Consider the following 115343-nt stretch of genomic DNA (forward strand, 5'->3'; position numbering starts at 1 on the left):
CGACGGCGACGCGTACAAGGTGGTCAGCTTCAGTGTCTACGGTGCGATGCTGTTCGTGCTGTATGCTATCTCGACGCTTTACCACAGCGTGCGCAACCCGCGCGTGAAAGCTGTTCTGCAGAAATGCGATCATTCGGCAATCTACCTGCTGATTGCCGGCAGTTACACCCCGTTCACACTTGTTACGTTGCGCGGACCGTGGGGCTGGTCGCTATTCGGCGTAAGCTGGGGGCTTGCCGCTCTCGGCATCGTGCAGGAATTGACGCTCGGGCGACGCACCCGCAGCGTTTCGATGGTGCTGTATGTATTGATGGGATGGCTCGCGCTCGTTGCCGTCCGCCCGCTGGTTCAAGCTTTACCAGCAGCGGGTACCGCCTGGCTCGTGGCCGGCGGGATCATCTACAGCGCCGGTATCTACTTCTTCATCAACGACGAGCGCATCCGGCACGGACATGGTATCTGGCACCTGTTCGTACTGGCGGGCAGTCTGTGTCAATTCGTCAGTGTTGCGCGCTACGTCGCGTGACATCCCACGGCGGCGAAATGCAACTTAAGGCCAGTCAACGTGTCTGCATAGCGCGTTGAAGCATTCGGCATGCGTGTCCCGCGTGCCGCCGATTTCTCTGCGACCGGAACTGGGCTTTGGCCTCGAACGCGCCATGCGGGCGTGTTCATGCCGTGCTTGTACCAGCTTGGGCCCATTTGGTGCCGTCTGGTGCCGTTCGCGAAACTGCATTGCAAAGAGCATTTATGTCTTTTGATTCCCTCGGCTTGTCCGAACCGCTGGTTCGCGCTGTACACGAACTCGGCTACACCACCCCGACTCCGATCCAGACGCAAGCGATCCCCGCCGTGCTCAACGGCGGCGACCTGCTGGCTGGCGCGCAGACTGGCACCGGCAAGACCGCCGGCTTCACGCTGCCGATCCTGCAGCGTCTGAACACCATGCCCGCCGTCACCACGGCGTCGGGCAAGCGCGCCGTGCGCGCGCTGATCCTCACGCCGACGCGTGAGCTCGCCGCACAGGTCGAAGAAAGCGTGCGCGCCTACGGCAAGTACCTGAAGCTGAAATCGACCGTGATGTTCGGCGGCGTCGGCATCAATCCGCAAATCGGCGCGCTGCGCAGCGGCGTGGACATCGTCGTCGCGACGCCGGGCCGTTTGCTCGACCACATGCAGCAGAAGACCATCGACCTGTCGCATCTCGAGATTCTCGTGCTCGACGAGGCCGACCGTATGCTGGACATGGGCTTCATCCACGACATCAAGCGCGTGCTCGCGAAGTTGCCGCCGAAGCGTCAGAACCTGCTGTTCTCGGCCACCTTCTCCGACGAGATCAAGACGCTCGCCGACAATCTGCTCGACTCGCCGGCGCTGATCGAAGTCGCCCGCCGCAACACGACGGCTGAGACGGTCGCGCAGAAGATTCACCCGGTCGACCGCGACAAGAAGCGCGAGCTGCTTACGCACCTCATCAAGCAACACAACTGGTTCCAGGTGCTGGTGTTCACGCGCACCAAGCACGGCGCGAACCGCCTCGCGGAACAGCTGACCAAAGACAGCATCAGCGCGCTGGCGATTCACGGCAACAAGAGCCAGTCGGCCCGTACCCGTGCGCTCGCCGAGTTCAAGGACGGCACGCTGCAAGTGTTGGTCGCAACCGACATCGCGGCACGCGGCATCGATATCGATCAGTTGCCGCACGTGGTCAACTACGATCTGCCGAATGTGCCGGAAGATTACGTGCACCGCATTGGCCGCACGGGCCGTGCAGGCGCGACGGGCGAAGCGATCTCGCTGGTGTGCGTCGACGAACTGCAACTGCTGAAGGATATCGAGAAGCTGATCAAGCGTGCGGTGCCGCAGGAAGTGATCGCCGGTTTCGAACCCGATCCGACTGCCAAGCCGGAGCCGATTCTGCGCCGTGGTCAGGGTGGCGGCGGTGGCGGTGGCCGTTCGCCGCGTCAGGGCCAAGGTGCACCGAAACGTGATGGCGCTCAGCGCGATGGCGGCCGCCGCGATGGCGCACCGTCGTCCGCAAAGCCCGCGCAACGTTCGGGTCAGCGTCCGGCGAATGGCCAGCAGCAGCCGCAAGGTGCGAAGCCGGCCGGCAACGGCGGTCAGCCGCGCCGCGACGGCCAGCGTCATGACGGCCAGCCGCGTGCAGCGGCGCACGAAGGCAGCGCCGCGCAACATGCGCCGCGCAAGCCGCAGGGCGCAAAGCCGCAAGGTGGCAATCCGGGTGCTTTGCTGGGTGGCGCCAAGCCACGCAATGACGCACCGCGTGGCGGCCAGCCGACGCGTAGCGGTCAGCGCGGCCGTTAAGTTTCCAGCACTGCCTGCTCGCTAGCTGTGGTCCCAGACTACCGGCTAGCCGCAGCGGCAGCCTGCTTCAGGTGCTCGATCTGCCGTTCCCATCGATCGAGCACCGCCTTCCCGTCCCCTTCCAAATCAAACGTAATGCCGCTTGTCAGGCGCGCATAACGCACGTTCTGCGCCTCCCCTGTGTCGATCGAGCCTATCAGGTACACGAGGCCGCTATCATCCCCTGTCACGCCCGCTAGCGGCGTCAGACGCAACTGCACCTGAAAGAACGCCTCGTCGCAAACGAACGTCAGCGCGGCCAGGCCGCTTTGCGCGATCACTCGCGCCGCCCGGGCCTGCGGCCACAATGCGATGCACAGCGAGCGCGAATCAGGCGCGTACAACTCGCCCACGCCTAGCAGCGACGTGCGCACGTGGCCATTCGCATCGACGGTGAGCAGCGACGCGGTGAACCCCGTCTTGCTCGCCAGCGACGAACCGTCGAACAGCGTTCGGACGGCATCTGGCCACTCGTCGAACACGTCCTGTTCGAGTGGACGTTCGGGTGCTGGGGAGTCGCTCATCGTATCGATCCAGTCGGAAACAGGTTGTCAGCGAGGTGGGCAAGCTTGCGAGAATCAATCATGCCTCGAAAAACAAATGGCCCGCACGAGCGGGCCATTTATCTTCATCGTCATGCGCCGCGGACTCCGCAGAAGAACATTAGCGGAAGAACACGTGCTGCGTGATCTTGGCGAGCGGGTAATGCACGCCAGGCTGAATTTTGGCCGGCAGATCGAGTGGCTTGAGCAGCATCTTCACGCACATGTCCGCCGACAGATTGCGCCGCACCAGCGCATTGATGCGGGCCGCGCGTTCGCGGTTATAGGCCGAATCGTGCACGCGCTCCGGATAACGAATCGCGAAGACATGTCGCAACGCGATCTCCGAGTCTTCGTTCTTGATCTCCATCACGCGGCGCATCAATGCGCCGAGAACCGCAAGACGGCCATTGCCTTCGATCTTGTTGTACTTCTTAAAAAACTTGAAAAAATGCTTGTAGTGACGGACTTCGTCAGTGCGGATGTTGTCGGTGATCTGTTTGAGGACCGGCTCGTCCGAACATTCGCCGATCGCGCGATACAACGTTGCCGTGCCCGTTTCCACCACGCAGCGGGCGACCATCTCGAGCGCGCGGGTCTTTTCGAAGTCTTCAAACGAACAGGTCAGCGAATACTCTTCCATGAAATTGCGGAATGCAGTATCCCAATCGAACTCAGGCCACACGTAGGCCACATACGTCTTGAGCGCGCGGCCGTGCTGCATTTCTTCCGGCTCCCATTCCTGGTTGAGCCAGGCCGAGACTTCCGGGTCGCCGTGGAAAAAAGTGCTCAGATTGCTGGTGTAAAGATCGGTGCCGCTTTCGATAAACGAAGCGGCGCACAACAGAAGCAGCAGGTCCTCGTTAGCGACGGCCTTCTGCCGATCTATGCGGGTGAGGTCGATATCCTCGATCCGCCAGGGCATCACATGGTTCAGCTCAGTGTGCATTGTGTCCTTGCTCCGAAAGCTGTATCGACTCGTGGAGCGCGCTCGGAACCGCCCACTATCGCAAGGGCGGTCCGCCGTGTCAGATACAGCGCCTTGAATTAGAGTTAACCCCTTGTATCTTGCATCTTAGCCGGTGTTTAGCAACTCTGCAGATAACCCAGCACAGACCATGCCGGACCGTCGCAGTTCCAATTTCAAGGTAGTCGAATCCTTCGGTCCGTTACAAGCGGCGCACGCAAGGCGCAAAAAAAGCCAGCTCGAAGACCTGGCTTTGGCTTGAACAGCGTGCGCACGTCAAGCGCGGCAAGGCTCGTTGTGAAGCACAACGGCAGCCGGCAACAGCCTCATGCGGGCTGCACGCTTTCGTGATGCCGGACGCGCCGCATACGCCACGCAACCACGACGAGCGACAACCCCGAGAGCACTGCGGCAATCAGGACATAGTAACTTGGCGCGAGCTTGTCGCCGGTCAAATGAATAAAGGTCTCCACAATCGTCGGCGCAAAGCCACCGAAAATCGTTACGCCGATGCTGTAACCGATTGAAAGACCCGTCGAGCGCACTTGCGTCGGGAAGATCTCGGACATCAGCGCGGGCATCGGCCCGGAGTAAGCTGCCTTGAAAATTCCGGCGGTACCTTGCAGCACCAGAAGCCAGCCGATTGTCGGATGCGACTGCAGCAAAGCGAACATCGGGTAAATCAGCGTGCCCATCAAAATCGACGTGGTCAGCATGATGCGAATCCGGCCGATGCGATCGGACAATGCGCCCATCACCGGCGACAGCAGGAACTGCAAGCCGCCGTTGAGCACCACCACGCCGAACGACGCAGCAGCCGGCATGTGCAACTGCTTGACCGCGTACATCGGCATGTAGAGTTGCAACACGTACACGCCAACCGTGGATTGCGCGACGATGCCCACGGCCAACAGCAGATTCACCCATTGGTTGCTGAACGACGCGCCCTTCTCCTCAAACGTATCCGGACGCTTACCCGCAGACTCACGCGCTTCACGCAACGCGAGGAACTCCGGCGTCTCGTCGAGATGCGAACGGATGTAATAGCCCACCGGCCCGACCAGCAGACCGAAGATGAACGGCAGGCGCCACCCCCAGCTATTGAGTTGCTCGGGCGGCATCCACGCGGTCAGGAGCGAACCAAAGGCCGCCGCGGTGATCGCGGCCAGGCCCTGGCTCGCGAACTGCCAACTCGCGTAGTAGCCCCGACGCGACGCGCTGTGCTCAACCATGAAGGCCGTCGCGCTGCCGAACTCGCCGCCCACCGCGAAACCTTGCACGAGCCGCGCAAGCAGGATCAACACGGGCGCAGCGATACCGATCGACGCGTAGGGCGGCATCACCGCCATCGTGACGGTACCGACCATCATCAGCGCGATGGCAAGCGTGAGTGCCGCCTTACGGCCCTTGCGGTCGCCGTAGACACCCAGTACGACGGCGCCCAACGGCCGCATCAGGAACGAGATGCCGAAGGTGGCGATGGCGAGCAGCGTCGAGAGCCACTCGTCCTGCATCGGGAAGAACTGTTTCGCGATGATGGTCGCGAAGTACCCGTAGACCAGAAAGTCGAACCATTCGAGCGCATTGCCGACCGACGACGAAAACACGATACGCCGCACCATCGCTTTGGACAGCGGTGCGGACGTGGAATGGAGGGAAGCTGTCGCGGAATGCGACGCGGTGGTGTTCATGGTGTCTCCTGCCCTGCCTGAAGCCAGTTGCGCTGAACGCGCATGAGGCGCGCTATGCCGGGCTGCCGCGCGCAGTCCGTTCGGGTTGCGCGCGATGCCTTGCTTTAATTGCGATTGCTTGGTGCTGAGCCAATACGCGACGCGTTATGCGTCGCCACCGGATGCAGCCAGTCGACACGCGGCGGCCGCGTGAACGGCGCCGTGCTTCGACCAAGTCTTTCAGAACCCGGCTGCCAGCCCGTCGCGACGGCTGTCGCTCGCCGCCACATAGCCACGGTCCGGATCGTCACGATCGAGTTTCCAGATGTACTGGCCGGAGCCGAAGTCCATGTACGGATCGTCGACCGATTTGATCGTGTGGCCCAGCTTCTGCAGTGCTGCGGCGGTCTTTGGATCGAGCGTCGATTCGATGTCGATCGTGAAGTCGCGGTTGACCTTCCAGCGCGGCGCATCGCAGGCGGCCTGCGGTTGCTGACCGTAGTCGAGCATCCGCACGATCGATTGCAGGTGGCCTTGCGGCTGCATATCGCCGCCCATCACGCCGAAGCTCATCACCGCTTCCTGTTTGCCGTCCACCTGCTGCGTCAGGAACGACGGGATGATGGTATGGAACGGCCGCTTGCCGCCTTCCACCACGTTCGGCGACTTCGGGTCCATCGAGAATCCGCAGCCGCGGTTCTGCATCGCGATGCCGCTATCGGGCACCACGATGCCCGAGCCGAAGCCCATGTAGTTTGACTGGATGAAGCTGACCATCATGCCGCGCTCGTCCGCGACCGACATGTAGATCGTGCCGCCGGCCTTCGGCATGCCAAAGTCGAATTGCGTGGCGCGCTTATGGTCGATCAGTTTGGCGCGCGACGTGAGGTACGCGTCGTCGAGCATCTGCTCAGGTGTGACGTCCATCGAACGCGGATCGGCGACATAGCGGTAGACGTCGGCGAACGCCAGCTTCATCGCTTCAATCTGCAAATGCTGCGACTCGACGTTGTCGACGGCCAGCTCTTTCACGTCGAACTTTTCGAGGATGCCTAGCGCGATCAGCGCCGCGATACCCTGGCCGTTCGGCGGAATTTCATGCACGGTGTAGCCGCGATAATCCTTGCCGATCGGTTCGACCCAATCCGCGCGGTAGTTGCGCAAGTCGTCGAGCGTTAATGCGCCGCCGCCTTCACGCGCAAACGCGGCAATCTGTTCGGCGATCTCGCCTTCGTAATACGCACGCGGGCCCTGCTCGGCAAGCTTGCGCAGCGTCTTCGCGTGACCCGGAAAGCGCACCAATTCGCTGACTTCCGGCGCGCGGCCGCGCGGCATGAAAGTTTGCGCGAAGCCCGGCAGGTCCTTCAGTTCCGGCACGGCGGCCGCCCATTTGTAAGCAACGATGCTCGCCACCGCATGGCCACGCTCGGCGATTTCGATCGCCGGCTCCATCAGATCGGCGAACGGCAGCGAGCCGAATTTCTGATGCAGCGCTTCCCAGCCGGCGATCACGCCAGGCACGGTCACGGCGTCCCAACCGCGTTTGGGCTGCTTCGCAAGACCGTTTTCCTCACCGTACTTGCGCTTGAAGTAATCGACGTTCCAGGCCGCCGGCGAGACGCCCGACGCGTTCAGGCCATGCAGCTTCGTGCCGTCCCACACCAACGCGAAGGCGTCACCGCCGAGGCCGCACGACACCGGCTCGACCACCGTAATGGCGGCAGCCGCCGCAATCGCCGCGTCGACGGCATTGCCGCCTTTCCACAGCATGCGCAGGCCGGCTTGCGCGGCGAGCGGATGCGAAGTCGAAACGATGTTGCGCGCGAATACGGGCAGACGCGGCGTCGGGTAGGGGTTTTGCCAGTTGAAGCCAGTCATGTCGAACACTCTCGGAAGCGTGGTCCGGCGCGTTCTCGAACGCCGGAAACCATGGAAAACGGATAAAACGTGGAACCATGGATTGCAGCGCGATCTGGCACAAAAAACAAATTCATTTATCAAATGAATAAATGCACAAATGACCTGAATGGGTCGCCGCACGGTCGTCCTGGATCGGAACCGTGACGCACGAGTTGGCAGACAAGACGTGCGATGGTCTTACAATACGCTCACCCTCGTTCACGCATCACCCGCTTCCGGCACAGCGTATCGCGCCGGTGACGGGCAGCGCCGATAAAAATCCACGACCCGAGACACATGACCCGAGACCCCCGCCTGACTCTCAATGCCCGGCAACAGGAACTGCTGGAGTGGGTGCAACGCGACGGCTTCGTGACCGTGGACGACCTCGCGGCCCACTTCGACGTGACGCCGCAGACGATCCGCCGCGACGTCAACTGGCTCGCCGACATGAACCTGCTGCGCCGCTATCACGGCGGCGCCAGTCTGCCGACCAGCTCCGAGAACGTCTCATACACGGCACGTCAGCGGATGTTCCACGAAGAAAAGCGGCGCATTGCGGCGCTAGTGGCCACTCACATTCCCGACCAGGCGTCCCTCTTCATCAATCTCGGCACGACCACCGAAGAAGTCGCACGCGCGCTCAACCGGCATCGCGGCCTGCGGGTGATCACCAACAACCTGAACGTCGCCAGCATGATGAGCGGCTATCAGGAATGCGAAGTGCTGGTGACGGGCGGCATCGTTCGGCCGTGGGACAAGGGCATCGTCGGCGAACTCGCGATCGATTTCATCCGCCAGTTCAAGGTGGACTTCGCGATCATCGGTACGTCGAGCATTGAAACGGATGGCACGCTGCGCGATTTCGATACCCGCGAAGTACGTGTGGCCGAGGCGATCATTCAGCATGCGCGCACGGTATTTCTCGCGGCCGACAACTCCAAATTCGGCCGACCGGCGCTCGTCCGCCAGGGTCACCTGGATCAGATCGACGCGCTTTTCACCGACGCCGCACCGCCCGCCGAGATGAACGAAACGCTCGCTGCCGCCAATTGCCAGGTGTATGTCGCCGAGTGATCCAGGCGTCTTCAGCCATGTTGCAGTGCACGCGAAACTTCGCGTGAAATCAAGGATCTGGCCGCTGATCCAAACCGCCTCTGCGGACCCCAATTGTCAAAGGGAAAATTTACTGGGGCCCCATTGGTGTTTATCCGGCGGTTGACTACACTCCAGTTCCCCGGCGTCCGTTCCGCGTTACGCGGAGTGCCGGTAGCGTGAACCTGTCGTGATAGCCGTACCTCCCGCCTGATCCTCTAGCGGACTTCACTGGCATGAGCCAGTCGCCGAAAAGGCCGTCCGCGTAAGCTTGACATGGAGAGAACGATGCTGAGTCCGCATGAATTCGCCACGTTGTTGCTCGTCAAGGACGCCCCCAATCAAGTCGATATGGAGCGAGAAGAACTCGACGCCCTGCTGGAACGCCAGCTTGTGCAACTCGAACGGCTCGCGTCGGGCAACGAACAATGGCGCGTGACCGAAACCGGCGACAGCGCACTCCGGGCCATCAAGCGTTTCTCATAGCACGTTGAGTTTCAAAGCCGACGACCGGCAGCATAGCGGCGGGTTGCGCTGCGGTGACTTCGCGCGCGCACTCGTCTTTTTAAAGCTGCCGCGTATTCTTTTGCCTCAAGCCATGCTGCCGCTCAAACGGCCGCTTTGTTGTGTCCAATTCATTTACACAGTAAATTGACGCGACGGACTTTCTACCTTCGCGCATGCCAAAAACGCTCTCCTCCGACGACATCCAGCAATTCCGCGAAACCATGCGGCGTGTGGCCGAGAATGCGTTCGCCACGCGCGGCGCGCAAGGCGTGACGATGCGCGAACTGGCGAAGGAACTGGGTTGCAGTGCGATGACGCCCTATCGCTACTTCCGCGACAAGGACGAGATTCTTGCGATGGTCCGCGCCGCGGCGTTCAACCGCTTTGCGGCACGGCTCGAAGCGGCGGCGAACCAAGCTCCCGAGACCGACCGCTCTGCCGTCAGCGACGCCTACGTAGCGTTCGCGCTGGACGAGCCGCATGCCTACCGCCTGATGTTCGATCTGACGCAGCAGGACGGTGCTTACCCTGAACTCAGCGCCGCATCGCACCGCGCCTGGCGCATGCTCGGGGCGCACTTCGCGAAGCTCGTTGCCGCGGGCATTCTGGAAGGCGATCCGCAATTGATCGGCTACGCCTACTGGGCCAGCCTGCACGGCTTCACCATGCTGGCACTCGCCAATCAGTTGCCTTTGCCCCAGGCGCAACAAGCCGCCGGGAGCAACGCACCGACGCGCGAGGCCGTGTTCGCGCAGATTCGCCGGATGTTGTGGCGCGGGGCCCAGCCGCAGCGCGGCTAGGCCGGGTTAGCCCGGGTTTAGCCAGTCAACTCACCACACGCGAATGCCCTGGCGGGAAGCCCCGCGCGAAAGGAGCACAGCGCGACGCTCAGCCCGCGCGCAAGGTCGGATCGGCCGCCGCGCGCCAGCTCAATGCTTTGGCTCGCTGATCGGTGAAGAACGTCACCCACTGATTACGCACTTGCGGGTCGGCACTCGTCCCCAGGCTCGTGTAATGCTGCGCAAGCGACGCCTGGAACGCGCAGAAATCGTCCTTCGACAACTTCCCACGCCGATTCGCCACGTACGCGTCGAACAGCGTTGCGTAGACGCCTTGCGCGTCGTTGCCGTAATCGACCGTCTGGGCACTGCACATCTGCTGCAACGATGCGAACGAGGGCGCTCCCATCGTTCCGTTCAAGCTCGGCGAGCTGACGCATCCCGTCAGGAGCGCAGCGGCGCCGATCATCCAAAGTCCACGCATGAATTCACCTCGAAATGGCTGCTGCCGAGAGTATCGTCCGTGGCCGCGCGTTACGCCACCACCTTAGCCAAGCGCTAGAGGGGTGTCTAAGAAAACCGAACTTTACTTTTTCGAATATGTTCATTAAAGTTCGCAAACGAACACTATCGGTTCGATAGATTTTCCAAACCGTTTTCCAGATACGACGCAGGGGACACAGCAGGTGACGCAAGGCTCGAGATACGATTTGCTCGTCGTGGGCGGCGGGATCAACGGCGCAGGCATCGCACGCGATGCGGCGGGCCGCGGCCTGTCGGTGCTGCTCTGCGAACAGGACGATCTGGCGGCACATACGTCGTCGGCCAGTACCAAGCTGATTCACGGCGGCCTGCGGTACCTCGAGTACCGCGAATTCGGGCTGGTGCGCAAAGCCCTGCAGGAGCGCGAAACGCTGTTGCGCGCGGCGCCGCACATCATGTGGCCGCTGCGTTTCGTGATGCCGCACATGCCGGATCTGCGCCCGGCCTGGCTGATCCGCGCAGGGCTGTTCCTTTACGATCACCTCGCCAAACGCGAACTGCTGCCTGGCTCGCGCGGCATCGTGATGCGCAATCATCCTGCTGGCGCGCCGCTGGTCGACTCGATCAAGCGCGGTTTCGTGTATTCGGACGGTTGGGTCAATGACGCGCGTCTGGTCGTGCTGAACGCTCTGGATGCTGAGGAACACGGCGCAAAGATTCTCACGCGCACCAAGTTGCTCAGCGCGGTGCGCGCCGGCGGCGAATGGCGCGCGCAACTCAAGCGCGCGGACGGCACGATCCTCGACGTACGCGCTGCCTCGATTGCGAATGCGGCCGGCCCGTGGGTCGGCGAATTGCTGCATGGCGCGCTCGGCCGGGAAGCGACGCACAGCGTGCGCCTCGTGAAAGGCAGCCATATCGTCACGCGCCGTATGTTCGAACACGATCACGCGTACATCTTCCAGAATCCGGACAAGCGGATCATCTTCGCGATTCCGTACGAACACGATTACACGTTGATCGGCACGACGGACCTCGAATATCACGGCGATCCGTCGCAAGTGGCGATCAACGCCGACGAAACACAGTACCTGTGCGACTCGATCAATCGCTATTTCAAGCAGAAGATCTCGCCGCAAGACGTGCGCTGGACCTACTCGGGCGTGCGTCCGCTGCTCGAGGAAGAAGGCGCGGACAACCCCTCGGCCGTCACGCGCGATTACTCGCTCGAACTCGACGCGCCTGCCGGCGAAGCACCGCTTCTGTCCGTGTTCGGCGGCAAGATCACAACGTTCCGCAAGCTGGCGGAAGAAGCCGTCGACAAACTCGCGCACGCGTTGCATAAAGGCACGCCTTCGTGGACGGCCGGTGCGCCGTTGCCCGGTGGCGATATTCCGCAAGCCAACTTCGAGCGCTTCCTCGTCGGCTTCAAGCAACAGAATGCCTGGCTGCCCGCCGATCTGGCTCACCGCCTCGCTCGTGCGTACGGCACACGAGTGAAGCATGTGATCGGCAACGCGCGCTCGGTGGCCGACCTCGGCCGCGCTTTCGCGCCGGGTCTCTACGAGGCCGAACTCACTTACCTGCGCGACACCGAATGGGCGCGCAGCGCGCAGGACGTGCTGTGGCGCCGCTCGAAACTCGGCCTGCACGTCGAACCGGGCACGCTCGATTCGATCACACACGATATCGACGCGTGGTTCGCCCGCGAGCCGTTCCGACAGAGCGCGTAGTTAAGCCGCTCAGTTAAGCCTTCTATTTAAGCCACTTAGCCGGACCGCATAGCCAACCTATTCCAACGCGGCCCGTCTACGTGGATGAACACGCATGAACCGAATCGATTTTCACCCCTCGGCTACTGACAAAGCCGGGACGCACAACCCCAAGCTGTTGCAGCCCGCTTAAAACAACAAGCCGTTCCCGTCGCCGGCCAGCAGTCCAGCGATTCATAAAACACATGGAGAAGAGACAATGCAGGATCAGTACATCCTCGCGCTTGACCAAGGCACCACCAGCTCCCGCGCGATGCTGTTCGACCGGCTCGGCAACGTCGTGTCGACCGCTCAAAAAGAATTCCAGCAGATCTATCCGCGTCCGGGTTGGGTCGAACACGACCCGCAGGAAATCTGGTCGACGCAGGCCGGTGTAGCAGCCGAAGCCGTCACGCGCGCCGGTATGAACGGCACCTCGATCGCCGCGATCGGCATTACCAATCAGCGTGAGACCACCATCGTGTGGGACCGCGAAACCGGCCACCCCATTTATAACGCGATCGTCTGGCAAGACCGCCGCACCGCCGACTTCTGCGACCAGCTCAAAGAGCAAGGTCTCGAAGAAAAAGTCCGCGCGAAAACCGGTCTGCCGATCGACTCGTACTTCTCGGCGACCAAGATCCGCTGGATTCTCGACAACGTCGAAGGCGCACGCGAAAAGGCGAAGCAAGGCCGCCTCGCTTTCGGCACGGTGGATAGCTGGCTGGTGTGGAATTTCACCAAGGGCGGTCTGCACGTCACCGACGTGACCAACGCGTCGCGCACGATGCTGTTCAACATCCACACGCTGAAGTGGGACGACGAACTGCTCGAAGCGATGGATATTCCGCGCAACATGCTGCCGGAAGTGCGTGCGTCGTCGGAAGTGTACGGGCCGACCAAGACCACCGTGTTCGCCTCCAAGATTCCGCTCGCCGGCATTGCAGGCGATCAGCATGCGGCCCTGTTCGGTCAGATGTGTACGCAGTCGGGCATGGTGAAGAACACCTACGGCACAGGCTGCTTCCTCGTGATGAACACCGGCGACAAGCCGATCGAATCGAAGAACAATCTCGTCACCACGATCGCCTGGCAGATCGGCGACCAGATCAACTACGCACTCGAAGGCAGCATCTTCATTGGCGGCGCCGTGGTGCAATGGCTGCGCGACGGCCTCGGCATCATCAAGAACGCCGCTGAAATCGAAACGCTGGCGGGCAGCGTGCCGCATACCGACGGCGTGTATCTGGTGCCCGCGTTTGCCGGCCTCGGCGCGCCGCACTGGAACGCCCGTGCTCGCGGCACGATGTTTGGTGTAACGCGTGGCACGACTTCGGCGCACATCGCCCGCGCCGCACTCGACTCGATCGCCTATCAATCGCTCGACGTGCTGAAAGCGATGGAGGCCGACTCCGGCATTCGCATTGGCGAATTGCGCGTGGACGGCGGTGCTTGCGCGAACAATCTGCTGATGCAATTCCAGGCGGATATTCTCGGCGTCGACGCAGTGCGTCCGAAAGTATCGGAGACGACCGCATTGGGCGCAGCGTATCTGGCCGGTCTCGCGGTCGGCTACTGGAAAGACGTCAACGAGTTGCAAAGCCAGTGGGCGCTCGACCGCCGTTTCACGCCTGCTCTGCCGCACGCCGATGTCAAGGAATGCCTCGACGGCTGGAAGCGCGCGATCCGCGCCGCGAAGGCCTGGGCCGACACGCCCTGATTGCTGTCCATCGGTTCCATAAGACACCTTTCGACATAACGAAGCCGCTTATCCCGCGGCTTCCCTAACAACTATATTTCGGATAACCAACCATGTCTCCTTACATTGCGGAATTCATCGGCACCGCGCTGCTGGTGCTGCTCGGCAACGGCGCGGTCGCCAACGTGCTGCTCGCGCGCACCAAAGGCAAAGGCGCGGACCTGATCGTAATCGTGATGGGCTGGGCGATGGCCGTGTTCATCGCCGTGTACGTCACGGCGTCGTACAGCGGCGCGCACCTGAATCCGGTGGTGACGATCAGCCTCGCGCTGGCAGGCAAATTCGCGTGGGCGAAAGTCCCGGGCTACATCGCGGCGCAGATGCTCGGCGGGATGGCAGGCGCCCTGCTCGTGTGGCTCGCGTATCGTCAGCACTTCAACAAAGAGGGCGATGCCGACGTGAAGCTCGGCGTGTTCTGCACGTCGCCAGCCATTCGCAGCGTGCCGCATAACCTGCTCACCGAAATGATCGCGACTTTCGTGCTGATTCTCGGCGTGCTGTATCTGGCTTCGCCGCAGGTCGGCCTGGGCGCGCTCGACGCACTGCCGGTCGGCTTGCTGGTGCTCGGCATCGGCATTTCGCTCGGCGGCCCGACCGGTTACGCGATGAGCCCCGCGCGCGACCTGTCACCGCGTCTGATGCACGCGCTGCTGCCGATTCCGGGCAAGCGCGACAGCGACTGGCGTTATTCGTGGATTCCGGTATGCGGTCCGTTGCTGGGCGGCGCGGCGGCAACGGGCTTGTATCTGTACCTGCACGCGCACTGATCCTGCCGCGCGCATAGGACGCACATTGGGCGCACCAAAGGCACACTAAGGGCGCAAATAAGCGTCGACGGAAAGCGATGGCGCCGCGCACGCGGCGCCAAAGCACGTATCATGATGCTTTCAATCTCAGCGCATGAGCTTGCAGTTGCCTTGCCCGCGCGCCTCTCGCTTTCCGTTTTAAAGCATGATCGACCACCTCATCTGTGACTGCGACGGCGTGCTCGTCGACAGCGAAATCATCGCTGACCGCGTGATGCTCGAAACGCTGTCCGCCACCTTCCCCGGCCTCGACTTCGAACCCGTCGTCAAAACGGCGTTCGGCCAGCAGACCTCGCGCTTCCTTGAAGGTATCGAGAAGTCGTTCGATATCACGCTGCCCGCCGATTTCTTCAATACGATCGAACACAATGTCGAGCTCGCGCTCACAGCGTCGCTCAGCCCGATCAACGGTGTGCGCGACGCATTGCAGCGCGTGACGCTGCCGGCCGCAGTCGTGTCGAACAGCCGGATGGCGCGCGTGAATGCGTCGGTGCGGCGCGCGGGCTTGCAGCAGATTTTTGGCGAACGGATTTTCAGCGCCGAACAGGTGGCGCGGCCAAAGCCTTTTCCAGACGTGTATCTGTTCGCTGCGAAGACGCTGGGTGTGGAGCCTTCGCGATGCATCGTCGTGGAAGATAGCGTGGCCGGTTTGAATGCGGCGCGTGCGGCGGGCATGAAGACGATTGCCTTCGTGGGTGCGAGCCATATCCCCGACGGTTATGCGGATGCGCTGCGCAAGATGGGGATGACGCGCATCATGAAGCATATGGATGAACTGCCGGCGCTGGTCGAAGCTGGCGTGCGCGGTGAGTTTGGCGACGTGCAGTCTTAACGGGCGCAACAATAAAAAAACCGGCTGCGATAGCCGGCTTCAGACTGGTGACTAACCGCACACCACTAAGGCATTAAACCTCGTCGGCCACGCATTCGCGTGCCGTCGCCAGCGCCTGGCGAAATTCCACCAGCTCGGCGATCGTCAGCATCGGCAGATTGTGTTGCGCAGCGAAACGCTCCACATGCGCGCCGCGCGTCATCGTGCCGTCCGCGTTCATCAACTCGCACAGCACGCCGGCCGGCTTCAGACCCGCGAGAATCGCCAGATCCACCGTGCCTTCGGTGTGGCCACGGCGCGCGAGCACACCGCCCGGCTGCGCGCGCAGCGGAAACACGTGACCAGGGCGCACGATATCGGCAGGCTTCGCCTTATCGTTGATCGCAGCACGAATCGTCGTCACGCGATCGAGTGCGGACACGCCGGTGGTCACACCGTCGCGGGCTTCGATCGAGACCGTGAACGCGGTGCCATGACGGCTTTCGTTGTTGACGGCCATCGGCGGCAATTCGAGTGCGCGAATCTTGTCGTCAGGCAGGCACAGGCAGACGATGCCGCTGCACTCGCGGATCAGCAAGGCCATGGTTTCGACGGAAAGACGCTCAGCGGAGACGATCAGATCGGCTTCATTCTCGCGGTCGTGATCGTCTTGCAGGACGACAGCACGGCCATCACGCATGGCTTGCAAAGCGGCAGCGATACGCGGCGGAACTGGCTCGGTGGCGAGCAGGGGGAGGTCAAGTGATGCGCTATCCGCAATCACCGACGGAGCAGGAAAAGTAGCAAAGGACATAGTTGAAACGCTCATCGCAAAAGTTGGGCGAGAAACGTTTCAGGGCATTGCAAACAGACAAAGACGCGCCGTTGAACGCCGCGCAAAGCGACGCTCGCGCACCGCTCCAACCGCTAGCGGCGCCACGGAAACGAACATGACTATCTGCACATCTTCTTCCATCCGGACTCTAACCGTCGGCTCTGGCTTCTCACCAGATCTGCTGACCCCACTGTGCTTTCGATACGCTGAAAGCTGAACGAAGCGGGCGCTCGCGGGCTCACCGGCTCACGCTTTCGCGCTGCCGGCATACCGCCGGTGGGGAATTTCGCCCCGCCCTGAAGACGCACTGATTGCCGGATTGACCGGCTGCCAAAGAATACAACAGTCGCGCGGAACCTGCAGCGCAACCCCTACTGACTAGACGGACATCTCGGCTTTGCAGCCTAACTTCACAGCCCATCCGCCTGAAAAAACCTCATCCGTCAAACCGGCGCGGCCTGGCGTGCCAAATCGTGCGGCGCCGGCACGTCCCAGCGCGGCGGCGTTTCCGCCTTCAGCGTCACGCGAAACGCGCGCGCTTCGGTATCACCGGGATTGCGCAAGCTGTGCGGCTGGTCGGCGTCGAACACGATCGCGTCGCCCGTTGCCAGCAACTGACGCTGGTCGTGCACGCTGACTTCCAGCGTGCCTTCGCTCACCACCAGGTTCACCGTGGTGCCCGGCGCGCGGCGTGTGCCGGCCTCGGTATGTAAGGGCGCGATACGCAGCTCGTGAAACTCGGCGGCGGTCGGCTCGGCGTCGGGATAAAGCGGCCGGGCCGAGTAGCGCCCATTCGAACTGACGACACGCGACGAACGTTCCGCCGGCAAATGCTCAAAGCCGTTGGTCGCATGACGCCGCAAAAACGCCGCCACCGATACCTTCAACGCCGATGCAACCTTGCACAGCACCTTGATCGACGGCACGCTGCGCGCCGACTCGATCTGCGCGAGCATGGCTCGCGAGACACCCGAGGCACGGGCCAAGGCATCGAGCGAAAGTTGGCGCTCGGCGCGCAAACGGGCGAGATTCACGCCGACCAGATGTTCGAGCGCATCGAAGGGTTCAGCGGCACGCGACGACGCAACGGTGTCAGCCGTGGGATCGCGAACCAGCGCAAGCGGGGAATGCATGATTGCCTCCAGGAGCGCCGCCGGACGGCGGGCAAGCGGTTAGTGGAAGCAAGATAGCATCGCGGCTTGCCGCGCCCAACGAAGTTATCTTCACACTGTTATCAGCATTGCGGAGGACGATTCTCGCAAAGCTTGTGCGAATTTTTCATATCGGCGTGTTCGGGCTCAGATGCGCTCGAACATCGAACACGCCCACGCACTCATGCCCATCCGGGAATATCTGCCGCGCCCGGGCATACTCAGGCCCGCTGCGCGACGGCCGACACCGGCGCATCCCTACGCGCCGCGAACCACGTCAGCAGCAACGCCGCCACGCTGACCGCCGCCGCAACCCACGGCAGCGTATCGAGCGAATGACCGTGATTGATCACCAGACCGCCGAGCCACGCGCCGCCCGCATTGCCCAAGTTGAACGCACCGATGTTCAACGTCGAAGCCAGATTCGGCGCCGCAGCGGCCTTCTCGACCACGCGCATCTGCAACGGCGGCACCGTGGCGAACGCCGCAATGCCCCACACAAAAATGGTGATCGCCGCGGCGACCTGCGAATGACTGGTGCGCGCGAAGATCGCCATCACCACCGCGAGCGCCACCAGAATGCCCATCAGCGAGGGCATCAGCGCGCGGTCCGCGAGCTTGCCGCCCACGGTATTGCCGATCGTGAGACCCACACCGAACAGCACCAGAATCAACGTCACGCCACGCGGCGAGAAACCGCTGACCTGCTCGAGAATCGGCGCGATATAGGTGAACACGACAAACACACCGCCGAAGCCGAGCACGGTCATCGCGAGCGCCGTCCAGACTTGCGGGTCCTTCAACACGCGTACTTCATGGCCCAAACCGACCGGGCCGGAATCATGACGATTCGGCACCAGCAGCGACACACCCGCGAGCGACAGCACCCCAAACGCGCTGACGATCCAGAACGCCGCACGCCAGCCGAATTCCTGGCCGACGAAAGTGCCAAACGGCACGCCGAGCACGTTCGCGAGCGTCAAGCCGGTGAACATCAGCGCAATCGCGCTGGCCCGCTTTTCAGCCGGCACGAGCGAAGTCGCCACCACCGCACCGATCCCGAAGAACGAGCCATGCGCGAACGACGTCACTACCCGCGCGATCATCAGCACGGAATAGCTGGACGCAATTGCGCACAGCGTATTGCCGACGATGAACACGCCCATCAGCAACTGCAACGCGAGCTTGCGCGGCATCTTGCTGGTGACCACTGCGAGCAACGGCGCACCGACCGCGACGCCGAGCGCATAGCCGCTCACCAGCAAACCAGCCGACGGAATCGACACGGCCAGATCGCGCGCGACGTCGGGCAGCAAGCCCATGATCACGAACTCGGTCGTGCCGATCGCGAAAGCGCTGATCGCTAGCGCCAGTAATGGAATGGGCATTTTTCTACTCCAGGTTTTAAAGTTGAGCGTGTTTGCGGTGGGCGTGGCGCAGCGCCGTCACGAATTCGATGACCACACCCGGCGCGAGCGCGACAAACAGTTGCAACTCGGCTTGCTGCGGACCCATCTGCGGCACTTCGGCGAGCTGATAAGGCATCTCCGCCGCATACAAGCGTTGCAACAGCGCCTGCCATTCGTCGGCGCTCTCCAGCCGGAAGGCGATATGGTCGATGCGCGGCGCCGCCCTTCCCGTCTGGGCGGGCGCTGTCGCATCAATCAGATGAATCACCGGGCGGCCGCTTGCATACAGCCAATAGCCATCGACCGAAAACGGCGGACGCGCGCCCTCCGTCAGCCCGGCGACGTCGACGAAGAAATGTCGCGCGGTCTCGAGGTCGGCGGTGACGATGGTTGCGTGATCGAGTTGCATGGCGTGGGCTGCACAGAATACAAAGGGTTTACGAGGAGTGCATTGTGAGCGGAACACGTCAATTTGATAATTGGCGTAGCATTTGAAGCATTTTCAAATTATTTTGAAAGATCGCCATGGATAACCTCGGTGACATCCGCCTGTTCGTCGAAGCCGCGCAGCAAGGCAGCCTCTCGGCGGCGGGCCGCAAGATGGGCCTGACGCCGGCCGCCGCCAGCGCGCGCCTAGCCAAACTCGAAGCCGGCCTGAAAGCGCGATTGTTCGAGCGCACCACCCGTCAGTTGAGACTCACGGACGAAGGCCGCCTTTATCTGAACTGTTGCCGCCAGGCGCTGCAATCGCTCGACGACGCCGAAGCCGCGCTGCAGGCCGGCCAGGGCGTCGTGCGCGGCAAGGTGCGCATCTCGGCAACCTCCGACTTTGGCCGCAATCTGCTGATGCACTGGCTCGACGAATTCAACGCGCTCTACCCGGAAGTCACGTTCGCGCTGACGCTATCGGACTCGCTGTCGAATCTGGTGCAGGAGGACATCGATCTGGCGATTCGCTTCGGCGTGCCGCAAGACAGCTCGCTTGTCGCCCGCAAGCTGGCGCAGAACCGGCGGGTGCTGTGCGCGTCGCCGGAGTACATCGCACGCAAGGGTGAGCCAAAGGACCCGCACGATCTGGCGAATTTCGACTGCATCGTGCTCGGCACCGCATCCGGCCCGGTCAATGAATGGCGCTTCACACGCGGCGACGAGGTACAGCACTACACCGTGCCATGCGAAACCTCCCGTGAAACCAACGATGGCGCCGTGGCCCGCGAATGGGCGCGGCGCGGCTATGGGATCGTCATCAAGTCGATGTGGGACGTGGAAGCGGACTTGCGGGGCGACTGCCTGAAAATCCTGCTGCCCGAATGGCGCTATCCGGACGCGCCCTTGCACGCGCTCTACCACCGCAACCGTTTCATGGCGCCGCGCGTGCGCGTGCTGCTGGATTTCCTGAGCGAACGCTTCGCGCAGGTGTCGGACGAACTGGAAGGCCTGCTGGGCTTGCCGCCGGAGCGCTCACGTGCAATGGCCGCGGCAGAAGCCGCACCCGAGGAAGGGCTATAATATTGAGCTACGCTGCAAACGTGCATTGAAATGCGGACCGAAATCGGTCCAAGCGGGTTCAAGCAGGCCCAAGCGCCGCCCCGTGGCCCGTCCGCACGTTTTCACCCCTCTTCACCTTTTAAATGACGCCCCCAGGTTAACCACTGCGACCGGCGAAAATCGATGACCAAGAAAGTTTATGTAAAGACCTACGGCTGCCAGATGAACGAGTACGACTCCGACAAGATGGTCGACGTACTCGGTGCGGCTGAAGGCCTCGTCAAGACCGACACCCCAGAAGACGCGGACGTCATTCTCTTCAATACCTGCTCGGTGCGCGAAAAAGCGCAGGAGAAAGTCTTCTCCGAACTCGGCCGTGTGCGCGAACTGAAAGAAGCGAATCCGAATCTGATCATCGGCGTGGGCGGTTGCGTGGCGAGCCAGGAAGGCGCGTCGATCGTAGCGCGAGCACCGTATGTCGATCTGGTGTTCGGCCCGCAAACGCTGCACCGTCTGCCGCAAATGATCGACAAGCGCCGCGAAAGCGGCCGCGCTCAGGTCGACATCTCGTTCCCGGAAATCGAAAAGTTCGATCACCTGCCGCCGGCGCGCGTCGATGGCGCAAGCGCGTTCGTCTCGATCATGGAAGGCTGCAGCAAGTACTGCAGCTACTGCGTCGTGCCGTACACGCGCGGTGAAGAAGTGTCGCGTCCGCTGGACGACGTGCTGACCGAAATCGCCGGTCTCGCCGACCAGGGCGTGCGTGAAGTGACCCTGCTCGGTCAGAACGTGAATGCTTATCGGGCCGGTATCACGCTCGGTTCGACCGAAATCGCCGACTTCGCTCAGCTGATCGAATACGTCGCGGATATACCGGGCATCGAACGGATTCGCTACACCACGTCGCATCCGAAGGAATTCACGCAGCGCCTGATCGACACCTACGCCAAGGTGCCGAAGCTCGTCAGCCACCTGCATCTGCCGGTGCAGCACGGCTCCGACCGCATCCTGATGGCGATGAAGCGCGGCTACACCGTGCTCGAATACAAGTCCGTGATCCGCAAGCTGCGCGCGATCCGCCCTGACCTGTCATTGTCGACCGATATGATCGTCGGCTTCCCTGGTGAGACGGAAGAAGACTTCGACAAGATGATGGCGTTGATCCACGAGATGAAGTACGACACCAGCTTCTCGTTCATCTATAGCCCGCGTCCCGGCACGCCCGCCGCAAATCTGCACGACGACACGCCGCACGAAGTGAAGCTCAAGCGTCTGTACCATCTGCAGGCTACGATCGAGGAAAACGTGCAGCGCATCAGCGATTCGATGGTAGGCAAGGTCGAACGGATTCTGGTCGAACGTCCCGCGCGCAAGGACCCGAACGAACTCGCTGGCCGCACCGAAAACAACCGTGTGGTGAATTTCCCGGCGCCGATCGCGTCGCACGCGCGGCTGATCGGCCAGATGGTGGACGTGAAAATCGTCCATGCGTACCCACATTCGTTGCGTGGCGAACTCGTGCTGGTGCACGACGACGCGCCCGCAACCACCCACTGAGCGACGCCCGCCCGGCGTCACGAACCCGACAGGATCGATCCTCCGCCTTGAAGACCACTCAGCAGCATCTGGAATTCACCGCACCGCGCGACGACAACGCGCGGCTCGCCAACCTCTGCGGACCGCTCGACGAGAATCTGCGGCAGATCGAGCAGGCGCTCGACGTGACGCTGCAACGCCGTGGCCACCGCATCACGATTCGCGGGCGCGGCGCGAAACTCGCGCTCACCGCGCTCGAAAGGTTCTACGACAATTCGCAGAAGCCACTGTCGGTCGACGACATTCAGCTCGCGCTGGTTGAAGTGCGTCAGCCGACACGCCATCGCGCGAACGGCAACGGCCATGGCGCGGAAGCGGCAGACCCGCGCTTTCCGGGCAATCCGGATCACCCGTTCGACCAGCCCGCCGACAGCGGCGACGACGACCTCGAAGAACTCGGCCCGAAGCTGTACACACGACGCGCCGATCTGCGCGGCCGTACACCGATGCAACGCGAGTATCTGAAGCAGATCATTTCGCACGACGTGACGTTCGGCATCGGTCCGGCGGGGACAGGCAAGACGTATCTCGCGGTAGCTTGCGCGGTGGACGCGCTGGAGCGTGATCAGGTCAAACGCATCGTGCTGACGCGCCCGGCCGTCGAAGCGGGCGAACGCCTCGGCTTTCTGCCGGGCGATCTGGCGCAGAAGGTCGATCCGTATCTGCGTCCTTTGTATGACGCGCTGTACGACCTGCTCGGCTTCGACAAGACCGCCAAGATGTTCGAGCGGCAGATGATCGAAATCGCGCCGCTCGCGTACATGCGCGGCCGCACGCTGAATCACGCGTTCATCATCCTCGACGAGGCGCAGAACACCACGCCCGAACAGATGAAAATGTTCCTCACGCGGATCGGCTTCGGCTCGAAGGCCGTGGTCACCGGCGACACGACCCAGGTCGACTTGCCGCGCGGTCACAAGAGCGGGCTGATCGAAGCGCAGCAGGTGCTGGCGGACGTGCGCGGCATTGCGCTCACGCGCTTCACGAGCGCCGACGTGGTGCGGCATCCGCTGGTCGCGCGAATTGTGGAGGCGTACGATGCGCATTCGCAGAAAACCGCCAATCCGGCGGATTCTCGTTAATCAGCGACGTTAAATTGCGTCGCTTATTTGCCTTAATTCCCACTGGATATGCCGCAGCAAACCAGGCAACAAGTCGACACCGCATGAGCCGCGCACCGAAACTAACGTTGAATCTGCAATTCCCCGCCGCCAAGACCTGGCCGGAACACAAGGCGCTGCTGCCGCGCGCCACCGTGGCCGGCTGGATCAAGGCGGCCCTCTTCGCAGACGGCGAATTGACCGTGCGTTTCGTCGACGCCGACGAAGGCCGCACACTGAACCGCACGTATCGCGGCAAAGATTATTCGACCAACGTGCTGACTTTCGCGTACGCCGAATCGGAAGACGATCCGGTAACCGGCGACCTGATCCTGTGCTGTCCGGTGGTGGAAAAGGAAGCCGCTGAACAGGGCAAGCCGCTGATCGCGCACTACGCGCATCTGCTGGTGCACGGCACCCTCCATGCGCAAGGCTACGACCACGAGGTCGAGGAAGAAGCCGAGGAAATGGAAGCCATCGAAACGGAAATCCTCGGCAAGCTCGGCTTCCCGGATCCTTACCAATAGCCCTTGCCATCACTGTTTAAAGCCACCGTGAGCACGTCCTCCCCTGAAGCCGATACTCGAAGCACGCCCTGCCCGGACTATCCGCCCGCGCTCGGCGAATCGCGGCTGCTGACGGACGAGGAGTTGCGCGCATCGCTTGAATGCACGTTGCGCGACTGGGATCGTCAAAGCGATCTATGGCTGTTCGGCTATGGTTCGCTAATCTGGAATCCCGGTCTGCCCACCGTCGAAGCGACCCGTTCGAAAGTGCACGGCTATCATCGCGGTCTGTATCTGTGGTCGCGCGTCAATCGCGGCACGCCCGAACAGCCGGGCCTCGTGCTCGCGCTTGATCGCGGCGGTTCGTGCTCCGGCATCGCGTTCCGCCTCGCCGCCGAGGGTGCGATGCCGCATCTGGAAGCGCTGTGGCGCCGTGAAATGGCGATGGGTTCGTACCGCCCGGCGTGGCTGCCCTGCGTGCTCGCCGACGGCCGCCGCGTCGACGCGCTCGCATTCGTGATGCGCCGCGACGTGCCGAGCTACACCGGCAAGCTGCGCGACGAGGTTGTCAAAACCGTGTTCGGCTGCGCGTGCGGCCGCTATGGCACCACGCTCGAATACGTCAGCCGCACCGTCCATGCGCTGCGCGAAAGCGGCATGCCCGACCGCGCGCTCGAAGCGCTGCTCGAGCGTTGCCGCGAAGAAAGCCGCGAGGCCGGGCAGGAATAGGGCAACGGCAGGGCAACCACGAAGCAACCGCACTTTTTTGCTCGAAAACGCTTTTCCTCCCGTAATCAGTTAGGATTGACCTATGCCCACCGAACGCGGCCGGGTGGTTTCGTCACATCACTCATCGCCCAGCCCGGCGGGACACGGTCCTGCCATGTGCCTGGTGTATCCTTAATGCTCTGCAACAGCGCGCCCAGTCTCGCCGGGCGCACTACCATGAACGACACGTATCCCAGTCGACGCCAAATCGACAAACCGCAAGAAAAACGCTCACTCCTCGAGCGTTTGACCGACTTCATCTCGCCCGAGCCCGACTCGCGCGCAGAACTCCTCGAAATCCTGCAGGACGCGCACGAACGCAACCTGATCGACGCCGACTCGCTGTCGATGATCGAGGGTGTATTCCAGGTGTCCGAACTCAGCGCCCGCGACATCATGGTGCCGCGCGCACAAATGGACGCGATCAACATCGCGGACAATCCCGCCGAATTTATCCCCTACGTGCTGGAAAAGGCGCACTCGCGCTATCCGGTCTACGAGGGCAATCGCGACAACATCATCGGCGTGCTGCTCGCGAAGGACCTGCTGCGCTACTACGCCGAAGACGAATTCGACGTGCGCGGCATGCTGCGCCCCGCCGTCTTCATTCCGGAGTCGAAGCGTCTGAACGTGCTGCTGCACGACTTCCGCGTCAATCGCAATCACCTTGCGGTGGTGGTCGACGAATACGGCGGCGTGGCGGGCCTGATCACGATCGAGGACGTGCTGGAACAGATCGTCGGCGATATCGAAGACGAATACGATTTCGACGAAGAAAGCGGCAACATCATCGCCTCGCCGGACGGCCGCTTCCGCGTGCGTGCGCTCACCGAGATCGAGCAGTTCAACGAGGCCTTCGGCACGCATTACTCGGACGACGAAGTCGATACGATTGGCGGCCTTGTCACGCATCACTTCGGACGGGTGCCGCATCGCGGCGAAAAAGTCCGCCTCGACGATCTGATCTTCGAGATTCTGCGCGGCGACGCCCGCCAGATTCACATGCTGCTGGTGCGCCGCGACCCGCTCGCCGGCCAGCGCGAGCGCGAAGCACAGCACGTGCAGACCTGATCCGCTTCTTTTCTTCGCTTCTTCAACTCCTCACGCCGACCGCGCAACAATGGCCGACCCGATTACTTCCCGTTCGCGCCGCGGCGTGAGTGCCCCTGCTGCCCGAGAGTCGCGCGGCCGTGCACTGCCTCGCTGGCATTACCTCGTCGCTTTGGCCGCCGGTGCGGCCAATACGCTCTCGTTCGCGCCGACGCCGCATGGCGGCTGGCTCGAACTCGTGATCTTCACCGTCTTCTTTGCATGGCTTACGCGTGCCACCGGCTGGAAAAGCGCAGCGCTGACGGGTGGCGCTTTCGGCTTCGGTAACTTCGTCACCGGCGTGTGGTGGCTGTACGTCAGCATGCACTTCTACGGCGGCATGGCTGCGCCGCTCGCAGGCGCAGCAGTCGTCCTGTTCTCGCTGTACCTGGCGGTGTACCCAGCGCTGGCTGCGGGCATCTGGTCGTTCTGCGCAGGGCATGCACGCAACGGCGCGTCAGACACCGACAAACCGTTCTCGCCGACCTGGCACGGCGCGCTGGCCTTTGCCAGCGCGTGGGCGATCGGCGAATGGTTGCGCGGCACCGTGTTCACCGGCTTTCCGTGGCTCGCGAGCGGTTATGCGCAGGTAGACGGCCCGTTCGCCGGGTTTGCACCGGTGGCGGGTGTGTACGGCGTCGGCTGGATGCTGGCGCTGGTCGCGGCGTTGATCGTGCAAGCGCTGGTGCCGGTGCTGCCTTCGCGCGGGCCATTCAATCTCGCCGACGGCGGTAATGCTGGCAATGAGCCCAAACGCAATATCGCGCGCATCGCCGTGCCGGGCGGAATCGCGGTTGCGCTGATCGCGGCTGGCCTGCTGCTGCCGCTCGCGCAATGGACCCTGCCGGCCAACGCGCCGCTGACGGTGCGCCTGCTGCAAGGCAACGTCAAACAGGAAATGAAGTTTGAAGAAGCCGGTATGCGTGCCGCGATCGACCAGTATCAGCAGATGATTACGTCGAAGCCTGCCGATCTGATCGTCACGCCGGAAACCGCCATTCCGGTGCTCGCACAGCAATTGCCGCCGCAGTTCGCGTCGGCAGTGCGCAGCTTCTCAGATACGACCGGCACCGCGATCCTGTTCGGTGCGATCGGCGGCACCATCACGCCGGAAGGTCAGGTGGTTGACTACACGAACAGCCTGTTCGGCGTCACGCCGGGTACACGCGACGTGTATCGCTACGATAAACATCATCTCGTGCCTTTCGGCGAATTCGTGCCTTGGGGTTTCCGCTGGTTCGTGAATCTGATGAGCATTCCGCTCGGCGATTTCGCGCGCGGCGCGCCCGTGCAAAAGCCGTTCATCGTGCATAACCAGCCGGTGTCCGTCGACATCTGTTACGAGGATATTTTCGGTGAAGAGATCGCGCGGAACATCCGCGAGAGCGATACGCCGGCGGGCGTGCTGGTCAACTCGACCAACCTTGCCTGGTTCGGCGACACCATCGCACTGGACCAGCACCTGCAGATCGCGCGCATGCGTTCATTGGAAACCGGCCGGCCGATGCTGCGCGCCACCAACACCGGCATGACCGCCGCGATCGACGCCAACGGCAAGGTGATCGGACGCCTGACGCCGTACACGATTGGCTCGCTCGATGTAACGGTGCAAGGCACCTCGGGCAGCACGCCTTATGTGACGAGCGGCAACAACACGGTTCTGGCGGTTTCGTTGCTGCTGCTGGCGTTCGGGTTTGCGTTCGGGCCGGGGATCACACGGCGGCAAAACGGCAAGAAGTAAGCCGCAGCCTGATTGCCGATGCAACCGTCAGGCCGGCTATCGCACGCGCCGGTTGAATCGCAGCGGCAATACCGCCTCATGTAAAAACGCGCGCTCCGGAATACCGCGAGCGCGCGTTTTGCAAAAAGTACCGCTTTACCGATCCGTGCTCAGTTCGCCGGCACCGTGTCAATAAACGACTGACGCAACGAAAGCTTCTGGAAATGCTTGTCCAGATTCGGATACCCTTCGCGCCAGTTCAACTCAGGCATGCGGAAATCGAGGTAGCCCAGCGCGCAACCCACGGCGATGTCCGCGAGCGTGTAGTGATTGCCCGTGCACCACGGCTTGCTGCCCAAGCCCTGCGACATCGCGATCAGGCCTTCGTCGATCTTGCGTTGCTGCCGTGCGACCCACGCTTCCACGCGCTGTTCGGGCGTGCGCTGGGTACCTTCGAGGCGAATCAGCACCGCGGCGTCAAGGATGCCGTCGGCGAGCGCCTCCCAGCAGCGCACTTCGACGCGCTCGCGCCCAGACGGCGGAATCAGCTTGCCGACTGGCGACAGCGTATCCACGTATTCGCAGATCACGCGCGAGTCGAACACTGCTTCGCCGTCTTCCATCACGAGGCACGGCACCTTGCCGATCGGATTGAAGGTGTGAATCGTGGTCTCCGGCGCCCAAACGTTCTCGAGGACGAGTTCGTAGTCAATCTTCTTGTCGGCCAGAACGATCCGTGCTTTGCGCACGAACGGGCTGCCGAGCGAACCGATGAGTTTCATCATTACCATCTGCCTTTTCTTGAATTCGGCGAAAGTATAAGTGGTCGGCGGCGTTCCCGAACACGGTGAAGCCGCTTCGCAAGCCGCATGGATGCTCGCTGTGGATGGATTGCAACATTGCCGCGATCCTCGCGCGCAGTCTACCCGGCCAAATGGCCAACGCGGCTGGCGCAACCACATTCTCCCCGCCAGTATCCCCGCAAAATAAGTCTCCGCATTGGGCGCTACAATCGCGAGATGAACCAGCCGACCGAACCCACCATCGCCATCGACGTCTACCGCACGCGCCGCGAGCGCGTACTCGCCGCGCTGCGCGCAGCGGGCGGGGGCGTCGCCATTGTCCCCACCGCGCCGGAAAAGCTTCGCAACCGGGATGCCGACTACCCCTACCGGCACGATAGCTACTTCTACTATCTGACGGGCTTTACGGAACCGGAGGCGTTGCTGGTGCTCGATGCAAGCGCCGCGGCTGGCGAGCCGGCTTCGATCCTGTTCTGCCGCGAGAAGAATGTCGAGCGCGAGACGTGGGAAGGCTTCCGTTTCGGGCCGGACGGCGCGCGCGAGGCGTTCGGCTTCGACGCCGCCTTCGCCGTGAGCGAAGTCGACATGCATCTGCCGGGCCTTCTCGCCGACAAGCCGTCGCTGCATTACGCGCTCGGCACGTCGGCGCAACTGGATGAACAGGTACGCGGCTGGCTCGACGCCGTGCGTGCACAAGGCCGCGGCGGCGTCGCCGCCCCCACCGTCGCGCGTGACCTGATCCCGTTGCTCGACGACATGCGGCTCGTCAAAGACCACCACGAACTCGCCATCATGCGCCGCGCCGGACAGATTTCCGCGCAGGCGCATCGCCGCGCGATGGCGGCATGCCACCCCGGCGTGCGCGAGTACGAACTCGAAGCCGAGCTGCTCTACACATTCCGCAAATTCGGCGCGCAGGCGCCCGCCTACACGTCGATAGTCGCCGCGGGCGCCAATGCCTGCGTGCTGCACTATCCGGCGGGAAACGCGATTGCAAAGGACGGCGACCTGATCCTGATCGACGCCGCCTGCGAGCTGGACGGCTATGCATCCGACATCACCCGCACCTTCCCGGCGAGCGGCCGCTTCACGCCGGCGCAGCGCGAGCTGTACGACATCGTGCTGGCCGCGCAGCAGGCTGCTGTCGACGCCACCCGCGTCGGCGCTACTTTCGACGATCCGCACCAGGCCGCCGTGCGGGTGCTATCGCAAGGGTTGCTCGACACCGGCATCCTCGACCGCGCAAAGCTTGCCTCGGTCGACGACGTGATCGCCGAGCGCGCCTACGCGCCGTTCTACATGCACCGTACCGGCCACTGGCTCGGCATGGACGTGCACGATGTCGGCGACTACCGCGAACGCGGCGCGCCACGCGACGAAGCGGGCGCACTGCCGTGGCGCACGCTGCAGGCCGGGATGACGCTGACCGTCGAGCCCGGTTTGTACATTCGCCCGACCGAAGGCGTGCCCGAGCGCTACTGGAACATCGGTATCCGCATCGAGGACGACGCAATCGTCACGCCGGCCGGCTGCGAGCTGATCACACGCGACGTCCCGGTGGCGGCCGACGAGATCGAAGCGCTGATGCAGGAAGCCCGTGCGGCCCAGGAAGCTGGGAAGTAACCCAGAAGTAACCCAGGCAGTCACTCAATGAAGCAACCCGCAATGAACGACGTCTCCCAGTCGACGGTGATTCTGAAACCCGCCGCGTCCGATCATTCCTTCGATTTCGACGTGACGATCGTCGGCGCAGGGCCGGTCGGGCTGGCGCTTGCCGGCTGGCTGACCCGCCGCAGCGCGACGCAGGCGCTGAAGATCGCGCTGATCGACGCGCGCGAGCCGGAAGATTCGATTGCCGATCCGCGCGCGATCGCCGTGTCGCACGGTAGCCGGATGATTCTCGAACCGCTGCGCTGGCCCGCCGACGCCACCGCGATCCAGCGCATCCACGTGTCGCAGCGTGGTCACTTCGGCCGCACGCTGATCGACCACAGCGAGCACGGCTTGCCGGCGCTCGGCTACGTGCTGCGTTACGGCTCGATCGTGCATGGTCTCGCCGAGGCGGTACACGCCACCTCCGTGCACTGGTTCCGTTCCACCTCCGCCGCGGCGCCGACTCAGGACCTCGACGGTGTCACGCTGCCAATCGAAACCGCAGGTGTCACACGCCATCTGCGCACGCGGATTCTGGTGAATGCCGAAGGCGGCCTGTTCGGCGACCAGAAAACCGCCAGGAGCGCTGATAGCAGCGCCAACGGCGGTACGCGCGATTACGGGCAGACCGCGCTGGTCGGCACGGTCAGCGTGTCGGCGCCACAACCGCATGTGGCGTGGGAGCGCTTCACGTCGCAAGGGCCGATCGCGCTGCTGCCGATGGGCGGCGTGCGTGGTGCGAATTACGCGCTGGTCTGGTGCTGCGCACCCGACGAAGCCGCACGACGCGCGCAACTCCCGGACGACGAATTCCTGCGCGAACTAGGCGCCGCATTCGGCAACCGCATGGGCCGCTTTACGCAAATAAAGGGACGTGCGTCGTTCCCGCTGGGGCTGAATGCGGTCGATACGCTAGTGAAGGGCCATATCGTTGCAATCGGCAACGCGGCGCAAACGCTGCATCCGGTGGCTGGGCAGGGTCTGAATCTCGGTCTGCGCGACGCGCACGCACTCGCCGATGCCTTGTCCGAAGAGGGCCCCACCCCGCTCGCGCTGGCGACGTTCGCGCAACGCCGCGCGCTCGACCGGCGCCTGACGATCGGCGCCACCGACACGCTCGCACGCCTTTTCACCGTCGACTTCCCGCCGCTCGCCGCCTTGCGCGGCCTCGCCCTCACCGCACTCGAATTCGTGCCGCCGGTAAAAACCGCGCTGGCGCGGCAAATGATGTTCGGTCAGCGCCGCTGAGCGCGCCGCCCGCGCGCGCCCCGCAGCCGTTGCAGCCTTTTTAGGCACCGCACGTGAAGCCGCGCGAGCGGTGCCGGTTCTATGAACCGGACCACTTTCATAGAAGATTTAATGAGTTACGACAGACGCAAGTCGGGTGTCGGCTATCTGTTAACGCTAAAATAGCGGTTTTCCCTCGCATTTCGCGAATGCTCCGATTGACAGAATCCGAAAAGAAACTGACACGATCGGCCGCAGGCGCGTCCAAGTCATGCCTACTCTCGGCTCCCACAATCTGCGTAATAACCTGTTCGTCGCCCCCATGGCCGGCGTAACCGACCGGCCGTTCCGGCAGTTGTGCAAACGGCTGGGCGCAGGCTATGCGGTGTCGGAAATGGTCGCCTCGAACGCGCAGTTGTGGAAAAGCGAAAAGACCATGCGCCGTGCCAACCACACGGGCGAGGTCGAGCCGATTGCCGTGCAGATCGCCGGCGCCGATCCGGCCATGATGGCCGAAGCCGCGCGCTACAACGTGGCGAACGGCGCGCAGATCATCGACATCAACATGGGCTGCCCGGCCAAGAAGGTGTGCAACGTGGCCGCGGGCTCTGCCTTGTTGCAGAACGAACCGCTGGTGCAACGCATCGTCGAGGCGGTGGTGGGCGCGGTGGGCATTGGCCCTGACGCCGTGCCCGTCACGCTGAAGATCCGCACCGGCTGGGATCGCGACAACAAGAACGCGCTCTCCGTCGCGCATCTGGCTGAAGCCGCCGGCATTGCCATGCTGACCGTGCACGGCCGTACGCGCGCCGACCTGTATCACGGCGACGCCGAATACGAGACCATTGCCGCCGTCAAAGCGGCGGTGCGCATTCCGGTGGTCGCCAATGGCGACATTACGTCGCCGCAAAAAGCCCGCGAGGTGCTCGCCGCCACCGGCGCCGACGCCATCATGATCGGCCGCGCCGCGCAGGGGCGTCCGTGGCTGTTCCGCGAAATCGAGCATTTCCTGCAAACGGGTGAGTTGCTGCCGCCGCCGCGCATCGACGAAATCCAGCAGGTGATGAACGAGCATCTCGAAGATCACTACGAGTTCTACGGCGAATTTACAGGCGTGCGCACAGCGCGTAAGCATATCGGCTGGTACACTCGCGGCCTTTCTGGCGCCAACGTGTTCCGGCACCGCATGAATACGCTGGACACCACGCGCGAACAACTCCTCGCCGTCAACGAATTCTTCGACGCCCAAAAGGCGATCTCCGACCGCCTCGTCTATGTCGACGAGACGCTCACCAGGAACGACGGCGAGCCGGACCATACCGACCGACTAGCAGCATGAGCAAGAACAATATCGAACAATCTGTCCGCGACAGCCTGGGGATGTATTTCCAGGATCTCGACGGCTCGAATCCGCATGACGTCTACGACATGGTTATTTCATGCGTGGAAAAACCCTTGCTCGAAGTGGTGCTCGAGCAGGCTGGCGGCAATCAGTCGCTGGCCGCCGAGTATCTCGGCATCAACCGCAATACGCTGCGCAAGAAGCTGCAACAGCACGGTTTGTTGTAGTTTTTCGGCGCCCTGCCACGTTTCCCTTCGGCTTTTCGTCTTCATCATGATCAAGCAAGCGCTCATCTCCGTTTCCGACAAGTCCGGCATCGTCGACTTCGCCAAGTCGCTGTCGGACCTCGGCGTCAAGATCCTGTCGACCGGCGGCACCGCGAAACTGCTCGCGGACGCGGGCCTCTCCGTCACCGAAGTCGCCGACTACACGGGCTTCCCGGAAATGCTGGACGGGCGCGTGAAAACGCTGCATCCGAAGGTACACGGCGGCATTCTGGCGCGCCGCGACCTGCCGGAACACATGGCAGCGCTTGAAAAGCACGACATCCCGACGATCGACCTGCTGGTCGTGAACCTGTATCCGTTCGTGCAGACCGTGTCGAAGGAAGAGTGCTCGCTGGAAGACGCGATCGAGAACATCGACATCGGCGGCCCGACCATGCTGCGCTCGGCCGCGAAGAATCATCGCGACGTGACGGTGGTGGTCGATCCGGCAGACTACGCGGTTGTGCTCGACGAAATGCGTGCAAACAGCAACGCGGTTTCGTACAAGACGAACTTCCGCCTCGCTACCAAGGTGTTCGCGCACACCGCCCAGTACGACGGTGCGATCACGAACTACCTGACGAGCCTGACCGACGAACTGCAACACTCGTCGCGCAATGCTTACCCGGCTACGCTCAACCTGGCGTTCAACAAGGTGCAGGACCTGCGCTACGGCGAGAACCCGCATCAGAGCGCGGCGTTTTACCGCGGCCTCACGGTTCAACCGGGTGCGCTCGCGAACTACAGTCAGTTGCAAGGCAAGGAACTGTCGTACAACAACATCGCCGATTCCGACGCAGCGTGGGAATGCGTGAAGACGTTCGACGTGCCGGCCTGCGTGATCGTCAAGCACGCGAATCCGTGCGGCGTGGCAGTCGGCGCGGATGCGAACGAAGCCTATGCGAAGGCGTTCCAGACGGATCCGACCTCGGCGTTCGGCGGCATCATCGCGTTCAACCGCGAAGTCGACGAAGCGGCGGCGCAAGCGGTGGCCAAGCAGTTCGTCGAAGTGCTGATCGCCCCGTCGTTCAGCGCGGCGGCTCGCCAGGTGTTCGCGGCCAAGCAGAACGTGCGTCTGTTGGAAATCGCTTTGGGTGAAGGCCACAACGCATTCGATCTGAAGCGTGTCGGCGGCGGCCTGCTCGTGCAATCGCTCGATTCGAAGAACGTGCAGCCGCGCGAATTGCGCGTAGTCACGAAGCGTCACCCTACGCCGAAGGAAATGGACGACCTGCTGTTCGCGTGGCGCGTCGCGAAGTACGTGAAGTCGAACGCGATCGTGTTCTGCGGCAACGGCATGACGCTCGGCGTCGGCGCGGGCCAGATGAGCCGCGTGGACTCGGCGCGTATTGCGAGCATCAAGGCGCAGAACGCCGGTTTGACGCTGACCGGTTCGGCCGTGGCGTCGGATGCGTTCTTCCCGTTCCGTGACGGTCTGGACGTCGTGGTCGCAGCAGGCGCGACCTGCGTGATTCAACCGGGTGGCTCGATGCGCGATGACGAAGTGGTCAGTGCGGCGGACGAGCACAACATCGCGATGGTGTTGACTGGGGTGCGTCACTTCCGGCATTGATGTGGGCAGGCTTGGCGAGCGACGCGTGCTGGCCGGTGGTGCGACGGTCGCTGGGCTAATTTGAGCGAAACGGCTCGGTGGATTTTCCGCTGGGCCGTTTTGTTTTGGCGGTGGATTTTTTGCGCGGAACGCCGACCGCCGCACGGCGCGTTCGTTGTAGTATCGCAAGCACTTAGTTTTCACCGCCTATGCGGCACCTCATGAGAATTCTCGGCATCGACCCCGGCTTGCGCGTAACCGGTTTTGGCGTAATCGATCAAACCGGACACACGCTCAGCTACGTCGCAAGCGGCGTGATCAAGACCGCCGACGCCGATCTGCCGTCGCGTCTCGGCACTATTTTCGAAGGTATTTCGACTTTGATCCGTCAGCATTCGCCGGATCAGTCGGCGATCGAAAAGGTGTTCGTCAACGTCAACCCGCAATCCACTCTGCTACTCGGACAGGCGCGTGGCGCAGCGATCTGTGGCCTGGTGGCGGGCGGCGTACCGGTCGCCGAATATACGGCGCTGCAGTTGAAGCAAGCCGTCGTCGGCTATGGCCGCGCGACCAAGGAACAAATGCAGCAGATGGTGGTGCGGCTGCTGAACCTCTCCGGCGTGCCCGGCACCGACGCCGCCGACGCCCTCGGCATGGCGATTTGCCACGCGCACGGCGGCACGACGCTTAGTACGCTGGGCGGGATTGCACCTTCGCTGGCGAAGAAGGGTTTGCGGGTGCGGCGCGGACGGTTGGTGGGGTAGGCGCTCAGTTGCTGCTTGCCAGCGCCCGCCGCGCACTCGCTGCGCTACACTCGCCCTTTCTCTTAAGATTGAATCCGCCATGATCGGTCGCATTGCCGGCGTACTGCTGGAAAAAAATCCGCCGCATCTGCTCGTCGACTGCAACGGCGTCGGTTACGAAGTCGATGTGCCAATGAGCACGTTCTACAACCTGCCGTCGACCGGCGAACGCGTCGTGCTGCTCACGCAAATGATCGTGCGCGAAGATGCACATCTGCTCTATGGCTTCGGTACCGCCGAGGAACGCTCGACCTTCCGCGAACTGCTGAAGATCACCGGCATCGGCGCGCGCATGGCACTCGCCGTGCTCTCCGGCATGAGCGTGCATGAACTGGCGCAGACCGTCACGATGCAGGACGCCGCGCGCCTGACCCGCGTGCCTGGCATCGGCAAGAAAACAGCGGAACGGCTGCTCCTCGAACTGAAGGGCAAAATCGGTGCCGATCTGGGCGCGATGGCTGGCGCGGCATCGGCATCCGATCACGCCTCCGATATCCTGAACGCGTTGATCGCCTTGGGTTACTCCGAAAAAGAAGCGTTGGCGGCCGTCAAGAATGTACCTGCCGGCACGGGCGTATCCGAGGGCATCAAGCTCGCGTTGAAGGCGTTGTCCAAGGGTTGAAGGCTCGGGTCATTGCAGGGGCGCCGCGTGCGATAAGCAAAGCTTCGCACACGGCGGCGCGCGCCCCGAAGGAAGCCCCTTTTGGCGTCGCACATCCTGGCTGTTCGGCCGAGTTTCGCAACGAGCGGCACACGGTACAATGAACGGATGATCGAAACCGACAAACTCGCCGCCGAGCGCATCATCGCGGCCACGCCCGTCTCGCCGAACGAAGAAGCGTTCGAGCGGGCGTTGCGCCCGCGCCAGCTCGAAGAATATGTCGGGCAGGAAAAAGTGCGCGGTCAGCTGGAAATCTTCATCGAGGCTGCCAAGCGCCGGTCCGAATCGCTCGACCACGTGCTGCTGTTCGGGCCGCCGGGTCTCGGCAAGACCACGCTCGCGCACATCATCGCGCGGGAAATGGGCGTCAATCTGCGGCAAACGTCCGGCCCGGTGCTTGAACGCGCCGGCGACCTCGCCGCGCTGCTCACCAACCTCGAAGCCAACGACGTTTTATTCATCGACGAAATCCACCGGCTCTCGCCGGTCGTCGAAGAAATTCTGTATCCGGCGTTAGAGGACTATCAGATCGACATCATGATCGGCGAAGGACCGGCCGCGCGCAGCGTGAAGCTGGATCTGCAACCGTTCACGCTGGTCGGTGCAACCACCCGCGCGGGCATGCTGACCAATCCGCTGCGCGATCGCTTCGGTATCGTCGCGCGGCTCGAGTTTTATAACGCTGAAGAACTGGCCCGCATCGTCACGCGTTCGGCGTCGTTGCTGCATGCACAGATTCATCCGGATGGCGCGTTCGAGATCGCCAAACGCGCACGTGGCACGCCGCGGATCGCGAACCGGCTGCTGCGCCGCGTGCGCGATTTCGCCGAGGTGAAAGCGGACGGCAACATCACCGCGCAAGTGGCGGATGCGGCACTCAAAATGCTCGACGTAGACGCGGTCGGCTTCGACCTGATGGACCGGAAGCTCCTCGAAGCGATCCTGCACAAGTTCGATGGTGGCCCGGTCGGCGTCGACAATCTGGCGGCGGCAATCGGCGAAGAGCGCGACACGATCGAAGACGTGCTCGAGCCGTATCTGATTCAGCAAGGCTTCCTGCAACGCACGCCGCGCGGCCGCGTCGCCACGTTGCTCACGTACCGGCATTTCGGTCTCGCCGCGCCGGACGCTTCGAGCCCCATATCCGGTCTGTGGGATTCGGCCGCGACCTGAACCGGATGCGCGAGTTGAAATAACTCGCGCCGCTCAACGCCCCGGTTCCGGCACCCTCTTCTTGAAGCTATCGTCATCGCTCGGCGCCTCGAGATGCGACACGTCTGCCCACGACACGATCGCCGCTTTGCTCGCGTCGTCGGCGTAATCCACCACGTTAACGCTCGTGTTCAGCAACGCGTAATCACGCGGCGCATCGAGCGATAAGCTGCACGCAAATCGCCGCACGCAATCCAGCACACCGCCATGAGCGACGACGGCGATCCGCCCACCCGGATGCGCGGCAACGATCGGCTCGATCGCATGCAGCACGCGATGGTAAAGCGTGCGCTGCGATTCGCCTTCAGGCGGTGCGAAACCTGGATCGCGGGTTTGCCAGTGCGCATATTCATCGGGGAAACGGACGGCGATCTCGTCGCTGTCATGCCCCTGGAACGCGCCGTATGAACGCTCGCGCAAACCTTCGCGCAGCTGCAACGGCAGGCCGAGCGCGTCTGCGATCGGTTGCGCGGTTTGCCGTGCACGCTGCAGATCGCTTGAATAGATCGCGTCGAGCCGCACGCCCTCTTTCACCTCACCCGCGATGCGGCGTGCAAGGCGTTGCGCCTGCGCAAGGCCGGTCGTTGCGAGCGGAATGTCGATGTGACCTTGAATGCGCTTGATGCGATTCCAGTCGGTCTCACCGTGGCGGATAAACAGAATCTGCGTGGTCATGGGATGAGCTTGGGCGCCAGTAGCCGGTTATGCCGAGCCGCTATTGTCGCAAAAACCAGTTGGAGGAGTGGATGCGCGCCGCCGGATGCACCAGACGGCGGCAGTTGATTCTCAAGCGTTCGTCTGCAACCAGAACGTGACCGGCCCGTCATTGACGAGCGATACCTGCATATCGGCGCCGAACTCACCTGTCTCGACGATCGGGTGCTTTGCGCGGGCTGCCGAGACGAAGTAATCGAATAGCCGCTTGCCCTCATCGGGCGGTGCGGCAGGCGTAAAGCTCGGGCGCAAGCCGCTGTTGGTGTCGGCTGCCAACGTGAACTGCGAAACGAGCAGCAAGCCACCTGCGCGCCCGGCGCCGTCGAGATTCTGCACCGAGAGATTCATCTTGCCGGCCGCATCGCTGAAGACACGGTAGCCGAGTACCTTGGCGAGCAGCCGGTCAGCGGCGCCTTCCGTATCACCACGTTCGGCACATACGAGCGCGAGCAGACCCGCCTCGATCGCGCCGGTTACGCGCTCACCCACACGCACTTCCGCGCGCCGCACGCGCTGGATCAGCGCGATCACCGGCTCGACTCCGAATGCAAAGTTCGAGTCATCATCGCGTTATCGCCGAGCCGTCAAGCCGTCAGCGTGACGCGTGCAAAACGACGCTTGCCGACCTGCACGACGTACTCACCGGCCTCGACCTTCAGGCCCTTGTCGGACACAGTCGTGCCATCGATCTTCACGCCGCCTTGTTCGATGTTGCGCAGCGCTTCGCTAGTCGACGGTACGAGGTTGGCCTGCTTGAGCAACTGGCCGATTGCGAGCGGTGCGCCCGTGAGCGTCACGGCTGGAATATCGTCCGGCACGCCGCCCTTCGCGCGATGATTGAAGTCTTCGAGCGCGCGCTCGGCATCGGCTTGCGAATGGAAGCGCGCGACGATTTCCTGACCGAGCATCACCTTGAAATCGCGCGGATTGCGGCCCGCTTCGATCTCTTTCTTAAAGCCGGCGATCTCATCCATCGGACGGAACGACAGCAATTCGAAGTAACGCCACATCAGCACGTCGGAAATGCTCATCAGCTTGCCGAACATGTCCGTCGGCTTTTCGCTGATGCCGATGTAGTTGTTCTTCGACTTCGACATCTTCTCGACGCCGTCCAGACCTTCAAGCAGCGGCATGGTCAAGATGCACTGCTGTTCCTGACCGTACTGCTTCTGCAGTTCACGGCCCACCAGCAGGTTGAACTTCTGGTCCGTGCCGCCGAGCTCGAGGTCGGCATTCAGCGCGACGGAGTCGTAGCCTTGCATCAGCGGATACAGGAATTCGTGGATCGAGATCGGCACGCCGCCCTGGAAGCGCTTGGTGAAATCTTCGCGCTCGAGAATCCGCGCCACCGTATAGCGCGATGCGAGCTTGATCATGCCGTCGGCGCCGAGCGGCATCGACCATTCGCTGTTGTAGCGGATTTCGGTCTTATCGCGGTCGAGCACGAGCGCGGCCTGCTCGAAGTACGTTTTCGCGTTCGATTCGATCTGCTCGCGCGTGAGCGGCGGGCGCGTGGCATTACGGCCCGACGGATCGCCGATCAGCGACGTGAAATCGCCGATCAGGAAAATCACCGTGTGACCGAGGTCCTGCAACTGGCGCATCTTGTTCAGCACGACCGTGTGGCCGATGTGGATGTCAGGCGCGGTCGGATCGAGGCCGAGCTTGATGCGCAGGGGCTTGGCCGTAGCCGCGCTCTTCGCGAGCTTCTGTGCGAATTCTTCTTCGATCAGCAGTTCGTCGACGCCGCGTTTGGTGACGGCGAGCGCGTGACGGACTTCGTCGGTGATCGGGAAGGCGGGGCTGGGCTTGGTGGACTCGGTGCTCATGCTGGAAACGTGAAGTCGCGAAAAAGAAGAGATTGTCCCATAGATGCGCGCCGCCGCACCCACTGACTCGGCCTCAAGCGCTCCGCCTGTACATGATTTCGGCTTGCCGGAGCGCGCATTGGCGTCGTGAGGCTTTATATTCGGCCGCGCTTGGGTCGATAATCTGCTAAAACGGATCGCAACGAACCCTAGAGAGGAGCAGCAACGTGGCGCAAGACCCCGCAGACGGCGTCTACTTTGGATTGATGTCCGGCACGAGCATGGACGGCGTGGACGGTGTTGCCGTCAAATTTGCCAAAGGGAAGCCACCGGTGGTGCTGGCCGAGGCGTTTGTCGGCTTCGCGGCAGGCTTGCGCGAGGCGCTGTTCGCGCTTCAACAGCCGGGCGACAACGAGATCGAACGCGAAGCGCTGGCTGCCAATGCGCTTGCCACACGCTACACGGTGTGCTGCCACGAGTTGCTGAATTGCAGCCGCGTGCCGGCCTCGGAAGTTCGTGCAATCGGTGTCCACGGCCAGACGGTGCGGCATCGGCCGGAAAAGGGTTACACGCGGCAGATCAACAACCCCGCGCTGCTCGCGGAGATGATGCACATCGACGTGGTCGCCGATTTCCGCAGCCGCGACGTTGCGGCCGGCGGCCAGGGCGCACCGCTCGTGCCGGCGTTTCACGCCACGGTGTTCGGCGCGAAAGACGAAACGCGGGTGGTCTGCAATCTGGGCGGCATCAGCAATATCACGGTCCTGAACGCTACCGGCGGCGTTCGCGGGTTCGACTGCGGGCCGGCGAACGCGCTGCTCGACGAATGGGCGCAGCGCCACCTCGGCAAGCCTTTCGATGAAAACGGCCACTTCGCCGCGGGCGGACAGGTCGATCGCACATTGCTGAACGCGCTGCTCGACGAGCCCTTTTTCTCGCAACAACCGCCGAAAAGCACCGGCCGCGACCTGTTCAACGCGCAATGGCTGGATGCAAAGCTCCAACCGTTCACTACCCTCCCCCCCGCCGATGTACAAGCCACGCTAGTCGCGCTGACCGCGGTAACCGTCGCTCGCGAAATCGAACGGCATGCATCGGACGTCAAGGCGGTCTACGTGTGTGGCGGCGGTGCGCGCAATCCGGGAATTATGAAAGCGCTGCAACAGGCGCTGGAGGACAGCGGCGTAAGCGGCGTGCCCGTGATGACAACCGACGCACTGGGCGTGCCGCCGAGCCAGGTTGAGCCGTTGGCGTTCGCGTGGCTGGCGATGCGCTGCGTGGCGCGGCTGCCGGGCAATTTGCCGGCAGTCACCGGCGCCGCTGCTGAGCGTGTGCTGGGGGCGATCTACCCGCGCTAGTCGAAGAACCTGTGTTTAGCTCAGGCAATAAAAAACGGGGCCTGAGCCCCGTTTTCCTTTACAACTTCTCGCCTAACCAGCCGGCCATCAAACCGAGAACGACGAGCCGCAACCACAGGTGGTCGTAGCATTCGGGTTCTTGATGACAAACTGCGCGCCGTTGATGTCGTCCTTGTAATCGATCTCAGCGCCGACCAGGTACTGGTAGCTCATCGAATCGATCAGCAGTTGGACGCCGCTCTTGTTCATGACGGTGTCGTCTTCGTTGACGGCTTCGTCGAACGTAAAACCGTACTGAAAGCCCGAGCAGCCGCCACCCTGCACGAAAACGCGCAGTTTGAGGTCCGCATTGCCTTCTTCTTCGATCAGTTGCTTGACCTTGTCAGCCGCTGCGTCGGTAAAAACGAAGGGGGCGGGCATCTCGGTCACGGGTGTATCGGTGACTGCGTTCATTCGAACTCTCCAAAAAGCTTCTAACCGCTATTGTAGGGCTGATCTCGATATCGTGCCGAAGCCCACAAAATCAATGGGTTCTTCCAACAAATTCGATCGACGGCGCTGATGCCCTCGCCAGCCTGCCTGAGCGGGCCAAATTGCCGCTCCGGCAACAAAATCACTACCGCGAAGCCAGGCCGCGAACCCATAAAAAAAGCCGCCTTCGCGAAAGCGTTGGCGGCTTTTGCAGCGCTCCAGCCCGAAAGCCAGATCGCACACGAAGCGATTAACGCTTCGAGAATTGCTTCCGGCGACGTGCCTTGTGGAAGCCGACCTTCTTACGTTCGACTTCACGAGCATCACGCGTCACGAAGCCAGCCTTCGACAGTTCCGGCTTCAGCGTTGCGTCGTAGTCCATCAGCGCGCGGGTGATGCCGTGGCGAACCGCACCGGCTTGACCCGTTTCACCGCCACCGTTCACGTTGACTTTGATGTCGAACGTAACGCCGTGGTTCGTGAGTTCCAGCGGCTGACGCACGATCATCAGCGACGTTTCGCGCGAGAAGTAATCGGCGATAGGCTTGCCGTTTACAATGATCTCGCCCTTGCCAGCCTTGATGAAGACGCGTGCGACGGCGCTCTTGCGGCGGCCCGTGCCGTAATTCCAGTTACCGATCATGTGGGCTCCCCTTAGATCTCGAGCGCTTTCGGCTGTTGTGCCGAATGCGGATGCGTTGCTTCAGCGTAGACCTTCAGCTTCTTGATCATCGCGTAGCCGAGCGGGCCCTTCGGCAGCATGCCCTTGACCGCTTTCTCGAGCGCACGGCCCGGGAAGCGTTCTTGCATCTTGCCGAACGTCGTTTCATAGATACCGCCCGGGTAACCCGAGTGACGGTAGTACTTCTTGTCAGTAGCCTTGTTGCCCGTGACACGCAGCTTGCCGGCGTTGATAACGATGATGAAATCACCGGTGTCGACGTGCGGAGTGAATTCAGGCTTGTGCTTGCCGCGAAGACGGTGTGCCACTTCGCTGGCGACACGCCCGAGAACCTTATCCGTCGCGTCAATCACGTACCATTCGCGCGTAACCTCATGGGCTTTTGCGGAAAACGTCTTCATGATCGATCCAAAAAAATTGCTGCGCCCAATGTATTTTTTCCTGCTTGTAGTGTGCGCATCGAGGCGCGTGCAGGCTCTCCCTGGTTCTTCCTCCGCGGGCGCGGATGCGGAAAAGCCCTGAATTATAAAGGAATTTGCTACGCGGAGTCAAAACTTGTGGCGTTTGGGGCGAGAATTTGTACGCGGCGACGGCCGGACAGCGGCATTTGACCTTCCTCGTGGGTCGCCGACCGGCATCGGTGACAGGAATGCCCGGACGAAAAAAAACCCGAACTAGCGGTTCGGGTTTAATCCACCAAAGGAGGAGGTGGAGGAGACAGCGGAGGTTGCAGAACTGCTGCAACCGATGGGACTGATTATATGAGGCGACCTTGTGCGACGCAAGAACATTTGCATTGCGAAATTCAATCTCATAATGTGAGATTGCCGCTCGCCGAGCAAAAAGCGATGAATTCCCTTTTAAATCAATCGCAAATGCTTTTTTAAGCAGATGCCTAAGCAGACATCAACTAGAGTAAAACCCCTAAATTCGCCAGGGCATTCCCGAATTGGCGAAACATGCCGCACCGCAACACGCAAGCGGTCATTGTGCATAAGTTCCGGCCAAAGTCCCTTCGGGCGGACACGCGAACACCGGGCTACAATGCCGTCTCGATATCAGCGCAGCGCGGTGGAGCACAGCATGGAATGCAAAGTTAGCTGGATGGGACAAGACGGGATGGCATTCGCAGCCGAGACGGGCAGCGGCCATCTGGTCACGATGGACGGCGCGCCGGAAGGCGGCGGCCGCAATCTGGCGCCGCGTCCGATGGAAATGGTTCTGCTCGGCACGGGCGGTTGCACGGCGTACGACGTCGTGATGATCCTGAAGAAAAGCCGCCAGGAAATCGCCGGCTGCTCGGTGACGCTAAAGGCCGAACGCGCCAGCGAAGATCCGAAAGTGTTCACCAAGGTTCACTTCCACTTCACCGTGACGGGTAAGAATCTGAACCCGGCTACGGTGGAACGCGCGATCAATCTGTCGCACGACAAATACTGCTCGGCCTCGATCATGATCGCGAAGACCGCCGAGCTCACGCACTCGTTCGATATCGTCGCGGGTTGAGCACGGCGCGTCGGCGCAGGTAGCCAAAAGCGCGGGTCAAAGTAAAAATGCCGGCGTCCTTGTGGACGCCGGCATTTTTTGTTGGGTGGCAAAGCAGGCCGATAAGCCGGATTCTGTGCACGCACCACGTCCGAAGACGCGACACGCGTAGCAGTCATTCCTCTAGGCGCGCCATTACTGACGCGCTCAAGCTTCCTACCCGCAGACGTGACGGGGGCCCCGTCCTGCATCTCGAAGATGCTAGCCTGCCTACTTGGAATTGCTCCGGGTGGAGGTTACCGTGCCGGTCTGCCTTGCAGCAGCCGCGGTGCGCTCTTACCGCACCGTTTCACCCTTACCTGATCCCGGCTTGCGCCGGGCCATCGGCGGTTTGCTTTCTGTTGCCCTGTTCCGCGTGTCACCACGGATGGCCGTTAGCCATCACCCTGCCCTATGGAGTCCGGACTTTCCTCGCCCTCTTTGGCCGAAACCGCAGAGGCCGCGACTGCCTGGCCTGCTTTGCTGGGGCGCATTTTAACACTGTGGTGGATACGTGCGGCTTCGACCCGAGCCTACGCGAGGCGACGCTCAAGCCGCTTGAACCAGGACACCTGCCCCGTCGGCCTTTAGCGCGAACGCCGCCCCGCGCGAAATACGGACGTGTCGTCGTAAAAAGCCGGCGATTCGTTCTCGGCGCACCAACCCGGAATCCCCAGCACGGGCAGCGGCGCAAACATGCGGCTCGTCAATGCGTCTGTGCTCCGTAATGCTGTGCTGACGGACTCGTCGAGCCATGCGTCGCGCTCGGCGGTGCCCCACCCGAAGTACTCGGACGGCACGTCGACGATCCACGCGTGGCCCGTGCAGGCTTTGAACGGCGCGATCAGCTTTTCCAGCAGCGCGTGACCGAAGCAGCGCACTTCGCAGCGGGCGCCCCAGACTTCACGGTGAGCCACCAGCAGCGTCTGCCAGTCGAATTCGCGCAATGCCTCGCTCAACGCCGGATCGGCACAGGCGAACAGCAACGCATTTTCGTCGAACAAGGTCAGCGTATCGCGCACGCCGCCGCGGGTCGGACCGACGCCTAACACGTCGATCGCCGCAGACTGCCGCGCGTTCAGCGCCGCCTTGATCCGCGGAAATGCAAACCACATCGACCCGTTGAAGAAGTCATGCAGGTTGTGACGCGTCGGAACGCAGCCTGTCGACGCGATGTGCGCCTCGTAAGCCGCGCCCGGCGGCAGATCGTCCTGCGCAATGAATGCGAGGCGCTGGCCGCGCCCTGTTACCTGGCGCATCTCACCGGCATCAGCATTCATTTCTGCGAGCAAGGCCGCGTAGCTCGTCAGCGCGCCCTGCTGCCAGCGCTCACCGCGCGCCGCGAACTGCGCGAACCATGGCTTGGACCAGTCGATATCGGCGAAACCGAAGCCCACGCGTGCCGCCTCTTGCACCTGCATCTAACGCAACCTCAGACGAGGCGCCAGCCAATCGACTCGCCGCCACGCAGCGGCACAACCGGCGTGTCGCCGACCGGCAATTCAGCCGGCAGCGTCCATTCTTCGCGACGCAGTGTGACCTTCTCTTCGCTGCGCGGCAGACCGTAGAAATCCGCACCGAAGAAGCTGGCGAAACCTTCGAGCTTGTCCAGCGCGCCGGCTTTGTCGAACGCTTCCGTATAAAGTTCGAGCGCATGCAGCGCCGTGTAGCAACCCGCGCAACCGCACGCGTGCTCCTTCAAACCCTTCGGATGCGGTGCGCTATCCGTGCCGAGGAAGAAGCGCGGATTGCCCGAGGTCGCCGCCTCGACCAGCGCCACACGATGCGTCTCGCGCTTCAACACCGGCAGGCAGTAGTAATGCGGGCGAATGCCGCCCTGGAAGAGCGCGTTGCGGTTGTACAGCAGATGGTGCGCGGTAATCGTCGCGCCCAGCAGCCCCGGCGCCACGCCGGCTTCGCGGATGTAGTCGACTGCGTCTTTCGTGGTGATGTGCTCGAACACCACCTTCAGCGCCGGAAATTCGCGGCGCAGCGGCGTCATCACGCGGTCGATGAACACTTTCTCGCGGTCGAACAGGTCGATCGACGAGTCCGTCACTTCGCCGTGCACCAGCAGCGGCATCCCGGTTTCCTGCATCACGTCGAGCGTTTTGGCGCACTTCATGATGTCGGTGACACCCGCGTCCGAGTTGGTCGTCGCACCCGCCGGGTACAGCTTCACGCCGTGCACGAAGCCGCTTTCGCGCGCGCGGCGAATTTCGTCGGGCGGCGTGTTGTCGGTCAGGTACAGCGTCATCAGCGGTTCGAACTTCGCGCCGGCCGGGATCGCGGCGACGATGCGTTCGCGGTACGCCTGCGCCATTGCGGTCGTGGTGACCGGCGGCTTCAGGTTAGGCATGATGATCGCGCGGCCGAACTGGCGCGCGGTGTCCGGCAGCACGGCAGCGAGCATCTCGCCGTCGCGAACGTGCAGGTGCCAGTCGTCCGGGCGGGCGAGCGTAACGGTGTCGATGGAAGCGAGGGAGGCGTTGGAAGCGGTCATGGCGAGAGGGGAACGAGATTCGGCGGCAAAAAAACAAATCGACATACTCAAAGCGTTGCAAATCAGAGCAAATCGCAACGCTAAGGCCTAAACATACGTCAATTTCGCTATTTGGCGCTTCTGGCTCGGTGATATGCTTGGAAAATCATCATTGTAACGGCTCGCCCCGTTCACAGGCTTACCCGCAACATGTGCCAACTTCTCGGAATGAACTGCGCCGCGCCGACGGACGTCACGTTCTCGTTCACCGGCTTTGCGGCGCGCGGCGGCGTCACCGATCACCATGCCGACGGCTGGGGCATCGCCTTCTTCGAAGACAAAGCCTGCCGCCTGTTCATCGACCATCAATCGTCGGCCACCTCGCCGATCGCCGAAATGGTCAAGCGCTACCCGATCAAATCGAAGAATACGATCGCGCATATCCGCAAGGCGACGCAAGGGCACATCCTGCTTGAGAACTGCCATCCGTTCATGCGCGAACTGTGGGGGCGCCACTGGATCTTCGCGCACAACGGCGACCTGAAAGATTATTCGCCGGTGCTAAACGGCGTCTATCAACCTGTTGGCACGACCGATAGCGAGCTCGCCTTCTGCGCGCTGCTGGAAGGGTTGCGTAAGGCTTTCCCCGGCACGCAGCCGCCGCTCGGCGAACTGTTCGAGGCACTCGAAACCCTCACGCGCGAGATCACGCAATTTGGCGTGTTCAATTTCCTGATGTCGAACGGCCAGGCGCTGTTCGCGCATTGCTCGACGCATCTGCACTTCATCGTGCGGCGTTGGCCGTTCTCGACTGCGCATCTGGTCGATGCAGACGTGTCGATCGATTTCGCCAAATACACGACGCCGGAAGACCGCGTCGCCGTGATCGCGACCAAGCCGCTCACCGATAATGAGGTATGGACCGCCTTCCAGCCAGGCGATCTGATTATGTTCCAGCATGGCGACGTCATCGGCCGGGTCAACGTACCGGTACCGCCTTCGGTGCTGGAGAAGTTGCGCAATCCGGCGTTGGATGCATCGGCATCGGCGACGACGATTGCGGCCTCGGTTGAGACGGTGGTCGCGGCCGAGGTCGACCTCGAAGCGGCCGATGACACCGCCGCTTTCGAATCCTGATCTGCTTCACCTGCGTTCACCACCCCGCAGAACGCTTGGCTCACGCCTACATTCGCTGATTGGGGAGCGCGTGACCCGCGCCCGCCTTCGCACAAGCCAGAACGTCAGAAACAAAAAAGCCGCTTCTTTCCGAAGCGGCTTTTTTTCTGCATGAGCCACGCCAACTAGCCAGCGCGGCCCTGCGACAACCTTAGTGCAGGATCTTCGCCAGAAAATCCTTCGCGCGATCCGACTTCGGATTCGCGAAGAAGTCTTCCTTGCGATCGTCTTCCACGATCAAGCCCTTGTCCATGAAGATCACGCGATGCGCGACCTTCTTGGCAAAGCCCATTTCGTGCGTGACGCACATCATCGTCATGCCTTCCTGTGCGAGTTCGACCATCACGTCGAGCACTTCGTTGATCATTTCCGGATCGAGCGCGGAAGTGGGTTCGTCGAACAGCATCGCGATCGGGTCCATCGACAGCGCGCGCGCAATCGCCACACGCTGCTGCTGACCGCCCGACAATTGCCCCGGAAACTTGTCCGCATGCGCACGCAGACCGACGCGATCGAGCAGCTTGTAGCCCTTGGTCGTGGCTTCGTCCTTCGAGCGGCCGAGCACCTTGATCTGAGCGAGCGTCAGGTTCTGCACGATCGACAGATGCGGGAACAGCTCGAAGTGCTGGAACACCATGCCGACCTTTGCACGCAGCTTCGACAGATTGGTTTTCTTGTCGGTCAGCGATTGGCCGTTGATAACGATCTCGCCCTTCTGGAACGGCTCGAGGCCGTTGACGGTTTTGATCAGCGTGGACTTGCCCGAGCCCGACGGCCCGCACACCACCACCACTTCACCTTTTTTGACTTCCGTCGTGCAGTCGGTCAGCACTTGAAACTGGCCGTACCACTTCGAAACATTCTTGATAGAGATCATCTTGCGACCTTTTTCTGAAGACCTTTGACGAGGCTCGACGCGATCACGCAGATCACGAAATAACACGCGCCCGCGAACAGTACCATTTCGACATTCGTACCGTCACGGTCGCCAATATTCGTGGCGGTGCGGAAGAAGTCGGCGAGGCTGATCACGTAGACGAGCGACGTATCCTGAAACAGCACGATACCTTGCGTAAGCAGCAGCGGCACCATTGCGCGGAACGCCTGCGGCAGCACGATGAGGCGCATCGCTTGCGGGTAGCTCATGCCGAGCGCAAACGCGGCATTGACCTGCCCGCGCGGCACGGCCTGAATGCCGGCGCGGATGATCTCCGAATAGTACGCTGCCTCGAAGAGCGAGAAAGCGACCATCGCCGAAGCCAGCCGAATGTCGATATCCGGCGACAGGCCCAGCACGTTTTGCAGCACCTGCGGCACGATCAGGAAGAACCACAGCAGCACCATCACCAGCGGGATCGAACGGAAGATCGTGACATAAGCCTTCGCGAACCATTCGAACGGCTTGAATGGCGAGAGCCGCATGATCGCGAGAATGGTGCCCCAGACGATGCCGATCACGATCGCGATCAGCGTGATCTTGATGGTGACGATAGCGCCGGTCCATAGCGTAGGCAGTGCGCCCGGAATACCGCTCCAGTCGAAATGATGCATCACTTACCTCCGATATAGCCGGGCAACCGGGTCTTGTGTTCGACCCAGCGCATCAGTTGCATCACGATCAGATTGATCAGCACATACGCCAGCGTAACCGCGATGAACGACTCATACGTCTGCGACGTGTAGTCGACCAGTTGGCGCGCCTGAGCCGACAGATCCAGCAGACCGATGGTCGACGCGACCGCCGAGTTCTTGAAGATGTTCAGAAACTCGGACGTGAGCGGCGGCACGATAATCCGGTACGCAACGGGCAGCAGTACATAGCGATACGTCTGCCATTGCGTGAAACCCATTGCCAGGCCCGCGGCGCGCTGGCCGCGCGGCAACGCGTTGATGCCCGACCGCACCTGCTCGCACACGCGCGCGGCAGTGAAGAGCCCGAGACAGATGATCGACGACGAGAAAAACTGCGCGCTCGGCGGTAGTTGCTTGTACCAGTTCCCCATCGACACGGGCAGCAACTCCGGTATCACCAGATACCAGATGAAGAACTGCACGATCAATGGGATGTTGCGGAAGATCGCGACATAGAGCGTGCCGATACCCGACGCCCATTTGTTCGGCACCGTGCGCAGCACACCGAACAACGAACCGACGATCAGCGCGATCACCCATGCCGACAGCGACACGGTAATCGTCACCCAGAAGCCGGACATCAGCCAGCCCAGATAGGTGGTCGGCTCGCCGGTGGAGACCGGACTCAGCAGAATGCCCCAGTTCCAGTGATATGACATGACCAAGACTCCAGCAAAAAGAAACGGAAGAAGCGCGCGGCCCCTTCCGTTTCGTTCAGCGTTTCAAAAAAACAGCTAAGGTTTAATCGATTGCCTTGTCATTCGGGCTCTTGTAGAGCGCCTTCATGTCATCGCTTTCCGGGAAGTTCAGGTTCAGGCCCTTCGGCGGAATCGGCGATTCGAACCACTTCTTGTAGATCTGATCGGCTTCGCCCGAGGTTTCGACCTTCGCGATCGCGTCGTCGACAACCTTCTTGAATTCCGGATCGTTCTTGCGAATCATGCAGCCGTACGCTTCATGCGATTGCGGCGCGCCGACAATCACGAAGTCGCCCGGGTTGTTCGACTTGGCGCGTTCGCCTGCCAGCAGCGCGTCGTCCATCATGAACGCAGCGGCGCGGCCGGTGGAGAGCGTCAGGAACGACTCGCCATGGTCCTTCGCGCTGATGATGTTCATGCCCATGCTCTTGTCCTGGTTCATCTTGCGAAGCAGGCGCTCGGAGGTGGTGCCGGCGGTCGTGACGACGGTCTTGCCCTTCAGGTCCGCGAAGTCCTTGATGCCGGAGTCTTTCTTGGTCATCAGGCGCGTGCCGATCACGAAGATCGTGTTCGAGAAGGCAGCTTGTTGCTGGCGCTCGGCGTTATTCGTGGTCGAGCCGCATTCCATGTCGACGGTGCCGTTTTGCACCAGCGGAATACGGTTTTGCGACGTGACCGGCGTCAGCTTGACCTTCAGATTAGGCATGTTCAGCTTCTGCTTAACCGCCTCCACCACCTTCAGCGCGAATTCCTGCGAGTAGCCGATGACATTCTGCTTGTCGTCGTAATACGAAAACGGGATCGACGATTCGCGGTGGCCCAGCGAAATGACGCCCGTGTCCTTGATCTTTTTCAGCGTACCAGCGTCTTGCGCATGCGCGCCAACCGTAAACAGTCCGAGAGTCGCGAGCAGCAGCGCAGCTTTTTTAATCTTCATGTGTGATCTCCTTAGCAAGAACCGGCGCCAGTTTAGCAAAGTAATTATTCTGAAAGTATTGCTATAAACCATGTTTGTTGCGTGCCCCCGAATCCCCCATGGAGACTTCCTTCGGAGATTGGGACTTCCGCCAGGGCGTGCGCCGCTATGGGATGACAGCGCCCTGACCCGGCAATCCAGATCTGGCGGACACGCAAAGGCGGGCGGCATCGATACGATGCCGCCCGCCGGGTGATGCACGCGGTCTTGTGGACCACGTTGAAGCAAGTTTTTGCAGTGGCCCGCGAGGTCGCGGACCGGCTGTTTCACACCGCTAGATCAAGGATACAGGCCGCGCAATTCGCGCGCTTCGAGAATCCGCTTACACGCGACGATAAACGCCGCGGTCCGCACGGACACCTTCTGTTCGCTCGACACTTGCCATACGGCAGCAAATGCTTCGCGCATCACGCGCTCAAGGCGCTGGTTGATCTCGTCTTCAGTCCAGAAGAAGCTCGAGAAGTCCTGCACCCACTCGAAGTACGACACCGTCACGCCGCCGGCGTTGGCCACGACGTCCGGAATCACGAGGATGCCGCGGTCGTGCAGAATGTCGTCCGCTGCCGTGGTGGTCGGGCCGTTGGCGCCTTCCACGACGATCTTCGTCTTGATCTTGCCGGCGTTCTTTTCGGTGATCTGGTTTTCCAGCGCGGCCGGAATCAGGATGTCCGATTCAACCGTCCAGAATTCTTCGTTCGTGACTGCATCGGCTTCCGGGAAACCACCCACGCCACCGTTCTTCGCCACGTAATCCGCCAGCGCGACAGCATCGATACCGGTCGACTTGTACAGCGAGCCGGTGTGATCCTGCACGGCGACCAGCTTCGAGCCCGCTTCCTGGAACAGACGTGCGGCAATACCGCCCACGTTACCGAAACCTTGCACTGCAATCCGGGCGCCTTCGATGTCGACACCGATGCGGCGTGCGGCTTCGGAAGCCACCACGAACACGCCACGGCCCGTCGCCTCACGGCGGCCCAGCGAACCACCCAGCGCGATCGGCTTGCCCGTCACGACGCCCGTAGCCGTTTGGCCCTGGTTCATCGAGTACGTGTCCATCATCCACGCCATGATCTGCTCGTTCGTGTTCACGTCCGGCGCGGGGATGTCGGTATTCGGTCCGATGATGATGCCGATTTCGCTGGTGTAGCGGCGCGTCACGCGCTCCAACTCGCCACGCGACAGCGTACGCGGGTCGACACGGATACCGCCCTTCGCGCCGCCGTACGGCACGTTCACAGCAGCGTTCTTCACCGACATCCACGCCGACAGCGCCATCACTTCCGACAGCGTCACGTCCTGGTGATAACGCACGCCACCCTTACCCGGACCGCGCGACACGTTGTGCTGCACGCGATAGCCTTCGAAGTGCGCGACCGTGCCGTTATCGAGTTCGATAGGCACATCGACGATCAGAATGCGCTTCGGGCGCTTCAGGGTTTCGAGCCAGCGGGACAGCGAGCCGAGGTACGGCGCGACGCGGTCGACCTGACGCAGGTAGTTGCCCCACGGGCCGAGGTCGTCTTTATTCAGGTAGGAGGGAACGGACTGCAACGTTGATGCGGTTTGTGCGGCTTGTTGCTGGGATGACATGAACGCTCCGGCGTTGATCGAGTGACAGCATTGTCGAAAAACGCCGTTTCGAAATCCAATGCCGTTTCCTTATCCGATTATGTTTTTTTTGCATAACCGTTAAGAAGCTGCAAATTTGCGTCGTGGGGACGCAGGTTTTCAGGCAGCGCCTGCGCCATGCGCCAACTCCTCCGACACTACGTCCCACAACTGCCGCACGAGTATCTGCCGCGCATCGTCGCCTTTCGCGGCCAGCTTGTCGCGATAGAGGCGGATCTCCATGGTCAGCGTCAGCTGCCCCTCGGGCGTGCCACGCGTGGCGCGATCGAGCCGGATCAGCTTGCCGTCGGCGACCGCCTCTTCCACCGCGCTGTAGGGCAGGAAGGCGATCCCATGACCGGCCAGCGCCATCGCCTTGAGCCCCTCGGCCATGTCGGTTTCGTACAGGCGGTCGAGGTACAGGCGCTCCGGCGCATTAGCGAGGATCACTTCGGTCATGCGCCCGAGGTACGCGTTCGGTGTGTAGGTCAGATAGGGCGTGGGCGTTTCGGCTGTACCCGGCAGCGTGTGCCGGGGGCGCCCGGCCCGGCCCGGCGCCGAGAACGGGCTGATCGGCTCGTTGCCGAGCGTGAGCATGTCATAGCGCGCCGGATCGAGCGCAATGGGATGGCTCGGATGGTGATAGGCCATCATCAGATCGCAGCCGCCTTCCACCAGCGCCAAAGCCGCATCGTGCACGTTCAACGCCCGCAGCCGGGTATGGATCGGGCCCATCTGCGCTTCGATGCGCTGCAGCCAGCGCGGGAAGTACGTCAGCGACAGCGTGTGCGGCACCGCGAACTCGATGGTCGCCTGCGGCGTCGCCGTGTGCCCGCGCAGCAGAGCACGCGCCTCGTGGAACTGCGACAGCATGGCGAGCGCCTGCTCGTAGAACACCTGGCCTGCCGCCGTCAGCCGCGTCGGATAAACCGAACGATCGATCAGTTCCGTGCCCAGCCACGCTTCCAAGGCCTGAATCCGTCGCGAAAACGCCGGCTGCGTGACGTGGCGCGATTCGGCCGAACGGCTGAAACTACGCGTTTCCGCGAGCGAAACGAAGTCTTCGAGCCATTTCAGTTCCATGCGAAGCCTGCTGCCAGCGGGAGGGAGGAAGTCAGCATTCTAGCGGCGCGACCGGGACGTGGGGTTCCTCGCCTGGCCTGCACAGAACCCGCGTGCAGAGAACCGTGCGAAATCGGCGCGCCGGAACGACAGGCGAGGCGCGCACGCCCCGCACCGGTTCGATCGTCGCCGAGATCGCCGCCAACTTCGGCCAGCACGCCGCACAGTGGTAAAATTCGCGGTTCCCTCCGTTCCCGATCCGCCTCCTGAGCGCTCACGCCCCCATCATGTCCGACACCCGCCCCGACACCCTGTTCGCGCTGAACGCGCTCTCCCCGCTCGACGGCCGTTACGCCTCGAAAACCGAAGCCCTGCGCGAATGGCTCTCGGAAGCCGCTTTCATGCGCAATCGCGTGACGGTTGAAATCCACTGGCTGATCGCGCTCTCGCACGCCGGTTTCGCCGAAGTACCGCGCTTTTCCGAAGCGTCCGAGCAATTCCTGCTGCAACTGGCCGAGCGCTTCACCGCGCACGACGCCGCGCGCATCAAGGACATCGAACGCGTGACGAATCACGACGTGAAAGCGGTCGAGTACTGGCTGAAGGAATCGGTCAAGGGTCAGGAAGAACTGGAGCGCGCGAGCGAGTTCATTCACTTCGCCTGCACGTCTGAGGACATCAACAACACGTCGCACGGCCTGATGCTCGCCGGCGCGCGTGAACACGTGATTCTGCCGGCGCTGCGCTCGGTACATCAGCGTCTAGTCGCGCTCGCTCATGCCCACGCCGAACAGCCGATGCTGTCGCGCACGCACGGCCAGCCGGCCAGCCCGACCACGCTCGGCAAGGAAATCGCCAACGTCGCCGCGCGTCTGGAACGCGCGATCGACCGCATCGCGAAGGTCGAACTGCTGGGCAAGATGAACGGCGCGGTCGGCAACTTCAACGCGCACCTGTCCGCGTATCCGGAATTCGACTGGGAAGCGTTCTCGCGCGAAGTGGTCGAACAGCGTCTGAAGCTCACGTTCAATCCGTACACGATCCAGATCGAGCCGCACGACTACATGGCCGAACTGTTCGACGCCGTGTCGCGCGCCAACACGATCCTGCTGGATCTGGACCGCGACGTGTGGGGCTACATCTCGGTCGGCTACTTCAAGCAGCGTACGAAGGCCGGCGAAATCGGTTCGTCGACGATGCCGCACAAGGTCAACCCGATCGACTTCGAAAACTCCGAAGGCAATCTCGGTCTGGCCAATGCAACGCTGCGCCACCTCGCTGACAAGCTGCCGATTTCGCGCTGGCAGCGCGATCTGACCGACTCAACGGTGTTGCGCAATATCGGCGTCGCGTTCGGCTACTCGCTGCTTGCGTACGACTCGCTGATCCGCGGTCTGGACAAGCTCGAAGTGAATGCACAGCGCCTGAACGAAGACCTCGACAACTGCTGGGAAGTGCTGGCCGAGCCGGTGCAAACGGTCATGCGCCGTTACGGCATCGAGAACCCGTACGAGCAGTTGAAGGAACTGACGCGCGGCAAGGGCATCACGCGTGAAGCGCTGCAAATGTTCGTGAGCGGTCTGGCGATTCCGCAAGATGCGAAGGATCGTTTGCTCGCCATGACGCCGGGTTCGTATATCGGCAAGGCGGTCGAACTGGCTAAGCGGATCGCTTAACGCTCGCTGATTGCCTCGCTGGCTTCAGGTATGAAAAAGGCGCTCACAAACGTGAGCGCCTTTTTTCATTCTCAACGCGTGAGCCAGGAACTCACCGCAGCGTCATCTGCTTCAACACCTCGTCGACGATTTCTTCCGGCGACAGTTCGATGCTCACCGTGATCGCCTCGTCCGGACCCGGCTCTTCGAGCGTATCGAGCTGGCTTTGCAGCAGCGATGGATCGAAGAAGTGACCGGTGCGCGTGGTCAGCCGCCCGCGTAGCACTTCGAAGGAACCCTTCAGATAGACGAAGCACACGTCCTTGTCAGCGCTGCTGCCGCCACGCAGAACATCACGGTACGAACGCTTCAGCGACGAACACGTGAACACCGCCTTCTCACCCGCCCGCTGCTTCTCTTCGATCGCAGCACGGATGGTTTGCAGCCACGGCCAACGGTCTTCGTCGGTAAGCGGAATGCCGTGGTGCATTTTCTCCTTGTTGGCAGCACTGTGAAATGCGTCGCCGTCGGTGAATGCGCAGTGCAGGCGTTCCGCCAGCATTTCGCCAATCCTCGTTTTGCCGGCGCCCGACACGCCCATTGCGATCAGAATCATCAAAAACTCCTTACACGACCGTCGCGAGCGCGAAAGTCAAACCCAAGCCCATCAGCGAGATGATGGTTTCGAGGAGCGACCATGTCTTGAAGGTCTGCCCCACCGTCATACCGAAGTATTCCTTGATCAGCCAGAAACCGCCGTCGTTGACGTGCGAGAAAATCAGCGAGCCCGAACCGGTGGCGAGCACCAGCAATTCCGGCGTGACCTGCACGCCGCTAGCCGCTGTGATTGGCGCGACGATGCCGCAGGCGGTGGTCATGGCGACCGTCGCCGAACCCGTTGCCAAACGAATCAGCGCGGCTACCAGCCAGCCGAACAGCAGAGGTGACAGGTGCATGGCCGTCGCGACGGCGACGATTTCCTTCGAAATGCCGCTATCCATCAATACGCGCCCGAAACCACCGCCCGCGCCAACGATCAGCGTGATGCCCGCGATCGGTGCGAGACATTCGCCACAGAACTTCTGGATCTGCTCACGCGTGAAGCCGCGGCTCGCACCAAAGGTCCAGAAGCTGACCAGCACGGCGATCAACAATGCCACGTCCGAATTGCCGACAAAATGCAGCAGATCGTTCGGCAAGGTCTTCGGCGTGGAGACGAGGTCGGCCCAACTGCCGATCAGCATCAGAATCACAGGCAAGAGGATCGTGAACAACGTGACACCGAAGCTCGGCAGTTCGCGCTTCGGCGCCGCGCTCTTCGCGTTATTTTGCGCATCGTCACCGTGGCCGAGGAATTGCGCGGCGAGCGGATTGTTCTCCGGTAGCTTGATATACCGGCTGATCAGCAGCGCGAACAGCGGACCGGCGACAATCGCCGTCGGCACCCCCACCATCAGCCCGTACGCAATCGTCTTGCCGATGTCGGCGTGATACGCCTGCACCGCGAGCATCGCGGCCGGGTGCGGCGGAATCAAACCATGCACGACGGACAGACCCGCGACCATTGGCAAGCCGACCAGCAGCAACGATTTGTTGGTGCGCTTGGCGACGTTGAACGCAATCGGAATCAGCAGCACGAAGCCGACTTCAAAAAACACCGGCAAGCCGACGATGATCGCCACGACCATCATCGCCCAGTGAATGTTCTTCTCACCGAACTTGTCGATCAGCGTGGTCGCGATGCGCTCCGCGCCGCCCGATTCGGCCATCATTTTGCCGAGCATGGTGCCAAGGCCGACCACGATCGCAATGTGGCCGAGCGTGTTGCCGTTGCCGGTTTCGAACGATTTGACGATCGTGCCGATCGGCATGCCGGATGCGAGACCCAGCAGCAGCGAAACGATGATCAGGACGAGGAACGGGTAAACCTTGTAGCGGGTGATCAGCAAGATCAGAAGTGCGATGGCGATCACCGCGAAGACCAGCAGCGTACTGCCGTGGACAGCTTCCATGAAGCTCCTCCTTTGCGTTATTGATTCTAGGTGCGGAAGGCGGCTGGCGCCCTGTCTCGCAGCGGCCTGCGGCGGCCTCGAAACCCGGCCAACCGCACGGTCGCTGAATTCTACTGTTTGTCGTCGTTCAAGGCGCGCGAAACCGGCGTGCACGCCGAAAAAAGAGCCCCGCCGCGACAGCCTGGAAGACTGTATCGACGGGGCTCCTGATGCCGGATTCTGCTAGCCGGTTAAAAAGTGTGCCGTTTCAACTCAGTGGGCAGGCGCGGCCAACTCACTGGCGGCACGTGCGAGGCGCGTGACTTCGTCCCAGTTTTGCGCCGCGAGTGCTGCCTTCGGCGTGAGCCACGAACCGCCCACGCACACGACGTTCGGTTGTGCGAGGAAATTGATGGCGCTTTCGGCCGTGATGCCGCCCGTTGGGCAGAATTTCAGTGTCGGAAACGGGCCATAGAAGGCTTGCAGCATCGGCACGCCGCCCGCCTGTTGCGCCGGGAAAAACTTGACGATCTCGTAGCCGAGTTCGAGCGCGGCAATGATGTCGCTCGGCGTCATCACGCCCGGCAGTAGCGGCAAACCCGCATCCTGGGCGGCCTTGTGCATGTCTTTCGTCAGACCTGGCGACACGCCGAACTGCGCGCCCGCTTTCTTCGCCTGGAAACAATGCTCTGGCTTCGTGATCGTGCCGACACCGACCACAATGTCTTCGGCCAACTGACTCGCGCGTTCAATCGCTCCGAGCCCTGCAGCCGTGCGCAGCGTGATTTCGAGCACCTTCACGCCGCCGGCATGCAGCGCGCGCGAAACGTGTTCGCCCTGTTCGACCGAGTCGAACGCGAGCACCGGAATCACCGGGCCGAGGCGCACGATATCGCTTACTGTTTTCGCCGTCATAGTCAGACTCCTTGTTTCTGCAGCTCTTGGCTGGCTTGAGTGGTGCTTGTGTGTTTCTGGGCTTGTCCGCCGTGGTGCGCATGGCGTTCGCCGACCATCGGACCGAACACCGAGGCACCTTGCTCCGCTGGCGCGGCCGCCGCGCGGAACACGCCGAACAATTCGCGGCCGAAGCCGACTTCGTTCTCCGCCTGGTGCTGCGGCAACGCTTCCGGCCGCGCCGCCCATTCAGCTGCATCGATTTCGATGTCGAGCACGCCGGCGTCCGCATCGATCACCAGCATGTCGCCCGTGCGAACTTTACCGATCGGGCCCTGCAACAAGGCTTCCGGCGACAGGTGGATCACCGCCGGCACCTTGCCCGACGCGCCGGACATGCGTCCGTCGGTGACCAAAGCAACGTGGAAACCTTGATCCTGCAACACACCGAGCAACGGCGTCAAACGATGCAGCTCAGGCATGCCGTTTGCGCGGGCACCCTGGAAGCGCACCACGGCGATGAAATCGCGCTTCAACTCGCCGTTGTCAAATGCGGCCTGCACTGCTTCCTGTGAATCGAACACGATGGCCGGCGCCTTCACCTTGCGATGCTGCGCTGCAACCGCCGAAATCTTGATCACACCGCGGCCGAGTTTGCCCTGCATCAGACGCAAGCCGCCGTCCGGCTGGAACGGCTCCTTGATGCCTCGCAGTACCGCTGTGTCTTCGCTCTTTTCAGTGCCCGACACCCATTGCAGCTTGCCGTCGAGCAGCTTCGGCTCTTCCGTGTAGTGGTGGAGACCCTTGCCCGCGACAGTGTTCACGTCTTCATGCAGCAAGCCGCCTTCCAGCAGATTACGGACCAGGAACGCGACGCCACCCGCAGCGTGGAAGTGGTTCACGTCGGCCTTGCCATTCGGGTAGATCTTGGCGAGCAGCGGCACGGCTTGCGACAGCGTGTCGAAATCGTCCCAGTCGATCACAATGCCGGCCGCACGCGCGATCGCGACCAGATGCAACGTGTGATTGGTCGAACCACCCGTCGCCAGCAATGCGACGATGCCGTTGACGATCGCTTTCTCGTCGACCACATGGCCGATCGGCATGTAATTGCCGCGGTCCACGGTCAGATCGAGCACGCGGCGCGCGGCTTGAGCCGTCAGCGCGTCGCGCAGGGGCGTATGCGGATGCACGAACGCAGAACTCGGCAGATGCAATCCCATCACTTCCATCAGCATCTGGTTGCTGTTCGCGGTGCCGTAGAACGTGCAGGTGCCCTGGCTGTGATACGCGGCGGCTTCCGCTTCGAGCAGCGCGTCGCGACCGCACTGGCCAGTGGCAAATAGTTGGCGCGTCTTGGCTTTGTCGTCGTTCGACAGACCGCTGCCCATCGGGCCGGCCGGCACGAAGATGGTCGGCAGATGGCCGAATTGCAACGCGCCGATCAGCAGACCCGGCACGATCTTGTCGCAGATGCCAAGGCACAGCGCCGCGTCGAACATGTTGTGCGTGAGCGCGACCGCCGTGCTCATCGCGATCACTTCGCGCGAGAACAGCGACAGTTCCATGCCTGCGTTGCCTTGCGTGACGCCGTCACACATGGCCGGTACGCCGCCCGCGAATTGCGCAACACCGCCGTTTTCACGCGCGGCTTCTTTGATGATGTCGGGGTAGTTTTTGTACGGCGCGTGCGCGGACAGCATTTCGTTATACGACGACACGATGCCGATGTTCGGCTGACGAATCTGCTTGATGACGAGCTTGTCGTTGCCTTCGAGACCGGCGAAGCCGTGGGCCAGGTTGGCACAGGAGAGCGCGCCGCGCGCCGGGAATTTGCCCTGCGCGTGTTCGATACGGGCCAGATAAGCCTCGCGAGTGGGCTTACTGCGCTCGACCACGCGTTGCGTGACCTTCAACAATTGCGAATGCGGGGAAACCATCGGAGCTCCTTCGTCGCTGGCGTGGGGGCGTGCGCGCACTATGCCAGGTAGGTATCGCGGGAATGTCGGATCAGTCGACGACGCAATCTTAGTAGAAAAACTACATGATCGCAATCACGACTCCTGCTGCATCGCGGCATCTTTTAAAGGCCGCATCGCCTTACTGGCTTTACCTTGGCGACATGCGGACCAAAGCTTAGGGAATACACCTAGCGCTCGATATGTAGTTTTTGTAGCTTTTCCAGCAATCAGATATAGTCCACGCATTCTCCAGCATAGTGCGAGTTTTCCTATGATGCTGTCCCAGGTGGAAGAGATGCGCGACCAGTTGCGGCCGTCCGAACGCAAGCTGGCCGATTACGTAATCGAAGCGCCTCGCGAAGTCCTCGATCTCTCGATGACCGAGGTGGCCGCGCGGGCCGGCGTGAGCCAGCCGACCATCGCGCGGTTCTGTCATGCGCTCGGCTTTTCGGGCTTTCGCGAATTCAAGATTCGGCTGGCTCAGGGCATTGCAGCGGAAGTACCCGCCGTCTACCGTGACGTGCGGCCTGACGAGCCGGCGCCAGGTGTCGCCGCAAAGGTGCTCGACCGGACCATCGGCGCGCTGATCCAGGTGCGCAATAATCTTTCTTCGGATAGCGTGGCGGCGGCGATCGCGCTGCTGGCGCAAGCGCGGCGCATCGAGTTTTATGGCGCGGGCGGATCGGGCATTGCTGCGCTCGACGTGCAGCACAAGTTCTTTCGCCTGGGCATGCCGAGCGTTGCCTATTCGGACCCGCACACGTTCCTGATGTCGGCGGCTTTGCTGGGCGGAGGAGACGTCGTGGTGGCGATTTCGAACACGGGCCGTACGCGCGATATTGTGGATGCGGTGAAGTCGGCGTTGGCCGCGGGCGCCAAAGTGATTGCGATCACACACGGCAATTCGCCATTAGCGCGGCTCGCGACGGTCGGCCTGTTCGCCAACGTCGACGAAGACACGGACATCTTTTCGCCGATGACATCGCGCGTCTCGCATCTGGCGATCGGCGATATTCTGGCGGTTGGCGTGGCGCTGAGCCGCGGACCGGAGCTGGTGGAAAAAATGGCGCAGGCGAAGGAAGTGATTACTCGGCGAAGGATTGATCCGCGAACGTGACGTGCCGCACGTCCTATCCGGACTGAACTTTCAAAGTTCGCATCGGCGCTACATAAAGAATCTGACGCCGACGGCCTTACTCCTCCTCATGCAAAAAAAGACGGGCTCCGATATAGGAGCCCATTTTTTTGCTTTGCCACCGCGCGCAGCGGTCAGGGGGAATATTCCAATCTATTAAAACGGCTTGATTACAACCAAAGCAACCGCCGCCAGCATTCCCAGCACCGGCAGTTCATTGAACATCCGATACCACTTATCCGAGCGACGGTTCTCGCCTCGCTCGAAGGTCCGCAGCAGCACGCCACAATACGCGTGATAGATGATCAGCAACACCACCACGCCGACCTTCGCGTGAATCCAGCCCTGCCCGCGCCCTATACCCACGGCCAGCCAAAGCCACAGCCCGCAAGCGAGCGCCGGCACCGCGATGAACGTCATGAAGCGAAACAGCTTGCGCGCCATCGTTAAAAGACGGGCCGTCGCGGCGGGCTCCGTTTCCATCGCCAGATTGACGAAGATGCGCGGCAGATAGAACAGGCCGGCGAACCAAGAGGCAATCAGAACGATGTGAAACGTTTTTACCCAAAGCATCAGCAGTCCTTTTGCGACTTGTTGGCGTTTCTTGCGCATTGCGCAAAGCAGGTGGCGCCCCGCCGCGCTAACGACGCATGCAGGCCCTCAGCGGATTCGCGCCAATTCACTACGATGTGGCGGTGGCCTTACTGCCGGCCTTCGCCGTGTCCCAATACGACGTACTTCAATGACGTCAGCCCTTCCAGCCCCACCGGTCCGCGCGCGTGCAGCTTGTCATTCGAAATACCGATTTCCGCGCCGAGTCCGAATTCGAAGCCGTCCGCGAAACGCGTCGATGCGTTGACCATCACGCTTGCCGAATCGACCTCACGCAGGAAGCGCATCGCGCGGTCATGGTCTTCGGTGACGATCGCGTCGGTATGCGCGGAGCTGTACGTGTTGATGTGCTCGATAGCCGCATCGATACCGTCGACCACCTTGATCGCGAGCACCGGCGCGAGATATTCGGTGCGCCAGTCTTCTTCGGTAGCATCGACGAGCGGACCCACGCCAGCCGCCGACAACACCGCGCGCGCGGCGGCGTCAACGCGAAGCTCGACTTCCTTGCTGTGGTACAGCTTGCCGAGTGGCGGCAACACTTCCGCCGCAATGCCACGCGCGACCAGCAGCGTTTCCATCGTATTGCAGGTGCCGTAGCGGTGCGTCTTCGCGTTGTCGCAGACGGTCAGCGCCTTGGTGAGATCCGCACGATCGTCGACATACACGTGGCAGATGCCGTCAAGATGCTTGATCATTGGCACGCGCGCTTCTTCCATCAGACGCGCGATCAGGCTCTTGCCGCCGCGCGGCACGATCACATCGACGAATTCCGTCATGGTGATCAGCGCGCCGACCGCTGCGCGATCAGCGGTGGCCACCACCTGGACCGCGTCCTGCGGCAGACCTGCCGTCTCCAGCCCTTCGCCGATCAGTTTCGCCAATGCCGTGTTGCATTCGAGCGCTTCCGAACCGCCGCGCAGGATCGTCGCGTTGCCGGACTTCAGGCAGAGCGCTGCGGCGTCGATCGTCACGTTCGGACGCGATTCGTAAATGATCCCGATCACACCGAGCGGCACGCGCATCTGGCCGACCTGGATACCGCTCGGCCGGTATTTCAGATTGCTGATCTCGCCGATCTGATCGGGCAGCGCGGCAACCTGGCGCAAGCCCTCCACCATCGTCTTCAGCGCCTTGTCCGAAAGCGTCAGACGGTCGATGAAAGCGGCATCGAGGCCCTTATCGCGAGCCCGGGCGACGTCACGCGCGTTGGCTTCCTTCAGCAGCGCGGCGTCGCGTTCAATCGCGCGCGCCACTGCTTCCAGCGCAGCGTTCTTTGCAGCCGTCGACGCCCGCGCCATCGCACGCGAAGCGTGGCGGGCGCGGCGGCCGAGGTCGGTCATGTACTGGTCGATATCCATGGTGATTCTCATGATGCCGCGCACGTCTTTGACATGCGGCGGACAGGCAGAATTAGCGAAAGATCAAACGATTGTAAGACGGGTTGCGGCAGCTTGCTTGATGCGGGATCAGCCGGCGGAGCCTGCTGTGGGCGTTGGGCGACGCGGAGAACCCGGCATAGTCGCACTCACTGCGAGACCTTTTCCGGTCAGCCCGACGGTGCTTGCAACCCGCTCGTACGCTTCTGGCGCGGCTCGTTGCGCGGCTCGCTCGGCGAAACCACGCAAGAGACAACCCGGACCAGCCTGCTCAAACTGGCCTGCGCACTGGCGCTGCTGGACCTGGCCTCACTGGCGGCTTCACCGGCGCGGACTTCGCCGGTGAAGCCACCATCATCGCCAGTTCGAACAAGCCATTCCATGGATCAGGCGGGGGATCGTTGCGGTGATTACCCGGTGTGCCGCCGGACAGCCCCTTTACCTGACGGTCGAGCTTCGCAGCAAGAGCCAGGCCCTTCTCCAGCGCCGCTTCAGTGACGCGCGACAGCGCCGGCCCAATCAACCGCTCTCGCGGCCCCCACACGCGGTTCTCGCGCACCAGCATCGCGAGCGGCTTGCCCGCCGCGACGCCGCGCTTGATCCGCAACAGCGTGCGCACTTCTTCGACCACCGCCCACAGCACCAGCACGGCAGCCTCGCCTTCACCCCGCAAGCCATCGAGCATGCGCGACAAACGGCCGACATCGCCCGCGAGCATCGCCTCGTTCAGCTTGAAAACGTCATAACGGGCGACGTTCAACACGGCATCCTGAATCTGGTCGAAGCTCAACGAGCCGGCCGGATAGAGCAGCCCGAGCTTCTGAATTTCCTGATGCGCGGCGAGCAGATTGCCTTCCACACGCTCGGCGATGAACGCCAACGCACGCCGTCCTTCCTCGCCGGCAGCGACCCGCTGGCCCTGAGCCGCAAGACGCTGACCGACCCAGTTCGGCAACTGCGCACGCTCGACCGGATCGATTTTCAACGCGACGCCGGCATCGGACAGCGCGGCGAACCATGCGGCTTTCTGCGTGGCCGAGTCGAGACGCGGCAACGTGATCATGGTCAGCACGTCGGGATTCACGGCCGCAGCGAGCGCTTTCAGCGCATCCGCACCTTCCTTGCCCGGCTTACCCGACGGAATCCGCAATTCGACCAGTTGTTTGTCGCCAAACAGCGACATCGATTGACTCGCGCCGAGCAGCGAACTCCAGTCGAAACCGCGCTCGACAGTGAACACTGAGCGGTCGGTAAAACCGGCCGCACGCGCCGTTGCGCGAATCCGGTCGCTCGCTTCCTGCGCGAGCAGGTGCTCGTCGCCGTACACGACGTACAGTCCGGCGAGTCCCTTGGCGAGATGCGCTTCGAGCGCGTCAAGTCGCAGTTGCATGGCTAACGATCGGCGAGGTTAATCGAGTGCATGAGCGAGTGCATGAGCACGTGCAGCAAGCTAAACAAGGACACAGCACAACGCTCACAGCGGCGGCGGCGGCAACGGCGCGCGTGGCGCAACCCCCGGCACCTGCTGATCCGGCGCCGGATGCAGCGAGCGCACCAGCGACAGGCGGCGCGTAAGCTGGTCGATCGCGTCGCTTTCCATGTCCGCGAAGAGAATGTCGGCTTCAGTAGCCTTGGCCTGCGAGTACTGGTCGCTGTAGGTCATCGCGCGGTTTAGCGCGATCACGCTCGGCGGAATCAGCACCGTGCCGTCCTTGCCGACCAAGGTGTAGGCCATCGAGAAATTGATCGCATACTCTTCGACGACACCGAGCGAATTCAGCGTTAGCGTGCTGACGCCGCGATCTTCAGTGATCTGCAACCTTGCGTCGGCATTCGCGACGGAACTGACCACCACCGTGTCGCTGCCGCCCTGCACAAGGCGAGTCAGCCGCGCGCCAGCCGCTGCCGAACCGCCGGCGATATAGAGTCGTTTGAATGCGTAATCCTGCTGGCCGCGCAGCTGGAAGCCGCAGGCGGACAACATCAGCACGCTGCACGCAAGCGTCAATAACGTTCTGCGAGTCACATTGGCTCCTGGTTCGCAGTAGATTCCGCAACGCAGACAAGCGCAGCCGCGCGCGGCAGCGTCCTGTCTGCTGTCATGTAGTCGTGCGCCGTCAAACGACCACGTTCACGAGACGGCCCGGCACCACGACGATCTTCTTCGGGGCCTTGCCTTCGCCGAACTTCGCAACGACTTCATGAGCCGCCGCAAGCTGTTCGATTGCTTCACGGGTGGCGTCCTTCGCCACCGTCAGCGCGCCGCGCACCTTGCCGTTCACCTGCAGCACGAGCTCGATTTCGGCCTGTTCCAGCGCCTGTTCGTCGACCTTCGGCCACGCCGCGTCAAGCAGCGAGCCGAATTCGTCGGCGTAACCAAGTTCCTGCCACAACTGGAACGTCTGATGCGGCACGACCGGATACAGCACGCGCAGCAGCACGCTGTAGGTCTCGCGCAGCACCGCTGGTTGTGCGCCCTTCGCGCTGTCGAGCGCGTTGAGCATCTTCATCGTCGCCGACACCACCGTGTTGTACTGCAAACGCTGGTAGTCGAAGTCGGCCTGCTTCAGCACGCTGTAGATCTCGCGGCGCAACACCTTGTCGACTTCGCCGAGTTGCGCGGCGTCAAACTTGCCGCCTGCGCGCAGCGCTGCTTCATTCGTATGACCGAAGCTCCACACGCGGCGCAGGAAGCGGCTTGCGCCCTCCACGCCCGACCCCGACCATTCGAGCTGCTGCTCGGGCGGTGCGGCGAACATCACGAAAAGACGCGCGGTATCCGCGCCGTGTTGATCGATCAGCAATTGCGGATCGACGCCATTGTTCTTCGACTTCGACATTTTCTCGACGCCGCCGAGCACCACCGGCTGGCCGTCCGAATTCAACACCGCGCCGACCGGGCGGCCTTTGTCGTCGAACGAGACGGTGACATCTGCCGGGTTGTACCAGGTCTTCTTACCCGCTTCGCTTTCGCGGTAATAAGTTTCGTTGAGCACCATGCCCTGCGTGAGCAGGTTCTTGGCCGGCTCACCGAACTTGATCAAACCCATGTCGCGCATCACCTTCGCCCAGAAGCGCGAGTACAAGAGGTGCAGAATCGCGTGTTCGATACCACCGATGTACTGGTCCATCGGCGCCCAGTAATCGGTGCGCTCGTCGACCATGGTCTTCGCGTCGGGCGCCGCATAGCGGTAGAAGTACCAGGACGAATCGACGAAGGTATCCATCGTGTCGGTTTCGCGTTTGGCCGCACCGCCGCAGGTCGGGCAGGTGCAGTTCACAAACGCCTCGGACTTCGCGAGCGGATTTCCCGTGCCGTCCGGCACCAGATCTTCCGGCAGCACAACCGGCAGATCCTTTTCCGGCACCGGCACGTCGCCGCACGTCGGGCAGTGGATGATCGGAATCGGCGTGCCCCAGTAACGCTGGCGCGACACGCCCCAGTCACGCAAGCGCCACGTGATCTGCTTGTCGCCGAGGCCGAGTTCCTTCAGATCGGCGGCGATCTGGTCGACCGCTTCCGTGTAATTGAGGCCGTCGTACTTGCCACTGTTGACCAGCGTGCCGTCCTTGTCGCCGTACCATTCTTGCCAGGCTTCGGTCGAGTATTCCTTGCCTTCAAGGGCGACCACCTGCTTGATCGGCAGACCGTATTTCTTCGCGAACGCAAAGTCGCGTTCGTCGTGTGAAGGCACGCCCATCACCGCGCCCTCGCCGTAGCTCATCAGCACGTAGTTGCCGATCCACACTTCGACCTGTTCCTGCGTCAGCGGATGCGTGACGTAGAAGCCGGTGGCCATGCCCTTCTTTTCCATCGTCGCCATGTCGGCTTCGGCGACACCGCCGCGCTTGCATTCTTCGATGAAGGCCTGCAATTCCGGCTTGTCTTGTGCGAGACGGGTGGCAAGCGGATGCTCGGCGGCGATCGCGCAGAAGGTCACGCCCATGATCGTGTCGGCGCGCGTGGTGAACACGCGCAACAGCTTCTGTTCGCCGTCGATCTCATACGGGAAACCGAAGTTCACGCCGAAGCTCTTGCCGATCCAGTTCTGCTGCATGATCTTGACGCGCTCAGGCCAGCCGAGGCCTTCGAGGTCGTTCAGCAATTCATCCGCGTACTGCGTGATGCGCATGTAGTACATCGGGATTTCGCGCTTTTCGATCAGCGCGCCCGAACGCCAGCCGCGGCCGTCGATCACCTGCTCGTTGGCGAGCACGGTCTGATCGACCGGGTCCCAGTTGACGGTGCCGGTTTTCTTGTACGCGATGCCCTTTTCAAGCATCTTCAGGAACAGCCACTGATTCCACTTGTAGTAATCGGGGCTGCAGGTCGCGACTTCGCGCGACCAGTCGATCGCGAGGCCCATCGACTGCATCTGCTTCTTCATGTAAGCGATGTTGTCGTAGGTCCACTGCGCGGGCGGCACGTTGTTGGCCATCGCCGCGTTTTCCGCCGGCATGCCGAACGCGTCCCAACCCATCGGCATCAGCACGTTGTAGCCGTTCATCCGCAGATAGCGGTACATCACGTCGTTGATCGTGTAGTTCCGCACGTGGCCCATGTGCAGCTTGCCCGACGGGTACGGCAGCATCGAAACGCAATAGAACTTGGGTTTGTCGGTGGTTTCCGACGTTTTGTAGGCGTCGATGGCGCGCCATTGCCCTTGCGCGGCGGCTTCGACGTCGGTGGGAACGTATTTTTCGTGCATGGTGATGGGATCGCTGGGTTCGGTGCTTTCGCACCGGACCTGGTGCTCTGCTGGATGAAATGGCGTCGTTTCCCCTTCAGCGGGGGAAAGGGCTGATTATACCGTTCGCGGACGGGTGCGCCGCGTGGCGTGGTGCACGGGAGCGACGGGTTGCGCCCGCGCGGGCGAGGTATCGCTAGCGCCGCTATGGCTTCGCGCCCGGCGGCGGCGGGTCGGTTACGAAGCCGATCCGCTCGAGCCCGGCCTGTTGCGCCGCGCCCATCACCTGCGCGATGACTTCGTAGCGCGTCGAGCGCTCGGCGCTCAGCTGGATCTCCGGCTGATCGGCCTGCGCCTCTTTGCCTGCTTCCACGAATCGCGCGCGCATCTGCTGCAGCGTGATGACGGTGCCGTTCCAGTACAGCTTGCCGGCGGCATCGATTGAAAGAGAAATGGTTTGCGGCGTTTGCCGCGCGGGCGCTGCTGCGACTTTGGGCAGATCGAGCCGGATCGCGTGCGTGAATAAAGGTGCCGTAATGATAAAAATCACCAGCAGCACTAGCATCACGTCGATCAACGGCGTCATGTTGATCTCGGCCATCGGCGCGGCCGTCTGCTTTTTCTCGAGTCCGCCGAATGCCATATCGCCTCCTTCTGTCTTCCAGACTCAGCGGTGCGTCTGAGGGGTCCGGGCCTGGGCTTGCTGCGACTGGGACCGTGGCTGATCCGCCGGCGCGCACACATAGGCATGCAGATCGTGCGCAAAGCCGTCGAGTTCCTCCGACAACTGCCGCACCATCCGCCCGAGCACGTTATAGGCGAGCACCGCCGGAATCGCGACCACCAGGCCGAAGGCCGTCATGATCAGCGCCTCGCCGACCGGACCCGCAACGTTTTCAATCTGCGCCTGACCGCTCGCCGCGATGCTGCCGAGCGCGTGATAGATGCCCCAAACGGTGCCGAGCAGGCCGACGAACGGCGCCGTGCTGCCCACCGAGGCCAGCAGCACCTGGCCGAACTCGAGCCGCCGCTGCGACGCGTTGAGCGCCTGGCGCAATGCCCGCAGCACCCGCTCGCTACGCTCGACGCGCGCGAGCAGCACGCCGGGAATGTCCACTTCGGCTGCATGCAGCGCGGCCTCGGCGAGCGGCGTAAAGACGCGCTCGCGGTCCACGCGCTTCAATGCCGCGACGCCGTCCGACAGCGTCGATGCCTGCCAGAACTGCGCAATGGCCGGCGTGGCCTGACGTTTGGCGCGCGTGAGAATCCAGCTTTTGACGATCAGAAAGCACCAGCTCGCAATCGACATAGCCAGCAGCACATACGCGACGCCATGTGTGATCGCGTCGCTTGTTTCCAGGTAATGGATGATGCCGCTGCCGCCTGCCATCTGACCTCGCCGTTGGAAAGTTGACTACAGAGGAGGAGCGAGCGGAGCCGCAACCGGCCCCGTGACACGCTCAACGCAGGCCGAGCACGTCCTGCATGTCGAAGAAGCCGTTCTTGTGGCCTTCGAGAAAACGTACAGCACGAAGCGCGCCTTGTGCATACGACAGGCGGCTCGCCGATTTGTGCGTAATTTCGATACGCTCGCCGATGCCGGCAAACAGCACCGTATGGTCGCCGACGATATCGCCGCCGCGAATGGCCGAGAAGCCGATCGTGGATGGGTCGCGTTCGCCAGTCACGCCTTCGCGGCTATAAACCGCGCAGTCGTCGAGATTGCGGCCGAGCGCATTGGCAATCACTTCGCCCATGGTCAGCGCGGTACCGGACGGCGCGTCGACCTTGTGACGGTGGTGTGCCTCGATGATTTCGATGTCGTAACCGGTTGCGAAATGCTTCGCGGCGTACTCGAGCAGCTTCAGCGTGACATTGACGCCCACGCTCATGTTCGACGAGAACATGATGGCAATCTTGTCCGCCGCGGCGCGCAGTTGCGCTTTCTGCTCGTTGTCGAAACCGGTCGTGCCGATCACCATTTTGACGTTGTGGCGCTGCGCGGCTTCCAGATGCATCAGCGTGCCTTCGGGACGCGTGAAGTCGATCAGGTAGTCGGATTCGGCGAACACGCGTTCGATGTCGTCCGTCAGCATCACACCTGTCTGCTTGCCGAGAAACGCACCGGCGTCCTGACCGAGTTGCGGGGAATCCGCACGGTCGAGCGCACCGGACAGCGTGGCGTCGGAATCATTGAGGACGGTTTCGATGAGCATCCGGCCCATACGGCCCGATGCGCCAGCAATGGCAATTTTCATGGCTACGAGGGTTCGAAAAGGGTAAACGCGGCAAAACCCGGCAAATGCGGCGACGGGCAGCACACCCGGGCGCCGCACTGACTGGAACAGCAAACACCAGCACAGGTACAGCAGAAAGGCTGACGGGCGCTGCGCACGGTGCATTCCGTCGCAGCGCCCGTCTTAACCGTTCCAGGAGAAAGACAGCGTGCTTAGCCGCCCGTTCCCGTAGTAGTCGACGAAGAAGACGTCAACGGCGCGTTATGCGTCGGGCCGCCATTGCTGCTTTGCGGGCCCGTCGGTCCCACCGGATTCTCCTGCATGCCCGGAACCTGCGGCGGCGGCGGACGCGTGAACTGGAACTGCGGCTGCCCCGCGCTGGTTGGGCCTTGCGACGGAATACCGCCACCATTGGCGGTCGGCGCGGTCGAGCGCACCGACGACTGCGTTTTGCCCGACGGCGTTTGCACCGCGTTGGTCAGCCGATTGGCGGCCTGCGCGGCTTCAGCGTTAGCGTCAGTTGACGGCGCTGCCACCGCGGCGGCGCCATCGACCGACGGCGAACGCGTGGTGTCCACGGTAGCTGGCGCCGCAGCCTCTGTCGCGCTGGCGCCGGTTGCAGCGCTTGCCACGTTCGGCACGGCACCCTTCTTCTTGCCGAGCTTGTCACCGTCGATTTCCGCCAGTAACTCGAGGTTGGACGGCAGATCTTCGCCACCCGACCAGCTGGCGACGCGGTCGCCCGCGAACATGATCACGAAGTCACGCTGCTGCACGACGTTAGTCGAGCCGCGCTTGAAATAGAACACGTAGTCCCAGCGGTCCGCGTGGAACATGTCGGTCAGAAGCGGTGTGCCGAGCAACTGCTTCACCTGCGCGCGCGACATGCCAACTTGCATCTGTGCAGCCGCTTCTTTCGAGACGAAATTGCCTTGCACCACCGTAATACGGTACGGCGTGATGCTTTGGGCAACGCGCTGCGTCAGGCTGTCGTAAGTGGAACATCCGGCAAGAACCGCGACAGTCGCAACAGCGATCAAGGTACCCCGCATGCGGCTCCCCCGGTAGATCAATTGAGATTTTGAAATCATTTCACTCACCGTGCGGGCCCGCTGACGAGCCGCGCGAGTTTCATTCCATCGAAGATGACCAGAACGGCAAAAACACATTACTATGAGAGCCCAGCATTGTACTCTAGGGATCCCTTGTCATGACCAATCCAACCGATCTCAAGAATATCGGGCTCAAGGCGACCCTTCCGCGCCTCAAAATCCTTGAGATTTTTCAGCACAGTCCGGTGCGCCACCTGACCGCTGAAGACGTCTACCGCAACCTGTTGCACGAAGAACTCGATATCGGCCTGGCAACCGTGTATCGCGTGCTGACGCAGTTCGAGCAGGCCGGCTTGCTGTCGCGCAGCAACTTCGAATCGGGCAAAGCGGTGTTCGAATTGAACGAAGGGTCGCATCACGACCACCTCGTGTGTCTCGATTGCGGACTCGTCGAAGAGTTTTTCGACTCCGAAATCGAAAGCCGCCAGCAATCCATCGCGAAGGAACGCGGCTTCAAGCTGCAGGAACATGCGCTGGCGCTGTACGGCGCGTGTACCAAGGAGAATTGCCCGCATCGCAAGCACTGATGCGGTGCCGGCCGCGTCGGGGGTGCGCGGTTTAGTGGGCAACGAGAAAACCCGGCCGATGAAAATCGGCCGGGTTTTTTTACGTGTGCGACGCTTCCTCAGCGCCGGGACACCAGCGCTTCTTTGAACGTGCGGCATCGCCGCCGTGTGGCGACTTCCGCCTATTCTGCCAACGCGACGCTCGCTTCGAATACCAACCGCCACGGCTCGGCTAACGACAATTCGTCGCAGTTGGGTTGTTCGCCGCCACGATCCACCACCGCAAAATCGCTCACCTTCTCGAGCGCGAGCAGCGGATGATGCCAAACGCCTTTCGCATAGTTCACACCCTGCCAGCCCTCGCTCCAGAACGCTCGCATCTGCGCCGGATCGAGCTCGCCCGCCGGCGCGACGACCACCAGATAGCGGCGCGCCGTCAAGGGAATGAAAGCCTGACTGCCTAGTGGATGCCGCTCCAGCATCGTGATTTCGATCGGCAGCGCGCGCGGTTGCGCCCGAAACAGATTGATCAGCGGCCGGCCGCCGTTCTCCGTCACGTCGACGTTCGCGAGATCGTGATAACGCTCGGTCGTGCCGCCGTTGATCGGAAAATGACGTGCGCCGTCCAGTTCGATGACGTCGCCGAACGGCGCGAAGGCCGCGCGCGTCAGACGTTCCAGATGCAAGGTCTTCATCAGTGACTCCGTTAAGCGATCTCGCCCCACAAACGCAGGCGCGATACGCCGCCATCCGGGAAGATATTGAAACGCACATGCGTCACCGGTCCAAGGGACGCAATGCCGTCCGCGAACGTGTGCACATGGTCCATCTGCAGCTTCTGTTCGCCGATCAGCTCCGGCCAGAACATTGCCTGCGTGACGAGCGAATCATCCGTGCCACCCGTCACCGAGGCTGCCTGCAGCGAACAGCGATCGGGGTAGTTGCCCTTGAAGTGCGCTGTGTCGACTTCGATCTTGCGAATCACGCCCGGCCGCGCGAGCGCGACGATCGCCCAATCGTTGCCCGGTTCGCGACGGCGTCGCGTTTCCCAGCCATCGCCCATATTCACGCCGCGGCCCGGCATCAGAATCTGCGAGGCCGGCCCGAAATGCTGGTTGTTGGCGGCGACTAGGTACGCGCCGTTTTCGATCGCAGCGAGATCCAGCAGCGTGCCACGCTCGACGCGCTCCCAGTCGCGCTTCGGCTGGCCGTACACGCGCAGGCGCGCGAGGCCGCCGTCCGGATACAGGTTCACGCGCAGATGCGTGAAAGCACGGGCGTCGCTGACTTCGACGTAATGGTGCTGGTTGCCCTGCAGCGTGGTAGCCGGCACGAGCGTTTGCCAGTCGGCGTTGTCGGGCGGAACGTCGCCGTCTACGTAGCATGCGTCGATCGACGCGGCCGGCGGGAAGTTGCCGGTGAAGTGGCTCGTGTCCAGATCGACACCGTGTACGACGCCTGGCCGCGCGAGCCGGATCACGCAGTGGTCGTGGCCCGTGGTGCGCTTGCGGCGCGTCTCCCAGCCGTCCATCCACTTGCCGTGGTCGTCGTACTTGCCGGGAATGAACACCGCCGGCTGCGGCTCGAGCATGCGTTCTTTCGGCGCGAAGAATTCGTCGCTCGCGTAGAGCGCCTGCGCGCCCAGACGCGGGTCGGCGAGGTTCATGTAGCGACGGGTGAAAGCGGGAGCGTTGGGGTCGAGGATCGGATTAGCCATAGTCTCAGTCAAGCAACGAAAAGTGAGAAAGAGTCGGCGGAGTCAGCGCATCCGCCGGGGCAGAACACGCGCCGCGTTGGCGCGCTGTCGATTAGCGATGGATCTGGCACAGTGGCCACCTGATCGTGCTCTGTCAGACGGCCGGTGCGTGTTCGCCAGCGGCGGGCTCGACGCCGGTTTCTTCGCCAGCGGGCACATAGCGCAGCGCCGCGTCACGATTCAACACGCGATGGGCGCGCGCCCGGTCAATATCGTTTTCCCACACGGCGACCACCACTGTCGCCACGCAATTGCCGATCAGGTTGGTCAGCGCGCGGGCAATGCCGACGAACCAGTCGACCGGCAGAATCAGCACGAGGCCGAGCACGGGGATTGCCGGAATCGCGGACAGCGTCGCAGCGAGAATCACGATTGCCGAGCCAGGAATACCGTGCGCGCCTTTCGACGTCACCAGCGACACCAGCACCACCACGATCAGGTCATGGATGGACAGCGGCGTATTGGTAGCCTGCGCGATGAAAATCACCGCAAGGGTCAGATAGATGGAGAAGCCGTCCAGATTGAAGGAGTAACCGGTCGGAATCACCAGCCCGACAGTCGAATCCTTGACGCCCATCCATTCGAGCTTGCGCATGATCTGCGGCAGCACGGCATCGGACGAAGCGGTACCCAGCACGATCGACAGCTCTTCGCGCAGATAGCGGATCAGCTTGAAGATACTGAAGCCGGCCAGACGCATCACCACACCCAGCACGACCGCCACGAACACGAAGCAGCTTGCGTAGAACACCAGCACCAGCATGCCGAGTTGCTTGAGCGACTCGACGCCATAGGTGCCGGTTGTGAACGCGATCGCACCGAGTACGCCGAGCGGCGCGAGCTTGATGATAAAACCCATCACGCGGAAGAACACCTGCGAAAGCTCGTCGATCAGGCTGTTGACGCGCTGCGCCTTATTGCCCAGCAGCGACAGCGCCGAACCGAACAGCACCGAAAACACGAGGATCTGCAGAATGTCGCCGGTCGCGAAGGCGTTGATCGCCGTGTCCGGGATGATCTTCAGCAGAAACCCGGCCGTGTCCTTGAGGCTCTTCGCGTGCTCGGTGTAGGTCGACAGCGAAGCAGGGTCGAGCGAATGCAGGTTGATGTTCATGCCGACGCCAGGCCGCGTTGCGTAGGCGAGCACCGCGCCGATGACGAGCGCAATCGTCGTCATGGCTTCGAAGTAGACCACCGCCTTCAGCCCGACGCGGCCGACTTTGCGCAGATCGCCGGCATTCGCCATGCCGCTCACCACCACGCAGAAAACGATCGGCCCGATCACCATCTTGATCAGCTTGAGAAAGCCGTCGCCGAGCGGGCGTAGCGATTGGGCGAAATGCGGGAACACGGCGCCGAGCACAATGCCCGCCACCAGCGCTATGACAACCCGGCCAAACAGTGAATTGAAGAATTTCAACACGGCTTCCTCCTGGTTACGAATCACATCTGTTCAGACTGGTCCGACCAGTTCTGTTATCTCGAATAGTAGGAAGCCGATATACTGGCGTCAAGGATTCATTGAATAGCGTTTACCCGCTTCTTTTAAACCGTTTCGAGGTCGAATTACACACGTTAAGCAGGCCGTCGTACGAGCGTTCAGAACGCGTATTACAATGCTGGTCAGACCGCGCACCCAAGTGAGCCACGATGAAAAACGTTCCGCATACCGTCACTGATGCCGCCATCGCGACCATCCGCGAACGGATCGAAGCGGGTGTCTATCCGGTGGGCAGTTTGCTGCCGGCGCAGCGTCAGCTCTCCGAGGAACTGGCGATCAGTCGCGCATCGCTGCGCGAGGCGCTCTCGACGCTCGAAGCGCTCGGTCTGCTGATGATCCGTCCCGGCAAGGGCGTTTATGTGGAAAGTGCGCAGGCCACGGCTGCGCAATCGTGGCGCTTCGCGGAGCAGTCGTCGCTGCCGGATACCTATCAGATGCGTTTCGCGCTGGAGGGCTTTGTCGCGCGCATGGCGGCGCGGGCTGTCAGCGATTCCGACCTCGCCTGGTTCGAAGACAACATCGCGGCCATGCAGACCGCGCTCGCCTGCGACGAACTCGACGAAGCCGCCCGCCTCGACTACGACTTCCACATGCGTATCGTGGGCATTGCCGGCAACGCGGCAATCGAATCGATTCTGAGCAGCGCCGCGGAGATCATGAAGGAAAGCCAGCGGATGCCGTTCTACCGGCGCGAACTGGTGCTGTCCACGTACACCGAGCATCGAGCGATTCTCGACGCGCTCAAGGCGCGCGATTCCGCTGCCGCCGGCAAAGCGATCGAAACCCACATCTCGAACGCCGCGCAACGCGCCGGCGTCTACTTCCCAACTCCGCAGGCGTAAAAAAAGCCGCTCCGAAGAGCGGCTTTTGCAGTTGCCCTGCCGGCCGAACAAAGCCGCAAGGCAAGCGAAGTGAAACAGCCTACTTCGCGTTGGCCAGCGCCACCGCGGTGTCCAGCATGCGGTTCGAGAAGCCCCATTCGTTGTCGTACCAGCTCGACACCTTCACCAGACGGCCCGACACCTTGGTCAGCGTTGCGTCGAACGTCGACGAAGCCGGGTTGTGGTTGAAGTCGATCGAGACCAGCGGCGCCTCGTTGTAACCGAGGATGCCCTTCAGCGCGCCTTCCGATGCTTCCTTCATGATCGCGTTGACTTCTTCGACCGTCGTGTCGCGCGCGGCGATGAACGACAGGTCGACGACCGACACATTGATCGTCGGGACGCGAATCGCGTAGCCGTCCAGCTTGCCGTTCAGTTCCGGCAGCACCAGGCCGACCGCCGATGCAGCACCGGTCTTGGTCGGGATCTGGCTATGCGTAGCCGAACGCGCGCGGCGCAGGTCTTCGTGGTACACGTCCGTCAAAACCTGGTCGTTCGTGTACGCGTGGATCGTGGTCATCAGACCGTTCACCAGGCCAATCTTGTCGTTCAGCGGCTTGACGAGCGGTGCCAGGCAGTTGGTCGTGCACGATGCGTTCGAGATCACCGTGTCCGATGCCTTGAGCACGTTGTGGTTCACGCCGTAGACGATCGTTGCGTCGACATCCTTACCGCCCGGCGCCGAGATGATGACCTTCTTTGCGCCGCCCTTGATGTGCGCGCTTGCCTTTTCCTTGGTCGTGAAAAAGCCCGTGCATTCCATCACGACGTCGACGTTCAGCTCGCCCCACGGCAGTTCAGCCGGGTTGCGGTTAGCCAGCACGCGGATCTTGTCGCCGTTGACAACGAGGTAGTCGCCGTCCACCGTCACTTCGCCCGGGAACTTGCCGTGCGCCGTGTCGTATTGCGTCAGGTGAGCATTCGTCTTGGCATCGCCAAGATCGTTGATGGCGACGATTTCGATATCGTGCTTCTTGCCGTTTTCATAGAAGGCGCGCAGCGTGTTGCGGCCGATCCGGCCGTAGCCGTTGATTGCGACGCGAATCGTCATGGTCTATCTCCTGATGGCTGAAAAAAAATCGTCCATGTGGGTCTGATTTGCCGGAATTGCCGCGCGTGGGGTCCGCGCGGCAGCCTCGAACGCAAATCAGCCGAGTGCGGCTTTGGCCGTCTCTACGACGTGCTCGACGGTGAAGCCGAAATGCTTGAACAGAACACCAGCCGGGGCCGATTCGCCGAACGTGTCGATGCCGACCACGCCGCCTTCCAGACCCACGTACTTGCGCCAGAAATCCGTCACACCCGCTTCGATCGCGACGCGGCGCACACCCTTCGGCAGCACGCGTTCGCGGTATTCGGCGTCCTGCTTGTCGAACACGTTGGTCGACGGCATCGACACGACACGTGCAGCAATGCCTTCGCGTGCCAGCGGCTCGACCGCGTTCAACGCCAGTTCGACTTCCGAACCGGTGGCGATCAGGATGATCTTGCGCGCGACGATCTCGTCATTCCAGTCGCGCAGCACGTAACCGCCCTTCTCGATGTTGGCGATCTGCGCGTCCGTGCGCTCCGAGAACGGCAGGTTCTGACGGCTGAAGATCAGGCACGACGGGCCGTGATACTCGACCGCGTGGGTCCAGGCCACCGCCGTTTCGACCGTATCGGCCGGGCGCCACACTTGCAGATTCGGAATCAGACGCAGGCTTGCGACGTGTTCAATCGACTGGTGGGTCGGGCCGTCTTCGCCCAGACCGATTGAGTCGTGCGTGAACACGAAGATCGACGGCGCCTTCATCAGCGCGGCCACGCGCAGCGCGTTGCGGCTGTAGTCCGAGAACGTCAGGAACGTGCCGCCGAAGGCCTTGAAGCCGCCATGCAGCGCCATGCCGTTGATCGCAGCGCTCATGCCGAATTCGCGCACGCCGTAGTTCACGTAGTTGCCGGCGGCCTTGCCTTCGGCGTTCACGCGCACCGGCTTGGCGGCCTTCCAGTTGGTCAGGTTCGAACCGGTCAGATCGGCAGAACCGCCGAGCAGTTCCGGCAATACAGCCGACAAACCTTCGATTGCCTGTTGCGATGCCTTACGCGTCGCGACGGTTTCCTTGCGTTCGTTAGCGCCGGCGATGATGGCCTGGGCCTTTTCCTTCCAGTCGGCGGGCAGTTGCTTGGCGTCGCGGCGCTTGAATTCAGCGGCTTCCTGCGGGTATTTGGCTGCATACGCTGCAAACGCCTTGTCCCAATCAGATTCGTTACGTGCGCCGGCTTCCGTCGCGTCCCACGCTGCATAGACTTCTTGCGGGATCACGAACGGCTCCCACTTCCAGCCGATCGCTTCGCGCGTTGCCGCGATTTCCTTGTCACCGAGCGGCGAGCCGTGCGAATCGTGGCTGCCCGCCTTGGTCGGCGCGCCTTCGCCAATCACGGTCTTGCAGCAGATCAGCGTCGGCTTGTCCGATTGCTTGGCTTGCTTGATGGCGGCGTCAACCGCGTCGACGTCATGGCCGACCACGTTCGGGATCACGTTCCAGCCATACGCTTCGAAGCGCTTCGGCGTGTCGTCGTGGAACCAGTGGACCACTTCGCCGTCGATCGAGATGCCGTTGTCGTCGTAAAAGGCGATCAGCTTGTTCAGCTTCAGCACGCCCGCGAGCGAGCAGGCTTCGTGCGAGATGCCTTCCATCAGGCAACCGTCGCCGACGAACACGTACGTGTGGTGGTCGACGATCTTTGCGTCAGACTTGTTGAATTCGGTGGCAAGCAGCGATTCGGCGAGCGCCATGCCGACTGCGTTGGCCAGACCCTGGCCGAGCGGGCCGGTGGTCGTTTCGACGCCCGGCGTGATGCCGTATTCCGGGTGGCCCGGCGTCTTCGAATGCATCTGGCGGAAGTTCTTCAGCTCTTCCATCGGCAAATCGTAGCCGGTCAGGTGCAGCAGCGAGTACAGCAGCATCGAGCCGTGACCGTTCGACAGAATGAAACGGTCGCGATCGGCCCATTGCGGGTTCTTCGGGTTGTGACGCAGATGGCGCGACCACAAAGCCACACCGATTTCGGCCATGCCCATCGGCATGCCGGGGTGACCGGAATTCGCTTTTTGAACGGCATCCATGGACAACGCGCGGATTGCGTTGGCCATCAGGGAAGTGGGTGCGGGAGACGGGGTCGTCATGTCGAGTCCGGGGACAGAGTCAGAAAGCGGTGCGCGCTACAGGCCCGGATGCTCGAATGCCAGTCCACTTCGGCGCACGGTGCGGCGCCGGGAGACGCGAAACGGGCAGAGCAAACGGACAAGGCTAAAAGCGTGACATTCTAACAGAACGTTGCCCCCCACCCCGCTCGGGAAGCCGCCTGGTTGTGTGGGCGGCGCCACTCGGCGGGGCCACGCGGCACATCTGCCCTTTACAATTGGGCAACCTGAACCTACCGCGCTCCAGACGGAGCCCGCCATCCGTGAGCGCTCCCCTGCTGTTCCAGCCAACCGCCGACGCAGTCTACGGATTTCCGAACGCGCGCCGGCTTGCACGCGTCGATTCGCCCTACCAGCGTATCGAGGTATGGGACACGCCGCAGCTCGGCCGACTGTTTACGCTCGACGGCCGCCCGATGACCGCCAGCGGCGACGAATTCATCTACCACGAATGCATGGTGCATCCGGCTGCGCTGGCGCATCCGTCGCCAAAAGCAGCGTTGGTACTGGGTGGCGGCGATGGCGGCGCCGCGCGGCAACTGCTGAAGCACCCAGGCATCGAACGGATCGTGGTGGCGGAGCTCGACGCCGAAGTCGTGCGCATGACCAGCGAGTACCTGCCCGACGTGCAGGGCCGCGCTTTCGACGATCCGCGCGTTGAACTGGTAATCGGCGACGCCGCGGAATACGTCGTGAAGGCTGGCCAGGCGGTGACGGCCCAAGCCGCAGTGGAAGCGGCACGGGCCGCGGCACCGGATGCAAACGTGGCCGCGGATGCAGCATCGGCACCCGCAGTAGCTGCAACTTCAGCCGCTGCACAGTTCGATCTGGTCGTGTTCGACCTGACTCCGCCGGACTCACCCGCCGCCGGCCTATACACGCCGGACTTCTACATGCAGCTCAAACGCGTCATGAGCCCGACCGCCGCGCTCTCACTCCATCTCGGTTCTCCTTATTTCCACGCTGAGCGCATCGCCCGCCTGCTCGACGATCTGCGCGACACATTCGTCATCGTGCGCACAATGAGCACCTTCGTGCCGCTTTACGGCTCGCTCTGGATGATGGCGACCGCCAGCGACACGCTCGACGCCGCTGCCGTCACCGTCGGATCACTCACCGAGCGCCTTGCCGCGCGTCGAATCGGCACGTTGAAGCACTACGACCCGGCCCTGCACGCCGGACTGTTCTCGGCATCCCGGTCTGTGCGCGATAAACTAAGTCAATTCTTAAAGCCATCAAGCTAACGCGTGGGCAAAATGCACGATTCGGTCGGCGCGCGCTATCGGTGTATCGATACGCGAACGCCCGCCTGGCCTCGCAGCATGCATCCCGCAACCCCAAAAGATCCGGAGAACCCCATGACCGCCCCCCGCCCAGCCGGTGTGCCCTGGTTGACCCCCTATCTGACGGTGCGCGACGCGCGTGCCGCCACGGCGTTCTTCGAGGCTGCATTCAGCTTCGAGGTACGTGATAGCGTCCAGGACGACGGTGTCGTCATGCATGTCGAGATGACCTACCAGGGCCAGCTGATCGTGATGTTCGCGCCGGAAGGCGCGTTCGGCTCGGCGGCGAAAACACCCAAAAGCGCGGGCGCGATTGCGCCGCAATCGTTCTATGTCTATGTCGACGATGTCGACGCGGTTTACACGCGGGCGCTAGCCGCCGGCGCAAAATCGCTGAGCGAGCCACAGGATCAGTTCTGGGGCGACCGGTTTGCCCAGGTCGAAGACCTGGACGGTTACCGCTGGGCGCTCGCTCGCCACCTTTCGTGAACTAATGAGTATTTTTCTGATGCCTCGCTTCTTCGTCGGTACGCCTCTCAAGCCCGACGACATCATGCAGTTGCCCGATGACGTCACGCGCCACATCCTCGTGCTGCGTTTGCAGCCCGGCGATTCGATCGTGCTTTTCAACGGTGAAGGCGGCGAATACAGCGCCGAACTCATCGAGGTCGAACGCCGTTCAGCCAAAGTGAGAATTCACGAATTCCGCAATATCGAAGTTGAAGCGCCGTATCACCTCACTCTCGCTCAGGGCATTGCCGGCGGCGACAAGATGGACTGGCTCATCGAGAAAGCGGTCGAACTTGGAGCATCATGTTTCGTGCCACTGACCACCACGCGCAGCGTCGTGCGTCTTTCTGGCGATCGCGCGCAGCGGCGGCATGTGCACTGGCAGGGCATCGTGCGCGCCTCGTGCGAACAATGCGGGCGCAATCGCTTGCCGGAAGTGATGCCGGTGCGTGAGATCGCCACGTGGCTCGGCGCACTGCCTCGCACGCCCGAAGAAGGCGAAATGCGCATTCTGCTGTCGCCGCGCGCCAGCATCAGCTTTTCAGCGCTGCCCGCCAATCCTCCCTTCGGACGCGTGACCGTGCTGGTCGGCCCGGAAGGCGGTTTTTCGGCTGCGGAAGAAGCTGCTGCAACCGATCACGGATTTACCGCCGTGGGTCTCGGTCCACGCGTGTTGCGCACGGAAACCGCCGGCATCGCCGTGCTTTCGGCGCTGGCGGCTCGCTGGGGCGCCTGGTAAGCCGACTTTCAAGCGCCAAAAGCAAAGGCCCGCCAATTGGCGGGCCTTACTCTTTCTTTTGCTGCAGCAGGCAGTGCTCAGGCACCCTATTCGCGCATACCTTAGGCAAACGAATAGAACACCCGGAACGCAACCTTACGCTCGGCCCAGAACTCGGACGCTTCGCGGAACACATCCAGTAGCGTCTCGCGCCCTTCCTTGTCGAACTTCTGCGCGACCGGCAGCTGCTCGAGCACGATGACGAATCCGGGCTGCGCGCCAGCCTTGTGAACCAGATCGGTCAGGCAATCGTAGAGCGCGTCGTAATTCTTGCCGAAATGCTTCGGAAACAGGAACGACGTAGCAATGGTCTCCAGCACTTCCTGTTTGGACTGAGCATTCGCGCAGTACGCGTACAGAAAATGCTGGCCAAGTTGATTGGCTTCGTCAGCGAGATCCTGCACGCGAAACGCGCGGATCGACTGTACGATGTTCGGTCGTACGGTCTTGAAAAGACTCATGGGCTCCTCGTTCGAAGAAAGCACAGTGCTGGCTTCGCTCTGGTTATCCCGGCCTTGGTCGCCGGCGCGCATCCGCATGACGCGCTGGAACAAATTGCCGTCGCCGGCCGCGAAAAGATCCGTCGCGACTCCGGAGTCGTGCGCGTAGACGTTGTCGCTCATGCCGTTCATCCCGATGTCATTCAACAATACGATTAAAACTGGTGTAATGGTCGTCCGAGTAGTAACAGTTGTCGATCCGCTGTAGCGGACCTCCGCAGACGATACGACGCGCCCCGCGGTTTCGTGAACGAGGCGTGGGAACGGTGTATTCGTGGTAATAGCCGCGCCGATGCGGCGGCAGCAACCGTTCGCGATTGCCGAATACGATGCCGTCCTTCTCATACGGGTAAGGCCCGCCCGCGGCAATCAAGTTCAACGTATTGACCGCTTCGCGCGGCAACTGCGCCGCCACGATGGTGCCCTGCACCTGTGCTTGTGGTTCGGCGGGTGCCGTGTAGTCGCGCGCAAACGCGCCAGGCACGGAGCCCGATAAAGCGCAGAGCGTCAAAGCACCGATCAGCACGCCTTTAATGCGCTGCCACTTGCGTGCCATGAATCAAGGTTCCCCGCTGTTAGATCACGAGTTTGACGACCATGAAAGTCGTAAGGGTATCGCTAAAACCCCACAGAATCAACGTTCACCGGACAGGCAAAAGCTTCCAATCGCGCGGAAAAGAGCCACGGAACAGGCTTTGACGACTTTTGACAGAATATTTAGCCTGCGCGAGCTAAAATTAACTTGATGACGCAAATGGGGATGGTCCCAGACCCGCAGGGCGCCCGTTGCGCTGCCCATTTCCTGTAGTGAAAGCCTTGCAGTTCCTGCAGTCTCTCGGAGGCAGAACGGTCTCATTCAGCTTTTTTAGGGTGGCAATCCCCTGTTCACCCGCAGGCGTGCCCATTGCGGGCACGCCTTTTTTTGCATGGCGCTTTAGTCACGACGCCACGCTTCAGCCCCTGATCAAGGATCAGCGGGCCGCGATCACATCCGCCACCAGCAGCGCCGTCATGTTGACGATACGGCGCACCGTGGCCGAAGCCGTCAGCACGTGTACCGGCTTGGCCGCGCCAAGCAGCATCGGACCAATCGCGATGTTGTTGCCCGCGGCGGTCTTCAGCAGGTTGTACGAGATGTTGGCCGAGTCGATGTTCGGCAGCACCAGCAGGTTCGCGTCGCCTTCGAGCGTCGAGTCGGGCAGCACTTCCCGGCGCAGATTCGCGTCGAGCGCGAGGTCGCCGTGCATTTCACCATCCACTTGCAATTCCGGCGCACGCTCGCGCAGGATCGCCAGCGTGTCGCGCATTTTCTGCGCGGTCGGCGCATTGCTCGAGCCGAAATTCGAATGCGACAGCAGCGCGACCTTCGGCTCGATACCGAAGCGGCGCACTTCCTCCGCTGCCATGATCGTGATCTCAGCAAGCTGCTCCGGCGTCGGATCGACGTTCACGTGCGTATCGACCAGGAAAATCTGGCGATTCGGCAACACCAGCGCGTTCATCGCCGCATAGACCTTCGCGCCTTCCTTCTTGCCGATCACCTGATCGATGAAATGCAGGTGGCGATGCGTGGTGGACACCGTGCCGCAGATCATGCCGTCCGCCTCGCCCTTTTCCACCATCATCGCGCCGATCAGCGTGGTGCGGCGACGCATTTCGAGCTTCGCCATCTGCTCGGTGATGCCCTTGCGGGACATCATCTTGTGATAGTCCTGCCAGAAATCGCGGTAACGCTCGTCGTGGTCGGTGTTCACAACCATGTAGTCCTGCCCCGCGACCAGACGCAGGCCGTAACGCGCGATGCGCTGTTCAATCACCGCCGGACGGCCGATCAGGATCGGCTTTGCGAGCTTTTCGTCGACGATGATCTGCATGGCGCGCAGCACGCGCTCTTCTTCGCCTTCCGCGAATACGATGCGCTTCTTCTCCGGCTCGACGCTGCGCGCCAGCTGGAAAATCGGCTTCATGGTCGTGCCGCTGTGATACACGAACTGCTGCAGATGCTGTTCGTATGCGTCCATGTCCTCGATCGGACGCTCGGCGACGCCTGAATCCATCGCGGCCCTCGCCACCGCCGGCGCGACCTTGACGATCAGGCGCGGGTCGAATGGCTTCGGAATCAGATAGGCCGGACCAAACGACAGATCCTGAATGCCGTACGCCGTCGCGACGATATCGCTCTGCTCCTGGCGCGCCAGTTCGGCAATCGCATTGACCGCGGCGATTTCCATTTCCCGCGTCACCGTCGTCGCGCCCGCATCCAGCGCGCCGCGGAACAGGAACGGGAACACCAGCACGTTGTTCACCTGGTTCGGATAGTCCGTGCGGCCCGTGCAGAGCACGGCGTCCGGACGCACTTCGAGCGCCAGTTCCGGCAGGATTTCCGGGGTCGGGTTGGCCAGCGCCAGGATCAGCGGCTTGTCAGCCATCTGCTTGACCATGTCCTGCTTCAGCACGCCGCCAGCCGACAGGCCGAGGAAAATATCCGCGCCGCCGATCGCCTCAGCGAGCGTGCGCGCGTCGGTTTCGCGTGCGAAGCGTTCCTTGTCCGGGTCCATCAGTTCGACGCGGCCCTTGTAGACCACGCCGGCCAGGTCGGTGACCGTGATGTTTTCGAGCGGCAGCCCGATGTCGACCAGCAGATCCAGACAGGCCAAGGCCGCCGCCCCCGCGCCGGACGACACCAGCTTGACCTTCTTGATGTCCTTGCCGACTACCTTCAAACCGTTGGTGATCGCTGCCGCGACGACGATGGCCGTGCCGTGCTGGTCGTCGTGGAAGACCGGAATCTTCATGCGCTTGCGGCATTCGCGCTCGACGATGAAGCAGTCCGGCGCCTTGATGTCTTCCAGGTTGATACCGCCGAAGGTCGGCTCCAGCGCGGCGATCACCTCGACCAACTTGTGCGGATCGGACTCGTTCAGCTCGATATCGAACACGTCGATGCCGGCGAACTTCTTGAACAGGACAGCCTTGCCTTCCATGACCGGCTTCGAGGCAAGCGGCCCGATGTTGCCCAGACCCAGCACCGCGGTGCCGTTCGTGACGACGCCGACCAGGTTGCTGCGCGCGGTGAAGCGAGCGGCGTTCAGCGGGTTTTCGACGATTTCCTCACACGCGAACGCGACGCCAGGCGAGTACGCCAGCGCGAGGTCACGCTGGTTGATCATCTGCTTGGTCGGGGCGATCGCGATCTTCCCGGGGGTCGGGAACTCGTGATAATCGAGGGCGGCTTCGCGAAGTTTGGTATTGACGGGAGTCGACATAAGGCGGGCTTCTAAGGGCGGATTAGAATAGATGTTCGACGGCATTGTAGCCCCAATTGCCGGCTCAATTCCTTCAATACGGGTACAACTGCCGCGACTGAAACATAGCGAAAGGCGGACGCGGCGCGCTTAAGGCCGGCCACGAATTGAACAGGCGTTGAATGCGAATGGCGTGTTTACCCGCGAGCATCTCCGTACAATGCGCGCCGTTAGGGACTTTTTGTTGCACTTACCCGCTCACCTACTGCCACCATGCTCTCCGAGTTTTCGCTGATCGATCGCTTCTTCGCCCGCCGCGCAGCCGCCGCGCCGTCCCGTACTGCAGAAGGCGAACTCGGCATTGGCGACGATTGTGCGCTGCTCGCGCCGCGACCCGGAGAAATGCTCGCGATATCGACGGATATGCTGGTAGAAGGCCGCCATTTCTTTCCCGATATCGATCCCGAGGCGCTCGGTCACAAGGCACTCGCGGTGAACCTGTCGGACCTGGCCGCCATGGGTGCGCGACCGCAAGCATTCACCCTGGCGTTTTCCTTGCCAAAGGCCGACGAGGCGTGGCTGACCGCCTTTAGCGATGGCCTCTTCGCGCTGGCTGAGCGCTACGGCTGCGATCTGATCGGCGGCGACACGACCGGTGGGCCGTTAAATCTGTGCATCACCGTGTTCGGCAGCGTGCCGCCGCAAGCCGCGCTGCGCCGCGACGCCGCGCAACCCGGCGACGACATCTGGATCTCCGGCACGCTCGGCGACGCCCGCGCGGGCTTGGGCGTGCAACGCGGCGAGTGGTCGGCCGATGCCAGCGACACTGCGACGTTTCGTCGCGCCCTCGAGCGTCCGGAGCCGCGCGTCTTCCTCGGTCTCGCGTTGCGAGGCATCGCGCATGCCGCGCTCGATCTATCGGACGGGCTCGCCGGCGACCTGCTGCACATCCTGGAGCGCTCGACGATGCGCGCCACCGTCGACATCGACGCAGTGCCGCGTTCGGCCGCGCTGCGCCGACTCCCACCCGAGATCCAGCAGCGCTGCACGCTGGCCGGCGGCGACGATTACGAACTGTGCTTCACCGCACCGATTGCCGCGCGCGCCAAGGTCGAAGCAGCGAGTCGCGAGGTAGCGGTGCCGGTCACCCGCATCGGTACAATAAGCGCTCTCCAAATAGCGGCCGACCGCCCGGCGATCGCCTGGCGCGATGCCGCCGGTGCGCCGCTCACTCTGACGTTGCAAGGCTTCGACCACTTCCATGCAGACTGATCCCCCGCTGGTCCCCGCCGACGATCTCGTCGGCCATTCGCAGCCCAACGCGTCCGGGCCGCGCGCGCCGCGTCCCCAGCCACGCCGCGCCACCGCGCGTTTCATGTTGTCGCATCCGCTGCACATTCTGTCGCTGGGTTTTGGCAGCGGCTTGTCGCCGGTTGCGCCGGGCACGATCGGCACGCTGTTCGCATGGGCATCGTTCGCCGTCCTGAGCCGTTACCTGACCGTGATCGAGTGGGGCGCGCTCATTGTTGCGGGCTTCTTCGGCGGCATTGCGATTTGCGGCTTTACCGCGAAAAAACTGGGTACTGACGATCCGTCGCCCGTCGTCTGGGACGAAATCATCGCGTTCTGGCTGGTGCTGCTGATGGTCACGCCGGTCACGCTGACCGGACAGTTCGTCGCATTTATCGTATTCCGCTTCTTCGACATGGTGAAACCTCCGCCAATCGGCTATTTCGACCGCCGACTGAAAGGTGGCTTTGGCATCATGTTCGATGACCTGGTCGCCGCGTTTTTCACGCTGCTCGTGATCGCGCTCTGGCGCATGTCGGTTTAACCGTTGAGCGCTGGCCGGCGCTGGCCGGGCTTCGCGCACCGGCTGCCGGCTGCCTCCTGCAGCAGTTCCCCGTTTTCCGGATTGACGCCATGCCTACCGATTCCGTGGTTCACCAGCTCGCGATTCGCGTGAGCAACCGCCTGCGCGACGAACGCCTGATGCTCGTCACCGCCGAATCCTGCACAGGCGGCATGGTGGCGACCGCGATCACCGATATTTCCGGCAGCAGCGGCTGGTTCGAGCGCGGCTTCGTTACGTATTCGAATCAGGCGAAGTCCGAAATGATCGGCGTACCGGCCGACCTGATCGAAAAGCACGGAGCGGTCAGCGAACAAGTGGCGCGCGCCATGGCCGAGGGCGCACTGCGCAACAGCCGCGCGCAGGTGTCGCTGTCGATTACCGGCGTCGCCGGCCCGGGCGGCGGCACGGACGCCAAGCCGGTCGGCATGGTGTCGTTCGGCTGGAGCAATCGGCTGCATACGTCGGTGGAGACCAAGGTCTTCAAGGGCGACCGCGAGAAGATCCGCGTGCATGCCGCGGCGCACGCGCTGCGCGGCCTGCTGGCCTTGCTCGACGAGCGCGAACATTAACTTCCGGTTCAGAACCTGAGACGCTGCTCCCGATGCCCAAAACGTCTACTTCACACGCAGCCAAAGACGCGTTGATCCACCGCTTCGATCTGAAGCCGCATCCGGAAGGCGGATTTTTCAGCGAAACGTATCGGTCCGCGGAGTCCGTACGCCGCGACGACGGTTCAACGCAGACGCGCTCCGCGTCCACCGCGATTTACTACCTGCTCTGTGACGGCGCGCATTCGGCGTGGCATCGGATCAAGTCCGACGAGGTCTGGCATTTTTATGCCGGCGAGCCATTGAACGTCCACGTGCTCGACGAAGCGGGCTCGCTGATTACGCACAAGCTGGGCAATGCGTTGACGCATTCGGATGCCGTGTTTCAGGCCGTGGTGCCTGCAGGTCTGTGGTTTGCTGCGGAATGCGTGGACCCCGCGACGTTTGCGCTGGTGGGCTGCACGGTGGCGCCGGGCTTTGAATTCAGCGAGTTCGAGCTGGCGGATATCGAAGCCCTAAAGGCCGGCCATCCGCAGCATGCGACGTTTATCCAGCGGCTGAGGCCTGCTACCTGACCAGCATCGACAGAAGGCAGAGGCTCGGGCCAGCCGTCTGACCAGCCCGAACAAAAACCGCAGCCGATTCAAAGGCCGTCTTTCACGACGACCACCCTCTATCACCGAAACGCATTGATCCGGTCACGCGTCTCCATGGCGGCCTTAGCTGCGGCCTCAGCGAAATCGTCGCCCTTGCCGGCGTAGATAATCGCCCGCGACGAGTTGATCAACATGCCCGTGCCGTTCGCCGTACGGCCGGCGTTCACCGTCGCCTGAACATCGCCGCCTTGCGCGCCGATGCCCGGAATCAGCAGCGGCATATCGCCGACGATTCCACGCACCACCTCGATTTCCTTCGGGAAGGTCGCGCCGACCACAAGACCCAATTGGCCGCTCGCGTTCCACTTGTCCGCCGCCAGTTGCGCGACGACCTGGTACAGCGGACGCCCGCCCGTTTCCAGAAACTGCAGATCCGAACCGCCCGGATTCGAGGTCCGGCACAGGACGATCACGCCCTTGCCTGCGTGCTCCAGATACGGCTCGATAGAATCGAAGCCCATATACGGATTCACCGTCACCGCATCCGCCTGATAGCGCTCGAACGCTTCGCGCGCGTACTGCTCGGCCGTGCTGCCGATGTCGCCGCGCTTCGCATCCAGAATCACCGGCAGGCCCGGATGGTTCGCATGAATGTGCGCGATCAGCTGCTCGAGTTGGTCTTCCGCGCGATGGGCGGCGAAGTACGCGATCTGCGGCTTGAACGACGACGCATACGGTGCGGTCGCGTCGACGATGGTGCGGCAGAAGTCGAAAATCGCCTCAGGACGGCCCGCGAGCGCGCCTGGGAATTTGCTGGGCTCAGGATCGAGGCCGACGCACAGCAGCGAGTTCGTGCGCTGCCAGGCGTCGTTGAGTGTCTGGATGAAATTGGACATGGTGAGTCTCGCGGCGAGCCGATAGCGGAAGAGGCGGGTATTTTACCCGTCCTGCGCGGTAAGCCGCGGCCACGCGTCATACCGGTTCGCGCCGGCGCGTGGCGAGTGCGCCGTGCCGCTCCGCCCTGCTCGCCGGCTACTGTCGCCGTCGCGACCCGCGCGTGCCCGGCATCGAGCGCAAACCCGTTCGCTCGACGGTGAAGCGGAACGTGCGCGTCAGGCGCTCGCCGTGACGCAGCATCGTCATCCCGTTCTCACACGCGCCGCCTGCCAGATTTACCGCGTTGATTGGATGATCGACCGGCTCGAAGCAGAAGAAGTCTTCGCCCGGCGGCGTATACAACACGTAATAATCGGCTTCGGCGGCGATATTCAGCAACAACCTCCGCTTCGGCCACACCACCGCCGCCTGCCCGCTCCAGCCCGTGAACGCGTGATTGACAATAATTTCCGGCAGCGGATACGCCACGCCGAATTGCCACGCGGGCGGCGCCGGCACGTGACGCACCGGCAGCCAGTCGTCGCCGGAGAGCCACAGGCCGCCGGCCGCCGCAGACAGTTCGGTATCGGCGTCACGCACGAAAAATGGATGCACGCCCAACCCGAAAGGCAGCACCTCGCGACCGGCATTCTCGATGTCCAGCGTGATGACGAGCGTCGGACCGTCCAGCGCATAGGTTTGCGTCGCGCGGAACGCGTACGGTTTGCCGTCGTGGCGATCGAGCGTCAGACGTACATTTTCGCGGTCCGACTCCGCGACCTGCCACGCGGACAGCCAACCGTCGCCATGAATCGGCAAGGGTTCGTCGGCGCGATTTTGCGGCACCTCGACACGCCGCCCCGCCACATTGAAATGACCGCCGCCGATCCGGTTCGAATAGGGCAACAGCGGATAGCAGGCCAGCTGGTTCGGCTGGGTATCGGCCGCGACATGACGGCAGCGCCGGAAAATCGGCGTGAGCGCGCCGTCGTTGCGCCAGTCGAAACGGGTGACGCCGCCGCCGAGCGTCGGCGCGACGTCGAGTCGCAAATGCGCGTTGGCAAGCGTGATGCAAGCGAGTTCGCCGCCGCTCGTCTCACCGACCGCAACCGCAGACGTACTGGGACCCGGATGCACCGGATTGGCCGCCGCGTTGAGTCGCGCGCGTCGGCTCTGGGAAGAAGCGGAAACAGGATTCGCAACAGTCATATCTGGCTCCATCGAGAGGCGTGGGACGTTGCCGTCATTGCTGACGGATGCTGTTGGGCGATTTTTTCACCGGTCGCCTCTGGGTCCGAACTGCATGCTGCCGATTTGCTGCCGTTCTGCTGGCACTGGGTTTGCGACTGAGTTTGCGACATTAATTGCTGATTTACGTTCAAAATCACTGATCTGCGGCGCTCCAATGCCGCGTCGACACTGAGGCTGGGTCATTCTGCGCTACTCCCGCGAGCCTTGGAACACCGGTTCCGGCAAACCTCGTCGCCCGGGCGTTGCGATAAACACGCCGCCCGCATGCGCGTCGCTCGCGAGCGCCGCCGCGTCGAGATCGACGCGCGCACTCGTGATGTACAGCATGTCCAGATGCGCAACCCCCGCAGAAAGTGCGCCTGGAGGACCGCCGAATGCGACGCAACTCGGCTGCACGGTCGGCACGTCGACGCGCTCGGTCTCCACCCCGTCGGGGCCATATCGCACCACGCGCCCGCCACCCCATTGCGCGTTCCACAAACCGCCGTCACGGTCGACGGTCGAGCCGTCGGGCTCGCCGGTGGCGTCAGTCAATGTCGTGAACACGCGGTCGTTGGCAATGCTGCCGTCCGCGCGATAGTCGCAGACGCGGATTTCACGCGTCGGCGAATCGCAGTAGTACATCGTCGCGCCGTCAGGACTGAACGCGATGCTGTTCGAGATTGCCGGTGCGGGTAACGGCAAACGCTCCAGCGACAAATCATGATTCAACCGATAAAACCCGCCGACCGCTTGCAGCGGCGAGCCTTCGTCTTTCGTGCCGAATACGAAACGGCCCCGACGGTCGCAGCGGCCGTCGTTCACGCGCGTATTCAAGCCCGGTTCGACGTCGACGATACGTCGCGTCACGCCAGTTGCCAGATCGAAGAACGCCAGATGCGTCGCTAGTCCGAGCAGCAGGTAGCGCGGATCCGCGCACAACGCAAACGTGGCGAGACGCTCGGGCATGAGCCAGGACATGCTTTGTCCGTCGCTCGGGTCATAGCGCCACAGGCGCGCGCCTTCGATATCGGTCCAGTAGAAGCGGCCCGTTCTCGCGCACCACGTCGCGCCTTCGCCGAGCGCGCATTGCGTATCGAGCAGCAATGCCGCGCGAGGCGCTGGCAGACCTGTACGCCCACCCGCACTCACGCCCAGCCTCCGTCGACGACGATGTCCTGCGCGGTGATCATCCTGCTGTCGTCGGCGGCGAGGAACAGCGCCATGCGTGCGAGATCGGCGGGTTGCAGTTCAGCGTCGATGCACTGGCCTTCCTTGATCGAGCGACGCCCCGCATCGTCGAGCCACAAACGCTTCTGCTTCTCCGTCATCACCCAGCCCGGCACCAGTGTATTGACGCGGATGTTGAAGTGACCGAGGTCGCGCGCGAGGCCACGCGTCAAACCCTGCACCGCCGATTTCGACATCACGTACACCGGGTAGCCGCCGTTCTTCAGCATCCAGCTGATCGAGCCGAGGTTGATGATCGAACCCGCGTTGGCGGCTTTCATGTCCTCCATGACCGCCTGCGCGGCGAAGAACTGATGACGGATATTCACCGCGATGCCTGCGTCGAAAAACTCACGCGTCACTTCGCCAATCGCGTGGCGTTTGTCATTTGCCGCGTTGTTCACCAGCACCTGAATCGGGCCGAACGCAGCCTTCACGTCGGCGATCGCTTTCTGCAGCGCGTCGATGTCGGTCAGATCACACGGCAAGAATAGCGGCTTGTGTTTCGAATCGCCGAGTTCATCGGCGAGCGCGTCACCCGCAGTCGCATCGATATCGAAGAACGCGACGCGCGCACCCTGCGCCGCGAAATGCTCGACGAACGATGCGCCGATACCGGTCGCGCCACCCGTGATCAACACCGTTCGGTCGACGAGACTCGGATAGCGGGCAAACGTGCTGTCCGCGAGACGGTCGTTTGCATTGGCCGGAGACGACATCGTTCGATTCCTTTTAGAGCAAAGTGAATAAGTTGCGAACTGAGTCGCGGGTTCAGTCGCGCGAGCCGCGGTTCTTCAACTGGTCGAGCAGCACAGCGGCGAGCAGAATCGCGCCACGCACGAGATACTGATAGAAGGCGTCGATGTTCATCAGGTTCATCACGTTCTCGACCGTACCCATGATCAGTACGCCGATGACGACCCCGGAGATTGTCGCGCGACCGCCGAGCAACGACACGCCGCCCAGCACGCAAGCCGAAATCACGTTCAGCTCGAAGCCTTCCGCTGCGTTCGGCTGACCCGACGTAATCCGCGAAGCCAGAATCACACCGGCCAGTGCAGTGACGGCACCTTGAATCAGGAAGATATAAACGCGCGTGCGTTCGACATTGATACCGGCGAGACGCGAGGCCTCCGGATTACCGCCGATTGCCAGCGTATTACGGCCGTACACGGTCTGATTGAGCATCACGCCGAACACGATGAAGCACAGCAGCGTGACCCAGATCGGCAGCGACACGCCGAAGAAGCTCAAGCCGCCCAGCGCGATAAACGTATCCGACGACACGCCCACCGCTTGCCCGTGCGACACGATAAAGCCGAGACCGCGGACGATTTCCATCGTTGCGAGCGTCGTGATCAGCGCGTTGATGCGCAGATACGCAATCACCGCGCCGTTGACGAAGCCGATCACCGCACCCGCTGCCACAGCGGCAATGATCGCGATGAACGTATTGCCCGTGGCGTTCAGCACCATCGCGCACAGCACACCGGCGAACGCGACCGTCGACCCCACCGACAGGTCGAAATCGCGCGAGGCCAGACAGAACATCATCGTGCACGCGACCATGCCGATCTGCGAGATCGACAGCGCAAGACCGAGCATGTTCTCGATCGAGAAGAAGTGATCGACGGTCAGCGACATCGTAATGAACATCACGATGAAGATCAGAATCAGGCTGTACTCGGTGATCTGCTGCCACCATTTCGCCTTGTCGTTCGACTGCGGAATCAGCGCTTCGGCCGCGCCTTTGGCGGCCTGTTGCGCGAGGTTTTCTCTGGCTTGCATGTTGAAGACTCCTCCCGTTCCCCACGGGTTGCCGGACTTTCGTCCAAATAATGTTCAGGCCGCTTGCTGCGCGGCTGCGGTTTCGGGCAGCGCGGTCGAGCTTTGCGGCAACGCGAGGCTCAACACCGTTTGTTCCGTTGCTTCCTTGCGTGACAGCTCACCGGAAATGCGTCCCTGACGCATCACGACGATCCGGTCGGACACGCCGAGCACCTCCGGCAATTCCGACGAAATCATTACGATGGCGCAGCCGCGCTCGGCAAGCTGATAAATCACGTTATAGATCTCATGCTTCGCGCCGACGTCGATCCCGCGCGTCGGTTCGTCGAGGATCACCACCTTCAGATCAGGCTCGGCCAGCCAGCGCGACAAAATCGCCTTCTGCTGGTTGCCGCCCGACAGGAAGCGAATCTTCTGGCGGCGACTTGGCGTCTTGATCTTCAGCAGCTTGATAAAACGGTCTGCGGTTTCCGCTTCTTTCTTGCGGTCGAGGAACATCCCCGCGCGCAAATAGTGGCGGCGGCAACTGATATTGATGTTCTCCGACACGGTCGCCATCGCGACGATGCCCTCTTCCTTGCGGTCTTCCGGACACAGCACGATGCCGTGTCTGATCGCCTCGCCCGCGCTGCGCACCTTGATCGGCTTGCCGTCGAGCACGATTTCGCCGGCCTTCTTGTGATCGGCGCCGTACACCAGATGCATCAGTTCGCTGCGGCCCGCGCCCACCAGACCGAAGAAGCCGACGATCTCGCCGCGCCGCACTTCGAAGCTGGCCGGTTGCGCTAGCGCATGCCCTTCGATCGCTTTCGCTGCGAAACGGACCTCGCCGAGCGGGCGTGCCGAGTAGTTGTAGATGTCGGCGATTTCACGTCCGACCATTTCGCTGACGATGGTGTCGCGCTTCACGCCTTCGAGCGTCGGATGCGAAGCAATTTTGCGGCCGTCGCGGAAGATCGTGCAGGCGTCGCACAACTCGTAGATCTCGTCCATGCGGTGCGAGATATAGATCATCGCGCGGTTGTCCGCGCGCAGATCGCGCACCAGCTTGAACAGCACTTCGGTCTCGCGATGCGACAGCGAACTGGTCGGTTCGTCCAGTGCGATCACGCGTGCGTTACGCAGCAGCGCCTTGCAGATTTCGACCATTTGCCGCTGCGCGATCGAGAGCTTTCTCAACTTCGCGTTCGGGTCGAGCGCCACGCCCATCGCCTCGAGACGTTCACGCACGAAGCGCTTGGCTTCGCGCTTGTTGACCCAACCGAGCGAGTTCGGCAACTGGCCGAGCAGCAGATTGTCCGCGACCGTGAGATCGGGCACGTATTGCAGTTCCTGGTGAATCACCGCGATCCCCGCCGCGATCGACGATGCCGCGCTCGTGAAGCGCACCTCATTGCCGTCGATCATCACGCGGCCCGAATCGGGCTGGTATTCACCACCGAGAATCTTCAGCAGGGTCGATTTCCCTGCGCCGTTTTCGCCCATCAGGCCGTGCACCTGGCCGACGTTGACGTCGAAGGACACACCGTCGAGCGCGCGCACGCCTGGAAAGACTTTGCCGATATTGTCAAAACGTAGCGTCGCTGACACTTCGCCTCCTGTCCCATGCAACTTAGTTGCTGCTTCGTGTGAACCGTGCGTGTTTTGCGAGGCAGTCACGCCAGCGGCAAACACGGTCTGTCTCAACTGCCGATCTTGTATTGCTGTTGCCGGCGCGCCCAATCCTTGGAGAAACGACGCGCCGGCAGTTCACTTCATTGCACCGCGATACAACAACTGCTTAATTTGCCGCGAGGCCCATCTTCTGGCGCACTTCGGCGACGTTGTCACGCGTGGCCAGCATGCCGGTCGTCAGCGTGAGCATCGGCGGTTCCTTGCCTTGCGTGATCCAGTCGTACATCAGCGTCGAGGTTTCTTCGCCGTGGCGCTTCGGGCTGATGATGACGGTGCCATAGAAGCCGGTCGGCGACGGCTTCTTGAACTCGTTCAATGCCGACTCCGAACCGCCGATCCCGATACCGATCATGTTGTCCGCCTTAAAGCCGCGGCCTTCCGCTGCGCGCACGGCGCCGAGCACGCCTTCGTCATTCAGCGCGTAAGCCACCCAGTGCTTGAACTGCGGGTTCTTCGTCAGCGCGATGTTGGCGGCGTTGAACGCGTTTTCCGTGTCGGTTTTCGCTTGCGGTGCTTCAACCACGTTGGCCTTCGGGAAACCGGCGGCGACGAGCGCGTCGGTTGCACCGGTGGTGCGGTCAACTGCGGTGGGCAACTGGTTGTAGGTCACGTCGATCGCGCCGACGTCCTTCATATCCCAGCCGCGCTTCTTGATTTCCGCAGCCAGGCCGTCACCCACCTGCTTGCCGATGTTGTACGCCGAGATGCCCATATGCGGCACCGATGCGATCGGCTTGCCCGCGCCGTCGACGAGTCGGTCGTCCACCGTCATCATCTTCAGGCCGTCGGCCTTTGCCTTGGCGACGATGCCCGGTCCGAGCTTGACGTCAGGCGTGCAGATCACAAAGCCTTGCGCTTTCTGAGCCGACAGGTTGTCGATTGCGCTCATCACCTTCTCGCCCGACGGCGCGCCGATCTTCACCAGCGTAAAGCCCTTTTCCTTGGCGGCGATTTCGGCGAACTTCCATTCGTCCTGGAACCACGGTTCCTCCGGCTGCTTCACGAGGAAGCCGATCTTGACCGGATCAGCGGCCTGCGCCACCGGTGCGTTGAAGAGCACACCCGTCGCCGCTGCTGCCAGCGTGAGGAAAATTCTTCGTTTCATGATGCGTGTCTCCTGACTAATTGATAACGAGAAGGTATCGGCCGCGTCTTCTTGTACCGGTTGTGACACACGCGGCCAGCGCGTCGTCCGGTGAAACTTTGATGCCGCTTATTGCCTGTTCTTGCCTGTTCTTGCTGTTCGAGCTACTGGTCCTGCTTCCTGTTGCGTGCTGGTCCGCTACATTCAGTCGTGATACAGCGCGGAACGGCCGCCATCCACGGTGATGCAGGTGGCGTTGATGAACGGCGCTTCATCCGAAGCAAGAAATACCGCGGTCATCGCCACTTCTTCCGGGCGCCCGATGCGCTTCATCGGTTGCAAATCGAGCGTCGCCTGTTGCGCGGCGGCCGGATCGGCCTGTTCGTTCCACCAATCGTGCGTCAATTGCGTTTCGATGTACCCCGGCGCGATCGCGTTGACCCGCACGTTGCGCGGCGCGTATTCGATGCCGAGTGCACGCGTCAACCCGAGCACACCATGCTTGGCCACCGGGTACGGAAAACATCCCGGAATGATCTTGAACGCATGCGTCGACGCGATATTCACGATGCTGCCCGCGCCGCGTTCGACCATGCCCGGCAACACCGCGCGACACCCGTTCCAGACGCCGTCGAGATCGACCGCGAAGCAACGGCGCCAGTCGTCGTCGGTCATCGTCAGCGGGTCGCAGAACACGTTGATGCCGGCGTTATTGACCAGCACGTCGAGCGCGCCGAACGCGCGTTCGGCCTCGCTCACCGCGCGCTGAACCGAGGCCGATTGCGTCACATCCGTCTGCACCGCCAGCACACGTCCGCCGGTTTGCGTCTTGATCAGCTCCGCCGTCTGCCGCGCAGTTTCAATATCCAGCTCAGCCAGCACGACCGCAGCGCCTTCGCGCGCAAACGCGAGGGCGATCGCCGCACCGATGCCACGCCCGGCGCCGGTGATCAACGCGACTTTGTCGGCGAGCCGCTTCATTTCTTCGCGCCTGCCCGCGCGATGCGCAAGCCGTTGATGAACGCCTTCGCGTGCGAGGCGGTCACCGCCGCGCTCTGCCCCGGTTTGTACAGCGCCGAACCGAGGCCGAAGCCATTCGCGCCGGCGCTAAGGAACGGCCCCATGTTGTCCGGCGTGATCCCACCCACCGGCACCAGCGGCACTTCCGCCGCGATCACCGCGCGCCACGCCTTCACGATCTGGCAGCCGAGTTGCTCGGCGGGGAACATCTTCAGCACGTCAGCGCCGTTCTTCAGCGCGATGAAGGCTTCGTTCGGCGTCGCCACGCCCGGCGCGCAGGCCATGCCCAGTGCCTTCGCAGCGCCGACGACCTCCGGATCGCTATGCGGCATCACGATCAGTTCGCCACCTGCCGACTTCACGTCGTTGACGAAACTCGGATGCAGCACCGTGCCCGCTCCGACGATCGCATCGGCTGGCAACGCCTTGCGGATCGCCGCGATGCTGTCGAACGGCTGCGGCGAATTCAACGGCACTTCGACGATGCGAAAACCGGCCTCGTACAACGCCTGACCGTGCTCAGCGGCGTCCGCGGGTGTCACGCCGCGCATGATCGCGATCAGCGGACAGATCTCGAACGCCGCGATCAAACCCGCGTGCGGCATGTACGGAGCGGGCAGATTGATGTGAGGTTGCATGTCGGTTCCTTGTTTCGTGAGCGGCGGCGCTACCGCTTAGCCCGCATACGCCGCTTGGGGCGTGGGATTGACGAGCCCCGCCTGGGTAGCGATGCGCCACAAGCCGCGCTCGGTGGCGTGCTTCACCAGCTCCGCATGCGTGCAGCCGAATTGCGCAAGCGCCACGCGATAGCGCTCGCATAGCGCTTCGTTGCCGATCAGGCGCAAATGCTGCCCGGCGAGCGAGTTTTGCTGCTGCGTGAGCACGGCTTCGAGACCGGCCAGTTCGTGCCCGATCAGCAGGCCCGACAGATAATCCGGCTGCTGTTCGCGCGACAGTTGCCCGGTAAGGCCAAGCGTGCGAGCGCTGAATACGGTTGCCAGCATGCCTGCCTGACCTTTGTCGCGAGCGATGTTCACCCCACGCAGGAATGCCTCGGTATCCGGACGATCCGGCGTGACCATCGTGCGGCCAAGGATGGTGTGCTCGCGCAATGCGCCGAACACTTCACCGGTCATGAAGGTATGAAAACGTTCGATGCGGCCCGCCTGCACGACGGCCCATTTCGCGTGGGTGCCGGGCAAGCCGATCAGTGCGCGCCTGGCGTTGTCCGCTGCGTCCGCGTCCTGACCAAGCGCGCCGAAGATCTGAGTTTCTTCGCCGCGCATTACATTGGGCAGCTCACCCCGTTGCAGGACGCCCGGCACGATGTGCAGCGTCGAGCCGCACGCGGCTTTCACGTGCACGATGCCGGCCACCAGCGCATTGGCATTCGCCGGCGCGTCGACGTACGGTGCTTCGACCCAGCCTTGCGCGCTGCCGACCATACCGGCTGCGATCACCGGTACGGCGGGCGCCTGTGCGAGCCAGGCGCCGCACGCGTCGTCAAAGGCGTCGTCGAAGCCACCTTGCTCGGCGCTGCGCGGCAAATTCATGATGCCGGCCGTCGATGCCCGCGTCGCCAACACTTCGCCGGCCGCGTCGTACAGATACGCGCGCAGCGACGTCGTGCCCCAGTCGAGCGCGATGAGCGCGGCGTGCTGGAGCTTGGCGTCGGTGGCCGCGGCGGTGTTCACCCGATTGACCGCTTGCGTGTGAGAACCCGCTCGCTTCATCGCTTGATCCTGCGCGTTGCTGGTTGCGGGGCGCGCCAGCCGAGTTCTTCCGAAATCGCACGCGCTTCGCGCTGCACGACCGGAATCAGTTCATCCATGCGTTCGAGCGACATGTACGGAATCGTGCTCGCAACCGACAGCGCCGCCACCACCGCGCCCGATGCATCGCGCACCGGCGCTGCGACGCAACGGATCGACGCTTCGTTTTCTTCGAGGTCGAAGGTGTAGCCGCCGGCGGCATAGTTGGTCATGCGCTGCATGAAGGTCTGCGCATCGGGACGGTTATCCGGCTTGAAACTAACACCGGCGAGCGCGCGCCGTGACGCTTCGAAAAGCGACTGCCACATGTCCGGCGTGAGATCGAGCATCATGGCTTTGCCGATACCTGTCGACGCGAGCGGCATCCGGTGACCGACGCGCGAGCGCATTTCGAGGCCTCGGGTGCCGGGGATCTTGTCGATGTACAGGACGTCGTCGCCATCGCGCACGCCGAGGTGGATCGTGTCGAGCGTCTGTTCAGCGAGCGACTCGAGATGCTGACGCGCGACTGCGGTGAGCGGCATCTGTTCCAGCGCGATAGTGCCGAGTTCGATCAGTTTCGGGCCGAGCAGATAGCCGCCTTGCACTTGCCGCAGATAGCGCGCCTGCACGAGGCTGCTGACCAGCCGATGCGTGGTGCTGCGGGTCGTGCCGAGCGCAGCGCCGAAGGTGCGCAGATCGCGTACGCCGGCGGCGGCAGCTTCCAGAATCGCCAGACCGCGCAGCAGGGTTTGCGTGCCGGCTTGCTGAGGCGTGATGTCGAGCAGCGTGCTCGGCAATGCGATTTCGTCGGCCACGGGCGGAGGCTGGACGCTGACGCGTGAAACTTTCGCGGCGTTGGCAGCCTGTTGCGGCGCGGCTCTGGAAGCGTGATCGGCCTGCGGCGCCAGATTGGCTTCAGACTCGCTTACGGTGTGAGTAGGCATCGCTTTGTTCATGGCGATTCGCTCTTGGATGGTTTTTTGCGCTTACAGCGCGGGGCCGGAGGGGAGGCCTGTTTTGCTCGCGGCACAGTGCGTGTTGCCCGTGGCGCGGGCATGCGGTTGCTGCCTTTGGGTCTTAGGCATGGTTTGGCTTGTCTCCGGTTTTTTTCTTGCTGTCGCTGGTCGTGGCCGGTTTTTTCGGCTCACGGTGCGTGATGGGTTGGATTGTAGGGCGGTTTTTTGGAAAGCTCCAATATGTGAGTGTTGGATTCATATAATGGGATTTTTTGCCCTGTCGGGGTAGGCCTACGGCGTTGGGGTTTGCTTGGTTTGTTTCGTTTGATTGCCTGCTCGGCGCGTATTGTCTGTATTCCTACGGCGTTGGCCTTTCCTTGATTTGTTAGTGATCCATTAGCGTCGCCCCTGTGCGGGGCAGGCACCTACTTTTCTTTGCCTGCTGCAAAGAAAAGTAGGCAAAAGAAAGCAGCTCAAACCGCTAACTCTTAAGCAGGTCCCCCGGCTTGGAGGGGGCAGTGGTGCATCTGGAATCCGTGCCCTCGCACCCTCAACGTCAGTGACAAAGGGCTCATCAGCTCCCACTCCGCACTGCGTGCGTCGCGGATGGGTCTGCGAGGGAAACCCGGGGCTTTGGTTGGATGTGGTGGGGCCATCGGCTTCGCCTCGGCACGGACGGGACCGCCGGGAAACCATAGGCTGCGTTTGCGCAGAGCGGCCTTCGGCCGTGCCTCGGCGAGGCGCCAGAAAATGTATCTGGTTTGGGATGTGCCACTCGCCGCTTCGAGCGAGCGACAAGTCGTGGGAGCGCACGCAGGTGTGAATTCGCACTTCGAATGAAGCGCTGGCGCATTGCGGGAGTGTTGGTGATGCAACGACGAGTCACGGCGCCGAGTGGCGCGCGCGCCGGAAAACGAGCGGACGGTTCTATGAACTACGCCAGGCGATGCACGAGAAAAAGCGATGGTTTGGCGAAAGGCGCTTCGGCGCGCGTAGCGCCGCCGGAAGTATGACGCCTTTGTCACTGACGCTGAATGTGCGAGAACACAGATTCTAGATGCACCACTGCCCCCGCCAAGCCAGGGGACCCGCTTATGAGCTGGCGGTTTGAGCTGCTTTCTTTTGCCTACTTTTCTTTGCAGCAGGCAAAGAAAAGTAGGTGCCTGCCCCGCACAGGGGCGACGCTAATAGACCACTAACAAAGCAAGGAAAGGCCAACGCCATAGGCACACAGACAACACGCGCCGAACAGGCAAAAACCAAACCTTAATCGGGCAATTCCGCCGCCCCCATCCGCCGCGCAATCACGCGCGACCGCTGAGCCAGATACCCTGAGCCCCTGTGCTCATCAAAATACTTAGGCTGCGGCAGCATCACCGCCAGCCGGGCCGACTGCCCAGCAGTCAATTTAGCAGCCGAAGTCTTGTAGTAATAATGCGCGGCCGCCTCAGCGCCATAAACCCCATTCCCCCACTCAACGGAATTGAGATAGATCTCAAAGATCCGCTGCTTATCCATCAGGGTCTCGAGCATCCACGTGATGATCAATTCCTGGCCCTTACGGATATAACTCTTCTCACGAGACAGAAACAGATTGCGCGCCAGCTGCTGGGTAATCGTCGACCCGCCGCGAACGATCTTGCCCTTGGCCTTATTCCGCTCCCACGCCTGCAAAATGGCGTCCGTCTCATAGCCATTGTTATTCACGAAGTTCGCGTCTTCGGAGGCGATAATCGCCCGCTTCAGATTGTGCGAAATCTGCTCGTACGGCACCCACGTATGCTGCACCGAAAGATCAGGCCGATCCTGCGACAACCGCCACGCATCCGACCGCATAAAAGCGGTCGACTGGGGATTCACGTAATTCCACACCGCGATCTGCGCGAAGTAAAACGCCTGCGTCGCAAGCCACGCAATCGCCACCACGGTGCCCAGATAAAACATCCATCGCACCGGACCTGGCCGGCTCGCGCGCCGCGTTGCTGTCATCGTGGTTTGAGTCCTCGAGTCGGTGAGTTCCGGGGGTCTAAAGCCGCCGTCTACGGGTGCGGCGGCGCCGTCAACAACGCTCGCAATTCAGCCAGCACCGGTGCGCCGTCGGGCCGCACGCCTCGCCACACGTAAAACGATTCGGCTGCCTGCTCGACCAGCATGCCAAGGCCATCGGCGCCGCGCGCTCCCAGCTTCTGCGCGTGTTCCATAAACACCGTCGGATGCGCGCCGTACATCATGTCGTAAGCGAGCGTACCGCTGCCGAACGCGCGGTCGTCACATTCGGGCAACGAAGCATCCAGACTGCCCGCCGTCGCGTTGACGATCACGTCGTACTCGCCGGCTTCGATCGCTCGCGCGCTGCCGCCACTCAGACGACAAGCGGCGGCGCGCGCAGCCTGCGCGAACTGGTCGACGAGCGCTTCGGCCTTCGCCGCCGTACGGTTGACGATCGTCAGCGTATGCGGCGCGCGGTCCAGCATCGGCAGCACGACGCCGCGCGCAGCGCCGCCCGCACCGAGCAACAAAATCCGTGCGCCCTTCAACGACACACCGAGATTCACTTCGATATCACGCACCAGACCGAAGCCGTCCGTGTTGTCACCGTAGACTCCGCCCGCGTCGAACCGCAGGGTGTTCACTGCGCCCGCCGCCGCCGCGCGCGGCGACAGCGTGCTGGCGAATGCGTGCGCGTCGAGCTTGAACGGCACCGTCACGTTCAGGCCGCGACCGCCTGCGTCGATAAAAGCACGCACATGCGGCACGAAAGCATCCACCGGCGCGAGCAGGTGACCGTATTCGATCGGCTCGCCGGTTTGCGCGGCAAAGCGGCCATGAATGAACGGCGATTTGCTATGGCCGACCGGATTACCGATGACCGCGTAGCGGTCACGTGAATCATTGACGCTCATCGTCCCGGCTCCGCGGCATGCTGCTGATCGGCTGTCGCGTCGGTCGCGCCAGCGGCATTCTCGGCATCGCCCGGCTCAGCCGCACCGCCGTCGAGGTCGGCTTCCGCCTGAGCCTCGGCTTCACCTTCGGCACTTTCTTCCGCCACGTCGATGATTTCCTCTTCACCCTCGTCGGCTTCTTCAGCTTCGCTGCCGCTCGTCACGATGGGCGCGTCGAGCACGTGCAGCAGGCGCACGGATGCTTCGACGGTCAGTTCGTCGATCGACATCACTTCCATCTGCAAGCGCGTACCTCGTGCGTGCACGCCGAGACCCGGCACATGCAGCAGAAGTGGAATCTCTTCGAGGCGCACAAGATCGCCCTTCACCACCGATGCCACCACCTGCTTCCTGTTCTCCTGCTTCAGCCAGCGCAGGCACCAGAAGTACTCCATGCGGCGCTGGTGATCGGCATACGCCGTGTAGGTGTCGTCGAAACCTTGCACGACGGCGAACAGATCGGCGTCCTTCGGCTTGAACGGCGCGGCGAGTTTCGCGGTCACGCCATGCTGCACGCAGGCGAGCAACTGCCACTGGTTCACGAGGTCGACGTAACGGCGCAGCGGCGACGTGCTCCACGCATATTGCGTGACGCCTAAGCCTTCGTGCGGCGCCGCATTGGTCTGCATACGGGTGCGTTTCGGCCCGGTCGGCGCGCCGAACGCGCGCTGCGAACGATAGATGCCCGGCACGCCGTGGTCGTGCAGGAACGCACCCCACGACGAGTTGGCGAGAATCGCGAGTTCCGCGACAATCGTATCGAGCGGCGACCCGCGCCGGCGCGGCGTGATCGTGATGTGCTCGCCTTCCACGTAGAAGTTGAAATCGGTGTTGCGCTGCACTTCGCGGCGCAGGCCGTAACCGGCGCGCGCGGTCTGACGCTTTTCGAACAACGCCTGCGCGAACGGCCACAGCACGGCGATGTCTTCCTTGTGCGGATATTCGCCGGTGCCGGCGGCAAGCGCCTCTTCAGTGACCAGTTCATCCAGCGTGTTGTGGCGCAGATTGTTCTTCACAAACACGCGCTCGGCGCGCGTTTCGCTCGCCACGATTTCCTGCGTCTCGCGGTTGATGATCACATACAGCGACAGAGCGGGCCGCAAGCCACCCTCAGCCAGCGTGAACGCTTCGACGACGCTATCGGGCAGCATCGTGATCTTGTCGCCCGGCATATAGACGGTCGACAAACGCGTGCGCGCGATCGCATCGACATCGTCGCCACGCGCGATGCCGAGCGCCGGCGCGGCGATGTGCACGCCAATCCGCACGCGGCCGTCGGCCAGATGCTCGACCGAAAACGCATCGTCGATCTCCGTTGTGGTGATGTCGTCGATCGAGAACGCCTCGACATCGGCTTCCGGTAGATCTTCCGGCAACGCGCCGACCGTCACCGGCGGGAAACCGGTGCCGTGCGGGAAAAACTCGGAGAGGAATTTCGCCTCGTGCAACGCACGTGCCGAAGGAATACCGCCGCATTCAAGCATCAGCCGCGCCTGCGAGATACCGCGTGCCGCGGCCGCGCCTTCGAGCGCCTTGTATTCGATCGTGTTCTTGTCCGGCCTGGTGAGCAAAGCCAGCGCCTTGCTGCCGCTGAAGCCTTCCGGCAGACGGCCTGCCTTCAGTTCATCTTCGTACCCGGCTTGCACCAGTGCCTGCTGGCGCTTGCGCTCCAGCCCGGCGAGCGCCATCTTGAGCTGCTCCTGCGGCGCACGCTGGTACATGCCGCGGCCCTTGCGGCGGAAGTACACCGGTGCGCCGTGCATGCGCAGCACCAGCGCCGCGCGCTCGATCGAACCGAACGATTCGCCGAAGTACTCGGCGCCCAGCGCGGCGAACGGGAATTCGTCATCCGGCGCGCATTCCCACAGGAAGTCCAGATCGATGTCCTGCGCGGCGGCGTCCGCCTGTTGCATCAACTCGCCTGCGGTCGGCTTTTCGAATTCGATCAGCACATCTTTCGCGCGCACTTTGGCGCGCCGGCCGCCCGGCAACTCGACCTGGAAAGCATCGCCCTGACGCGACAGCACGCTGCCCGCCTTGAAACTGCCCGATTCCTCGAAGAAAACGTTCACTCAATACTCTCGTTCTGACTTGCATCTGCCGGCGCGCCCGATTGGGTTCAGCTATCGGTCACTGCGTGCGCGGCACGGCAACGTGTTCGTGGTAGTGGATCCGCGGCGCGATACGCGCGCGCCGGCGGCATGAATCTGGTGATCCGCAACGGCCTCGCTGCAGGATCGTCGGCACTGTCAGGCCGCCTCGCGCGGCGCCGGCGGCTCGACGTCTTCGGCATCGCAAAAGGCCAGCACCTCGTCGACGTACTGTGCGAATTCGCTGATCGCGTGGTCACTCCCTTCGATCAGCGTAGTGCGCGCGCCCGGATAGTGCGCAAGCATTTCGCGGTAATCGAGCACTTCGTCACCGGTCGCGGCCATCAAATAATAGCGTTCGGGCCGCGTGATCGACGCGACGCCAAGCGCGCGCAGCTCGTCCAGATGATGCGGTTCGACCGTGATGCTGCCGCCGCCGTGCCATAACGGCTGCTCGCCGAGATAGGCGCTCAGGTCGCGTTGCGGCACGACCGCCGGGTTCAGCAGCACCGCCGGCCAGCCGTGTTTCTCGGCGAGGTACGTGGCGAAGTAGCCGCCGAGCGAACTGCCGATCACCGTCACGTTTTTTGGTTTCGCGGCCGCCACCAGCGATTCGGCGAGCGCAACGGTCTCGAGCGGCGAGACCGGCAGCATCGGGCAGCACCATTCGTCGCTGCGGCCCAGTTCGACGAGGCGAGCCGCCAGCACGCGCGCCTTGAACGAATTGGGTGACGAGCGGAAACCGTGCAAATAGAGAATCACGACGTGCCTCGCACGGAAAGTGCGTCGAGCAGCTTCTGATGCACGCCGCCGAAGCCGCCGTTGCTCATGACCAGAATCTGGTCGCCGGGGCGCGCTGCGTGAACCACCGCTTTGACCAGCGCGTCGAGATTGTCGAAAGCCTGCGCTTTGCCGCCGAGCGGCGCGAGCGCTTCGCCGAGATCCCAGCCGAGTGCGTCGCGGCCAGCCGGCGCGCCGTAGCCGAATACCAGGTCGGCGTCGGCCAGACTAGCCGGCAGTTGCGCCTTCATCACGCCGAGCTTCATGGTGTTCGAGCGCGGCTCAAGCACGGCAAGGATTCGCGTGTTTTCGTGGCCGACGCGCGCCCGCAGTCCAGCCACCGTGGTCTCGATCGCCGTGGGGTGATGCGCGAAATCGTCGTAGACGGTCACGCCGTCGACGCTGCCGCGCACTTCCATGCGGCGCTTCACGTTCCGGAAACTCGCCAGCGACTTCGCGGCTTGCGCCGGCGGCACGCCGACGTGGCGCGCCGCGGCGATCGCGGCCAGCGCGTTCATGCGGTTGTGCTCGCCCTGCACCTGCCACTCGACTACGCCGACGCGCTCGCTGTTGTGATACACGGCGAAACGCTCGTCGACCGGCACGCCGTCTTCCGCCGGCAAGGTTTCCCAGCCCCCTTGCACACCGAACCGCTCGACTTCGCTCCAGCAGCCGCGTGTCAGTACGCGCTCCAGCGCGTCTTCACGACCATTCGTGACGATCCGGCCGATGCCCGGCACGGTGCGGATCAGATGATGGAATTGCGTCTCGATCGCCGCCAGATCCGGGAAAATGTCGGCGTGATCGAACTCGAGGTTGTTCAGGACGGCGGTTTTCGGCCGGTAGTGGACGAACTTCGAGCGCTTGTCGAAGAAGGCCGTGTCGTACTCGTCGGCCTCGATCACGAAGAAGCTGGAATCCGTCAGCCGCGCCGACACGCCAAAATTCAGCGGTACGCCGCCGATCAGGAAGCCCGGATTGAGACCCGCGTCTTCGAGCAGCCAGGTCAGCATCGAACTGGTGGTGGTCTTGCCATGCGTGCCGGCCACCGCCAGCACCCACTTGCCGTTCAGCACATGCTCGCCGAGCCACTGCGGACCGGAAACATAAGGCAGGCCACGATCGAGGATCGCTTCCATCAGCGGGTTGCCGCGTGAGACCACATTGCCGATCACGAACAGGTCGGCGTTGAGGCCGTTCAACTGCTCAGCGTCATAACCTTCGATCAGACGAATGCCTTGCGCCTCGAGCTGCGTGCTCATCGGCGGATAGACGCCGGCATCGCAGCCCGTCACGGTGTGACCCGCGCCGCGCGCGAGGACCGCGAGACCGCCCATAAACGTGCCGCAGATACCGAGGATGTGGATGTGCATAAGCCTGTCGTGCCGCGCGGGCGTATTTTTGCGAGGGATGGGGGTGCAGAGGAGCGGTCGAAACGACCGTCCACAAAGGACGCTATTGTAACCGACGCCTTCCCATCGCCCTATGAACGGAGCCGCCAGGGTGGCCGCCCGCCTCGCCCACGTCAGGCACCCTGTGCGAACCGCCCAGAAAGGGCTGACATCAATCTCTAGTATGATTGAGAGATGGTTCGCAAATCACATTTCGATCCGCAGCGCGTGCGCGAGGAAATCGCCATCGCGGCTGCCCGGATGATCGCTGAAGACGGTCTGGACTACGCAACGGCCAAGCGTAAAGCGGCACGGCAGGTAGTCGGCGAGAGCCGTGTCGCCGGCGAATGGCTGCCGGATAACGATCAGATCGAAGAAGAAATCCGTGAATATCAGTCACTTTTCCAAGGCGACAGCCAGCCGGCGCTGTTGCGGCGGCTACGCCGCATTGCGATCGACTGGATGGAGCGGCTCGCGCCGTTCAATCCTTATCTGACCGGCGCGGTGCTCGGCGGCACTGCCGGTGAACACTCAGATATTCACCTTCAGGTGTTCTGCGACAATCCGAAAGAAGTCGCGATCTACTTCCTGAACGCCAACATCCAGTACGACGTTTCGGAAACGCGGCATTTTGCCGGTCGCGGCTATGTCGAGACACTGAGCTTCCTCTGGCGCCCCACGAATGAAGGGCGCGATGCGGAGCCGGCCGGCGTCCACGTGGCCCTGTACGAAACCGACGACTTGCGCGGCGCGGTCCGGGCCGACGCGCGCGGCCGCACTGCGCGGGCAAATCAGCAGGCGGTCCAGGCGCTCCTCGACAGCAGCAACGTCACCCCTTCAACTAATTAGACAGACCTGGAATGAACACGAGACGGATTCTGGCAGGCGCGCTGGTCGCGATCGCCGCTGCGGGCGGCGGGGTGCTGGCCAATCATTGGCTGAACGGCAGTCCGGAAGTCGCCCACGCGGCGCAGCCCGGTTCCACGCAAAGCGCCGTCGAGCAACTTTGGGGCGCACCCGTTACGAACGTCGAGGGCAAGCCGCAATCGCTAAGTTTGCTTAAAGGTCACCCAATCGTCGTCAATTTCTGGGCGTCGTGGTGCGGACCGTGTGTCGAAGAAATGCCCGCTCTTTCGCAACTTCAGCGCGAATATGCGAAGAAAGGGATCCAGTTCGTGGGACTTGGCGTCGATTCGGATAAAAACGTCCAGGCATTCCTGCAGAAGGTGAAAGTAGCCTATCCGGTCTATGTGACCGGGTTCGGCGGCGCCGACCTCGCGCGCGCGTTCGGCAATGCTGCCGGCGGCCTGCCCTTTACCGTCGTAATTGACGCAAATGGCAACGTTCGCTCGACAAAATTAGGGCAAATCGACCCGCAAGCGCTGAAACAGACGCTCGACGCGCTCTAAATTTCACATTCTTTTGACGATCAGATAGGGGCAAAAGGCGCAAAAATGCGCGCAATTTGCCTAAATTTGAGAGAAGATGGTCGCCCAGAGAAGCGGCGAAAGGTCGCCGACATCGTTCCGAACGCGCAGGAAACTAGACAAGTTTCTCTAATCAGCGCTAAAGTGCGCCCAATTCCACGGAAAAAGAAGCGACCATGACGCGACTGCTGGTACTGCACGGCCCCAACCTCAACCTTCTCGGCACCCGGGAACCTGAGGTCTACGGCCGAGTGACGTTGCCGCAGATCGATCAGGCGCTGGCGGACCGCGCAGCGGACGCCGGCGTCGAACTCGCGTCGTTCCAGAGCAATCATGAAGGTGCTCTCGTCGATCGCATCCAATCCGCCCGGACTGAGAAAACCGATTTCATACTGATCAATCCCGCCGCGTACACGCACACCAGCGTGGCCATTCGGGACGCACTGGCGGGGGTCGGCATCCCGTTCGTCGAGATTCATCTGTCGAACGTACATCGCCGCGAACCGTTCCGGCATCACTCGTATTTCTCCGACCAGGCAGAGGGCGTGATTTGCGGCCTCGGCTGGAAGGGGTATATGTACGCGCTCGAATTCGCGCTCGACCGGCTGTCCGCCGGCTCGTCGCGCGGCTGATTCCAAACACGTCTAATTTGCGCCGGCTGCGTATGCGCCGGCACTTTACGCATTGAAAGGGGCTTCCTGATGGATCTACGTAAACTGAAAACTCTGATCGACCTCGTCTCGGAGTCCGGTATTTCCGAACTCGAAGTGACTGAAGGCGAAGGCAAGGTCCGCATCGTCAAGAATGCGCCGCCGGTTTACGTGCAACCGTCCGCTTCGTATGCTCCGCAATACGCCCAGCCGGCACCGATGGTAGGCGGCGAAGCGCCGGCAGCAGCAGGCGCCCCGGCTGCGCCGGCCGTCGCCGCGCCGCAAGGCCACGTGGTGACCTCGCCGATGGTCGGCACCTTCTACCGCGCACCGTCGCCGGGCGCCGAACCGTTCGTCCAGGTCGGCGACACGGTCAAGGAAGGCCAGACGATCTGCATCATCGAAGCGATGAAGCTGCTCAACGAAATCGAGTCGGACAAGTCCGGTGTGGTCAAGGAAATCCTCGTCGACAACGGCCAGGCGGTCGAGTACGGCCAACCGTTGTTCGTGGTCGGCTAACGCGGCACGCTTTGCGCTTTATTGCGCCTGCCGCCCGTGCGCCTGCCCTCCCGGGGCGCGCGGCCGATCCTCTGAGGCTGCCTGCGTTGTGATCAACCCGGCGCCCATTGATGAGTCGAAAACCCGCTATGTTTGAAAAAATCCTTATTGCCAATCGTGGCGAGATCGCGCTTCGTATCCAGCGCGCCTGCCGCGAACTCGGCGTCAAGACCGTCGTCGTCTATTCGGAAGCCGACAAGGAAGCCAAGTACGTGAAGCTCGCCGACGAGGCGGTCTGTATCGGCCCGGCGCCTTCGAATCTGAGCTACCTGAACATGCCGGCGCTGATCAGCGCGGCGGAAGTGACGGACGCCGAAGCGATCCACCCCGGCTACGGCTTCCTGTCGGAAAACGCTGACTTCGCCGAGCGTGTCGAGCAGTCCGGCTTCACCTTCATCGGCCCGCGCCCGGAAACGATCCGGATGATGGGCGACAAGGTGACCGCCAAGCAGACCATGATCAAGACCGGCGTGCCCTGCGTGCCGGGTTCTGAAGGCGCGTTGCCCGACGATCCGAAAGAGATCGTGAAAATTGCCCGCCAGGTCGGCTATCCGGTCATCATCAAGGCCGCTGGCGGCGGCGGTGGCCGCGGCATGCGCGTGGTCCACACCGAAGCGGCGCTGGTCAACGCGGTCAACATGACGCGCGAAGAAGCCGGCCGTGCATTCGGCAACCCGCAGGTCTACATGGAGAAATTCCTGGAGAACCCGCGGCACATCGAAATCCAGATCCTGTCCGACTCGTTCAAGAACGCGATCTGGCTGGGCGAGCGCGATTGCTCGATGCAGCGCCGTCACCAGAAAGTGATCGAAGAGGCGCCGGCACCGGGCATCGCGCGCCGCCTGATCGACCGTATCGGCGATCGCTGCGCGGACGCCTGCAAGAAGATGGGCTACCTCGGCGCGGGCACGTTCGAATTCCTGTACGAAAACGGCGAGTTCTACTTCATTGAAATGAACACGCGCGTGCAGGTCGAGCATCCGGTGACCGAACTGATCACCGGCGTCGACATCGTGCAGGAACAGATCCGCATCGCCGCGGGCGAGAAGCTCGCCTTCCGCCAGCGCGACATCGTATTCAAGGGCCATGCGATCGAATGCCGGATCAACGCGGAAGATCCGTTCAAGTTCACGCCGTCGCCGGGACGTTTGACGTCTTGGCACATGCCGGGCGGCCCTGGCATTCGCGTCGATTCGCACGCCTACAATGGCTATTTCGTGCCGCCGAACTATGATTCGATGATCGGCAAGCTGATTGCTTACGGCGCGACGCGCGAGCAGGCAATCAAACGGATGCGCATCGCACTGTCGGAAATGGTCGTTGAAGGCATTTCGACCAACATCCCGCTGCACCGCGAGTTGATGCTGGACGCGAAGTTCGTCGAAGGCGGCACCAGCATTCACTACCTCGAAAACCGGCTGGCCGCGAAGCAGCAGGCTGCACCGGAAGAAGCGTAAGTCATGAGTTACCGGGAATTGATCGCCGAATTGGCACGCGAGCACGCGGAGGAGTTCTCCGACGCGCTGCTCGAGTTGGGTGCGCTGTCCGTATCGGTTGAAGATGCGGACGCCGACACGCCCGACGAACAGCCGTTGTTCGGCGAGCCCGGTCTCACGCCGGATCGCACAGCGTGGCAGCGTTCGCGCGTGATCGCGTTGCTCGCGCCGGAACACGAGCCAGCGGTGCTGCTCACCGCTGCGGCCAATGAGGTGGGGCTGGAAACTGCACCATCGTTTTCCGTGCGTGAAGTCGAAGAGCAGGATTGGGTCCGTCTCACACAATCTCAATTCGATCCGATTCCGATCGGCGAGCGCATCTGGGTCGTTCCCTCGTGGCACGATGCACCGGACCCTGACGCACTCGTGCTTGAACTCGACCCTGGCCTCGCATTCGGAACCGGCAGCCATCCCACTACACGTCTGTGTATGGAATGGCTGGAGCAATCGGTGAAGCCGGAGCAGTCCGTGCTCGACTACGGCTGCGGCTCGGGTATCCTCGCGATCCTCGCGAAGAAGTGCGGTGCCAATCCGGTGTACGGCATCGATATCGACCCGCAAGCGGTCGAATCGGCGCGTCACAACAGCGAGCGCAACCGGGCGGAAGTCACGTACGGTTTGCCCGACGAATGCCCCACAGGCGAGTTCGATATCGTGGTCGCCAATATTCTGTCCAATCCGCTCAAGCTGATGGCGTCGATGCTGTCGTCGAAGGTCAAGCCGGGCGGCCGGATCGCGCTGTCAGGCATTCTGGCGCGCCAGGCGGACGAAGTGGCGCAGGTCTATGCACGATGGATCGACATCGGCATATGGCGCGAACACGAAGGTTGGGTATGTCTAACGGGAACACGCCGCGAAAGCCATTAGAATAAGGCGTATTGTCCAACCAACAGCCTTCGGCTTACCGGCTCAATATGCTCCTGGCGACGCGTTGCCCCTTCTGCGAAACCGTCTTCCGCCTGCAACCGGCGCAGCTCGCGCTGCGCCGCGGCCTCGTGCGCTGCGGGCATTGCCATGAAGTATTCGACGCATCGAGCAGCCTGTTCGAAGTGAACGAAGGCGGCGACTTCTCCACCGCCAAGCCGGTTGCCGCGGCCGCGGCGATCGAGGCTTTGTCCGGCGTACGCCCCAAAGGCCCTGATTTCAGCGCCGAAGCATGGGACCCGTGGGCACCGGCGCCCGACGCCGCTATCGACAATCGTCTGCTTCACAACGCCAGCAATCTGCCGCTTACGCCAGTCTCCACCGGCGCAGGGGTCGCGGTCACGCCGCGCCATGCTACCGAGCCGGAACTGCCGGCGAGCGCCTTCACCGCGCCCATTCCTCCCGACGACGAACCCATTCTCGCAGACGTCCCTGCAGACGCCCCGCTGGAGCCTTTCGCTCGTCAGGCCAATGCGCCTGCGGAGGGCGCGCCGCGGGTCTGGCACAAGACTGAGCGTCCTTCTGAACATCTTGCTGACGCTGAAGAGCCCGTTCTGAACGAGCCGGCCACCTTGCATGGGATTCCGGACAATGAACCGCATTTTGGTGCGGCCGGCTCAGACGGGGGCGCCTCAGGCGCGGCCGGAACGAGTGGCTTGGGCGCAGGCAGCGGCACGAGCACGGCCGGCCTTGCCGCAGCCACATTGGGATCAAGCGGCGAACCCTTCGCGGTTCAGCCGGTGCATGACGGCGTCGATCCCTTCCCGGTGGTGCGTGAAACTCGCGCGGCCGAACCGCGCCACCTCGGCTGGATCATCTTCGGCTCGGTGGTCACAGCGCTGCTGGTTATCGCCCTGCTCGCGCAACTCGCCTGGTGGCAGCGTGAAACGGTGCAGGTCAACTTCCCACGTTCGCAGACGCTGTATGTAAAGGTCTGCGCGCAGCTCGGCTGCCAGATCACGCCGCCGCACGACATCGACGGTTTGCAGGTCGAACCGTCCGATCTGCGACAAATCGACGGCCCGCACAAGCTGGAATTGAAGATGCCGCTGCGCAACCGCTTCAATGTTGCGCTGGCCTACCCCGCCATCGAACTCACGCTGCTCGACGACCAGAACAATGTCGCCGTGCGCCGCATACTGTGGCCGCAAGACTACGTCGCACCCGGCACGCCGATCGCGGCCGGCCTGCCGGCGCACACGACCCAGACCATGATCGTCCATCTCGACACGGGCAATGCGGTCGCATCCAATTTCCGCGTACAGATTTTTTATCCGTAACGCATCCTCGCGCGCCCGGCACTGACCGGGCGTGTTCACCGTCATTACTGACGAATTTTCGGAGCACGACAACATGAGTCAAGTTACGCTGGGTGGCAACCCGATCGAAGTAGCCGGCACGTTCCCGAGCGTGGGCCAGAGTGCCCCCGCCTTCTCGCTGGTCGGTAAGGATCTGAAGCCGCTGTCGCTTGCCGACTTCGCCGGCAAGCGCAAGGTGCTGAACATCGTCCCGAGCCTCGACACGCCGACCTGTGCCACGTCGACCCGCAAGTTCAACGAAGCCGCAGCCAAGCTGAGCAATACGGCTGTGATCGTCGTGTCGGGTGACCTGCCGTTCGCCGCATCGCGCTTCTGCACGACCGAAGGCATCGAAAACGTCGTGACAGCGTCCACGTTCCGCGGCCATGAGTTCGCGCAAGCCTATGGCGTCGACGTGACGAGCGGCCCGCTGACGGGCCTGACGGCACGCGCTGTGGTGGTCGTCGACGAAAACGACAAGGTTGTGCACGCTGAGCTGGTTGGCGAAATCAAGAATGAGCCGAACTACGACGCAGCACTCGCCGCGCTGAAGTAACACCTGCGCGCACGAACCCCGGCGCCGCGCTTCATGCGCGGCGCTGTCACGTCGTCGCGCGTATTTTCTTTATCGATTTTTACAGGAACGCTCGCCTTGGCTACGCTGATTTGCGGTTCGCTCGCCTACGACAACATCATGACCTTCGAAGGCCGCTTTCGGGATCACATCCTGCCGGAGCAGGTTCACATCCTCAACGTGAGCTTCCTCGTGCCGACGATGCGCCGCGAGTTCGGCGGCTGCGCGGGCAACATCGCCTACTCGTTGCATCTGCTGGGTGGCAACGCGCGCATCATGGGGACGCTCGGCGCGATCGACGCGCAGCTCTACATGGACCGCTTCAAGCAACTCGGCCTGTCGACGGAAAGCGTGCTCGTGGTGCCGAACACCCACTCCGCCCAGGCGATGATCACCACCGACCTGGAAAACAATCAGATCACCGCGTTCCATCCGGGCGCGATGATGCAGTCTCATTTGAATCGCGCCAGTGAAGCGACGGGCATCACGCTCGGCATCGTCGGGCCCGACGGCTACGACGGCATGATCCAGCATTCCGAGCACCTGGCAGCGGCCGGCGTGCCGTTTATCTTCGATCCGGGTCAAGGTTTGCCGCTGTTCGACGGTGAGTCGCTGCGTCGCATGATTGAACTTGCTACTTACCTGGCTGTCAACGATTACGAAGCCAAACTGGTGAGCAACAAAACGGGTTGGTCGATCGAAGAGATCGCCGGCAAGGTCGAGGCGCTGATTATCACGCTCGGCGAACAAGGCGCGCAGATCCATCACGCCGGCGGCGTCGAAGAGATTCCGGCAGTCAAGGCACGGCAAGTGCTCGATCCTACAGGCTGCGGCGACGCGTTCCGCGGCGGCCTGTTGTACGGCATCGAGAACAAGCTTGGCTGGGCAACCACCGGGCGTCTGGCGAGCCTGATGGGCGCGCTGAAGATCGAACACCAGGGCCCGCAAAACTACGCGCCCAGCCGGGCGGAGATCAACGAACGGTTCAAGCAGGCGTTCGGATACGACCTGCCGTAATACCGCAAGCTATTGGAGTTAGGGAATGAGAATAACGAGTCACCTGGTAGTGGCCGCTTTAATTGCCGGTTCGCTGGCCATGTCGGGGTGTGCGTACAACAGCAGCTCTGCAGACGTCTACACGGCGTCGCAGGCACAGCGCGAAGAGACGGTCCGCATGGGTACGGTCGACAGCGTTCGGGCCGTGAAGATCAGTTCGAACAACGGCCAGCCGAGCGGCTTGGGCGCGATCGGCGGCGGTGCGTTGGGCGCCGTAGCCGGCAGCGCGATCGGCGGTGGTCGCGGCTCGATCGTGACGGGCATCATCGGCGGCCTGGCTGGCGCGGTAGCAGGCAATGCGGTCGAGAACGGCGTCGCGGTACACGACGGTCTTGAGATCACCGTGCGACTCGATAACGGCGACATGCGTGCGATCACGCAAAGCGCCACCGGCGAAATCTTCCGCGCCGGCGAGCGCGTCCGCCTGCTCTCCAGCGGCGGCGTCACGCGCGTCACGCACTAAGTTTCCCCTCTCGCGCGGTCGCGCTTCACGCGCCACCGCGGCGACCTCAAACGCATGCCCTCCCCTGTGTCGACCGGAGTTAGCGCTTTAGCGGTTACTCCGGTCCCACGCAGCGCGTCGACCGGAGTTAGCGCTTTAGCGGTTACTCCGGTCCCATGCAGCGCGTCGACCGGAGTTAGCGCTTTAGCGGTTACTCCGGTCCCATGCAGCGTGTCGACCGGAGTTAGCGCTTTAGCGGTTACTCCGGTCCCATGCAACATGGTGGCGGTGCATGCGTTTTTTTTCGCCTGTCGGTTTTGAAGCCGCTCTTGAAGCCGCTCGTTGAAGCAGGCGCCTTCGTGAGACAAAAAAAATCCCGTCGCCAGAAATCCGGCAACGGGACCCTGACCGAGTAGCGCTCGGTCATGCTGCTTCAAGCGCTACTCGATCATCGACACAGGGTACGACGTGTCGAAGTACTTCTA

At 62.4% G+C, this 115343-nt stretch carries 109 protein-coding genes, 1 other RNA gene and 1 riboswitch (1 of these 111 cut by a window edge); of the genes, 48 read left to right on the forward strand and 62 right to left on the reverse strand.

Annotation, left to right across the window (positions count from 1 at the left end; genetic code table 11):
• Positions 1–526, forward strand: the 3' portion of a protein-coding gene (gene trhA / locus KHO31_RS15305; RefSeq protein WP_074282261.1) for a PAQR family membrane homeostasis protein TrhA. The gene continues 95 nt to the left of window position 1, outside the view; 526 of the gene's 621 nt are visible here — the last part of the coding sequence; the start codon falls outside the window, past its left edge; the stop codon is at positions 524–526.
• A gap of 224 nt (positions 527–750) precedes the next feature.
• The gene (locus KHO31_RS15310) at positions 751–2325 is read left to right on the forward strand and encodes a DEAD/DEAH box helicase (RefSeq protein WP_211623667.1); all 1575 of its coding nucleotides are present in this window, start codon (positions 751–753) and stop codon (positions 2323–2325) included.
• A gap of 38 nt (positions 2326–2363) precedes the next feature.
• Here KHO31_RS15310 and KHO31_RS15315 read toward each other — a convergent pair whose 3' ends face one another.
• The 4 genes from KHO31_RS15315 to ggt all read right to left on the reverse strand — a co-directional run bounded on the left by KHO31_RS15315 (position 2364) and on the right by ggt (position 7421).
• Complete coding sequence (locus KHO31_RS15315) at positions 2364–2888, reverse strand: hypothetical protein (RefSeq protein WP_211623668.1); 525 nt, start codon at positions 2886–2888, stop codon at positions 2364–2366.
• Positions 2889–3027: 139 nt separating this feature from the next.
• Positions 3028–3855 (reverse strand): ferritin-like domain-containing protein, encoded by an 828-nt coding sequence (locus KHO31_RS15320; protein WP_211623669.1) that lies wholly within the window; start codon positions 3853–3855, stop codon positions 3028–3030.
• Positions 3856–4199: 344 nt separating this feature from the next.
• Positions 4200–5564 carry an MFS transporter gene (locus KHO31_RS15325; RefSeq protein ID WP_201076524.1) on the reverse strand — a complete coding sequence of 455 codons (1365 nt, stop codon included), beginning with the start codon at positions 5562–5564 and terminating at the stop codon, positions 4200–4202.
• A 219-nt stretch (positions 5565–5783) separates the two neighbouring features.
• Positions 5784–7421 (reverse strand): gamma-glutamyltransferase, encoded by a 1638-nt coding sequence (gene ggt, locus KHO31_RS15330; RefSeq protein WP_211623670.1) that lies wholly within the window; start codon positions 7419–7421, stop codon positions 5784–5786.
• Between the two features lie 318 nt (positions 7422–7739).
• Here ggt and KHO31_RS15335 point away from each other — a divergent pair, with 318 nt between their 5' ends.
• From KHO31_RS15335 to KHO31_RS15345, 3 genes are all read left to right on the forward strand, one after another.
• Positions 7740–8519, forward strand: a complete 780-nt coding sequence (locus tag KHO31_RS15335; protein ID WP_211623671.1) for a DeoR/GlpR family DNA-binding transcription regulator — start codon at positions 7740–7742, stop codon at positions 8517–8519.
• 306 nt (positions 8520–8825) lie between these two features.
• On the forward strand, positions 8826–9023 hold the full coding sequence (locus KHO31_RS15340) for a hypothetical protein (RefSeq protein ID WP_054034465.1): 198 nt from the start codon (positions 8826–8828) through the stop codon (positions 9021–9023).
• 194 nt (positions 9024–9217) lie between these two features.
• A complete protein-coding gene (locus KHO31_RS15345) occupies positions 9218–9844 on the forward strand; it encodes a TetR/AcrR family transcriptional regulator (RefSeq protein ID WP_211623672.1) in 627 nt (208 codons plus the stop codon).
• Between the two features lie 88 nt (positions 9845–9932).
• Here KHO31_RS15345 and KHO31_RS15350 read toward each other — a convergent pair whose 3' ends face one another.
• On the reverse strand, positions 9933–10307 hold the full coding sequence (locus KHO31_RS15350; protein WP_201076528.1) for a hypothetical protein: 375 nt from the start codon (positions 10305–10307) through the stop codon (positions 9933–9935).
• Positions 10308–10509: 202 nt separating this feature from the next.
• On the opposite strand from KHO31_RS15350, the gene glpD reads away from it, so the two are divergent.
• The 4 genes from glpD to KHO31_RS15370 all read left to right on the forward strand — a co-directional run bounded on the left by glpD (position 10510) and on the right by KHO31_RS15370 (position 15454).
• Complete coding sequence (gene glpD / locus KHO31_RS15355; RefSeq protein WP_201076529.1) at positions 10510–12039, forward strand: glycerol-3-phosphate dehydrogenase; 1530 nt, start codon at positions 10510–10512, stop codon at positions 12037–12039.
• A gap of 238 nt (positions 12040–12277) precedes the next feature.
• Positions 12278–13777, forward strand: a complete 1500-nt coding sequence (gene glpK / locus KHO31_RS15360; protein WP_201076530.1) for a glycerol kinase GlpK — start codon at positions 12278–12280, stop codon at positions 13775–13777.
• A 92-nt stretch (positions 13778–13869) separates the two neighbouring features.
• Entirely contained in the window at positions 13870–14583 is a 714-nt protein-coding gene (locus tag KHO31_RS15365; RefSeq protein ID WP_097390367.1) for an MIP/aquaporin family protein, read from the forward strand.
• A 184-nt stretch (positions 14584–14767) separates the two neighbouring features.
• The gene (locus KHO31_RS15370) at positions 14768–15454 is read left to right on the forward strand and encodes an HAD family hydrolase (RefSeq protein WP_201076532.1); all 687 of its coding nucleotides are present in this window, start codon (positions 14768–14770) and stop codon (positions 15452–15454) included.
• 73 nt (positions 15455–15527) lie between these two features.
• Here the strand turns inward: KHO31_RS15370 and ribB are convergent, their stop codons facing one another.
• The 4 genes from ribB to KHO31_RS15390 form a co-directional block, all read right to left on the reverse strand.
• The gene (gene ribB / locus KHO31_RS15375; RefSeq protein WP_201076533.1) at positions 15528–16247 is read right to left on the reverse strand and encodes a 3,4-dihydroxy-2-butanone-4-phosphate synthase; all 720 of its coding nucleotides are present in this window, start codon (positions 16245–16247) and stop codon (positions 15528–15530) included.
• Positions 16248–16393: 146 nt separating this feature from the next.
• A riboswitch (FMN riboswitch) is annotated at positions 16394–16576 on the reverse strand.
• A gap of 135 nt (positions 16577–16711) precedes the next feature.
• Entirely contained in the window at positions 16712–17401 is a 690-nt protein-coding gene (locus KHO31_RS15380; RefSeq protein ID WP_201076535.1) for a helix-turn-helix domain-containing protein, read from the reverse strand.
• 239 nt (positions 17402–17640) lie between these two features.
• The gene (locus tag KHO31_RS15385) at positions 17641–18807 is read right to left on the reverse strand and encodes an MFS transporter (RefSeq protein ID WP_201076537.1); all 1167 of its coding nucleotides are present in this window, start codon (positions 18805–18807) and stop codon (positions 17641–17643) included.
• Between the two features lie 16 nt (positions 18808–18823).
• Complete coding sequence (locus tag KHO31_RS15390; protein ID WP_201076540.1) at positions 18824–19237, reverse strand: VOC family protein; 414 nt, start codon at positions 19235–19237, stop codon at positions 18824–18826.
• A gap of 116 nt (positions 19238–19353) precedes the next feature.
• Here KHO31_RS15390 and KHO31_RS15395 point away from each other — a divergent pair, with 116 nt between their 5' ends.
• The 7 genes from KHO31_RS15395 to lnt all read left to right on the forward strand — a co-directional run bounded on the left by KHO31_RS15395 (position 19354) and on the right by lnt (position 27116).
• Positions 19354–20337: a LysR family transcriptional regulator gene (locus KHO31_RS15395; protein ID WP_201076542.1), complete on the forward strand. Its 984-nt coding sequence runs from the start codon at positions 19354–19356 to the stop codon at positions 20335–20337.
• Between the two features lie 162 nt (positions 20338–20499).
• Positions 20500–21873 carry a tRNA (N6-isopentenyl adenosine(37)-C2)-methylthiotransferase MiaB gene (gene miaB / locus KHO31_RS15400; RefSeq protein WP_201076544.1) on the forward strand — a complete coding sequence of 458 codons (1374 nt, stop codon included), beginning with the start codon at positions 20500–20502 and terminating at the stop codon, positions 21871–21873.
• A gap of 47 nt (positions 21874–21920) precedes the next feature.
• On the forward strand, positions 21921–22994 hold the full coding sequence (locus tag KHO31_RS15405; protein ID WP_201076546.1) for a PhoH family protein: 1074 nt from the start codon (positions 21921–21923) through the stop codon (positions 22992–22994).
• An 83-nt stretch (positions 22995–23077) separates the two neighbouring features.
• On the forward strand, positions 23078–23539 hold the full coding sequence (gene ybeY, locus KHO31_RS15410; protein ID WP_154558067.1) for an rRNA maturation RNase YbeY: 462 nt from the start codon (positions 23078–23080) through the stop codon (positions 23537–23539).
• 27 nt (positions 23540–23566) lie between these two features.
• A complete protein-coding gene (locus KHO31_RS15415) occupies positions 23567–24247 on the forward strand; it encodes a gamma-glutamylcyclotransferase (RefSeq protein WP_201076553.1) in 681 nt (226 codons plus the stop codon).
• 216 nt (positions 24248–24463) lie between these two features.
• On the forward strand, positions 24464–25357 hold the full coding sequence (locus KHO31_RS15420) for an HlyC/CorC family transporter (RefSeq protein ID WP_074282241.1): 894 nt from the start codon (positions 24464–24466) through the stop codon (positions 25355–25357).
• 49 nt (positions 25358–25406) lie between these two features.
• Positions 25407–27116, forward strand: a complete 1710-nt coding sequence (gene lnt, locus KHO31_RS15425; RefSeq protein WP_201076555.1) for an apolipoprotein N-acyltransferase — start codon at positions 25407–25409, stop codon at positions 27114–27116.
• Between the two features lie 149 nt (positions 27117–27265).
• Here lnt and KHO31_RS15430 read toward each other — a convergent pair whose 3' ends face one another.
• Entirely contained in the window at positions 27266–27880 is a 615-nt protein-coding gene (locus tag KHO31_RS15430) for a glutathione S-transferase C-terminal domain-containing protein (RefSeq protein ID WP_201076557.1), read from the reverse strand.
• Between the two features lie 234 nt (positions 27881–28114).
• On the opposite strand from KHO31_RS15430, the gene KHO31_RS15435 reads away from it, so the two are divergent.
• The 8 genes from KHO31_RS15435 (at position 28115) to ruvB (ending at position 36575) form a co-directional block, all read left to right on the forward strand.
• Entirely contained in the window at positions 28115–29521 is a 1407-nt protein-coding gene (locus KHO31_RS15435; RefSeq protein WP_201084750.1) for an aminopeptidase P N-terminal domain-containing protein, read from the forward strand.
• 42 nt (positions 29522–29563) lie between these two features.
• On the forward strand, positions 29564–30799 hold the full coding sequence (locus tag KHO31_RS15440) for a UbiH/UbiF/VisC/COQ6 family ubiquinone biosynthesis hydroxylase (RefSeq protein WP_201076561.1): 1236 nt from the start codon (positions 29564–29566) through the stop codon (positions 30797–30799).
• 250 nt (positions 30800–31049) lie between these two features.
• Entirely contained in the window at positions 31050–32117 is a 1068-nt protein-coding gene (dusB, locus tag KHO31_RS15445) for a tRNA dihydrouridine synthase DusB (protein ID WP_201084751.1), read from the forward strand.
• On the forward strand, positions 32114–32347 hold the full coding sequence (locus KHO31_RS15450) for a Fis family transcriptional regulator (RefSeq protein ID WP_007180440.1): 234 nt from the start codon (positions 32114–32116) through the stop codon (positions 32345–32347). The genes dusB and KHO31_RS15450 overlap by 4 nt, the downstream gene beginning before the upstream one ends.
• A 46-nt stretch (positions 32348–32393) precedes the next feature.
• Positions 32394–33959: a bifunctional phosphoribosylaminoimidazolecarboxamide formyltransferase/IMP cyclohydrolase gene (gene purH, locus KHO31_RS15455; RefSeq protein ID WP_201076565.1), complete on the forward strand. Its 1566-nt coding sequence runs from the start codon at positions 32394–32396 to the stop codon at positions 33957–33959.
• Between the two features lie 200 nt (positions 33960–34159).
• Complete coding sequence (gene ruvC, locus KHO31_RS15460; RefSeq protein ID WP_063497310.1) at positions 34160–34702, forward strand: crossover junction endodeoxyribonuclease RuvC; 543 nt, start codon at positions 34160–34162, stop codon at positions 34700–34702.
• A 79-nt stretch (positions 34703–34781) separates the two neighbouring features.
• Complete coding sequence (ruvA, locus tag KHO31_RS15465) at positions 34782–35363, forward strand: Holliday junction branch migration protein RuvA (protein WP_201076567.1); 582 nt, start codon at positions 34782–34784, stop codon at positions 35361–35363.
• 147 nt (positions 35364–35510) lie between these two features.
• Positions 35511–36575: a Holliday junction branch migration DNA helicase RuvB gene (gene ruvB, locus KHO31_RS15470; protein WP_201076569.1), complete on the forward strand. Its 1065-nt coding sequence runs from the start codon at positions 35511–35513 to the stop codon at positions 36573–36575.
• Between the two features lie 33 nt (positions 36576–36608).
• Here ruvB and KHO31_RS15475 read toward each other — a convergent pair whose 3' ends face one another.
• The 3 genes from KHO31_RS15475 to tyrS all read right to left on the reverse strand — a co-directional run bounded on the left by KHO31_RS15475 (position 36609) and on the right by tyrS (position 39157).
• Positions 36609–37289: a histidine phosphatase family protein gene (locus KHO31_RS15475; RefSeq protein WP_201076571.1), complete on the reverse strand. Its 681-nt coding sequence runs from the start codon at positions 37287–37289 to the stop codon at positions 36609–36611.
• A gap of 111 nt (positions 37290–37400) precedes the next feature.
• Complete coding sequence (gene dtd, locus KHO31_RS15480) at positions 37401–37859, reverse strand: D-aminoacyl-tRNA deacylase (protein WP_201076572.1); 459 nt, start codon at positions 37857–37859, stop codon at positions 37401–37403.
• Between the two features lie 53 nt (positions 37860–37912).
• Positions 37913–39157 carry a tyrosine--tRNA ligase gene (tyrS, locus tag KHO31_RS15485; protein WP_201076573.1) on the reverse strand — a complete coding sequence of 415 codons (1245 nt, stop codon included), beginning with the start codon at positions 39155–39157 and terminating at the stop codon, positions 37913–37915.
• Between the two features lie 206 nt (positions 39158–39363).
• Between tyrS and KHO31_RS15490 the strand changes: the two genes are divergently transcribed.
• Complete coding sequence (locus KHO31_RS15490) at positions 39364–40494, forward strand: anhydro-N-acetylmuramic acid kinase (RefSeq protein ID WP_201076574.1); 1131 nt, start codon at positions 39364–39366, stop codon at positions 40492–40494.
• A gap of 87 nt (positions 40495–40581) precedes the next feature.
• Here the strand turns inward: KHO31_RS15490 and erpA are convergent, their stop codons facing one another.
• The 3 genes from erpA to rplM all read right to left on the reverse strand — a co-directional run bounded on the left by erpA (position 40582) and on the right by rplM (position 42048).
• Positions 40582–40947: an iron-sulfur cluster insertion protein ErpA gene (gene erpA / locus KHO31_RS15495; RefSeq protein ID WP_007180424.1), complete on the reverse strand. Its 366-nt coding sequence runs from the start codon at positions 40945–40947 to the stop codon at positions 40582–40584.
• 268 nt (positions 40948–41215) lie between these two features.
• Positions 41216–41608 (reverse strand): 30S ribosomal protein S9, encoded by a 393-nt coding sequence (gene rpsI / locus KHO31_RS15500; protein WP_007180423.1) that lies wholly within the window; start codon positions 41606–41608, stop codon positions 41216–41218.
• An 11-nt stretch (positions 41609–41619) separates the two neighbouring features.
• Positions 41620–42048, reverse strand: coding sequence for a 50S ribosomal protein L13 (gene rplM, locus KHO31_RS15505; RefSeq protein WP_007180422.1), 429 nt, complete (start codon positions 42046–42048; stop codon positions 41620–41622).
• A 682-nt stretch (positions 42049–42730) separates the two neighbouring features.
• On the opposite strand from rplM, the gene KHO31_RS15510 reads away from it, so the two are divergent.
• Positions 42731–43153 carry an OsmC family protein gene (locus KHO31_RS15510; RefSeq protein ID WP_073429099.1) on the forward strand — a complete coding sequence of 141 codons (423 nt, stop codon included), beginning with the start codon at positions 42731–42733 and terminating at the stop codon, positions 43151–43153.
• Positions 43154–43239: 86 nt separating this feature from the next.
• Here the strand turns inward: KHO31_RS15510 and rnpB are convergent.
• The 3 genes from rnpB to pyrC all read right to left on the reverse strand — a co-directional run bounded on the left by rnpB (position 43240) and on the right by pyrC (position 45674).
• Positions 43240–43653, reverse strand: an RNA gene (gene rnpB / locus KHO31_RS15515) — RNase P RNA component class A.
• 105 nt (positions 43654–43758) lie between these two features.
• Positions 43759–44592: a DUF3025 domain-containing protein gene (locus KHO31_RS15520; RefSeq protein WP_201076575.1), complete on the reverse strand. Its 834-nt coding sequence runs from the start codon at positions 44590–44592 to the stop codon at positions 43759–43761.
• Positions 44593–44603: 11 nt separating this feature from the next.
• Positions 44604–45674 (reverse strand): dihydroorotase, encoded by a 1071-nt coding sequence (pyrC, locus tag KHO31_RS15525; protein ID WP_201076576.1) that lies wholly within the window; start codon positions 45672–45674, stop codon positions 44604–44606.
• Positions 45675–45863: 189 nt separating this feature from the next.
• On the opposite strand from pyrC, the gene KHO31_RS15530 reads away from it, so the two are divergent.
• The gene (locus KHO31_RS15530) at positions 45864–46790 is read left to right on the forward strand and encodes a class II glutamine amidotransferase (protein WP_201076581.1); all 927 of its coding nucleotides are present in this window, start codon (positions 45864–45866) and stop codon (positions 46788–46790) included.
• 190 nt (positions 46791–46980) lie between these two features.
• Here KHO31_RS15530 and KHO31_RS15535 read toward each other — a convergent pair whose 3' ends face one another.
• The 6 genes from KHO31_RS15535 to KHO31_RS15560 all read right to left on the reverse strand — a co-directional run bounded on the left by KHO31_RS15535 (position 46981) and on the right by KHO31_RS15560 (position 52829).
• Complete coding sequence (locus tag KHO31_RS15535; protein ID WP_074282222.1) at positions 46981–47706, reverse strand: amino acid ABC transporter ATP-binding protein; 726 nt, start codon at positions 47704–47706, stop codon at positions 46981–46983.
• Positions 47703–48380, reverse strand: a complete 678-nt coding sequence (gene gltK / locus KHO31_RS15540; protein WP_201076583.1) for a glutamate/aspartate ABC transporter permease GltK — start codon at positions 48378–48380, stop codon at positions 47703–47705. Before gltK ends, KHO31_RS15535 begins: the two co-directional genes overlap by 4 nt.
• Positions 48380–49120, reverse strand: coding sequence for an amino acid ABC transporter permease (locus KHO31_RS15545; protein WP_201076585.1), 741 nt, complete (start codon positions 49118–49120; stop codon positions 48380–48382). The genes gltK and KHO31_RS15545 overlap by 1 nt, the downstream gene beginning before the upstream one ends.
• Positions 49121–49202: 82 nt before the next feature.
• Entirely contained in the window at positions 49203–50096 is an 894-nt protein-coding gene (locus KHO31_RS15550) for a glutamate/aspartate ABC transporter substrate-binding protein (protein WP_201076587.1), read from the reverse strand.
• Positions 50097–50414: 318 nt separating this feature from the next.
• The gene (locus KHO31_RS15555; protein WP_201121962.1) at positions 50415–51728 is read right to left on the reverse strand and encodes a Glu/Leu/Phe/Val family dehydrogenase; all 1314 of its coding nucleotides are present in this window, start codon (positions 51726–51728) and stop codon (positions 50415–50417) included.
• Positions 51729–51866: 138 nt separating this feature from the next.
• Positions 51867–52829 (reverse strand): LysR family transcriptional regulator, encoded by a 963-nt coding sequence (locus KHO31_RS15560; RefSeq protein WP_201108361.1) that lies wholly within the window; start codon positions 52827–52829, stop codon positions 51867–51869.
• Positions 52830–53095: 266 nt separating this feature from the next.
• On the opposite strand from KHO31_RS15560, the gene purB reads away from it, so the two are divergent.
• Entirely contained in the window at positions 53096–54484 is a 1389-nt protein-coding gene (purB, locus tag KHO31_RS15565; RefSeq protein ID WP_201084754.1) for an adenylosuccinate lyase, read from the forward strand.
• 91 nt (positions 54485–54575) lie between these two features.
• Here the strand turns inward: purB and KHO31_RS15570 are convergent, their stop codons facing one another.
• The 4 genes from KHO31_RS15570 to edd all read right to left on the reverse strand — a co-directional run bounded on the left by KHO31_RS15570 (position 54576) and on the right by edd (position 59288).
• Positions 54576–55079 carry a gluconokinase gene (locus KHO31_RS15570; RefSeq protein WP_201076605.1) on the reverse strand — a complete coding sequence of 168 codons (504 nt, stop codon included), beginning with the start codon at positions 55077–55079 and terminating at the stop codon, positions 54576–54578.
• Between the two features lie 10 nt (positions 55080–55089).
• Positions 55090–56475: a GntP family permease gene (locus tag KHO31_RS15575; RefSeq protein WP_201084755.1), complete on the reverse strand. Its 1386-nt coding sequence runs from the start codon at positions 56473–56475 to the stop codon at positions 55090–55092.
• Positions 56476–56727: 252 nt separating this feature from the next.
• Positions 56728–57369 carry a bifunctional 4-hydroxy-2-oxoglutarate aldolase/2-dehydro-3-deoxy-phosphogluconate aldolase gene (eda, locus tag KHO31_RS15580; protein ID WP_201076609.1) on the reverse strand — a complete coding sequence of 214 codons (642 nt, stop codon included), beginning with the start codon at positions 57367–57369 and terminating at the stop codon, positions 56728–56730.
• A 2-nt stretch (positions 57370–57371) separates the two neighbouring features.
• On the reverse strand, positions 57372–59288 hold the full coding sequence (gene edd, locus KHO31_RS15585) for a phosphogluconate dehydratase (RefSeq protein WP_201076611.1): 1917 nt from the start codon (positions 59286–59288) through the stop codon (positions 57372–57374).
• Between the two features lie 292 nt (positions 59289–59580).
• Here edd and KHO31_RS15590 point away from each other — a divergent pair, with 292 nt between their 5' ends.
• Positions 59581–60426, forward strand: a complete 846-nt coding sequence (locus KHO31_RS15590; protein WP_201076613.1) for a MurR/RpiR family transcriptional regulator — start codon at positions 59581–59583, stop codon at positions 60424–60426.
• Positions 60427–60600: 174 nt separating this feature from the next.
• Here KHO31_RS15590 and KHO31_RS15595 read toward each other — a convergent pair whose 3' ends face one another.
• From KHO31_RS15595 to bamE, 9 genes are all read right to left on the reverse strand, one after another.
• Positions 60601–61017, reverse strand: a complete 417-nt coding sequence (locus tag KHO31_RS15595) for a CopD family protein (RefSeq protein WP_054034510.1) — start codon at positions 61015–61017, stop codon at positions 60601–60603.
• A gap of 128 nt (positions 61018–61145) precedes the next feature.
• Positions 61146–62417, reverse strand: a complete 1272-nt coding sequence (locus KHO31_RS15600; protein WP_201076916.1) for a glutamate-5-semialdehyde dehydrogenase — start codon at positions 62415–62417, stop codon at positions 61146–61148.
• Between the two features lie 289 nt (positions 62418–62706).
• The gene (gene holA, locus KHO31_RS15605; protein WP_201076615.1) at positions 62707–63825 is read right to left on the reverse strand and encodes a DNA polymerase III subunit delta; all 1119 of its coding nucleotides are present in this window, start codon (positions 63823–63825) and stop codon (positions 62707–62709) included.
• 84 nt (positions 63826–63909) lie between these two features.
• Positions 63910–64461: an LPS-assembly lipoprotein LptE gene (locus tag KHO31_RS15610; RefSeq protein ID WP_201076617.1), complete on the reverse strand. Its 552-nt coding sequence runs from the start codon at positions 64459–64461 to the stop codon at positions 63910–63912.
• A gap of 91 nt (positions 64462–64552) precedes the next feature.
• Positions 64553–67144, reverse strand: a complete 2592-nt coding sequence (gene leuS, locus KHO31_RS15615) for a leucine--tRNA ligase (RefSeq protein WP_201076625.1) — start codon at positions 67142–67144, stop codon at positions 64553–64555.
• Between the two features lie 184 nt (positions 67145–67328).
• Positions 67329–67766, reverse strand: coding sequence for an ExbD/TolR family protein (locus tag KHO31_RS15620; protein WP_201076626.1), 438 nt, complete (start codon positions 67764–67766; stop codon positions 67329–67331).
• 24 nt (positions 67767–67790) lie between these two features.
• The gene (locus KHO31_RS15625; protein ID WP_201076628.1) at positions 67791–68513 is read right to left on the reverse strand and encodes a MotA/TolQ/ExbB proton channel family protein; all 723 of its coding nucleotides are present in this window, start codon (positions 68511–68513) and stop codon (positions 67791–67793) included.
• A 70-nt stretch (positions 68514–68583) separates the two neighbouring features.
• Positions 68584–69381 carry a 4-hydroxy-tetrahydrodipicolinate reductase gene (dapB, locus tag KHO31_RS15630; protein WP_201076630.1) on the reverse strand — a complete coding sequence of 266 codons (798 nt, stop codon included), beginning with the start codon at positions 69379–69381 and terminating at the stop codon, positions 68584–68586.
• A gap of 191 nt (positions 69382–69572) precedes the next feature.
• Positions 69573–70412, reverse strand: coding sequence for an outer membrane protein assembly factor BamE domain-containing protein (gene bamE / locus KHO31_RS15635; RefSeq protein ID WP_211623704.1), 840 nt, complete (start codon positions 70410–70412; stop codon positions 69573–69575).
• 158 nt (positions 70413–70570) lie between these two features.
• Here bamE and fur point away from each other — a divergent pair, with 158 nt between their 5' ends.
• Positions 70571–70999 (forward strand): ferric iron uptake transcriptional regulator, encoded by a 429-nt coding sequence (gene fur, locus KHO31_RS15640; protein ID WP_012434340.1) that lies wholly within the window; start codon positions 70571–70573, stop codon positions 70997–70999.
• A 161-nt stretch (positions 71000–71160) separates the two neighbouring features.
• On the opposite strand, the gene KHO31_RS15645 is transcribed toward fur, so the two are convergent.
• The 3 genes from KHO31_RS15645 to KHO31_RS15655 all read right to left on the reverse strand — a co-directional run bounded on the left by KHO31_RS15645 (position 71161) and on the right by KHO31_RS15655 (position 74157).
• Positions 71161–71673 carry an ureidoglycolate lyase gene (locus KHO31_RS15645; protein WP_201084757.1) on the reverse strand — a complete coding sequence of 171 codons (513 nt, stop codon included), beginning with the start codon at positions 71671–71673 and terminating at the stop codon, positions 71161–71163.
• An 11-nt stretch (positions 71674–71684) separates the two neighbouring features.
• The gene (gene alc, locus KHO31_RS15650) at positions 71685–72695 is read right to left on the reverse strand and encodes an allantoicase (protein ID WP_201084758.1); all 1011 of its coding nucleotides are present in this window, start codon (positions 72693–72695) and stop codon (positions 71685–71687) included.
• 133 nt (positions 72696–72828) lie between these two features.
• Complete coding sequence (locus KHO31_RS15655) at positions 72829–74157, reverse strand: C4-dicarboxylate transporter DctA (RefSeq protein WP_201076636.1); 1329 nt, start codon at positions 74155–74157, stop codon at positions 72829–72831.
• Between the two features lie 227 nt (positions 74158–74384).
• Between KHO31_RS15655 and KHO31_RS15660 the strand changes: the two genes are divergently transcribed.
• Positions 74385–75077: a FadR/GntR family transcriptional regulator gene (locus KHO31_RS15660; RefSeq protein WP_201076638.1), complete on the forward strand. Its 693-nt coding sequence runs from the start codon at positions 74385–74387 to the stop codon at positions 75075–75077.
• Between the two features lie 79 nt (positions 75078–75156).
• Here KHO31_RS15660 and gap read toward each other — a convergent pair whose 3' ends face one another.
• Together gap and tkt are read right to left on the reverse strand one after the other, a co-directional pair.
• Positions 75157–76167, reverse strand: a complete 1011-nt coding sequence (gap, locus tag KHO31_RS15665) for a type I glyceraldehyde-3-phosphate dehydrogenase (RefSeq protein ID WP_201076642.1) — start codon at positions 76165–76167, stop codon at positions 75157–75159.
• A 96-nt stretch (positions 76168–76263) separates the two neighbouring features.
• Positions 76264–78285: a transketolase gene (gene tkt, locus KHO31_RS15670; protein WP_211623674.1), complete on the reverse strand. Its 2022-nt coding sequence runs from the start codon at positions 78283–78285 to the stop codon at positions 76264–76266.
• Between the two features lie 281 nt (positions 78286–78566).
• On the opposite strand from tkt, the gene speE reads away from it, so the two are divergent.
• The 3 genes from speE to KHO31_RS15685 all read left to right on the forward strand — a co-directional run bounded on the left by speE (position 78567) and on the right by KHO31_RS15685 (position 80835).
• Positions 78567–79547: a spermidine synthase gene (speE, locus tag KHO31_RS15675; RefSeq protein WP_211623676.1), complete on the forward strand. Its 981-nt coding sequence runs from the start codon at positions 78567–78569 to the stop codon at positions 79545–79547.
• Between the two features lie 114 nt (positions 79548–79661).
• Positions 79662–80075: a VOC family protein gene (locus KHO31_RS15680; RefSeq protein ID WP_201076654.1), complete on the forward strand. Its 414-nt coding sequence runs from the start codon at positions 79662–79664 to the stop codon at positions 80073–80075.
• Between the two features lie 19 nt (positions 80076–80094).
• Complete coding sequence (locus KHO31_RS15685; RefSeq protein ID WP_201076919.1) at positions 80095–80835, forward strand: 16S rRNA (uracil(1498)-N(3))-methyltransferase; 741 nt, start codon at positions 80095–80097, stop codon at positions 80833–80835.
• A 101-nt stretch (positions 80836–80936) separates the two neighbouring features.
• On the opposite strand, the gene KHO31_RS15690 is transcribed toward KHO31_RS15685, so the two are convergent.
• The 3 genes from KHO31_RS15690 to KHO31_RS15700 form a co-directional block, all read right to left on the reverse strand.
• Positions 80937–81497, reverse strand: coding sequence for a barstar family protein (locus KHO31_RS15690; RefSeq protein WP_093635748.1), 561 nt, complete (start codon positions 81495–81497; stop codon positions 80937–80939).
• A 16-nt stretch (positions 81498–81513) separates the two neighbouring features.
• Positions 81514–81930, reverse strand: a complete 417-nt coding sequence (locus KHO31_RS15695; RefSeq protein ID WP_201076656.1) for a ribonuclease — start codon at positions 81928–81930, stop codon at positions 81514–81516.
• Positions 81931–82345: 415 nt separating this feature from the next.
• Positions 82346–84685, reverse strand: a complete 2340-nt coding sequence (locus KHO31_RS15700; RefSeq protein ID WP_201076658.1) for an NADP-dependent malic enzyme — start codon at positions 84683–84685, stop codon at positions 82346–82348.
• Positions 84686–84892: 207 nt separating this feature from the next.
• On the opposite strand from KHO31_RS15700, the gene thiL reads away from it, so the two are divergent.
• The 4 genes from thiL (at position 84893) to KHO31_RS15720 (ending at position 87597) form a co-directional block, all read left to right on the forward strand.
• Complete coding sequence (gene thiL / locus KHO31_RS15705) at positions 84893–85891, forward strand: thiamine-phosphate kinase (protein WP_201076660.1); 999 nt, start codon at positions 84893–84895, stop codon at positions 85889–85891.
• Positions 85881–86453 (forward strand): phosphatidylglycerophosphatase A family protein, encoded by a 573-nt coding sequence (locus KHO31_RS15710; protein WP_201076662.1) that lies wholly within the window; start codon positions 85881–85883, stop codon positions 86451–86453. The genes thiL and KHO31_RS15710 overlap by 11 nt, the downstream gene beginning before the upstream one ends.
• Positions 86454–86542: 89 nt before the next feature.
• Complete coding sequence (locus KHO31_RS15715; protein WP_211623677.1) at positions 86543–87043, forward strand: CinA family protein; 501 nt, start codon at positions 86543–86545, stop codon at positions 87041–87043.
• A 32-nt stretch (positions 87044–87075) separates the two neighbouring features.
• The gene (locus tag KHO31_RS15720; protein WP_211623678.1) at positions 87076–87597 is read left to right on the forward strand and encodes a cupin domain-containing protein; all 522 of its coding nucleotides are present in this window, start codon (positions 87076–87078) and stop codon (positions 87595–87597) included.
• Positions 87598–87698: 101 nt separating this feature from the next.
• Here KHO31_RS15720 and pyrF read toward each other — a convergent pair whose 3' ends face one another.
• The 16 genes from pyrF to mpl all read right to left on the reverse strand — a co-directional run bounded on the left by pyrF (position 87699) and on the right by mpl (position 106415).
• On the reverse strand, positions 87699–88514 hold the full coding sequence (pyrF, locus tag KHO31_RS15725) for an orotidine-5'-phosphate decarboxylase (protein ID WP_201076668.1): 816 nt from the start codon (positions 88512–88514) through the stop codon (positions 87699–87701).
• A gap of 136 nt (positions 88515–88650) precedes the next feature.
• On the reverse strand, positions 88651–89703 hold the full coding sequence (locus KHO31_RS15730) for an aldose 1-epimerase (RefSeq protein ID WP_201076670.1): 1053 nt from the start codon (positions 89701–89703) through the stop codon (positions 88651–88653).
• Positions 89704–89934: 231 nt separating this feature from the next.
• Positions 89935–90876 carry an SMP-30/gluconolactonase/LRE family protein gene (locus tag KHO31_RS15735; protein ID WP_201076672.1) on the reverse strand — a complete coding sequence of 314 codons (942 nt, stop codon included), beginning with the start codon at positions 90874–90876 and terminating at the stop codon, positions 89935–89937.
• Complete coding sequence (locus KHO31_RS15740; RefSeq protein ID WP_201076674.1) at positions 90873–91673, reverse strand: SDR family NAD(P)-dependent oxidoreductase; 801 nt, start codon at positions 91671–91673, stop codon at positions 90873–90875. Before KHO31_RS15740 ends, KHO31_RS15735 begins: the two co-directional genes overlap by 4 nt.
• A gap of 52 nt (positions 91674–91725) precedes the next feature.
• A complete protein-coding gene (gene araH, locus KHO31_RS15745; protein WP_172160132.1) occupies positions 91726–92742 on the reverse strand; it encodes an L-arabinose ABC transporter permease AraH in 1017 nt (338 codons plus the stop codon).
• 54 nt (positions 92743–92796) lie between these two features.
• On the reverse strand, positions 92797–94332 hold the full coding sequence (gene araG / locus KHO31_RS15750; RefSeq protein WP_211623679.1) for an L-arabinose ABC transporter ATP-binding protein AraG: 1536 nt from the start codon (positions 94330–94332) through the stop codon (positions 92797–92799).
• A gap of 190 nt (positions 94333–94522) precedes the next feature.
• Positions 94523–95521, reverse strand: coding sequence for an arabinose ABC transporter substrate-binding protein (locus KHO31_RS15755; RefSeq protein WP_201076678.1), 999 nt, complete (start codon positions 95519–95521; stop codon positions 94523–94525).
• 183 nt (positions 95522–95704) lie between these two features.
• On the reverse strand, positions 95705–96481 hold the full coding sequence (locus tag KHO31_RS15760) for an SDR family oxidoreductase (protein ID WP_201076680.1): 777 nt from the start codon (positions 96479–96481) through the stop codon (positions 95705–95707).
• Complete coding sequence (locus KHO31_RS15765; RefSeq protein ID WP_201076682.1) at positions 96478–97158, reverse strand: 2-dehydro-3-deoxy-6-phosphogalactonate aldolase; 681 nt, start codon at positions 97156–97158, stop codon at positions 96478–96480. Before KHO31_RS15765 ends, KHO31_RS15760 begins: the two co-directional genes overlap by 4 nt.
• 36 nt (positions 97159–97194) lie before the next feature.
• A complete protein-coding gene (locus tag KHO31_RS15770; RefSeq protein ID WP_211623680.1) occupies positions 97195–98253 on the reverse strand; it encodes a 2-dehydro-3-deoxygalactonokinase in 1059 nt (352 codons plus the stop codon).
• Complete coding sequence (locus KHO31_RS15775) at positions 98250–99230, reverse strand: IclR family transcriptional regulator (protein WP_201076686.1); 981 nt, start codon at positions 99228–99230, stop codon at positions 98250–98252. The genes KHO31_RS15770 and KHO31_RS15775 overlap by 4 nt, the downstream gene beginning before the upstream one ends.
• A 1266-nt stretch (positions 99231–100496) precedes the next feature.
• Entirely contained in the window at positions 100497–101219 is a 723-nt protein-coding gene (mtgA, locus tag KHO31_RS15780) for a monofunctional biosynthetic peptidoglycan transglycosylase (protein ID WP_201076688.1), read from the reverse strand.
• Positions 101220–101269: 50 nt separating this feature from the next.
• Positions 101270–102133 (reverse strand): shikimate dehydrogenase, encoded by an 864-nt coding sequence (aroE, locus tag KHO31_RS15785; RefSeq protein WP_211623681.1) that lies wholly within the window; start codon positions 102131–102133, stop codon positions 101270–101272.
• Entirely contained in the window at positions 102130–104244 is a 2115-nt protein-coding gene (locus tag KHO31_RS15790; RefSeq protein ID WP_211623682.1) for a ribonuclease catalytic domain-containing protein, read from the reverse strand. The genes aroE and KHO31_RS15790 overlap by 4 nt, the downstream gene beginning before the upstream one ends.
• A 177-nt stretch (positions 104245–104421) precedes the next feature.
• Entirely contained in the window at positions 104422–105024 is a 603-nt protein-coding gene (locus KHO31_RS15795) for a YqiA/YcfP family alpha/beta fold hydrolase (RefSeq protein ID WP_201076694.1), read from the reverse strand.
• The gene (mpl, locus tag KHO31_RS15800) at positions 105021–106415 is read right to left on the reverse strand and encodes a UDP-N-acetylmuramate:L-alanyl-gamma-D-glutamyl-meso-diaminopimelate ligase (protein ID WP_201076696.1); all 1395 of its coding nucleotides are present in this window, start codon (positions 106413–106415) and stop codon (positions 105021–105023) included. The genes KHO31_RS15795 and mpl overlap by 4 nt, the downstream gene beginning before the upstream one ends.
• A gap of 213 nt (positions 106416–106628) precedes the next feature.
• On the opposite strand from mpl, the gene KHO31_RS15805 reads away from it, so the two are divergent.
• The 10 genes from KHO31_RS15805 (at position 106629) to KHO31_RS15850 (ending at position 114879) form a co-directional block, all read left to right on the forward strand.
• Positions 106629–107282, forward strand: coding sequence for a UDP-N-acetylmuramate--alanine ligase (locus KHO31_RS15805; protein ID WP_201076698.1), 654 nt, complete (start codon positions 106629–106631; stop codon positions 107280–107282).
• Between the two features lie 11 nt (positions 107283–107293).
• Entirely contained in the window at positions 107294–107842 is a 549-nt protein-coding gene (locus KHO31_RS15810) for a TlpA family protein disulfide reductase (RefSeq protein WP_211623684.1), read from the forward strand.
• Between the two features lie 194 nt (positions 107843–108036).
• Positions 108037–108492, forward strand: a complete 456-nt coding sequence (gene aroQ, locus KHO31_RS15815; RefSeq protein ID WP_030100935.1) for a type II 3-dehydroquinate dehydratase — start codon at positions 108037–108039, stop codon at positions 108490–108492.
• A 69-nt stretch (positions 108493–108561) separates the two neighbouring features.
• A complete protein-coding gene (gene accB / locus KHO31_RS15820; RefSeq protein ID WP_201076702.1) occupies positions 108562–109029 on the forward strand; it encodes an acetyl-CoA carboxylase biotin carboxyl carrier protein in 468 nt (155 codons plus the stop codon).
• A gap of 128 nt (positions 109030–109157) precedes the next feature.
• Positions 109158–110525 (forward strand): acetyl-CoA carboxylase biotin carboxylase subunit, encoded by a 1368-nt coding sequence (accC, locus tag KHO31_RS15825; protein ID WP_201076705.1) that lies wholly within the window; start codon positions 109158–109160, stop codon positions 110523–110525.
• A gap of 3 nt (positions 110526–110528) precedes the next feature.
• A complete protein-coding gene (gene prmA / locus KHO31_RS15830; protein WP_201140688.1) occupies positions 110529–111431 on the forward strand; it encodes a 50S ribosomal protein L11 methyltransferase in 903 nt (300 codons plus the stop codon).
• Between the two features lie 47 nt (positions 111432–111478).
• Entirely contained in the window at positions 111479–112768 is a 1290-nt protein-coding gene (locus KHO31_RS15835) for a zinc-ribbon and DUF3426 domain-containing protein (protein WP_211623706.1), read from the forward strand.
• A 73-nt stretch (positions 112769–112841) separates the two neighbouring features.
• On the forward strand, positions 112842–113342 hold the full coding sequence (gene tpx / locus KHO31_RS15840; RefSeq protein WP_201076709.1) for a thiol peroxidase: 501 nt from the start codon (positions 112842–112844) through the stop codon (positions 113340–113342).
• A gap of 96 nt (positions 113343–113438) precedes the next feature.
• Positions 113439–114377, forward strand: coding sequence for a carbohydrate kinase family protein (locus KHO31_RS15845; RefSeq protein WP_211623686.1), 939 nt, complete (start codon positions 113439–113441; stop codon positions 114375–114377).
• Between the two features lie 25 nt (positions 114378–114402).
• Entirely contained in the window at positions 114403–114879 is a 477-nt protein-coding gene (locus KHO31_RS15850; protein WP_201076721.1) for an outer membrane lipoprotein, read from the forward strand.
• Positions 114880–115343: the final 464 nt, after the last annotated feature.

The sequence above is a fragment of the Paraburkholderia domus genome (genome assembly GCF_905220705.1).
GTDB classification, from domain to species: Bacteria; Pseudomonadota; Gammaproteobacteria; order Burkholderiales; family Burkholderiaceae; genus Paraburkholderia; species Paraburkholderia domus.

Coding starts and splice junctions, on each gene's coding strand:
- bamE (WP_211623704.1), bottom strand. CDS start 70,412: ATGCGGGGTACCTTGATCGCTGTTGCGACTGTCGCGGTTCTTGCCGGA.
- KHO31_RS15325 (WP_201076524.1), bottom strand. CDS start 5,564: ATGAACACCACCGCGTCGCATTCCGCGACAGCTTCCCTCCATTCCACG.
- KHO31_RS15390 (WP_201076540.1), bottom strand. CDS start 19,237: ATGCAACTCGATCACGCAACCATCGTCACCGCCGACCTCGAGACCGCG.
- KHO31_RS15535 (WP_074282222.1), bottom strand. CDS start 47,706: ATGATCTCTATCAAGAATGTTTCGAAGTGGTACGGCCAGTTTCAAGTG.
- KHO31_RS15510 (WP_073429099.1), top strand. CDS start 42,731: ATGGAATGCAAAGTTAGCTGGATGGGACAAGACGGGATGGCATTCGCA.
- araH (WP_172160132.1), bottom strand. CDS start 92,742: ATGCAAGCCAGAGAAAACCTCGCGCAACAGGCCGCCAAAGGCGCGGCC.
- KHO31_RS15435 (WP_201084750.1), top strand. CDS start 28,115: ATGAACCAGCCGACCGAACCCACCATCGCCATCGACGTCTACCGCACG.
- holA (WP_201076615.1), bottom strand. CDS start 63,825: ATGCAACTGCGACTTGACGCGCTCGAAGCGCATCTCGCCAAGGGACTC.
- thiL (WP_201076660.1), top strand. CDS start 84,893: ATGCTCTCCGAGTTTTCGCTGATCGATCGCTTCTTCGCCCGCCGCGCA.
- KHO31_RS15775 (WP_201076686.1), bottom strand. CDS start 99,230: ATGAACAAAGCGATGCCTACTCACACCGTAAGCGAGTCTGAAGCCAAT.
- KHO31_RS15680 (WP_201076654.1), top strand. CDS start 79,662: ATGACCGCCCCCCGCCCAGCCGGTGTGCCCTGGTTGACCCCCTATCTG.
- miaB (WP_201076544.1), top strand. CDS start 20,500: ATGACCAAGAAAGTTTATGTAAAGACCTACGGCTGCCAGATGAACGAG.
- lnt (WP_201076555.1), top strand. CDS start 25,407: ATGGCCGACCCGATTACTTCCCGTTCGCGCCGCGGCGTGAGTGCCCCT.
- ruvB (WP_201076569.1), top strand. CDS start 35,511: ATGATCGAAACCGACAAACTCGCCGCCGAGCGCATCATCGCGGCCACG.
- dapB (WP_201076630.1), bottom strand. CDS start 69,381: ATGAAAATTGCCATTGCTGGCGCATCGGGCCGTATGGGCCGGATGCTC.
- mtgA (WP_201076688.1), bottom strand. CDS start 101,219: ATGACAGCAACGCGGCGCGCGAGCCGGCCAGGTCCGGTGCGATGGATG.
- KHO31_RS15475 (WP_201076571.1), bottom strand. CDS start 37,289: ATGACCACGCAGATTCTGTTTATCCGCCACGGTGAGACCGACTGGAAT.
- KHO31_RS15310 (WP_211623667.1), top strand. CDS start 751: ATGTCTTTTGATTCCCTCGGCTTGTCCGAACCGCTGGTTCGCGCTGTA.
- ybeY (WP_154558067.1), top strand. CDS start 23,078: ATGAGCCGCGCACCGAAACTAACGTTGAATCTGCAATTCCCCGCCGCC.
- KHO31_RS15320 (WP_211623669.1), bottom strand. CDS start 3,855: ATGCACACTGAGCTGAACCATGTGATGCCCTGGCGGATCGAGGATATC.
- KHO31_RS15590 (WP_201076613.1), top strand. CDS start 59,581: ATGATGCTGTCCCAGGTGGAAGAGATGCGCGACCAGTTGCGGCCGTCC.
- KHO31_RS15805 (WP_201076698.1), top strand. CDS start 106,629: ATGGTTCGCAAATCACATTTCGATCCGCAGCGCGTGCGCGAGGAAATC.
- mpl (WP_201076696.1), bottom strand. CDS start 106,415: ATGCACATCCACATCCTCGGTATCTGCGGCACGTTTATGGGCGGTCTC.
- KHO31_RS15385 (WP_201076537.1), bottom strand. CDS start 18,807: ATGCCCATTCCATTACTGGCGCTAGCGATCAGCGCTTTCGCGATCGGC.
- KHO31_RS15440 (WP_201076561.1), top strand. CDS start 29,564: ATGAACGACGTCTCCCAGTCGACGGTGATTCTGAAACCCGCCGCGTCC.
- KHO31_RS15530 (WP_201076581.1), top strand. CDS start 45,864: ATGTGCCAACTTCTCGGAATGAACTGCGCCGCGCCGACGGACGTCACG.
- leuS (WP_201076625.1), bottom strand. CDS start 67,144: ATGCACGAAAAATACGTTCCCACCGACGTCGAAGCCGCCGCGCAAGGG.
- KHO31_RS15690 (WP_093635748.1), bottom strand. CDS start 81,497: ATGAGCGACAACGTCTACGCGCACGACTCCGGAGTCGCGACGGATCTT.
- eda (WP_201076609.1), bottom strand. CDS start 57,369: ATGACGGCGAAAACAGTAAGCGATATCGTGCGCCTCGGCCCGGTGATT.
- ruvC (WP_063497310.1), top strand. CDS start 34,160: ATGAGAATTCTCGGCATCGACCCCGGCTTGCGCGTAACCGGTTTTGGC.
- KHO31_RS15430 (WP_201076557.1), bottom strand. CDS start 27,880: ATGATGAAACTCATCGGTTCGCTCGGCAGCCCGTTCGTGCGCAAAGCA.
- KHO31_RS15420 (WP_074282241.1), top strand. CDS start 24,464: ATGAACGACACGTATCCCAGTCGACGCCAAATCGACAAACCGCAAGAA.
- tkt (WP_211623674.1), bottom strand. CDS start 78,285: ATGACGACCCCGTCTCCCGCACCCACTTCCCTGATGGCCAACGCAATC.
- edd (WP_201076611.1), bottom strand. CDS start 59,288: ATGGTTTCCCCGCATTCGCAATTGTTGAAGGTCACGCAACGCGTGGTC.
- prmA (WP_201140688.1), top strand. CDS start 110,529: ATGAGTTACCGGGAATTGATCGCCGAATTGGCACGCGAGCACGCGGAG.
- gltK (WP_201076583.1), bottom strand. CDS start 48,380: ATGCATCATTTCGACTGGAGCGGTATTCCGGGCGCACTGCCTACGCTA.
- KHO31_RS15560 (WP_201108361.1), bottom strand. CDS start 52,829: ATGGAACTGAAATGGCTCGAAGACTTCGTTTCGCTCGCGGAAACGCGT.
- KHO31_RS15340 (WP_054034465.1), top strand. CDS start 8,826: ATGCTGAGTCCGCATGAATTCGCCACGTTGTTGCTCGTCAAGGACGCC.
- purH (WP_201076565.1), top strand. CDS start 32,394: ATGATCAAGCAAGCGCTCATCTCCGTTTCCGACAAGTCCGGCATCGTC.
- rpsI (WP_007180423.1), bottom strand. CDS start 41,608: ATGATCGGTAACTGGAATTACGGCACGGGCCGCCGCAAGAGCGCCGTC.
- KHO31_RS15315 (WP_211623668.1), bottom strand. CDS start 2,888: ATGAGCGACTCCCCAGCACCCGAACGTCCACTCGAACAGGACGTGTTC.
- KHO31_RS15660 (WP_201076638.1), top strand. CDS start 74,385: ATGAAAAACGTTCCGCATACCGTCACTGATGCCGCCATCGCGACCATC.
- glpK (WP_201076530.1), top strand. CDS start 12,278: ATGCAGGATCAGTACATCCTCGCGCTTGACCAAGGCACCACCAGCTCC.
- ggt (WP_211623670.1), bottom strand. CDS start 7,421: ATGACTGGCTTCAACTGGCAAAACCCCTACCCGACGCCGCGTCTGCCC.
- erpA (WP_007180424.1), bottom strand. CDS start 40,947: ATGAACGCAGTCACCGATACACCCGTGACCGAGATGCCCGCCCCCTTC.
- ribB (WP_201076533.1), bottom strand. CDS start 16,247: ATGTCCTTTGCTACTTTTCCTGCTCCGTCGGTGATTGCGGATAGCGCA.
- KHO31_RS15545 (WP_201076585.1), bottom strand. CDS start 49,120: ATGTCATATCACTGGAACTGGGGCATTCTGCTGAGTCCGGTCTCCACC.
- KHO31_RS15770 (WP_211623680.1), bottom strand. CDS start 98,253: ATGAAGCGAGCGGGTTCTCACACGCAAGCGGTCAATCGGGTGAACACC.
- KHO31_RS15765 (WP_201076682.1), bottom strand. CDS start 97,158: ATGCAACCTCACATCAATCTGCCCGCTCCGTACATGCCGCACGCGGGT.
- KHO31_RS15595 (WP_054034510.1), bottom strand. CDS start 61,017: ATGCTTTGGGTAAAAACGTTTCACATCGTTCTGATTGCCTCTTGGTTC.
- KHO31_RS15575 (WP_201084755.1), bottom strand. CDS start 56,475: ATGGAAGCTGTCCACGGCAGTACGCTGCTGGTCTTCGCGGTGATCGCC.
- KHO31_RS15850 (WP_201076721.1), top strand. CDS start 114,403: ATGAGAATAACGAGTCACCTGGTAGTGGCCGCTTTAATTGCCGGTTCG.
- accB (WP_201076702.1), top strand. CDS start 108,562: ATGGATCTACGTAAACTGAAAACTCTGATCGACCTCGTCTCGGAGTCC.
- KHO31_RS15685 (WP_201076919.1), top strand. CDS start 80,095: ATGCCTCGCTTCTTCGTCGGTACGCCTCTCAAGCCCGACGACATCATG.
- tyrS (WP_201076573.1), bottom strand. CDS start 39,157: ATGAGCACCGAGTCCACCAAGCCCAGCCCCGCCTTCCCGATCACCGAC.
- KHO31_RS15335 (WP_211623671.1), top strand. CDS start 7,740: ATGACCCGAGACCCCCGCCTGACTCTCAATGCCCGGCAACAGGAACTG.
- dusB (WP_201084751.1), top strand. CDS start 31,050: ATGCCTACTCTCGGCTCCCACAATCTGCGTAATAACCTGTTCGTCGCC.
- pyrF (WP_201076668.1), bottom strand. CDS start 88,514: ATGTCCAATTTCATCCAGACACTCAACGACGCCTGGCAGCGCACGAAC.
- ruvA (WP_201076567.1), top strand. CDS start 34,782: ATGATCGGTCGCATTGCCGGCGTACTGCTGGAAAAAAATCCGCCGCAT.
- fur (WP_012434340.1), top strand. CDS start 70,571: ATGACCAATCCAACCGATCTCAAGAATATCGGGCTCAAGGCGACCCTT.
- rplM (WP_007180422.1), bottom strand. CDS start 42,048: ATGAAGACGTTTTCCGCAAAAGCCCATGAGGTTACGCGCGAATGGTAC.
- pyrC (WP_201076576.1), bottom strand. CDS start 45,674: ATGACCGCTTCCAACGCCTCCCTCGCTTCCATCGACACCGTTACGCTC.
- KHO31_RS15570 (WP_201076605.1), bottom strand. CDS start 55,079: ATGATTCTGATCGCAATGGGCGTGTCGGGCGCCGGCAAAACGAGGATT.
- KHO31_RS15695 (WP_201076656.1), bottom strand. CDS start 81,930: ATGGCACGCAAGTGGCAGCGCATTAAAGGCGTGCTGATCGGTGCTTTG.
- KHO31_RS15645 (WP_201084757.1), bottom strand. CDS start 71,673: ATGAAGACCTTGCATCTGGAACGTCTGACGCGCGCGGCCTTCGCGCCG.
- KHO31_RS15700 (WP_201076658.1), bottom strand. CDS start 84,685: ATGCCGTCGAACATCTATTCTAATCCGCCCTTAGAAGCCCGCCTTATG.
- KHO31_RS15395 (WP_201076542.1), top strand. CDS start 19,354: ATGGATAACCTCGGTGACATCCGCCTGTTCGTCGAAGCCGCGCAGCAA.
- KHO31_RS15370 (WP_201076532.1), top strand. CDS start 14,768: ATGATCGACCACCTCATCTGTGACTGCGACGGCGTGCTCGTCGACAGC.
- aroQ (WP_030100935.1), top strand. CDS start 108,037: ATGACGCGACTGCTGGTACTGCACGGCCCCAACCTCAACCTTCTCGGC.
- KHO31_RS15350 (WP_201076528.1), bottom strand. CDS start 10,307: ATGCGTGGACTTTGGATGATCGGCGCCGCTGCGCTCCTGACGGGATGC.
- KHO31_RS15620 (WP_201076626.1), bottom strand. CDS start 67,766: ATGGCATTCGGCGGACTCGAGAAAAAGCAGACGGCCGCGCCGATGGCC.
- KHO31_RS15715 (WP_211623677.1), top strand. CDS start 86,543: ATGCCTACCGATTCCGTGGTTCACCAGCTCGCGATTCGCGTGAGCAAC.
- KHO31_RS15810 (WP_211623684.1), top strand. CDS start 107,294: ATGAACACGAGACGGATTCTGGCAGGCGCGCTGGTCGCGATCGCCGCT.
- KHO31_RS15345 (WP_211623672.1), top strand. CDS start 9,218: ATGCCAAAAACGCTCTCCTCCGACGACATCCAGCAATTCCGCGAAACC.
- KHO31_RS15520 (WP_201076575.1), bottom strand. CDS start 44,592: ATGCAGGTGCAAGAGGCGGCACGCGTGGGCTTCGGTTTCGCCGATATC.
- tpx (WP_201076709.1), top strand. CDS start 112,842: ATGAGTCAAGTTACGCTGGGTGGCAACCCGATCGAAGTAGCCGGCACG.
- KHO31_RS15365 (WP_097390367.1), top strand. CDS start 13,870: ATGTCTCCTTACATTGCGGAATTCATCGGCACCGCGCTGCTGGTGCTG.
- aroE (WP_211623681.1), bottom strand. CDS start 102,133: ATGAGCGTCAATGATTCACGTGACCGCTACGCGGTCATCGGTAATCCG.
- KHO31_RS15760 (WP_201076680.1), bottom strand. CDS start 96,481: ATGAAGCGGCTCGCCGACAAAGTCGCGTTGATCACCGGCGCCGGGCGT.
- KHO31_RS15710 (WP_201076662.1), top strand. CDS start 85,881: ATGCAGACTGATCCCCCGCTGGTCCCCGCCGACGATCTCGTCGGCCAT.
- KHO31_RS15720 (WP_211623678.1), top strand. CDS start 87,076: ATGCCCAAAACGTCTACTTCACACGCAGCCAAAGACGCGTTGATCCAC.
- KHO31_RS15755 (WP_201076678.1), bottom strand. CDS start 95,521: ATGAAACGAAGAATTTTCCTCACGCTGGCAGCAGCGGCGACGGGTGTG.
- KHO31_RS15450 (WP_007180440.1), top strand. CDS start 32,114: ATGAGCAAGAACAATATCGAACAATCTGTCCGCGACAGCCTGGGGATG.
- gap (WP_201076642.1), bottom strand. CDS start 76,167: ATGACGATTCGCGTCGCAATCAACGGCTACGGCCGGATCGGCCGCAAC.
- accC (WP_201076705.1), top strand. CDS start 109,158: ATGTTTGAAAAAATCCTTATTGCCAATCGTGGCGAGATCGCGCTTCGT.
- KHO31_RS15835 (WP_211623706.1), top strand. CDS start 111,479: ATGCTCCTGGCGACGCGTTGCCCCTTCTGCGAAACCGTCTTCCGCCTG.
- KHO31_RS15550 (WP_201076587.1), bottom strand. CDS start 50,096: ATGAAGATTAAAAAAGCTGCGCTGCTGCTCGCGACTCTCGGACTGTTT.
- KHO31_RS15380 (WP_201076535.1), bottom strand. CDS start 17,401: ATGCATTCCCCGCTTGCGCTGGTTCGCGATCCCACGGCTGACACCGTT.
- KHO31_RS15730 (WP_201076670.1), bottom strand. CDS start 89,703: ATGACTGTTGCGAATCCTGTTTCCGCTTCTTCCCAGAGCCGACGCGCG.
- KHO31_RS15555 (WP_201121962.1), bottom strand. CDS start 51,728: ATGTCATCCCAGCAACAAGCCGCACAAACCGCATCAACGTTGCAGTCC.
- KHO31_RS15600 (WP_201076916.1), bottom strand. CDS start 62,417: ATGGATATCGACCAGTACATGACCGACCTCGGCCGCCGCGCCCGCCAC.
- KHO31_RS15740 (WP_201076674.1), bottom strand. CDS start 91,673: ATGTCGTCTCCGGCCAATGCAAACGACCGTCTCGCGGACAGCACGTTT.
- alc (WP_201084758.1), bottom strand. CDS start 72,695: ATGGCTAATCCGATCCTCGACCCCAACGCTCCCGCTTTCACCCGTCGC.
- purB (WP_201084754.1), top strand. CDS start 53,096: ATGTCCGACACCCGCCCCGACACCCTGTTCGCGCTGAACGCGCTCTCC.
- KHO31_RS15625 (WP_201076628.1), bottom strand. CDS start 68,513: ATGGCAGGCGGCAGCGGCATCATCCATTACCTGGAAACAAGCGACGCG.